This is a genomic window from Pseudomonas sp. UBA6753 (genome assembly GCF_002453565.1).
GTDB classification, from domain to species: Bacteria; Pseudomonadota; Gammaproteobacteria; order Pseudomonadales; family Pseudomonadaceae; genus Aquipseudomonas; species Aquipseudomonas putida_Z.
This window is the reverse complement of record NZ_DKHD01000053.1, coordinates 1-93,953: the sequence shown is the minus strand read 5'-3', so window position 1 is coordinate 93,953 and position 93,953 is coordinate 1. Positions and strand designations below refer to the sequence as shown.

Sequence of the window (93,953 nt, the reverse complement as noted above, 5' to 3'; positions counted from 1 at the left end):
ATGCATTGAAGGCTACACCACCTTCTGGGTGAAAGTGGGCACACCAGCTATTGGAGGCCAGACGCCTATGCCAATTGCTGCCGGGAGCCCGCTCGGGAAAAGCGTTTGCGCATCGCCAAGGCAGGCTTCTCTACCAGCCCCCACGACACATACCCCGCCAACCAGGACGCCGGCACGGCCGCCAACATCAGCCAGTAAGGCCCGGCCCATGGCATTGCCCACGCCAACACTTGCTGGATCGGAAATGCATACAGGTAGATACCGTACGAGTAATCCTCCACAAACGAAGGAAGCTTCAACTGCGGGCAATAAGCTACGTACAACGTGCCGTACATCGTCAGAACGGCAAACGCAAAAACCTCAAGGCGCCCACCCTTGGCCAACACGAACAACGCAACAAAGGCAAACAACAGCCAGCCGGTATACGGGATCACCGCCCGGTACGAATAGAACACCGCCCCTGCCAGGAAGCACACCACCAGCTTGAACGGGTACTCCGCAAAGGCTGGATGCAAGGTGTGCAAGCCCAGCGCAACCACCAACGCGGCAAGCGTCAACCCTGTCATCGGCCACCGGCAAACCTTGGCCACCAGCACCAATAGCCACAGCACCACGTACATGCGCATTTCCAATGGGATGGTCCACAGGCTGCCATTGACCGAAGCCCCATAGGGGCGCGGGGTAAAGCTCACCCCAGGCAACAGGAACTGGGCATCCTTGAAAATCAGCAATGGGCTATAGACGTACCTGTAAACCTGACGCTGGGAAAGATACTCACCAAGCGGCAGCGAGGTAATGACAGGCCCTAGCACAAAGGCCATGAGCAGCAGGCACACAAGCAAGCCAGGCAAGATCCGCAATGCGCGGGCCAGGTAGAAATCCCGGGCGCTATTTTTTTCACCACTGGCCGCGATCAGGAAACCGCTGACCATGAAGAATACTTCCACGCCCAGGCTATGAATGGGCACCGGCATACCCAGCAGCAGCCCAGGGTCGGTGCAACTCAGGCACTCCAGATAGGAGAGCGCAAAGGAATGCCCCACCACGACGGCAGTTGCCGCCAGCAGCCTGATGATCAGGAAATTGTTATCGCGCCCGCGACCTTCCATGACGTCGCCAAACATCAACATCGCACAATCCCCCGACATGGCCTTCTTTCAGCATAAAAAAAGGCGACCCGAAGGTCGCCTTTTTTTACCGATCAAACAGAACTCAGTTCTGCTTGGCCATTGCTTCGCGCAGCAGCGCAGCCATGGTGGTGTCGGCAGCCGCTTCCGGAGCGTTTTTCAGGCTCTGGATGGCTTCGCGCTCTTCAGCATCGTCCTTCGACTTGATGGACAGGCTGATAACGCGGGACTTGCGGTCAACGCTGATGATCTTGGCTTCGATCTCTTCGCCTTCCTTCAGGACGTTACGCGCGTCTTCAACGCGGTCACGGCTGATTTCGGAAGCTTTCAGAGTAGCTTCGATGTCGTCGGCCAGAGTGACGATGGCGCCTTTGGCGTCAACTTCTTTCACGATGCCCTTGACGATAGCGCCCTTGTCATTGACAGCAACGAAGTTGGAGAACGGATCGTCTTCAAGCTGCTTGATGCCCAGGGAGATGCGCTCGCGCTCTGGGTCGACCGACAGGATGACGGTTTCCAGCTCGTCGCCCTTCTTGAAACGACGCACGGCTTCTTCGCCGGTTTCGTTCCAGGAGATGTCGGACAGGTGAACCAGACCGTCGATGCCGCCGTCCAGGCCGATGAAGATACCGAAGTCGGTGATCGACTTGATGGTACCGGTGATCTTGTCACCCTTGTTGAACTGGCCGGAGAAGTCTTCCCATGGGTTGGACTTGCACTGCTTGATGCCCAGGGAGATACGACGACGCTCTTCGTCGATGTCCAGAACCATGACTTCCACTTCGTCGCCAACCTGAACGACTTTCGACGGGTGGATGTTCTTGTTGGTCCAGTCCATTTCGGAAACGTGTACCAGACCTTCAACGCCTTCTTCCAGCTCAGCGAAGCAGCCGTAGTCGGTCAGGTTGGTAACGCGAGCCTGTACGCGAGTACCTTCTGGGTAACGGGCAGTGATAGCTACCCACGGATCTTCGCCCATCTGCTTCAGACCCAGCGAAACGCGGTTGCGCTCACGGTCGAACTTCAGAACGCGTACGTCGACTTCGTCGCCAACGTTAACGATTTCCGATGGGTGCTTGATGCGCTTCCAAGCCATGTCGGTGATGTGCAGCAGGCCGTCGATACCGCCCAGGTCCACGAAGGCGCCGTAGTCGGTGAGGTTCTTGACGATACCCTTGACCTGCTGGCCTTCCTGCAGGGTTTCCAGCAGGGCTTCGCGCTCGGCGCTGTTCTCGGCTTCCAGCACGCTGCGACGGGAAACGACAACGTTGTTGCGCTTCTGGTCCAGCTTGATGACCTTGAATTCCAGCTCTTTGCCTTCCAGGTGGGTGGTGTCGCGCACAGGGCGGACATCAACCAGGGAGCCCGGCAGGAACGCACGGATGCCGTTAACGTCGACAGTGAAGCCGCCCTTAACCTTACCGTTGATAACGCCCTTGACCACTTCTTCGGCGGCGAAAGCTGCTTCCAGAACAATCCAGCACTCGGCGCGCTTGGCTTTTTCACGGGACAGTTTGGTTTCGCCAAAGCCGTCTTCGACCGCGTCCAGCGCAACGTGAACTTCGTCACCGACCTTGATGGTCAGCTCGCCAGCTTCGTTGTAGAACTGCTCGAGCGGGATGACGCCCTCGGACTTCAGGCCAGCGTGTACGGTAACCCAGTCGCCGTCGATGTCGACAACGATACCGGTGATGATGGCACCCGGCTGAAGATTGAGGGTTTTCAGGCTTTCTTCAAAGAGTTCTGCAAAGCTTTCGCTCATTTTAATTCCTGTAGATTCGGGCGAAACAGACGCCCATAGCCACATTCCAGACAATGTGGGTTTGTTTTAAGTAAAGGAAAGCCGGCAGGACGTTGACTGGTGCCCCTGCCTGCTTTCCTGGCTATCAGAGAAGGTCGCGCAGTGCGATCTCGCTCCTGATACGTTGCAACACCTGCTCGATGGACAACTCGGTAGAGTCCAACTGAATGGCATCGACCGCTGGCTTCAGCGGGGCCACTGTACGTTGGGTGTCGCGCTCATCACGCGCACGAATCTCATCCAGCAGACTCGACAGACTAACATCTTCACCCTTGCCCTTCAACTGCAGGTAGCGGCGACGCGCCCGCTCCTCCGCGCTGGCGGTGAGGAAGACTTTCAACGGCGCGTCCGGGAACACCACGGTGCCCATGTCGCGACCGTCGGCGATCAGGCCCGGCGCCTCGCGGAATTCGCGCTGGCGCACCAGCAGTGCATCACGCACGGCCGGCAGCGAAGCAACCATCGAGGCTCCGGCGCCGACGGTCTCGGTGCGGATGACGTTGCTGACGTCCTCGCCCTCGAGGATGATCTGTTGCAGCTTACCGGGCTCGGCGGCGATGAACTGCACATCCAGATGGGCGGCAAGCTTGGTCAGCAACTCTTCGTTGGTCAGGTCGACGCCGTGGTTGCTGGCGTTGAACGCCAGCAGACGGTACAGCGCGCCAGAGTCCAGCAACCTCCAGCCCAGCTCGCGGGCCAGCAGCCCGGCAACCGTACCCTTGCCCGAACCGCTTGGCCCGTCGATGGTGATGACTGGCGCCAGGGCACTCACGACTTGCCCTCTTCCGCTACGCGGATGCCCACCTCGGCGCACAGCGCCAGGAAGTTGGGGAACGAGGTGGCGACGTTGGCGCAATCGTGGATGCGTATCGGCGCGCTGGCGCGCAGCGAGGCAACGCTGAAGGCCATGGCGATACGGTGGTCACCGTGGCCATGCACTTCGCCGCCACCCAACTGGCCGCCGTCGATGATGATGCCGTCCGGGGTCGGCTCGCACTTGATGCCCAGGGTGATCAGGCCGTCGGCCATGACCTGGATACGGTCGGATTCCTTCACCCGCAGCTCTTCGGCACCACGCAGCACGGTACGCCCTTCGGCGCAGGCAGCGGCGACGAACAACACCGGGAACTCGTCGATGGCCAGTGGCACCAGCTCTTCAGGGATGTCGATACCCTTCAGCTTGGCACCGCGCACACGCAGGTCGGCCACCGGCTCGCCGCCAACTTCACGCTGGTTTTCCAGGGTGATGTCACCGCCCATCAGGCGCAGGATGTCGATCACGCCGGTACGGGTCGGGTTGATGCCAACGTGCTCCAGCACCAGTTCGGAGCCTTCGGCGATGGACGCCGCCACCAGGAAGAACGCCGCCGAGGAAATGTCGGCCGGTACTTCGATACGGGTGGCAGTGAGCTTGCCGCCGGACTGCAGCGAGGCCACCGGGCCGTTGCTGTCGACGCTGTAGCCGAAGCCGCGCAGCATGCGTTCGGTGTGGTCACGGGTTGGCGCAGGCTCGGTAACGGTGGTCTTGCCTTCGGCGTACAGGCCGGCCAGCAGCAGGCAGGATTTGACCTGGGCACTGGCCATCGGCAGCGTGTAGGTCAGCGCCTTGAGCTTGTGGCCACCGCGGATGGTCAGCGGCGGGCGGCCTTCAGGGCCGGTCTCGACCACGGCACCCATTTCGCGCAGCGGGTTGGCCACACGGTTCATCGGGCGCTTGGACAGCGAAGCGTCGCCGGTCATGGTCACGTCGAACGGCTGGCCGGCCAGCAGGCCCGACAGCAGGCGCATCGAGGTACCCGAGTTGCCCACGTAAAGCGGCCCGGGTGGCGGCTTGAGGCCGTGCAGGCCGACGCCGTGAATGGTCACGCGACCGTGGTTGGGGCCTTCGATGACCACACCCATGTCACGGAATGCCTGCAGGGTCGCCAGCGCGTCCTCACCCTCGAGGAAGCCTTCGACCTCGGTGGTGCCTTCGGCCAGCGAGCCGAGCATGATCGAGCGGTGGGAAATCGACTTGTCGCCCGGTACGCGGATTCGCCCTGACAGGCGGCCACCCGGTTGGGCCAGGAAAATCAGATCGTTGGCGTTCATAGCGTCCACATAGGCCCGGCGGGCCAGGATTTTACTGAAATGCTCGCGGGCAACGCGTGCGCGGGTGAATACACCCAGCAGCTGGTGCCCGTCCCCTTCAGCGATCGCGTCGCGCAAGGCGTCGAGATCGCTGCGATATGTATCAAGCGTGCGCAGGACAGCGTCGCGGTTGGCGAGAAAGATGTCGTGCCACATGGTCGGGTCGCTGCCGGCGATTCTCGTGAAATCGCGGAAGCCTCCCGCAGCGTACCGGAAGATCTCGAGGTTTTCATTGCGCTTGGCCAGTGAATCGACCAGGCCGAAGGCCAGCAGGTGCGGCAGGTGGCTGGTGGCGGCAAGCACTTCGTCGTGGCGTTCGACCGACATGTGCTCCACATCGGCGCCCAGCTCGCGCCACAGGCGGTCGACCAGGGCCAGGGCGGCCGGGTCGGTTTCGGCCAGCGGCGTGAGGATGACCTTGTGCCGGCGGAACAGGGTGGCGTTGGAGGCCTCTACCCCGCTCTGCTCGGAGCCGGCGATGGGGTGGCCGGGGACGAAGCTCGGCAGGCGTTCCCCAAAGACGGCACGCGCCTCACGCACGACATTGCCCTTGGCGCTGCCGACGTCGGTGATGACGGCATCGCCAAGGTCAAGCCCGGCCAGGCGGGCCAGTACCTTTTCCATGGCCAGGATCGGCACGGCCAACTGGATGACATCGGCACCGACACAGGCGGCAGCAAGGTCTTCCTCGCAGCGATCGACCACGCCCAGGGCCACGGCCTGCTTGCGCGAGGGCGCGTCCAGGTCGACACCGACCACTTCGCGGCACAGGCCGCTTTCACGCAGGCCCTTGGCGAACGAGCCACCGATCAGGCCGAGGCCGACCACGACCAGGCGGTTGATGATTGGTGCGGGTTTGGTTGTTACTGCTTTTACCACTGGTGCGAACCCTGTTCAGAAATCTAGACAGCCTGCGGGGCCCACTGGGGCCGCTGTGCGGCCCTTCGCGGGCACGCCCGCTCCCACAGAGTTCGACATCACGCTGTCACTGTGGGAGCGGGCGTGCCCGCGAAGGGCTGCAAAGCAGCCCCAAAGGCCTTGAATCAAAGCACCGCCTTCGGATACGAACCCAGCACCTTCAGCGCCACAGCCTCCTGGCTGATCTGCTCGAGCACCGCCTTGATCAGCGGGTCGCGGTGGTGGCCGACGAAGTCGATGAAGAACACGTAGGTCCACTTGCCGCTGCGCGATGGGCGGGTCTCGATGCGAGTCAGGTCGATGCCGTTCTGGTGGAACGGTACCAGCAGCTCGTGCAAGGCACCCGGCTTGTTGCTCATCGAAACGATGATCGAGGTCTTGTCGTCGCCGGTCGGCGGCACTTCCTGGCTGCCGATCATCAGGAAGCGCGTGGAGTTGTCCGGGCGGTCTTCGATCTTTTCGGCCAGGCGAGTCAAACCGTACAGGTTGGCCGCCATGTCGCCGGCGATCGCCGCCGAATTCCACTCGCCCTTGACCCGCTTGGCCGCCTCGGCATTGCTCGACACGGCCACGCGCTCCACATTCGGGTAGTGCGCGTCCAGCCACTTGCGGCACTGGGCCAGCGACTGGGCGTGGGAGTAGATGCGGGTGATGCTGTCGGTCTTGGTGTTCTCGCCCACCAGCAGGTGGTGGTGGATGCGCAGCTCGACCTCGCCGCAAATCACCATGTCGTGCTCGAGGAAGCTGTCCAGGGTGTGGCTGACCGCGCCTTCGGTGGAGTTTTCCACCGGCACCACGCCGAAGTTGACGGCACCGGCCGCCACTTCGCGGAACACTTCGTCGATGGCCGCCATCGGCCGGCTGATCACCGCGTGGCCGAAGTGCTTCATGGCCGCGGCCTGGGTGAAGGTGCCCTCAGGGCCGAGGTAGGCGATTTTCAGCGGCTCTTCCAGGGCCAGGCACGACGACATGATTTCGCGGAACAGCCGCGCCATCTCTTCGTTGTCCAACGGGCCCTTGTTGCGCTCCATCACGCGTTTGAGCACGGCGGCTTCACGCTCGGGGCGGTAGAACACCGGCTTTTCGCCTTCCGCCAGCGAGGCGGTCTTGACCTTGGCCACTTCCTGGGCGCAACGGGCGCGCTCGCTGATCAGCTCGAGGATTTTCTCGTCGAGGCTGTCGATGCGAACGCGCAGCGCCTTCAGTTCGTGCTCGGACATCAGCCGTGCTCCTTCTCGAATTCGGTCATGTAGGCCACCAGGGCTTCGACTGCTTCAAGGCCCAGGGCGTTGTAGATGGAGGCACGCATGCCGCCTACCGAACGGTGGCCCTTGAGGTTGAGCAGGCCACGGGCATCGGCGCCGGCGAGGAAGGCCTTGTCCAGGCGCTCGTCAGCCAGACGGAACGGCACGTTCATCCACGAACGGGCATTGTGGCTGATCGGGTTGGTGTAGAACTCGCTGCTGTCGATGAACCCGTACAGGCGGTCTTTCTTGGCGCGGTTGCGCTGCTCCATGGCATCGACGCCACCCTGCTCTTTCAGCCATTCGAACACCAGGCCCGAGAGGTACCAGGAGTAGGTGGCCGGGGTGTTGTACATCGAGCCGTTGTCGGCCGAGACCTTGTAGTCGAGCATGGTCGGACAGCTGCTGCGGGCGCGGCCCAGCAGGTCTTCGCGCACGATCACCACGACCAGGCCGCTCGGGCCGATATTCTTCTGCGCGCCGGCGTAGATCAGGCCGTACTGCGACACATCGATCGGGCGCGAGAGGATGTCGGACGACATGTCGACCACCAGCGGCACGTCACCGGTTTCCGGCACCCAGTCGAACTGCAGGCCACCGATGGTCTCGTTGGACGCATAGTGCACGTAGGCAGCGTTCTTGGTCAGCTTCCACTCGTTCTGGCCCGGGATGGCCAGGTAGTCGTAGGGCTTGGCGCTGGCGGCGACGTTGACGTTGCCGAAGCGGCGCCCTTCCTCGATGGCCTTTTTCGACCAGATGCCGGTTTCGATGTAATCGGCGGTGCCGTTTTCCGGCAGCAGGTTCAGCGGGATTTCAGCGAACTGCTGGCTGGCGCCGCCCTGCAGGAACAGCACCTTGTAGTTGGAGGGGACGGACAGCAGGTCACGCAGGTCCTGCTCGGCCTTTTCGGCGATGGCCACGTAATCGTCGCTGCGATGGCTCATTTCCATCACCGACAAGCCCTTGCCACGCCAATCCAGCATCTCGGCCTGGGCGCGCTGCAGAACAGCGTCAGGAAGCGCGGCAGGGCCTGCGCAGAAGTTAAAGGCTCGTTTGCTCACATCCACTCTCGCTCTGCCAAATGGTACAAAATCGTAATTCGGTGCTGACCAATCAAAACTGTGTCGCCTGTCATGGGCCTGCCTTGCAGGCCATCGCAGGCAAGCCAGCTCCCACAAGGACCGCGCAAACCTCGAAGCTCGCGCTGAACCTGTGGGAGCCCGGCTTGCCGGCGATGGGCCGCACAGCGGCCCCGATGACCTGGCCTGATCAGTCAAACGGGGCGACCTTGGTCGCCCCGTTCGGGTTTTACGCTTGCTTACTCCTGCGGGGCCTCTTCGGCACCAGCAGCTTCTTCGTTGTCTGGCGCTTCAGCCTCGACGCCCTCTTCGTCCGTCTCGATCACATCATCGAGTTCGTCCTCGGAAGGCTCCTGAATACGCTCCAGGCCCACCAGCGTCTCGTCGGTAGCCAGCTTGATCAAGGTCACGCCCTGAGTGTTACGGCCCAGGCTGGACACTTCGCCAACGCGGGTACGCACCAGCGTGCCCTGGTCGGAGATCAGCATGATCTCTTCGCCTTCCTGCACCTGGATGGCGCCGATCAGCAGGCCATTGCGCCCCTTGGTACCCATGGCGATCACGCCCTGGCCACCACGGCCGCGACGCGGGAACTTGGACAGCGGTGTGCGCTTGCCGAAGCCACGCTCGGAGGCGGTGAGGATCTGCGCGCCGGATTCCGGGATCAGCATGGAGATGATCTGCTGGCCCTTGCCCAGCTTCATGCCGCGCACGCCACGGGCATTACGGCCCATCTCGCGCACCACGCTTTCAGCGAAGCGGATCACCTTGCCGGCGTCGGAGAACATCATGACTTCCTTGGCACCGTCGGTGATGGCCGCGGCGATCAGGGTGTCACCTTCCTTCAGCTTCAGGGCAATCAGGCCGTTGGAGCGCGGACGGGCGAACTGCACCAGCGGGGTCTTCTTCACGGTACCCGAAGCGGTGGCCATGAAGATGTAGGCGCCGGTCGGCTCGGCTACCCACTCAGGGGTGTCGCCGTCTTCCTCGTCCACTTCCTCGGCCTCGACCACTTCGCCTTCGAGCACGGTGTCTTCCGCGTCCTCCAGCTCTTCGTCGGCGTCAGCGTTCTGCTGCAGGGCCTCGAGGTCGATCTGCAGCATGGCGGTGATGCGCTCACCTTCCTCCAGCGGCAACAGGTTGACCAGCGGGCGGCCGCGGGCGGCGCGGGACGCTTCAGGGATGTCGTAGGTCTTCAGCCAGTACACCTTGCCCTTGCTGGAGAACAGCAGCAGGGTGGCATGGCTGTTGGCAACCAGCAGGTGCTCGACGTAGTCCTCGTCCTTCACCCCGGTAGCCGACTTGCCTTTGCCGCCACGGCGCTGAGCCTGGTAGGCGGACAGCGGCTGGGTCTTGGCGTAGCCGCCGTGGGAGATGGTCACCACGCGCTCTTCTTCCGGGATCATGTCGCCGTAGTTGAGGTCGTGGCGCGCATCGAGGATTTCGGTACGGCGGGCATCGCCATATTCGGCGCGGATGGCTTCCAGCTCTTCGCGGATCACTTCCATCAGGCGCTCGGCGCTGCTGAGGATGCGGATCAGTTCGCCGATCTGCTCGAGGATTTCCTGGTACTCGGCCAGCAGCTTCTCGTGCTCCAGGCCGGTCAGGCGGTGCAGGCGCAGGTCGAGAATGGCCTGTGCCTGTTCCGGCGACAGGTAGTACTTGCCTTCACGCAGGCCGTACTGCTCCGGCAGGTCCTCGGGGCGGCAGGAATCGGCGCCGGCGCGCTCGACCATGACCTGCACGGCACTGGATTCCCAGGCAGTGGAGACCAGGGCTTCCTTGGCTTCGGACGGGGTCGGCGAGGCTTTGATCAGGGCGATAACCGGGTCGATGTTGGACAGCGCGACCGCCTGGCCTTCGAGGATATGGCCGCGTTCGCGGGCCTTGCGCAGCTCGAACACGGTACGGCGGGTTACCACTTCACGGCGGTGACGCACGAACGCTTCGAGCAGGTCCTTGAGGTTGAGCAGGCGCGGACGGCCGTCGACCAAGGCCACCACGTTGATACCGAATACGCTCTGCAGCTGGGTTTGCTGGTAGAGGTTGTTGAGCACCACCTCTGGCACCTCGCCGCGACGCAGCTCGATGACGATGCGCATGCCGTCCTTGTCGGACTCGTCGCGCAGCTCGGTGATGCCTTCGATCTTCTTCTCTTTGACCAGCTCGGCGATCTTCTCGATCAGGCGAGCCTTGTTCAGCTGGTACGGCAGCTCGGTAACCACGATCTGCTGGCGGCCACCGACCTTGTCGATGTCTTCGACCTCGGAGCGGGCACGCATGTAGATGCGACCACGGCCGGTACGATAGGCCTCGATGATGCCCTGGCGGCCGTTGATCAGGCCGGCAGTCGGGAAGTCCGGGCCAGGGATGTGCTGCATCAGCTCATCAATGGTGACTTCGGGGTTGTCGATGAGTGCCAGGCAGCCATCGATGACCTCGCCGAGGTTGTGCGGCGGGATGTTGGTCGCCATGCCCACGGCGATACCGCTGGAGCCGTTGACCAGCAGGTTGGGAATACGGGTCGGCATGACCGCCGGGATCTGCTCGGTGCCGTCGTAGTTGGGCACCCAGTCGACGGTCTCCTTGTGCAGGTCGGCCAGCAGCTCGTGGGCCAGCTTGGCCATGCGCACTTCGGTGTATCGCATGGCTGCGGCGTTGTCGCCGTCCACCGAACCGAAGTTGCCCTGGCCGTCGACCAGCAGGTAGCGCAGCGAGAACGGCTGGGCCATACGCACGATGGTGTCGTAGACCGCGGTGTCGCCGTGCGGGTGGTACTTACCGATCACATCACCGACCACACGGGCGGATTTCTTGTACGGCTTGTTCCAGTCGTTGCCCAGTTCGCTCATCGCATAGAGAACGCGACGATGCACGGGCTTCAAGCCGTCACGCGCATCGGGCAGCGCTCGCCCGACAATCACGCTCATCGCGTAGTCGAGGTAAGACTGTCTCAGTTCGTCTTCGATATTGACCGGGAGGATTTCTTTGGCCAGTTCGCCCATGAGAAGCCTGATTCCTTTTTCTGGTGAAACTTCGCAGCTCCATCAAGGGCCGAACGAAGCTCGCCGCCGCAGCGCATAAGGGTGCGACGACTTACGACAAATCAATGAGTTGTGCCATGGATCTGCGCAATGAAGGCCGCCGTGATGGGCGGTCTTGGAAACTGCCGGATGTTATCACAAAGGCAGGGGCGGTGTGGAGATGTGGCAGGTGGCCTCACACGAGGTTGAATCTTCGGATTTTCACTGGCTTCTTCGCGGGCACGCCCGCTCCCACAGGGATATCGCAACACTCGAGAGTGGTGGTGTCCCTGTGGGAGCGGGCGCGCCCGCGAAGAGGCCAGCGAGGTTTCCGGTCAGTGCAGGCGCTTGCGGCAGATCAATTGTGCCAGCTTGGCGGCATCCGGCCGCTCGACGATGCCGCGCTCGGTCACGATCACGTCGATCAGGTCGGCCGGGGTCACGTCGAACACCGGGTTGAACACCTCGACATCCGGCGCCACGCGGGTACCGCCAATGTCCAGCAACTCGTCGGCAGCGCGCTCTTCCAGCGGGATGTCCTCGCCCGTGGCCAGGTTCAGGTCGATGCTGGTGCTCGGCGCCACCACCATGAAACGTACGCCGTGATGCATGGCGCTGACCGCCAGCTGATAGGTGCCGATCTTGCTGGCCACATCGCCATTGGCGGCGATGCAGTCCGCGCCCACCACCACCCAGGTGATGCCCTTGCTCTTCATCAGGTGGGCCAGCGCCGAGTCGGCGCACAGGGTCACTGGAATGCCTTCGTTGGCCAGTTCCCAGGCAGTCAGGCGCGAGCCATGCAGCCAGGGGCGGGTCTCGCCGGCGTATACACGCTCGACCATGCCCTCCAGGTAACCGGCGCGGATCACCCCCAGCGCGGTACCGAAACCACCGCAGGCCAGGGCGCCGGCGTTGCCGTAGGTGAGCAGGGCCTGCGCGTTGCCCTGGTGGCGGCGGATCAGCTCGATACCGTGCTGGGCCATGGTCAGGTTGGCTTCCCGGTCGCTTTCGTGGATGGCCACCGCTTCGGCCTCCAGCGCCGCCAGCACGCCTTCATCCGGACGCAGGCGCTGCAGGCGCTCACGCATGCGGTTCAGCGCCCAGAACAGGTTGGCGGCGGTAGGGCGTGCTTCAGCCAGGACAAGGAAGTCTTCTTCCAGGTCCATTTCCCAGTCGCCACCCTCGGCCAGCCGCTCTTCCAGGGCCAGCACCAGGCCATAGGCCGCGGCAATGCCGATGGCCGAGGCGCCTCGCACGGCCATGTCGCGGATCGCCGCTGCCACCTGCGCGACATTGTCGCAGGCCAGCCAGCGCTCTTCCGACGGCAGCAGGCGCTGGTCGAGCAGGTGCAAGACGCCGCCCTGCCAGCGGATCCCGGTCACCTTCTCCGCCGCCAAAAGTCGCTCGCGCATCGCCTCTCCCCGTCGTTCGGATATCAAAAGCCGGCGATTATAGCGACCCTCGGGGCCGAGCGCTCGGGTATACTCCGGCGCAATTTTGCGAAGTTTCAGAGGACTGTTCTAATGAGCAACGTCGACCGCGCCGAAATCGCCAAGTTCGAAGCGCTGGCCCACCGCTGGTGGGACCGCGAAAGCGAGTTCAAGCCGCTGCACGAAATCAACCCGCTGCGCGTCAACTGGATCGACGAGCGCGCCAGCCTCGCCGGCAAGAAAGTGCTGGACGTGGGTTGCGGCGGCGGCATCCTCAGTGAGGCGATGGCCCTGCGCGGCGCCACGGTCACCGGCATCGACATGGGCGAAGCGCCACTGGCCGTGGCCCAGCTGCACCAGCTGGAGTCGGGCGTGCAGGTGGAATACCGGCAGATCACCGCCGAAGCCCTGGCCGAGGAAATGCCTGAACAGTTCGACGTGGTCACTTGCCTGGAAATGCTCGAGCACGTGCCCGACCCGTCTTCGGTCATCCGCGCCTGCTACCGCATGGTCAAGCCTGGCGGCCAGGTGTTCTTCTCCACCATCAACCGCAACCCCAAGGCCTACCTGCTGGCCATCGTCGGCGCCGAGTACATCCTGAAGATGCTGCCGCGCGGCACCCACGACTTCAAGAAGTTCATCCGCCCGTCCGAGCTGGGCGCCTGGAGCCGCGTTGCCGGCCTGCAGGTGAAGGACATCATCGGCCTGACCTACAACCCGCTGACCAAGCACTACAAGCTCAGCAGCGACGTCGACGTCAACTACATGATCCAGACCCTGCGCGAGGAATAAGCATGCGTTTGCAAGCAGTACTCTTCGACATGGACGGCACCTTGCTCGACACGGCGCCGGACTTCATCGCCATCTGCCAGGCCATGCTCGCCGAGCGCGGCCTGCCGGCCGTCGATGACAAGCTGATCCGCGACGTGATCTCCGGCGGCGCCCGGGCGATGGTCGCCGCGACCTTCGCCATGAGCCCGGAGGCCGAAGGCTTCGAGGCCCTGCGCCTGGAGTTCCTCGAGCGCTACCAGCGCGACTGCGCGGTGCACAGCAAGCTGTTCGACGGCATGGCCGAGCTGCTGGCCGACATCGAGAAAGGCAACCTGCTGTGGGGCGTGGTCACCAACAAGCCGGTGCGCTTCGCCGAGCCGATCATGCAGCAACTGGGCCTGGCCGAGCGTTCGGCGCTGCTGATCTGCCCGGACCATGTCAAGAACAGCAAGCCCGACCCCGAGCCGCTGATCCTCGCCTGCAAGACCCTCGGCCTGGACCCGGCCAGCGTGCTGTTCGTCGGCGACGACCTGCGCGACATCGAGTCTGGCCGCGACGCCGGCACCCGCACGGCGGCGGTGCGCTACGGCTATATTCATCCAGAGGACAACCCCAACAACTGGGGCGCCGATGTGGTGGTGGACCACCCGCTGGAACTGCGCAAAGTGATCGATAGCGCACTGTGCGGCTGCTGAGTTGCAACGGCTGACGACGGACCCTGTGGGAGCGGGCACGCCCGCGAAGCAGGCACTGAGGTGGATGGCACCGGCTTTGCCGGTGTTCGCGGGCACGCCCGCTCCCACAAGGGTATGTGTCGCGGCATAAATAGGGAATACAAAATGTTCGACTACACCGCCCGCCCCGACCTGCTGCAAGGCCGGGTCATCCTGGTTACCGGTGCCGGCCGCGGCATCGGCGCCGCTGCCGCCAAGGCCTACGCTGCGCTGGGCGCCACCGTGCTGCTGCTGGGCAAGACCGAGGCCAACCTGAACGAGGTCTACGACCAGATCGAAGCCGCCGGGCACCCGCAACCGGTGGTGATCCCGTTCAACCTGGAAACCGCCCTGCCCCACCAGTACGACGAACTGGCAGTGATGATCGAAGACCAGTTCGGCCGCCTCGACGGCCTGCTGAACAACGCTTCGATCATCGGCCCGCGCACGCCGCTGGAGCAGCTGTCGGGTGACAACTTCATGCGCGTGATGCACATCAACGTCGATGCCACCTTCATGCTCACCAGCACCCTGCTGCCGCTGCTGAAGCTGTCGGAAGACGCTTCGGTGGTGTTCACCAGCAGCAGCGTCGGGCGCAAGGGCCGGGCCTACTGGGGTGCCTATGGCGTGTCCAAGTTCGCCACCGAGGGCCTGATGCAAACCCTGGCCGATGAACTGGAAGGCGTGGCACCGGTGCGCTCCAACAGCATCAACCCGGGTGCCACGCGCACGGCGATGCGGGCACAGGCCTACCCCAGCGAGAACCCGCAGAACAACCCGCTGCCGGAAGAGATCATGCCGGTGTACCTGTACCTGATGGGGCCGGACAGCAAAGGGGTGAATGGGCAGGCGTTCAACGCCCAGTAAGCCTGCACCGGCCTCTTCGCGGGCACGCCCGCTCCCACAGGATCACCACAGCCCTTGAGGACTGCGCCATACCTGTGGGAGCGGGCGAGCCCGCGAAGAGGCCGGGACTGGAGAGCGATCAGCCCGCTGCCAACACCGGGCGCATGCGCCCCTGCTGGCGCCCTTCCAGCTGCATGCACCGTTCCAGGAACAGGTACATGCAGTCATAACTCTTGCAAATCGCCTTGCGCAGTTCATTGCGCAGCCCCTGGGTCGGGTTCTCGCCGGCCAGGGTGCAGATGATCTCCAGCGCCTCCCACGGGTGCGCGTCGTCATACTGGGCATGCATCTTCAGCCACTTCATCGCGCGCTTGCGCTGATCCTCCGGGAAGCCCAGCGCATAGGTGTCGGTGGAGCACACCACCGCCGACCACTCACCGGTCGCACCTTCGATGGCGTAGTTGGTCGCCGCCATGGAAATGGCCAGGTTCTCGGTGGCGCACACGCGCCAGCACCAGTCATTCAGGCCGTTCAGCTCTGGCGGCACTTCCTGGGCCTGCAGCTCGTGCAGGTGCACGCCATGCGCCTGGCACCAGTTCACCCAGTAGTCGGCGTGGTTGAGCTCGACACGGATGTTGCGCATCAGCCAGCGCCGCGCCATGTCTTCGCCCTGATGACGGCCATAGCGGGTCTTGGTCAGGTTGTGAGCCATGTACAGCGAAAACTGCTCCACCACCGGCCAGCCACCGATCAGGTACTGGCGAATGGTCGATTGCTTCAGCTGGCCGTCGCGCAGGCGCGCGTAGAACTCATGCTCGACTACCCGGCGCTTGCTCTCGCGGCAGTCTTCAATCATTTGCTGGGCCCATTGGGGGTAGCTGGCGGGATCCATCAAAGGCCCGATACGAACGAATGCGTCAATCACTTTCAGCTCCTTGATCCTTGTGATTTCTAGCTAGCGAAACGTGCCAGGTGCCCGCTGCAACAGAGGCCGGGCGGCGATCCGTTGGCGCTGCAGACTGTCACAGGTGAACACCTGAGGGCGTTCGATGAGATAGCCCTGGGCGTAATCCACGCCAATTTCCTGCAAGGCCTGCTCGATCAAGGGTGTTTCGACGAATTCGGCAATGGTGCGCTTGCCCATTACGTGACCGATGTGGTTGATGACCTCGACCATGGCCCGGTTGACCGGGTCGTCGAGCATGTCCTTGACGAAACTCCCGTCGATCTTCAGGTAATCCACGGGCAAATGCTTGAGATAGGCGAACGACGACATGCCGGCGCAGAAATCATCGAGCGAGAAGCGACAACCCAGCCCCTTCAACTCGTTGATGAAGCGAATGGCGCTGCCAAGGTTGGCTATGGCGCTGGTTTCGGTGATTTCGAAACAGATCATCCGCGGCGGAATGGCGTATTCGACGAACAGGCGTTGCAGGTATTCGAGGAACTTGTCATCGCCAATGCTCGACCCCGACAGGTTGATCGCACAGATCGACAGCGGCCCCTCGCGCCCTTCGTCCAGGCACTGGCGGATGACCAGGAACACATTGCGCACCACCCAGCGGTCCAGCGCGGTCATCAGGCCGTAGCGCTCGGCCGCCGGGATGAAGCTGCTGGGCAGGATGGTACGCCCGCTTTCGTCGTGCAGGCGTAGCAGGATCTCGATATGGCCGGGGCCTTCGAAGGTTTTCAGCGGGGCGATTTCCTGGGCGTACAGGCAGAAGCGGTTTTCTTCCAGGGCCACGTGCAAGCGCTGGATCCAGGCCATTTCGCCAAAGCGCATGGACAGCTCGCTGTCGTCGGCATGGTACACCTGCACGCGGTTGCGGCCCTTTTCCTTGGCCATGTAGCAGGCCATGTCGGCGGCACGCAGCGAGGTTTCGAGGGTGCCGGGGGACTGGGCCATGTGCACCAGGCCGACACTGACGGTGGTGACGAACGGCCGCCCTTTCCACACGAAATGCAGGCTCTGCACCAGCTGGCGCAGCTGCTCGGCAATGCGCTCGGCCTGATCGGGCGGGCAGTTTTCCAGCAGCACGCCGAATTCGTCACCCCCCAGCCGGGCCAGGGTGTCGCCTTCACGCAGGCCGGACTGCAGCACGGCGCAGATGTGCCGCAGCAGCTCGTCGCCAGCGGCATGCCCGCAGGTATCGTTGACCAGCTTGAACTGGTCGAGGTCGAGGAACATCAGCGAATGCCGCCCGGCCTGGCGGGCCAGGTCATTGAGCGCCTGCTCCAGGCGGTATTCGAACTCGCGGCGGTTGGCCAGCCCGGTCAGGGCGTCGTGGGTCGCCTGCCAGGACAGGTTGGCGATGTACTGGCGCTCCTGGGTCATGTCGTGCAGCACCAGCACGATGCCGCTGACCTGGCCGTCATTGACGATCGGCGAACCGACCAGGTTGACCGACACGGTGCTACCGTCCAGGCGCTGGATCAGCCGGGCATGTTCGGCGCCACCCTTGAGGCTGCCGCTGAGCACCTGTTCGACCAGGCTGCGGCCGTCTTCCTCGGCCTGCTCGTCCACCAGGCTGAACAGCGCCGACAGCGGCAGGCCCTGGGCCTGGCCGGCCTGCCAGTGGGTCAGTTGCTCGGCGGCGGGGTTCATGTAGCCGATACTGCCTTCCACGTCAGCGGTAATCACCGCATCGCCGATGGCCTGCAGGGTGATCTGCGCCCGCTCCTTTTCTTCCTGCAGGGCGCTGGCAAAGGCCTGGCGCTGGGCCAACAGCTTGCTGGAGCGGCGCCAGGCAATGGCAATCAGGAACATCGCGGTCAGCAGGTTGGTGATCAGCAGCACCCGCAGCAACATGCGCGAGCCCTCGCCCAAGGCATCGCTGAACGCCTTGGCGGCCGGGGTTACCCCTTCGTTGATGGTGACGATGCGCGCCTTCCAGTCGCTGACCGTGCGGGCGTCAACCGGGCCAGCGGCGAAGCTGCTGCGCATTTCCATGGCCAGCATGTCCAGCTTGCCCAGGTAGTCGTCGCCGATGTCCCAGTAGTCGATGGCCGTCTGCATGTAGCTGACGTTGCGAAAGTTGCGGTAGAACCAGATGATCCGCTCGACATCGTCGGGGTGGTTGCCGCCTTGCAGCACGGCCTGGCGCGCGGCGTCCAGGTCGGGGCTGGGCTGGTCCAGCACTTCGCGCAGCTGGTGGTCGCCCTGGGGCACGGTGATGGCCTGGCGATAGCGATGGTAGGTGCTGTCGTCGCGGGTTTCGGCGTACAGGTTGAGGTAGTAGATGGCGTCTTTCTGCGCCTTGGACCACAGGCTTTCGCCCGCGACATAGGCACGCACGGCCGAGAGCGTATAAAGGCTGAGGCTGCCCAAGGCTACCTGGAAGACCACAACGGCGATGAAGGGCCAGGTGATGCCGAGCAACTTTGGCGCTTCTAGAGTGCGATGTCCCTTCATGGAGTCCCTGTCACAGAGCAGATAAGGCGCAAATCAACCCAGACAAAGCACAGCGTAGGCCATTTGCCATCCCGGCGGTTGGGTTTTTTATGCCAGGAAAGGGGGTGATTTACATATGGCCTGTACTGGCACTGTGGGAGCGGGCGTGCCCGCGAACACCGGCGAAGCCGGTGCCATATACCGCGTCGTCTGCTTCGCGGGCACGCCCGCTCCCACAAGGGAAGGCGACACACTCTCGAACATTGTTCCCTGTGCGACAGCGCAGCCCAAAGGGCTGGACAATCTCCCACAGGGGCCCGCACAGGCTGCCAAAAATTCAGCTCTGCTGCAGGTGCCCATACAACTTGGCATACAACCCACCCTCGGCAATCAGCTGCTGATGGTCGCCATCCTCGGCCACGTGCCCGCCGTCGAACACCAGCACCCGGTCGGCCTGTTTCACCGCCGACAGGCGGTGGGCGATGATCAGTGTGGTGCGGCCGCTGAGGAAGCGCGCCAGGGCCTGGTGCAGGTTGTATTCGGTGGCGGCATCCAGGGCCGAGGTGGCTTCGTCGAGGATCACCACCTTGGGTTCGGCCAGCACCATGCGGGCAATGGCCAGGCGCTGGCGCTGGCCACCGGACAAGCGCACGCCGGAGCGCCCCACCACACTGTCCAGGCCCTGCGGCAGGGCGGCGATGGTGGCATCCAGCTGGGCAATGCGCAGCGCCTGCCAGCAGGCCTCGTCGCTGCAGTCACGGCCCATGGTCAGGTTGGCGCGCACGGTGTCGTTGAACAACGACGGGTGCTGCAATACCACCGCGACGTTTTCACGCAGGGTTTCCAGGCCGATTTCCTGCAGGCTGGCACCGCCAAAGCGGATGGTGCCGGCCTGGGCGCTGTAGAGGCCCAGCAACAGCTGCACCAGGGTGCTCTTGCCACCACCGCTGGCGCCGACGATCGCCACCTTCTCGCCCGGGGCGATGGACAGGTCGAGGTGCTCGAGCACCGGCTCGTCGGCATAGGCAAAGCGCAGGTCGCGCACTTCGATGCCCACCGTCTCGCGGCCGGCGAACGGGTCGCTGGCAGCCGGGTACTGCGGCTCTTCGTCGCGTGCCAGCAGTTCGTTGAGGCGGCTGAGCGCACCACCGGCGGCGTAGTAGGCGTATTGCAGGTTGAGCAGCTGCTCCACCGGGCCGATCATGAACCACAGGTAGCTGAACACCGCCAGCATCTGGCCGATCGACAGGTCGGAGAACAGCACGGTGAGCATGGCCGCGGCGCGGAAGATATCGATGCCGAACTGGAACAGCAGGCCACTGGCGCGGCCGCTGGCATCGCTCTTCCACTGCGAATCCACGGCGTAGTCACGCACTTCGCGGGCGCGCAGGCCAAGGCGACCGAGGAAGTAGCCCTGACGGTTGCCGGCGCGGATTTCCTGAATGGCGTCGAGGGTTTCCGCCAGCGCCTGGGTAAAGCGTGCGGTGCTGTCGTTCTCGAGCTTTTTCAAGTGCTTGACGCGCTTGCCCAGCTGCACGGTGAAGTAGATCACCAGCGGGTTGAACAGCAAGATCAGCAAGGCCAGCTGCCAGTGCATCCAGATCAGGATGGCCGCCGTGCCGGTCAGGGTCAGCATGGCCACCAGGAAGCGGCTCAGGGTTTCGCCGACGAACTTGTCGAGGGTGTCCAGGTCGGTGACCAGGTGAGTGGTCACCGTGCCGCTGCCCAGGCTTTCGTATTCCTTCAGCGAGATGCGCTTGAGCCGCTCGATCAGCCGAATGCGCAGGCGGTAGACGATGTCCTTGGCCAGGCCGGCGAACAGCTTGGCCTGGATCACGTTGAACGCCAGGGCGGCCAGGCGCAGGCACAGGGTCAGCAGCAACATCAGGCCGATGTAGCCCGCGGCCACCTGCCAGCTGGACGGCAGCAGGTGGTTCATCCACTTCAGCGCGGCATCGCCATGGCCCAGCAGCACTTCGTCCACCAGCAGCGGCAGCAGCAGCGGGATAGGCACGCTGCAGCAGGCCGCCAATACGGCGATGAGGTTGGCGGACCAGAGGTTTTTCTTGTGATGCAGGGCCAGGCGGCGGATCTCCGCCCAGCTCAATCGATCGGCCACAGTGTGAGGTTTGCCCGGTACCGGGTCGGGTGACCCAGGCACATCAAGCACAGGCGGCCTGCTGCAGCCAGCGGCCGAGCAAGGGTTGCAGGCGCTCCAGCGGCTGGTAGCCATTGGTCAGCAGGGCCAGTTGGCCATTGCGTTCGGCAAGCAAGGTCGGGAAACCGGCGATGCCCAGGTCCTGGGCCCAGCTGAAATCGGCTGCAGTGGCGGCGCGGGTATCGGCACGGGCGAAGGCCTCGGCGAACACGGCACGGTCGAAGCCTGCCTGTTCGGCCAGGTCGACCAGATGCGGTGCAACGGTCACGTCCACGCCTTGCTCGTAGAACGAACGCTGGATCAGCGCCAGCAGCGGCCAGACGCGCTCGGCGTCCAGTTCGCGGGCGGTGACCAGGGCACGGCAGGCCGGCTCGGTGTCGTAGACGAAGCCGTCGGGCATGGCCCCCTCGAAGCGGAACGGTTGGCCGGTGGCATCGGCCACCGCCTGCCAGTGTTCGAGGATGTACTTGCGGGTAGAGCTGTCCAGGGCACTGCCGCCGGTACGCAGCCCGCCCGGCACCAGGCGGGTGGGCACGCCTGCGTCACGCGCCTGGGCGATCAGGGCCGCGGCCACGGGTGCGAAACCCCAGCACCAGGAGCACATCGGGTCCATCACATAGATCAGGCGTGCAGACATGCATCAAGCCTCGGCTTTGTAGTTGTAACCGATCGGATGCGGCAGGTTGCGGGCCTTGGCCAGCTCGATCTGCTTCTGCCGGTCGATGGCGCTACGCCGGGTCTTCTCGCTCAGGGTGTCCCAGCAATGCGGGCAGCTGACCCCTGGCGAATAATGCTCGGACGCGCGCTCCTCTGCATTGATCGGGTGGCGGCAGGCGTGGCACTGGTCGTACTCGCCTTCGCTCAGGTCATGGCGCACCGTGACGCGGTTGTCGAAAACGAAGCAGTCGCCGTCCCACAGGCTTTCTTCCTGAGGCACTTCCTCGAAGTATTTCAGGATGCCGCCCTTAAGATGATAGACCGCCTCGAAGCCTTCACCGAGCATGTAGCTGGAGGCTTTTTCGCAACGGATACCGCCGGTGCAGAACATGGCAACCTTCTTGTGCTTGCTGGGGTCGAAGTTGGCCTTGATGTAGTCGGGGAACTCGCGGAAGGTTTCGGTCTTCGGGTCGATGGCGCCCTTGAAGGTACCGATGGCCACTTCGTAGTCGTTGCGGGTGTCGATCAGCAGCACTTCCGGGTCGCTGATCAGCGCGTTCCAGTCCTTGGGCTCGACGTAGGTGCCGACCGCCTGGTTCGGGTCCACGCCCGGCACGCCGAGGGTGACGATCTCTTTCTTGAGCTTGACCTTGGTGCGGTAGAACGGCTGTTCGTCGCAGTACGATTCCTTGTGGTCGACATCGACCAGGCGCGGGTCGTTGCGCAGCCAGGCCAGCAGGCCGTCGATGCCTTCGCGGGTGGCCGACACGGTGCCGTTGATGCCCTCGTGGGCCAGCAGCAGGGTGCCCTTGACGTTGTTGTCGAGCATGGTCTTGAGCAGCGGCTCGCGCAGCTCGACGTAGTCTTCCAGGGTGACGAACTTGTACAGCGCCGCGACGACGATGGGTTGGGACATGAAGCAGGATCTCCAGTGGTTGCCCTCGTAAGGGGCGGACCGGGTTACACAAGAAACAGGGGGCCGCTGCGCGCCCCATCGCCGGCAAGCCAGCTCCCACAGGTATTGCGCCACACTCAAGAAGGGCACTTTACCTGTGGGAGCCGGCTTGCCGGCGATGGGCTGCACAGCAGCCCCCTTTTGGGATGTTGCGGATTCTACCAGAACAACAGCAAGGTTTCAGTGCCCGCCGCCCGCGCACACCGGCGAGGCCGGTGCAACGCCGACCTTGGCCCACTCTTCGGCGGTGTAGGTGTGGATGGCCAGGGCATGGATCTCGCCCATCAGCTCACCCATGGTGGCGTACACCTTCTGGTGGCGCTTGACGCTGTTCAACCCGGCAAACTGCTCGCTGACGATCACTGCCTTGTAGTGGGTCTCCTGACCACGACTGTGCATGTGGCTTTCGTTGAGCACTTGCAGGTGTTGCGGCGCCAGGGCGGCCAGCTGCTGTTCGATACGCTGTTGCATGGTCATCGCGGCGTACTCACTTCTTCGCCGGGGCGGCGGCCTTGCCAGCGTTCGGGTCCAGTTCCTTGGTCATGTCGTCCAGCAGCTTGTTCACCACCGGTACCGCTGGCTCCAGGCTCTGCTGGGTCAGCTGGGCCGACTGCTGGGTGACCTTGGGCATTTCGCGCAGCACTTTCTTGCCCAGCGGCGATTCGTAGAACTTGACCAGGTCCTTGAGCTCCTGCTCGGTGAAGGTCTGGGTGTACAGGTCGACCATCTTCGGCTTCAGCTTGTTCCAGCCGATGGCGTTGTCCAGCGCGGCGTTGGCCTTGGCCTGGTAGCTTTCCAGCACCGCCTGCTTGGTGGTCGGGGCCTTGGTCTGGGCGAAACGCTGGGCGAACATCTGCTGGACCTGCATGTACACCGGGGTGCCCAGCTTGTCGGCGTTGGCCAGGGTCAGGAATTTCTCGGCAGCAGCGTTGTGGCTGGCGGTGGCAGCGAGTACCTGGCCGCTGGCGCAAGCCAGGGCAACGGCGGCACAAAGGACACGGAGACGGGTCATTGCATTTCCTTCAGAAGAGAGGGAGGCGGGTACCTCAGAGTAGAGCATTCTGCGCCGTGGTGGCGATGTGCTCAAGTGGCACGACGAGCGACGGAACCGCTCGGTCGAATCAGGGCCTAAACTGCGATTTCGAACTACACAGGAGTGAGTACAGAATGAGCCGTATCGAGACAGACAGCCTGGGCCCGGTCGAAGTTCCTGAGGACGCCTACTGGGGTGCGCAGACCCAGCGTTCGCTGATCAACTTCGCCATTGGCAAGGAACGCATGCCCATCGCGGTGCTGCACGCCCTGGCGCTGATCAAGAAGGCCGCGGCCCGCGTCAACGACCGTAACGGCGACTTGCCGGCCGACATCGCCCGGCTGATCGAACAGGCCGCCGACGAAGTGCTGGGCGGCCAGCATGACGACCAGTTCCCGCTGGTGGTCTGGCAGACCGGCAGCGGCACCCAGAGCAACATGAACGTCAACGAAGTGATCGCCGGGCGGGCCAACGAACTGGCCGGCAAGGGCCGTGGCGGCAAGGCCCCCGTGCACCCCAACGACCACGTCAACCGCTCGCAGAGTTCCAACGACTGCTTCCCCACCGCCATGCACATCGCTGCGGCGCGGGCGGTGCACGAGAAGCTGCTGCCGGCCATCGCAGAGCTGTCCTCGGGGCTGGCCGAGCTGTCGGCACGCCACCACAAGCTGGTGAAGACCGGCCGCACGCACATGATGGACGCCACGCCGATCACCTTCGGCCAGGAGGTGTCGGCCTTCGTCGCCCAGCTCGACTATGCCCAGCGCGCCATCCGCGCCACCCTGCCGGCGGTGTGCGAACTGGCCCAGGGCGGCACTGCCGTGGGTACCGGGCTCAACGCCCCGCATGGTTTTGCCGAAGCCATCGCCGCCGAGCTGGCGGCGTTGTCCGGCCTGCCGTTCGTCACTGCGCCGAACAAGTTCGCTGCCCTCGCCGGCCACGAGCCGCTGACCAGCCTGGCCGGCGCCCTGAAGACCCTGGCCGTGGCCCTGATGAAAATCGCCAACGACCTGCGCCTGCTGGGTTCCGGCCCGCGCGCCGGGCTGGCCGAGGTACGCCTGCCGGCCAACGAGCCGGGCAGCTCGATCATGCCAGGCAAGGTCAACCCGACCCAGTGCGAAGCGCTGTCGATGCTGGCCTGCCAGGTGCTGGGCAACGACGCGGCGATCGGCTTTGCCGCCAGCCAGGGGCATTTGCAGCTGAACGTGTTCAAGCCGGTGATCATCCACAACCTGCTGCAGTCGATCGAATTGCTGGCTGACGGCTGCCGCAACTTCCAGCAGCACTGCGTGGCGGGCATCGAGCCGGATGCCGAGCAGATGGCGGCGCACCTGGAACGGGGGTTGATGCTGGTGACGGCACTGAACCCGCATATTGGCTATGACAAGGCGGCGGAAATTGCCAAGAAGGCCTATGGCGAAGGCAAGACCTTGCGCGAGGCGGCACTGGAGTTGAAGTACCTGACCAATGAGCAGTTCGACCAGTGGGTGAGGCCGGAGAACATGCTGGCTCCGGGGGGCAAGGGCTAGATCACCTATCGCCTGTAGCAGCCTCTTCGCGGGCTTGCCCGCTCCCACAGGTACTGCACCAATCTACAAGATTGTGGAGACCCTGTAGGAACGGGCAAGCCCGCGAAAGGGCCGTACAGGTAATCACTGAACCTGGGCCAACCGCGCCCTGCGGGCTCGCCACCCGGCCACCAGCGAAGGCCCCAGCGCCACCAGCGCCGAACCCAGCACCACCGTCACTGCCCCCACATAACCCAGGGCATTGATGTCCTCGGCGTGCACATACTCAGGCCACACCAACGCCGCCAACGCCACCGCGACAAAGGTCACCAGCGGGGTCAGCGCCAGCGTGGCACTCACCCGCGACGCCTCCCAGTGCGCCAGCGCCTCGGCGAACGCGCCATAGGCCACCAGGGTATTCAGGCAACAGGCCAGCAACAGCCAGCCTTGCACCGGGGTCAGCTGCAACGCCTCCAACGGGTGGACCCAGGGCGTCAGCAGCGCGGCGCAGCTGAGGTAGATCACCATCATTACCTGCTGCGAATGCCACACAGTCAGCAGCTGCTTCTGGCTAAGCGCATAGAACACCCAGATGCTGGTGGCCAGCAGGATGGTCAGCACGCCGGTGGTATAGGTGCCGAGCGAGGTCAGCAGCTCTTCCAAACGCTGGTTGAAAAACAGCCCGAACCCCGCCAGCAGGATCAGCAGGCCCACGCCCTGCCCCAGGCTGAAACGCTCGCGGAACACGAACACACTGGCCACCAGCAACAGCACCGGGCCGATCTGCACGACCAGTTGCGCGGTGCCCGGGCTGAGCAGGTTGAGGCCGATCAGGTACAGCACGTAGTTGCCCATCAGGCCAAGCACGGCCACTACCACAAGGCCTTTGCCCTTGGGCGCCAGTTTGCGCAAGGAGGGCAACCTGCGCTTGGCGGCCAGCCAGGCAAACAGCAGGCCACCGGAAACCAGCAGGCGGTACCAGGTGACGGTGACCGGGTCGACCACTTGCAGCACCTGCTTGAGCTTGATCGGCAGGATGCCCCAGAGCAATGCAGTCAGAAGTGCCAGGAACAGGCCATAGCCCCAGCGGCCGGTAATGGTGTGCATAAAATCCTCGATCAAGCCCGTGGTGGGGGTGGTTGAATTCTACGGGCTTGGAGGGCGGGGACGGTGGCAAGTGCCGGGAAAAGAATTCATCAGGTCATTCTTCTGCGGCATGGCTTGGCAGGTGTGCTGCCTGTTCTGACCCTTTCGCGGGCACGCCCGCTCCCACAGGAATACCACAGGGCTGAATTTTGTGGGGTCCCTGTGGGAGCGGGCGTGCCCGCGAAGAGGCCAGAACAGGCAACCAACAAGCTTGGCTATTTCTTGTCCCTGGCAAACGCCGCCTCAAGCGCCTGGTTGATGGTGCGCAACACCTTCACCCGCGCCCAGCGCTTGTCGTTGGCCTCCACCAGCGTCCACGGCGCGATCTCGGTGCTGGTGCGGTCGACCATGTCTCCCACCGCCTGAACATAGTCGTCCCACTTGTCGCGATTGCGCCAGTCGTCCTCGGTGATCTTGTAGCGCTTGAACGGGATCTGCTCGCGCTCTTCGAAGCGCTCCAGCTGGGTCTGCTGGTCGATCGCCAGCCAGAACTTGACCACCACCGTGCCGGCATTCACCAGCTGTTCCTCGAAATCGTTGATCTCGCTGTAGGCACGCATCCAGTCGGCCGGGCTGCAGAAGCCTTCCACCCGCTCCACCAGCACCCGGCCATACCAGGAACGGTCGAAGATGGTGAACTTGCCACGCGCCGGAATGTGCCGCCAGAACCGCCACAGGTAAGGCTGCGCGCGTTCTTCTTCAGTGGGCGCGGCAATCGGCACGATGCGGTACTGGCGCGGGTCCAGCGCGGCGGCCACGCGGCGGATGGCACCGCCCTTGCCGGCAGCGTCGTTGCCTTCGAATACCGCCACCAAGGCATGCCGGCGCATGTGCTTGTGCCGCAGCAGGCCGGCCAGGCGGGCCTGCTCGGTGACCAGTTGCTCCTGGTAGTCGGACTTGTCCAGGCGCAGGGTCATGTCCAGCGCGCCAAGCAGGCTGCGCTGGTCGATGCTGCGGCCCAGCGGGGCGACGTTGCCCCGGTGCTTGCCTTTGGGGTTGTTGTCCAGTGCCGCCTGCAGGCTTTCCAGCAGGATGCGACCTACCGCCAGGCTGCGGTAGTTCGGGTCGACGCCCTCGATGACATGCCACGGTGCGTAGTCGCGGCTGGTGCGGCGCAGCACGCGCTCACCAAAGCGCACGAAACGGTCGTAGGTCTCCGACTGCTGCCAGTCCAGCGGGCTGATCTTCCAGCTGTGCAGCGGGTCGTCCTTGAGCGATTTCAGCCGCGCCTTCATCTGTTTCTTGGACAGGTGGAACCAGAACTTGATGATCAGCGCACCTTCGTCGCACAGCATCTCCTCCAGCCGCTCGGCGCCGGTGATGGCCTGGTCGAGCACGGCATCCTTGAACACCCCGTGCACCCGCCCCTGCAGCATCTGGCTGTACCAGTTGCCGAAGAACACGCCCATCCGCCCCTTCGGTGGCAGGGCCCGCCAGTAGCGCCAGGCCGGCGGGCGGGCCAGCTCTTCGTCGGTCTGCTGGTCGAAGGTGAGCACGTCGATCATGCGCGGGTCCATCCACTCGTTGAGCAGTTTGACCGTCTCGCCCTTGCCGGCGCCTTCGATACCGTTGATCAGCACGATCACCGGGAAGCGCGCCTGCTGCTTGAGTTCGTACTGGGCTTCGAGCAGGGCCTCGCGCAAAGCGGGTACCTCGGCGTCGTAAGCCTCCTTGTCGATGCTGTGGCCGATTTCGGCGGATTCGAACATGCACTGGCTTCTTCAATGGATAAGCAAGACTAGCGGATTTGAAGGCTTGTGCAGTACCTGTGGGAACGGGCGTGCCCGCGAAGAGGCCGGCACAGCCTGCGCAAACCTCCCGGATGGCATAAAATCCGCCCATCCGCTGCAACCGAGCCAACCATGTCCACCCTCCTCCAGCACGCCCAGATCGACTGGGACGACCAGGGCCGCCCCCATTCGCGGCAATACGACGACGTCTATTTCGCAGTCAACGAAGGCATCGAAGAAACCAAGCACGTGTTTCTTGGGCAAACCCGCCTGGCCGAGCGCTTTGCCAACCTCGCCCCGCACACCTGCCTGGTGATCGGCGAAACCGGGTTCGGCACCGGCATGAACTTCTACTGCGCCTGGCAACTGTTCGAGCAGCACGCCCATGCCGAGGCCCGCCTGCATTTCGTCAGCGTCGAAAAGTACCCCCTCGATCGCGACGACCTGGCCCGCGCCATACGCCTGTGGCCTGAACTTGCCGCCTATGCCGAGCCCCTGCTGGAGCAGTACGTGGCAGTGCACCCTGGCTTCCAGCAGTTCACCTTCGACAACGGCCGGGTCACCCTCACCCTGTTGATAGGCGACGTACTGGAACAGCTGCCGCAACTCGATGCGCAGATCGATGTGTGGTTCCTCGACGGCTTCGCCCCGGCCAAGAACCCCGACATGTGGACCCCGGAGCTGTTCGCGCAGCTGGCACGGCTGTCACACCCGGGCACGGTGCTAGGCACCTTCACCACCACCGGCTGGGTACGCCGCAGCCTGGTCGACGCCGGCTTCGCCATGAAGAAGGTGCCGGGCATCGGCAAGAAATGGGAAGTGATGAGCGGCGCCTATGTCGGCCCTGTGCCCAGCCCCGGCGCGCCATGGTACGCGCGCCCGGCTGCCATAGCGGGGCCGCGTGAAGCGCTGGTGATAGGCGCCGGGCTCGCCGGTAGCACGACCGCCGCCAGCCTGGCCCGGCGTGGCTGGCAGGTTACCGTGCTGGAACGCCACGACACCCCGGCACGGGAAGCTTCGGGTAACCCGCAAGGGGTGCTGTACCTCAAGCTGTCCGCCCACGGCACGGCGTTGTCGCAGATGATCCTGGCCGGTTTCGGTTACACCCGGCGCCAGCTGCAGCGCCTGCAACGTGGCCGCGACTGGGATGCCTGCGGCGTGCTGCAACTGGCCTTCGACAGCAAGGAAGCCGAACGCCAGGGCAAACTGGCTGGCGCCTTCGAACCTGGCCTGCTGCACTCGCTGGAACGTGCAGAGGCCGAAGCCATCGCCGGGGTGGCCTTGCCGGCTGGTGGGCTGTTCTATCCCGAAGGTGGCTGGGTACACCCGCCGGCGCTGTGTCAGCAGCAGTTGCAGCACCCGGGGATTCGCCTGCTGACGCACCAGGAGGTGCTCGAACTGCGCAAGGTCGACGGGCAGTGGCAAGCCTGGGCTGGCGAACACCTGCTGGCCAGCGCGCCGGTGGTGGTCCTGGCCGGTGCCGCCGACGTACTGCGCTTCGAGCCATGCGCGCACCTTCCGCTCAAGCGCATCCGCGGGCAGATCACCCGCCTGCCGGCCACCGCCAGCAGCCGCGCACTGCGCACCGTGGTGTGTGCGGAAGGCTATGTGGCGCCGCCACGCGGGGATGAACACACCTTGGGCGCGAGCTTCGACTTCCACAGCACAGACCTGGCGCCGACGATGGCCGAGCACCAGGGCAACCTGGCATTGCTGGACGAGATTTCGGTCGACCTGGCCCAGCGCCTGGGTACGGCCGAGCTGGACCCCGGGCAATTGCAGGGGCGTGCGGCGTTCCGTTGCACCAGCCCGGATTACCTGCCGATCGTCGGGCCGGTGGCGGATGCGCAGGCGTTCGCCCAGGCCTACGCAGTGCTGGGCCGGGATGCGCGGCAGGTGCCGGATGTGGCCTGCCCCTGGCTGGATGGGTTGTATGTGAACAGCGGGCATGGCTCGCGCGGGTTGATCACGGCGCCGTTGAGCGGTGAACTGGTGGCGGCGTGGGTGTGCGGGGAGCCGCTGCCGTTGCCACGGGCGGTGGCGGAGGCGTGCCACCCGAACCGGTTTGCCTTGCGTAGGTTGATTCGCGGGAAATAGGGAATTGGGGCCGCTGTGCGGCCCTTCGCGGGCTCGCCCGCTCCCACAGGTGCACCACAGAAACTGAAAATTGTGATGAACCTGTGGGAGCGGGCGAGCCCGCGAAGGGCTGAGCAGCAGCCCCATATAACAGATCGATCTAAAACTCTCACAAACCACATGGGTCAGTTCCTTAAGGTGCCCTAATCCGGGGCACCCCCTCCCCAACGGAAAAACCGGTAAGGACCTATGTGCGGATTAGCAGGAGAGTTGCGTTTCACCCCCATCGACCAAGCCCCTCGCCCAGCCGACCTGGCTGCGGTAGAGCGCATAACCCACCACCTGGCGCCCCGCGGCCCGGATGCCTGGGGCTTCCATAGCCAAGGCCCGATCGCCCTCGGCCACCGGCGCCTGAAAATCATGGACCTGTCCGACGGCTCTGCCCAGCCGATGGTCGACAACACCCTGGGCCTGTCGCTGGCTTTCAACGGCGCCATCTACAACTTCCCCGAACTGCGCCTGGAGCTGCAGGCCCTGGGCTACAGCTTCTGGTCCGACGGCGACACCGAGGTGCTGCTCAAGGGCTACCACGCCTGGGGCGCGGCCTTGCTGCCCAAGCTCAATGGCATGTTCGCCCTGGCCATCTGGGAGCGCGACAACCAGCGCCTGTTCCTCGCCCGCGACCGCCTGGGCGTCAAACCCTTGTACCTGTCGCGCAACGGCGAGCGCCTGCGCTTCGCCTCGACCCTGCCGGCACTGCTCAAGGGTGGTGACATCGACCCGATGCTCGACCCGGTGGCACTCAACCACTACCTGAATTTCCACGCCGTGGTACCGGCGCCGCGCACCCTGCTGGCCAACGTGCAAAAGCTGGAACCCGGTACCTGGATGCGCATCGACCGCCATGGCGAAGTGGAACGCCAGACTTGGTGGCAGCTGCACTACGGCGCCAACCCCGATGAACGTGAGCTGGACCTGGAAGGCTGGACCACCCGCGTGCTCGACGCCACCCGCGACGCCGTGGCCATTCGCCAACGGGCAGCGGTGGACGTGGGTGTGCTGCTGTCCGGTGGGGTCGATTCCAGCCTGCTGGTCGGCCTGCTGCGCGAAGTGGGCGTGGACGACCTGTCGACCTTCTCCATCGGTTTCGAGGATGCCGGCGGCGAACGCGGCGACGAGTTCCAGTATTCCGACCTGATCGCCAAGCACTACGGCACCCGTCACCACCAGCTGCGCATTGCCGAGCACGAAATCATCGACCAGTTGCCAGCCGCCTTCCGCGCCATGAGCGAACCCATGGTCAGCCATGACTGCATCGCCTTCTACCTGCTGTCGCGGGAAGTGGCCAAGCACTGCAAGGGGGTGCAAAGCGGCCAGGGCGCCGACGAGCTGTTCGCCGGCTACCACTGGTACCCGCAGGTGGACGGCGCCGAAGATGCCTTTACCGCCTACCGCGAGGCCTTCTTCGATCGCAGCCACGCCGAGTACCGCGACACCGTGCAGGCACCCTGGCTGCTGGAAACCGACGCGGCCGGCGACTTCGTCCGTGAACACTTCGCCCGCCCCGGTGCCCCCGATGCGGTAGACAAGGCGCTGCGCCTGGACAGCACGGTGATGCTGGTCGACGACCCGGTCAAACGGGTCGACAACATGACCATGGCCTGGGGCCTGGAGGCGCGCACGCCGTTCCTCGACTACCGCCTGGTGGAGCTGTCGGCGCGCATTCCGGCACGCTTCAAGCTGCCCGACGGCGGCAAGCAGGTGCTCAAGCAGGCGGCGCGGCGGGTGATCCCGCACGAGGTGATCGACCGCAAGAAGGGCTACTTCCCGGTGCCGGGCCTGAAGCATCTGGAAGGCGCCACCCTTGGCTGGGTTCGTGAACTGCTGACCGACCCCAGCCAGGACCGCGGGCTGTTCAACCCGGCCATGCTCGACCGCCTGCTGAGCAACCCGCACGGCCAGCTGACACCGCTACGCGGCTCCAAGCTGTGGCAGCTGGCGGCGCTGAACCTGTGGCTGAGCGAACAAGGAATCTGACCGATGAAAGCCCATGAAATCGCTTACGGTCAGCGCCTGCTGCGCGGCCAGGCGCCGTCCTACGAGCGCCTGCAGGCGCGCCTCGCCGGCGATGGCAGCCAGCCACACGACCAGCCGCGCGCCGTGCATTGCGGCTGGGGCCGGCTGCTGATCGGCCACACCTACCCCAACCCGGCCGACCTCGCCGCCGACCTGCTGGAAGAACGCCCCGGCGAGCGCGACATCGCACTGTACGTGGCCGCGCCCCAGCAGCTGCTGGCCCAGGCCCCGCAGCAACTGTTTCTCGACCCGTCCGACACCCTGCGCCTGTGGTTCACCGACTACCGCCCGGCGCAGCGAGTGTTCCGCGGCTTCCGCGTGCGCCGGGCGCAGAATCCGGGCGACTGGCAGGCGATAAACACCCTGTACCAGGCGCGCGGCATGCTGCCGGTCGACGCCGAGCTGCTCACCCCTCTGCACCTGGGCGGCCCGGTGTACTGGCTGGCCGAGGACGAAGACAGTGGCGCGGTGATCGGCAGCGTCATGGGCCTGAACCACGCCAAGGCGTTCGACGACCCCGAGCACGGCAGCAGCCTGTGGTGCCTGGCGGTAGACCCGCACTGCACCCGCCCCGGCGTGGGTGAAGTGCTGGTGCGCCACCTGATCGAACACTTCATGAGCCGTGGGCTGGCCTACCTGGACCTGTCGGTGCTGCACGACAACCGCCAGGCCAAGCGCCTGTATCAGAAGCTGGGTTTTCGCAACCTGCCGACCTTCGCGGTCAAGCGCAAGAACGGCATCAACGAACAACTGTTTCTGGGGCCAGGGCCTCAAGCCGACCTCAACCCGTACGCACGCATCATCGTCGACGAGGCGCTGCGCCGGGGCATCGAGGTACAAGTGGACGATGCCGCCGGCGGCCTGTTCACCCTCAGCCTGGGCGGGCGCCGCATTCGCTGCCGTGAGTCGCTCAGCGACCTGACCAGCGCCGTGACCATGACCCTGTGCCAGGACAAGCGCCTGACCCAGCATGCCCTGCACAATGCCGGGCTGCAGGTGCCGGCGCAGCAACTGGCCGGCAATGCCGACGAAAACCTGGCGTTTCTCGACGAGCATGGCGCGGTGGTGGTCAAGCCGGTCGATGGCGAGCAAGGCCAGGGCGTGGCGGTGAACCTCACCTGCATCGACGACATCACCCACGCCGTGGCGCAGGCCCGCCAGTTCGACAGCCGCGTGTTGCTGGAAAGCTTCCATGCCGGGCATGACCTGCGCATCGTGGTGATCGGCTACGAAGTGGTCGCCGCAGCCATCCGTCACCCGGCGCAGGTGCTGGGCGATGGCAAGCACAGCATCCGCCAGCTGATCGATGCCCAGAGCCGTCGGCGCCAGGCCGCAACCGGTGGCGAAAGCCGCATTCCGCTGGACGACGAAACCGAGCGCACCCTGCGCGCGGCGGGCTTTGGCTACGACGACGTGTTGCCCGCCGGCCAGCGCCTGGCCGTACGACGCACTGCCAACCTGCACACCGGCGGCACCCTGGAAGACGTGACCGAACGCCTGCACCCGGTGCTGGCCGACGCCGCCGTGCGCGCTGCACGGGCGCTGGAGATCCCGGTGGTGGGGCTGGACTTCATGGTGCGTGATGCCGGGCAACCGGAGTACGTGATCATCGAGGCCAACGAGCGTGCCGGGTTGGCCAACCATGAACCGCAACCGACCGCCGAGCGTTTTATCGACCTGCTGTTTCCGCATAGCCGGCCTTTGGCGTAAAGGCTGATGGCCTCTTCGCGGGCTCGCCCGCTCCCACAGGTCCAGCACAGCCCTCGAGACTTGTGGGGTTCCTGTGGGAGCGGGCGTGCCCGCGAAGAGGCCGGCACAGGAGTAAAGGAGTCCCCAACCATGTCCGACCGACATCCCGAACCCGATCTCGACTACCTCAAGCGCGTGCTGCTGGAGATGCTCGCCATCCCCAGCCCCACCGGTTTCACCGACACCATCGTGCGCTACGTGGCCGAACGCCTGGACGAACTGGGCATCCCTTTCGAGCTGACCCGCCGCGGCACCATCCGCGCCACCCTCAAGGGCCGGCAAACCTCACCTGACCGCGCCGTGTCCGCTCACCTGGACACCATCGGCGCCAGCGTGCGCCAGTTGCAGGACAATGGCCGCCTGGCCCTGGCGCCGGTCGGTTGCTGGTCCAGCCGCTTCGCCGAAGGCAGCCGGGTCAGCGTGTTCACCGATACCGGCGTATACCGGGGCAGCGTGCTGCCGCTGATGGCCAGCGGGCATGCCTTCAACACCGCCATCGACCAGATGCCGATCAGCTGGGAGCACGTTGAGGTGCGCCTGGACGCCTACTGCGCCACCCGCGCCGACTGCGAGGCGCTGGGTGTAAGCATCGGTGATTTCGTTGCCTTCGACCCGCTGCCCGAATTCACCGAAAGCGGCCACATCAGCGCCCGCCACCTGGACGACAAGGCCGGCGTGGCAGCACTACTGGCGGCGCTGAAAGCCGTGGTGGAAAGCGGCCGCCAACCGTTGATCGACTGCCACCCGCTGTTCACCATCACCGAAGAGACCGGCTCGGGAGCGGCTGGCGCCCTGCCCTGGGATGTCAGCGAGTTCGTCGGCATCGACATTGCCCCGGTGGCGCCCGGGCAGGCCTCCAGCGAGCATGCGGTGAGCGTGGCCATGCAGGACTCGTCGGGGCCTTACGACTACCACCTGTCCCGGCACCTGCTGAAACTGGCCGGCGACCACGACCTGCCGGTACGGCGTGATCTGTTCCGCTATTACTTCAGCGATGCCCATTCGGCAGTGACGGCGGGGCACGATATTCGTACCGCGCTGGTGGCCTTTGGTTGCGATGCCACCCATGGGTACGAGCGCACACACATCGACAGCCTGGCGGCATTGAGCCGCTTGTTGTCGGCGTACCTGTTGAGCCCGCCGGTGTTTGCCAGTGATTCGCAGCCGGCCAATGCGTCGTTGGAGCGCTTCAGCCATCAGCTGGAACATGATGCGCAGATGGAGAGCGACACGCGGGTGCCGGCGGTGGATAGCCTGGTTGGCAACAAGGGCTGAGGGCCCTGGGGCTGCTTTGCAGCCCAATCGCCGGCAAGCCAGCTCCCACAGGATCACCACAGGCCCAGGCTTTGTGCTGTCCCTGTGGGAGCTGGCTTGCCGGCGATTGGGCCGCAACGCGGCCCCAAAATCCCGAATGTTTCGCGTAGCATGCCCCCACCAACACCCTAGGCAACGCCCACCATGCTGATCCCCTACGACCAACTGCAAGCCGAAACCCTGACCCGCCTGATCGAGGACTTCGTCACCCGTGACGGTACCGACAACGGCGACGACACCCCGCTGGAAACCCGCGTGCTGCGGGTGCGCCAGGCATTGGCCAAGGGCCAGGCGTTCATCCTGTTCGACCTGGAAAGCCAGCAGTGCCAGTTGCTGGCCAAGCATGATGTGCCCCGGGAGCTGCTCGACTAGCAGGCCTGGCCCCTTCGCGGGCTCGCCCGCTCCCACAGGAATTTCACAAGTCTTGAGAGCGGTGCAGTACCTGTGGGAGCGGGCGTGCCCGCGAAGAGGCCGGTACAGGCAGCATCAAACCCTGCGAGCTTTGGCCTGCTGCCCTTCCTTGATGCGCTTGTACACCTCGGCCCGATGCACCGGCACCTGCCGTGGTGCATCCACGCCAAAGCGCACCACCCCGTCCCGCGTTTCCACGACCATGATCCGAATGTCATCACCAATCACGATGATCTCTCCCACTTCGCGCCCTATTACCAGCATGCTCCGATCCTCCAGCGAAAGGGAAAACCGGAGCCTGCCTTGACGGCATAGGGCTACTCAATAGTTCTGCCGTGATTCAGAAGCGCCCTACATTTCCAGGTAATTTTCCTTACAGACGAATCATCGCGACTGAGCCTTGCCCCGCATTTTCACCGCCATCTCAGCCATTTCGTCGTACAGCCGCTCAGGGGCCTGGCGCTTCAGTTGCCAGGCCTGGCGCCCGGCCTCATGGGGCAGGATCAGGAACTCGCCAGCGGCAACCTGCCGGTGGATGTACTCGGCGATGTCCGCCGCATTGATCGGCGAGCCTTCCAGCAGCTTGCCAACCTGGGCTTTCATCGCCGGGTTCGGCCCACGGAACGAGTCCAGCAGGTTGGTCTGGAAGAACGACGGGCACACCACGTGCACCGCCACCTCCAGTTGGCGTAGCTCGACCAGCAGGCTTTCTGACAGGGCCAGCACGCCGGCCTTGGCCACGTTGTAGTTGCTCATGCCCGGGCCCTGCATCAGCGCGGCCATCGAGGCGATGTTGATGATCCGCCCCTTGCTGCGCTCCAGCAGCGGCAGGAAGGCCTTGCAGCCCTTGACCACGCCCATCAGGTTGACCGCGATCTGCCAATCCCAGTCTTCCAGCGACAGTTCGGCGAAGAACCCGCCCGAAGCGACGCCGGCGTTGTTGACGATCACGTCGATACCACCGAACTGTTCGGTGCAAGCCTGGGCCAGGGCGGTGAGCTGGCTGTAGTCGCGCACGTCGCAACGCTGGACAAAGCCTTCGCCGCCAGCTGCGCGGGCCAGCTCCAGGGTTTCGCGCAGGCCGGCTTCGTTGACATCGGCCAGCGCCAGGCGCCAGCCCTCACGCGCCCAGCGCAGGGCGATCTCGCGACCGAGGCCGGATCCGGCGCCGGTGATCATGATGCGGTCTTGCATGGTGGCTGGCCTTGTTCTGCTGACTGGTGAAAGGAGTCTAAACAAGGGGCCGGGTAGCAGCAGGGTTTATCAGGGTAGTGAATAGAGGGGGCATGACTGTGTGGATAGCTTGTCAGGCCTGCGATGATCCTGTGGGAGCGGGCAAGCCCGCGAAGGGGCCGGTACAGGCAGCACACAAATGGAATCTTTGACACTCACCACCAGTCCTTACTTACAAGAGGCCAGCAGTCCGAGGCCCTTGACCCTCAACCACGCAAGGACTCCGTCATGACCACGATTCTCATCATCATCCTGATCCTTCTGCTGATTGGTGGCTTACCGGTCTTCCCGCACTCGCGCAGCTGGGGCTATGGCCCGTCCGGCATCATCGGCGTGGTGCTGGTAGTTCTGCTGGTTTTGTTGCTACTAGGCATGATCTAGCAACGAAAACACAAAAAAACCGCGCCGAAGCGCGGTTTTTTTATTGCCGGAAGGGATCAGTGCGAAACAGCACCCGAAGCGCCCAGGCCAGTCTGCGAACGCACGAACTGCGGGAAGAACAGCGCACGTTCGTCTTCGGCAGCCTTGGACTTGTCGGTGACCGAGAAGAACCAGATACCGACGAAGGCGATCAGCATCGAGAACAGCGCCGGGTACTCGTACGGGTAGATCGGCTTCTCGTGGCCGAGGATCTGCACCCAGATGGTCGGGCCGAGGATCATCAGCGTCACCGCACTTACCAGGCCCAGCCAGCCGCCGATCATGGCACCGCGGGTGGTCAGCTTCTTCCAGTACATCGAGAGCAGCAGTACCGGGAAGTTGCAGCTGGCCGCGATGGAGAACGCCAGGCCGACCATGAAGGCGATGTTCTGCTTCTCGAACAGGATGCCCAGACCGATCGCCAGTACGCCCAGGGCGACGGTGGTGATCTTCGACACGCGGATCTCGTCCTTGTCGTTGGCCTTGCCCTTGCGCCATACACTGGCGTACAGGTCGTGGGACACCGCCGAGGCACCGGCCAGGGTCAGGCCGGCTACCACTGCCAGGATGGTGGCAAAGGCAACAGCCGAGATGAAGCCGAGGAACACGCTGCCACCCACGGCATTGGCCAGGTGCACCGCTGCCATGTTGTTGCCACCCAGCAGGGCGCCAGCGGCGTCCTTGAAATCCGGGTTGGTGCTGACCAGCAGGATGGCGCCAAAGCCGATGATGAAGGTGAGGATGTAGAAGTAGCCGATGAAGCCGGTGGCGTACAGCACGCTCTTGCGCGCTTCCTTGGCGTCACTGACGGTGAAGAAGCGCATTAGGATGTGCGGCAGGCCGGCGGTACCGAACATCAACGCCAGGCCCAGCGAGAACGCCGAGATCGGGTCCTTGACCAGGCCGCCCGGGCTCATGATCGCCTCGCCCTTGGCGTGCACCTTGATCGCTTCGGAGAACAGGGTGTTGAAGTCGAAGCCCACGTGCTTCATCACCATCAGCGCCATGAAGCTGGCACCGGACAGCAGCAGCACGGCCTTGATGATCTGTACCCAGGTGGTGGCCAGCATGCCGCCGAACAGTACGTACAGGCACATCAGGATACCCACCAGGATCACCGCCACGTGGTAGTCCAGGCCGAACAGCAGCTCGATCAGCTTGCCGGCACCGACCATCTGCGCGATCAGGTAGAACGCCACCACCACCAGCGAACCGGAGGCCGACAGGGTGCGGATCTCCTTCTGCCCGAGGCGGTACGAGGCCACGTCGGCGAAGGTGTACTTGCCCAGGTTGCGCAGGCGTTCGGCGATCAGGAAGAGGATGATCGGCCAGCCGACCAGGAAGCCGATCGAGTAGATCAGGCCGTCGTAGCCAGAGGTGAACACGAGTGCGGAAATACCCAGGAACGAGGCGGCCGACATGTAGTCACCGGCAATCGCCAGGCCGTTCTGGAAGCCGGTGATCTTGCCACCGGCGGCGTAGTAGTCCGACGCCGACTTGTTGCGCTTGGAGGCCCAGTAGGTGATGCCGAGGGTGAAGGCGACGAAGGCCACGAACATGGCGATCGCGGAGACGTTCAGCGGTTGCTTCTGCACCTCGCCGGTCAGGGCATCGGCGGCCCACACGGCGGGTGCGAAGGCTCCGCAGGCCAGTACGGCCAGGGCTTTGGCGTGGCGAATCATTGTTGCGCCTCCTTCAGGATGGCCTTGTTCAGCTCATCGAATTCGCCGTTGGCGCGGCGTACGTAGATGGCGGTCAGGACGAATGCCGAGACGATCAGGCCGACGCCCAGGGGAATACCCCAGGTAATCGACGACTCAGGGCTGAGCTTGGTGCCCAGGATCTGAGGACCGTAGGCGATCAGGAGGATGAAGGCGCAGTACAGGCCGAGCATGATCGCCGAGAGAATCCAGGCGAACCGTTCGCGTTTGGTGACCAGCTCCTTGAAGCGGGGGCTGTTTTGTATCGAGAGGTAAATGCTGTCGTTCATTGTTTTTGTCCTAGCAGCACAGATAGGGGTGGAACCCACGACCCTTACTTTATGCGGCTATCGGACGCCAACCAGACGACCTTAGTCTTAGATGCAACGGTGTTTTACCGGTTGCGTAACAAAGTGATGGCCCATTCGCGGGCACGCCCGCTCCCACAGGAACTGCACCCGCTTCAAGGGCAGCGAAAATCCTGTGGGAGCGGGCGTGCCCGCGAAACAGCAAAACTGGCCCTGACGGGTTGTTACTTGCCAGTCCACTCCTTCACGCGATCAGGGTGCTTGGCCACCCAGTCCTTGGCCGCCGCTTCAGGCTTGGCGCCTTCCTGGATAGCCAGCATCACTTCGCCAATCTCGTCCTTCGACTGCCAGTTGAACTTCTTCAGGAACTCCGCCACTTCCGGGGCCTTGGTGGCCAGTTCCTTGCTGCCGATGCTGTTCACGGTTTCCGCGGCGCCATACACGCCTTTCGGGTCTTCGAGGAACTTCAGTTTCCACTTGGCGAACATCCAGTGCGGTACCCAGCCGGTCACCGCAATCGACTGCTGCTTGGCATAGGCACGGCCCAGTTCCGCAGTCATCGCCGCGCCAGAGCTGGCCTGCAGCTTGTAACCGGTCAGGTCGTAGTCCTTGATGGCCTGGTCGGTCTTGAGCATTACGCCGGAGCCGGCGTCGATGCCGACGATCTTCTGCTTGAAGGTGTCGTCGGTCTTGAGGTCGGCGATGCTCACCGCCTTGACGTACTCAGGGACGATCAGGCCAATCTTGGCGTCCTTGAAGTTCGGCCCGTAGTCGACCACGTTGTCCTTGTTCTTGGCCCAGTACTCGCCATGGGTCACCGGCAACCAGGCCGACAACATGGCATCGAGCTTGCCGGTTGCCACGCCCTGCCACATGATCCCGGTGGCCACGGCCTGCAACTTCACGTCGTAGCCGAGCTTCTGCTTGATCACTTCGGCGGCCACGTTGGTGGTCGCCACGCTGTCAGCCCAACCATCCACGTAACCAATGCTGACTTCTTTGGCCATTGCCTGTGCCGCACTCATGGCCAGTACCATGGCGGTGCCCACACCCAGGAAACGTCGCATTCTTGTAATAGCAGCCATCAAAGCATCCCCTCGTCAGGTCTCGGAATTTGCATCATCGTCCTGCAACAATAGTCGACCTGCTCCAGCTACGACCTGTAGCCGCCCCATATGCGACAGCACTATGCCATTAGCGCCATCGGCCTGCGCCGACCTGCGCGATCCTTGCATGCCAAAGGTTTGGCGCCGGGCTACTATCTACCCTTTTGCGCCTGACGATGGACCGCCCGATGCCCAGTTCTACCCGCCTGCTGCTGCCGTTGTACCTGCTTGCCTGCCTGCTCGCCCTGCTCGGGCTCGGAGGGCTCTGGTACGGGCTTGGCAAGCCGGTGCAACTGCCCGACGCGGCCAGCCCGACGCACAAGCTGCAATGCGCCTCGTACACCCCGTTCGACAAGGACCAGTCGCCCTACGACCAGCCGTTTCGCCTGCGCCCGGCGCGCATGGATGCCGACCTGGCGTTGCTGGCCGAGCGTTTTCAGTGCATCCGCACCTATTCCCAGACCGGTCTTGAGGCAATCCCGGCGCTGGCACGCAAGCATGGCCTGAAGGTGATGCTAGGTGCCTGGGTCAACGCCCACCCGGCCGACACCGAGAAAGAAATCGAGCTGCTGATCGCCGCCGCCAATGCCAACCCCGACGTAGTCAGCGCGGTGATCGTCGGCAACGAGACGCTGCTGCGCAAGGAAGTGACCGGTGCGCACCTGGCCACGCTGATCGCCCGGGTGAAAAGCCAGGTCAAGGTGCCGGTGACCTACGCCGATGTGTGGGAGTTCTGGTTGCAGCACCCGCAGGTGGCGCCTGCGGTGGACTTCCTGACTATCCACCTGCTGCCTTACTGGGAAGACGACCCACGTGGCATCGACGAAGCCCTGGCCCATGTCGCCGATGTACGCCGGGTGTTCGGCACGCGCTTCGCGCCGAAGGACGTCCTGATCGGCGAAACCGGCTGGCCCAGCGAAGGCCGCCAGCGCGAAACCGCGGAGCCCAGCAGGGTCAACGAGGCGCGTTTCATTCGCGGGTTCGTGGCCATGGCCGAAAGCAACGGCTGGCACTACAACCTGATCGAGGCGTTCGACCAGCCATGGAAGCGCGCCAATGAAGGGGCGGTCGGCGGTTACTGGGGGCTTTACGATGCCGACCGGCAGGACAAGGGCGTACTCGAAGGGCCAGTGAGCAACCTGCCTTACTGGCCGCAGTGGTTGCTGGCCAGTGCCCTGCTGATGGTGCTGATGCTGATGCTTGCCGGGCGCCCGGCCACTCCGGTGGCGGCCATGCTGCTGCCGTTGCTGGCGGCGTTTGGGGCAGGCTGCCTGGGGCTTTGGGGCGAGCTGATGCGCACCCATGCGCGCTTTGCCGGGGAGTGGCTGTGGGCGGTGCTGCTGGCGGGGCTGAACCTGCTGGTGCTGGCCCATGCCGTGCTGGCCCTGGCGCGGCGCACGGGCTGGCGCGAGCGCCTGTACGCCTGGCTGCAGGCGCGGGCCGGCTGGCTGTTGCTGGCAGCGGGTTTTGCCGCTGCGGTGAGCATGCTGGCGATGGTGTTCGACCCACGCTATCGCAGCTTCCCCAGCGCAGCGTTGGCGTTGCCGGCGCTGGTGTTTGCACTGTGGCCGGTGCCGGCGCGGCGGGCGGAGGTGGCGTTGCTGGCCTTCATCGTCGGTGCCGGGGTGGCGCCGCAGTTGTTTGTGGAAGGGTTGGAGAACCAACAGGCCTGGGGGTGGGCCGGGGTGAGTGTGCTGATGACCGCAGCCTTGTGGCGGAGCTTGCGCCTGCGCCCGGCCTGATATCCTTGGGACCGCTTCGCGCTCCATCGCAGGCAAGCCAGCTCCCACAGGAGTTATGCTGCCTACGAAATCGGCGCGGTCCCTGTGGGAGCTGGCTTGCCTGCGATGGGCCGCAAAGCGGCCCCTTTCAGCCTTACTCCGGCGACCTGACCAGCCGCAACCCCGCCAGCACCAGCGCGAACACGGCAATGCTGGCGGTATACAGCACCAGTGCCGGCACCGCGAACACCAACGCCACCACTGCCAGCCACCAGCCGCCACGCCCGGCAACCAACTGCGCCAGCAGCGCCAGCCCCAGCCCGCCCCAGGCCATCACCTGATGATGAATGCCCAGCCCCAGCAACGACCGTACCTCACACTGCCAGTACGCCGCCGGCGCCGTGCACAGTCCCACCCACTGCCCGTCCTCCATCAGCTCGTAGCGCACGCCATAACTGGCAGCAAGCCAAAGCCCCAGAAACAGCACAAGCAACGCAGCCGGCAGCGAACGAGACATCCAGCTCTCCAATAGCGGAAATCGAAAGCATCCATGATCGCTTATGCCCAGTTGTAAGGCAAAATCACGTCCCTGCAGCTATGTTGCAGATAACAAGCACACCAAAGACCACCGCGCCTGGCAACTTTGCCCGCCCCGTTGTGGTCCTAGCCTGCACACTGCTCGACCTTGCGTTCTTTTGGGGGATTACATGCTTCGATCTTTGCGCCTCGCTGCCTTGCTCGGCGGCCTGCTCATGGCTGTGGCCGCTTCGGCGCGGGATATCGACGCCGCAAGCTATGGCTACCCCTTGACCAACCCGTTCGAGGCAACCATCGCCACCACGCCGCCGGACCAGCGACCCACCCTGCCCGGCGACGACGAAATCAGCCAGTCCGACTACAGCCTCAACCTGCGCCCGGACCGTGAGTTCACCCTGCCCGACAACTTCTGGGCAGTGAAGAAGCTCAAGTACCGCCTGGCCCGCCAGGACCACGAGGCGCCGCTGATCTTCATCATCGCCGGCACCGGTGCGCCCTACACCAGCAGCATCAACGAATACCTGAAAAAGCTGTTCTACCAGGCCGGCTTCCACGTGGTGCAGCTGTCCTCGCCCACCAGCTACGACTTCATGAGCGCCGCCTCGCGCTTCGCCACCCCAGGCGTCAGCCAGGATGATGCCGAAGACATGTACCGGGTGATGCAGGCCGTGCGCGCCCAGCACCCGCGCCTGCCGATCAGCGAGTTCTACCTCACCGGCTACAGCCTGGGCGCACTCGATGCTGCCTTCGTCAGCCACCTGGACGAAACCCGCCGCAGCTTCAACTTCAAGCGCGTGCTGCTGCTGAACCCGCCGGTCAACCTGTACACCTCGATCAACAACCTGGACAAGCTGGTGCAGACCCAGGTCAAGGGCATCGACCGCAGCACCACCTTCTACGAGCTGATGCTGGCCAAGCTGACCCGCTACTTCCAGGAAAAGGGCTACATCGACCTCAATGAAGCCCTGCTGTACGACTTCCAGCAGTCACGCCAGCACCTGTCCAACGAGCAGATGGCCATGCTGATCGGCACCTCGTTCCGCTTCTCGGCGGCCGACATTGCCTTCACCTCCGACCTGATCAACCGCCGCGGCCTGATCATTCCGCCGAAGTTCCCGATCACCGAGGGCAGCAGCCTCACGCCGTTCTTCAAGCGTGCCCTGCAGTGCGACTTCGACTGCTACATGACCGAGCAGGTCATCCCCATGTGGCGCGCCCGCACCGACGGCAACAGCATCCTGCAACTGGTCAACCAGGTCAGCCTGTATGCGCTGGAAGATTACCTGAGCAGCAGCGACAAGATCGCCGTGATGCACAACGCCGACGACGTCATCCTCGGCCCTGGCGACATCGGCTTCCTGCGCAAGGTGTTCGGTGAGCGCCTGACCCTTTACCCCCATGGCGGCCATTGCGGCAACCTCAATTACCGCGTCAACAGTGACGCCATGCTGGAGTTCTTCCGTGGTTAACAAACTCCTCTTCGCCACTGCCCTGTTCGCCGCCGGCCAGGCCCTGGCCGCCGAAACCGCCCCCCGTGCCAGCGTGATCGAGGCCGACCCGCAAGTCACCGAAGCACCACTGGCGCCCGAGGCCGATGGTTTCGTCGACCCGCTGCGCGAGCTGAAATTCAACCCGGGGCTGGACCAGCGCGAGTTCGAGCGCTCCACCCTGCAAGCACTGAACGTGTACGACCCGCTGGAGTCGATCAACCGGCGCGTCTATCACTTCAACTACCGCCTGGACCAATGGGTGCTGCTGCCGATGGTAAGCGGCTACCAGTACGTCACCCCGCGCTTCGTGCGCACCGGGGTGACCAACTTCTTCAACAACCTGGGCGACGTGCCGAACCTGTTCAACAGTGTGTTGCAGTTGAAGGCCAAGCGCTCGGCGGAGATCACCGCGCGGCTGATGTTCAACACCATCATCGGCGTGGGTGGGCTGTGGGACCCGGCGACCAAGATGGGCCTGCCACGGCAAAGTGAAGACTTTGGCCAGACCTTGGGCTTCTATGGCGTACCGGACGGGCCGTACCTGATGCTGCCGGTGCTGGGGCCGTCGAACCTGCGCGATACCACCGGGCTGGTGGTGGACTATGCAGGCGAACAGGCGATCAACTACCTGAACGTGGCCGAAGCCAGCAGCGACCACCCGGAAATCTCCGTGCTGCGCGTGGTGGACAAGCGCTACAGCACCAAATTCCGCTATGGCCAGCTCAACTCGCCGTTCGAGTACGAGAAGGTGCGGTATGTGTATACCCAGGCGCGCAAGTTGCAGATAGCCGAGTAAGCCGATCCGGCCCTATCGCCGGCAAGCCAGCTCCCACAGGCCCTCACAATGCCCGGGCCTTCGGTGGTCCTGTGGGAGCTGGCTTGCCGGCGATAGGGCCATGACAGGCAACCTCAAATCCCCAGGAACTGGCAAAGCTCCCGCTTCTTGGCCAAGGCATCCTTTCGCCCCAGCTCTATCAGCTCGCTGCAGTAACTGGCCTCGAACAGCAAATAGCTCAACACCCCCGCCCCGCTGGTGCGTGTCGCCCCCGGCCCGCGCAGGAACATGCGCAACGCCGCCGGCAACTCGCGCCGATGCCGCGCGGCAATTTCGTCCAGCGGCTGGCTGGGCGCCACCACCAGCACGTCGATTGGCGCCAGGCCCAGGCGCCGGGCGTCCAGGTGCGCCGGCAACAGGTGGCTCAGGTGGTTGAGGCGCTGCAGCAGCTCGATGTCGTCTTCCAGGCTGTCAATGAACGTGCTGTTGAGCATGTGCCCGCCGATCTGCGCCAGGCTCGGCTGCTGGCCGCTGAACACCCGCTGGGTCGGCAATGGTGGCGCCGGCCGCTGCGGGTTGCCGCTGACCCCGACTACCAGTACCCGGCTGGCGCCCAGGTGCAGGGCCGGGCTGATCGGCGCCGACTGGCGTACCGCGCCATCACCGAAATATTCGTCGCCCAGCCGCACCGGGGCGAACAGTAGCGGGATGGCCGCGCTGGCCAGCAGGTGGTCGATGGTCAACGGCGTGGGCATGCCGATGCGGCGGTGGCGCAACCAGGCTTCGATGGTGCCGCGCCCTTGGTAGAAGGTCACCGCCTGGCCGGACTCGTAGCCAAAGGCGGTCACCGCGACGGCGCGCAGTTGCTCGGCGGCCAGGGAGTGGGCGATACCGTCCAGGTTCAGGTGCGCCTGCAGCAAGCCGCGCAATGGGCTGCTGTCCAGTAGCGCCACTGGCGCCGGGCCGCCCACGCCCAGCAGGTTGTGGGCGACGAAGCGGCTGGCCTGGCGGACCACACCGGGCCAGTCGCTGCGGATGACCAGGTGGCTGCGGAAGTTCTGCCAGAAGGCGGTGAGCCGTTGTACGGCGTCGCTGAAATGGGTGGCGCCGCTGGCCAGGGTGACGGCGTTGATGGCGCCGGCGGAGGTGCCGACGATGACCGGGAACGGGTTGCGCGCGCCAGCGGGCAGCAGCTCGGCGATGCCGGCCAGCACGCCGACCTGGTAGGCAGCGCGGGCGCCGCCGCCAGAAAGGATAAGACCGGTTACCGGGGGTGGGGCCATAGGAGTCCTTCCTGGGGTTGGTGTGCTTTCAGGCCCGGCCTATTCGCGGGCTTGCCCGCTCCCACAGGACCGCACAATGCCCGGCCCTGTGAGGAACCTGTGGGAGCGGGTTCACCCGCGAATAGGCCGGCACAGGCAAAACAAAATTCAGCGCTTCTTCTTGTCATACAGCCGCGGCTCCCCTTCGGGCCGCGACTTGAACCGGCGGTGCGCCCACAGGTACTGCTCGGGGCATTCGCGCAACACGCTTTCCACCCACTGGTTGATGCGCAGGCAGTCAGCCTCTTCGCTCTCCCCGGGGAAGTCCGCCAGCGGCGGGTGGATCACCAGGCGATAGCCGCTGCCATCCTCCAGGCGCTTCTGGGTGAACGGAATTACCTGCGCCTTGCCCAACCGGGCAAACTTGGTGGTGGCGGTCACCGTCGCCGCCGGGATGCCGAACAGCGGCACGAACAGGCTCTGCTTGGCGCCGTAGTCCTGATCCGGCGCGTACCAGATCGCCCGGCCCGAACGTAGCAGCTTGAGCATGCCGCGCACGTCCTCACGCTCCACCGCCAGCGAGTCGAGGTTATGCCGCTCGCGGCCGCTGCGCTGGATGAAGTCGAACAGCGGGTTGCCGTGCTCGCGGTACATGCCGTCGATGGTGTGCTGCTGGCCCAGTAGCGCGGCGCCGATTTCCAGGGTGGTGAAGTGCACCGCCATCAGGATGGCCCCCTGCCCCGCCTGCTGGGCGGCCTGCAGGTGCTCCAGCCCCTCGACATGGGCCAGGCGCGCCAGCCGGGCCTTGGGCCACCACCAGCTCATGGCCATTTCGAAGAAGGCGATACCGGTGGAGGCGAAGTTGGCCTTGAGCAGGCGCTGCCGTTCGTCGACCGACAGCTCCGGGAAGCACAGCTCCAGGTTGCGCGCGGCAATGCGCCGCCGCTCACCGGCAAAGCGGTACATCACCGCTCCCAGCGCGGCACCGACTTTCAACAGGACCCGGTACGGCAACTGGACCACCAGCCACAGCAGGCCCAGGCCCAGCCACAGGCCCCAGAAACGTGGGTGAAGGAAATAGGGACGAAAACGCGGGCGTTCCATTGAAGCTTCCGGAAAGACAAAGGCCGCGCATTCTACAACGGATCAGCGCATGTTGCGGGCAACCGGTCTTATCGTTATAAGTCAGGGCACTTTTTTCGCAACAAGCCGTCTATGCAGACCATGAGCCCAAACCACACACCCGACACCGCCTCCGTGTTCCAGCTCAAGGGCAGCATGCTCGCCATTACAGTGCTGGAACTGGCGCGCAATGACCTTGAAGCCCTTGACCGCCAACTGGCGGCCAAAGTCGCCCAGGCACCGAACTTCTTCAGCAACACGCCGCTGGTGCTGGCGCTGGACAAGCTGCCGGCCGACGAGGGGGCAATCGACCTGCCCGGCTTGATGCGGATCTGCCGCCACCACGGCCTGCGTACCTTGGCCATCCGCGCCAACCGCATCGAGGACATCGCCGCCGCCATCGCCATCGACCTGCCGGTGCTGCCGCCATCCGGCGCCCGCGAACGGCCGCTGGAGCCCGAACCCGAGGTGAAGAAGCCCGAGCCGGCCCCTGTCCCGCCGCCAATCCTCGAACCCGAGGTGCGCCCAACCCGCATCATCACTTCGCCAGTACGTGGCGGCCAGCAGATCTACGCCCAGGGCGGCGACCTGGTGGTGACCGGTTCGGTCAGCCCGGGGGCGGAACTTCTGGCCGATGGCAACATCCATGTGTACGGCGCCATGCGCGGCCGCGCCCTGGCCGGCATCAAAGGCAATACCAAGGCACGTATCTTCTGCCAGCAGATGACCGCCGAAATGGTTTCCATCGCCGGCCAGTACAAGGTATGCGAAGACCTGCGCCGCGACCCGCTGTGGGGCACTGGCGTGCAAGTCAGCCTGTCTGGCGACGTGTTGAACATCACCCGTCTTTAACGGATACTTGCCAGCATTTTTAGTGCAACTTTTCTTACCGTTGCCGTTTATTTGTATTTTTGCAGGGACTTGTGTCCCGATTATTTTAGGGGTGAAACACCTTGGCCAAGATTATCGTGGTTACTTCCGGCAAGGGGGGTGTGGGCAAGACCACCACCAGCGCCGCCATTGGTACCGGCCTCGCACTGCGTGGCCACAAGACCGTCATCGTCGACTTCGACGTGGGCCTGCGTAACCTCGACCTGATCATGGGCTGCGAACGCCGCGTGGTTTACGACTTCGTCAACGTGGTCAACGGCGAAGCCAACCTGCAACAGGCCCTGATCAAGGACAAGCGCCTCGAGAACCTGTACGTGCTGGCCGCCAGCCAGACCCGTGACAAGGACGCGCTGACCCAGGAAGGCGTGGAAAAGGTCCTGATGGAGCTGAAGAAAGACTTCGACTTCGTCATCTGCGACTCGCCGGCCGGTATCGAGAAAGGCGCACACCTGGCCATGTACTTTGCCGACGAAGCCGTCGTGGTCACCAACCCCGAGGTGTCCTCGGTACGTGACTCCGACCGCATGCTGGGCATCCTGTCGAGCAAGTCGCGCCGCTCCGAGAACGGCGAAGAGCCGATCAAGGAACACCTGCTGATCACCCGCTACCACCCGGAGCGCGTGGAAAAGGGCGAAATGCTGAGCATCGCCGACGTCGAAGAGATCCTGGCGATCAAGCTCAAGGGTGTGATCCCCGAGAGCCAGGCAGTGCTCAAGGCTTCCAACCAGGGTATCCCGGTCATCCTCGACGACCAGAGCGATGCCGGCCAGGCCTATAGCGATACCGTCGACCGTCTGCTGGGCAAAGAAAAGCCCCTGCGGTTCATCGAAGTGCCGAAGCAAGGATTCTTCGCGCGCCTGTTTGGAGGCAAGTAAACCATGAACCTTTTTGACTTCTTTCGTGGCAGACAGAAAACTACCAGCGCGTCGGTAGCGAAAGAGCGTCTACAGATCATCGTGGCGCACGAGCGCGGCCAACGCAGCGAACCGGACTACCTGCCAGCGCTGCAGAAAGAACTGCTGGAAGTGATCCGCAAATATGTGAACATCGGCAACGATGATGTGCATATCGAGCTGGAAAACCAGGGTAGCTGCTCGATTCTGGAGCTGAACATCACCTTGCCGGATCGCTGATTTCGCGACCAGGCCTGGATCATTGGGGCTGCTTTGCAGCCCATCGCCGGCAAGCCAGCTCCCACAGGGTTCGCGCTGTACCTGTGGGAGCTGGCTTGCCGGCGATGGGCCGCAAAGCGGCCCCAGTGTTTTCACCGATATAACCGAGACCAAGCAATGCCGCTGTCCAACATCCAGATCCTGCACGAAGACGCCGCCATCCTGGTGATCAACAAACCGACTCTGCTGCTGTCGGTACCCGGCCGCGCCGAGGACAACAAGGACTGCCTGATCACCCGCCTGCAGGAAAACGGCTACCCCGACGCGTTGATCGTGCACCGCCTGGACTGGGAAACTTCCGGCATCATCCTGCTGGCCCGGGATGCCGACAGCCACCGTGAGCTGTCGCGCCAGTTCCACGACCGCGAAACCGAAAAGGCCTACACCGCGCTGTGCTGGGGCCAGCCGGCGCTGGACAGCGGCAGCATCGACCTGCCGCTGCGCTACGACCCGCCGACCAAGCCACGGCATGTGGTGGACCACGAGCAGGGCAAGCATGCGCTGACCTTCTGGCGCATCGTCGAGCGCTGCGGTGATTACTGCCGGGTAGAGCTGACACCGATTACCGGGCGTTCGCACCAGTTGCGCGTGCACATGCTGTCGATCGGGCACCCGTTGCTGGGCGACCGGCTGTATGCCAACCCCGAGGCACTGGCTGCCCACGAGCGGCTGTGCCTGCATGCCTCGATGCTGAGCTTTACCCACCCGGTGTCCGGGGAGCGGTTGAAGTTCGAGTGCCCTGCGCCTTTCTGAATTTGTACAGCCTGTACCGGCCTCTTCGCGGGCTTGCCCGCTCCCACAGGGATAACACTGCATTCGAAATCTGTGCAGTACCTGTGGGAGCGGGCGAGCCCGCGAAGAGGCAGACACAATTTGTCGACCTAATACGCTAAACTCGCGCCACTGCTGTCTGGAGTGAGCTATGCGCGACGCACTGAATTCTGGCCTTATCGACTTCCTCAAGGCCTCCCCCACGCCCTTCCACGCCACCGCCAGCCTGGCCCAGCGCCTGGAAGCTGCCGGCTACCAGCGCCTGGACGAGCGCGACAGCTGGGCCACAGTGCCTGGCGGTCGCTACTACGTCACCCGCAACGACTCGTCGATCATCGCCATCAAGCTGGGCAAGCAGGCACCGTTGCTGAACGGTATCCGCATGGTCGGCGCCCACACCGACAGCCCGTGCCTGCGGGTCAAGCCACAGCCCGAGCTGCAGCGCCAGGGCTTCCTGCAGCTGGGCGTCGAAGTGTATGGCGGTGCCCTGCTGGCGCCATGGTTCGACCGCGACCTGTCGCTGGCCGGCCGGGTCACCTACCGCCGTGACGGCAAGGTCGAAAGCCAGCTGATCGACTTCAAGCTGCCGATCGCGGTCATCCCCAACCTGGCAATCCATCTGAACCGCACCGCCAACGAAGGCTGGGCGATCAACCCGCAGAACGAGCTGCCGCCGATCCTGGCCCAGGTAGCAGGTGACGAACGCATCGACTTCCGCGCCCTGCTCACCGAGCAACTGGCCCGCGAGCACGAGCTGATCGCCGACGTGGTGCTGGATTACGAGCTGAGCTTCTACGACACCCAGGACGCCGCGCTGGTCGGCCTGAACGGCGACTTCATCGCCGGTGCGCGCCTGGACAACCTGTTGTCGTGCTACGCCGGCCTGCAGGCCCTGCTGGCCGCCGACAGCGACGAAACCTGCGTACTGGTGTGCAACGACCATGAAGAAGTCGGCAGCTGCTCGGCCTGTGGCGCCGACGGGCCGATGCTGGAGCAGACCCTGCAACGCCTGCTGCCGGATGGCGACGCCTACGTGCGCACCATCCAGCGCTCGCTGATGGTGTCGGCCGACAACGCCCACGGCGTGCACCCCAACTACGCCGACAAGCACGACGGCAACCACGGGCCCAAGCTCAACGCCGGGCCGGTAATCAAGGTGAACAACAACCAGCGCTACGCTACCAACAGTGAGACCGCCGGGTTCTTCCGCCACCTGTGCATGGCCGAGGAAGTGCCGGTGCAGAGCTTCGTGGTACGCAGCGACATGGGCTGTGGCTCGACCATCGGGCCGATTGCGGCCAGCCACCTGGGGGTGCGTACGGTGGATATCGGCTTGCCGACCTTTGCCATGCATTCGATTCGCGAGCTGTGCGGTAGCCATGACCTGGCGCACCTGGTGAAGGTGCTGAGTGCCTTCTACCGTTGCCGCGAGTTGCCTTGATGCTTTGATGTAGCCAGGCCCGGCCTCTTCGCGGGCTCGCCCGCTCCCACAGGATCATCACAGCATTCAAGGTCTGTGCAGTACCTGTGGGAGCGGGCATGCCCGCGAAGAGGCCGGGCCTGCTCAAGGTCAATCCCGCTCCGCCTGCTACCCGCTATGCTTGTTACATGGCCCCACTGCAAAAGGATTGCTGTCCATGTCCCCGTTCCTGTCCCTGTTCGTGCCGGTGTTTCTGTTCCTGATGTTGCTGACCATCGGTTTCAGCCTGCGCGAGCGCAACATCGGCGTACTGATGATGTGGATCGGTACCTTGGGCATCTTCGGCCTCACCTGCTGGAAAATCCTGGAGCAACTGCCGTCGTGAACCTCTACACTCGGCCAATCGTTTGACCTGAGGTAGTTTTGCCAGTGCCTGCCCTCCTGCGTTGCCTGTTCCTGCTGCTGTTCCTGTTTGTCACCCCGCTACAGGCTGCGGGCCTGCCAGGCCTGCTGGGTGGCAGCGCGCCCGCGCAGCCAGAAGCCAGCGAACCGCTGGGCAAGTCGCTGGACGAGGTGATCAAGAACCTGGAAAACGACCAGCAGCGGGCCAAGCTGCTGGCCGACCTGAAAAAGCTGCGCGACGCCACCAGGCAATCGCAACCCACCGTCGAACAGGGCGTGCTCGGCCTGATCGGCGGCGCCCTGCATGACTTCGAAAAGCAGTTCAGCGGCGATGCCAGCCCGTTCCATCGCTGGGCCGCGGAAATCGAGCAGGCCCAGGCCGAACTGACCGAGTTGATGGTGCCGGTGCACCAGTGGCCGGCCATCCTGTTCGGCTTTGCCGCCGTCATTGCCGTCTGGAGCGTGCTGGCCTACGCCTTCAACTGGGTCGGGCATCGGGTACGCCTGCGTTTTGGCCTGAGCGAGGAACTGCCACAGCACCCGCGCACCTGGGACCTGGTGCGCTTTGCCCTGCGCAAGCTGGGCCCGTGGCTGGTTGCGCTGTTGTTCACCGTGTACCTGAGCTTCGTGCTGCCGCCGTCGCTGGGCAAGTCGCTGGCCATGGTGCTGGCCTACGCACTGGTGGTCGGCACCTGCTTCTCGGCCATCTGCGTGATCGCCTTCTCGCTGCTCGACGGCCCCCACCGCCACCGCGCCCTGCACATCCTGCGCCACCAGGCGTTCCGCCCGCTGTGGCTGATCGGCAGCTTCGCCGCGTTTGGCGAAGCGATGAGCGACCCGCGCCTGATGGTCGCCCTCGGTACCCACCTGGCCCACGCCCTGGCCACCCTGGCCAACGTGATTGCGGCGCTGTGCACCGGGCTGTTCATCCTGCGCTTCCGCCGCCCGATCGCCCACCTGATCCGCAACCAGCCACTGTCACGGCGCCTGACCCGGCGCACCCTCAGCGACACCATCGAGATCCTCGGCAGCTTCTGGTTCGTGCCGGCACTGATCCTGGTGGCGATTTCGCTGTTCGCTACCTTCATCTCGGCCGGCGACACCAGCACCGCCCTGCGCCAGTCGCTGATGTGCACGGTGCTGGTGGTGGTGTGCATGGTGCTCAACGGCCTGGTGCGCCGCCAGGCCGCCAACCCCAAGCGCGCCAACAAGCGCCAGGCGGTGTACGCCGAGCGCCTGCGCAACTTCGGTTACCTGCTGGTGCACCTGTTCATCTGGCTGGTGTTCATCGAGCTGGGGCTGCGCGTGTGGGGCCTGTCGATGATCAGCTTCGCCGAGGGCGAGGGCCACGACATAAGCGTGCGCCTGCTGGGCCTGACCGGCACGCTGATCGTCGCCTGGCTGGTGTGGATCCTTGCCGACACCGCCGTGCACCACGCCCTGGTGCGTTCGCGCCGAGGCCTGGCCAACGCCCGCGCGCAAACCATGATGCCGTTGATCCGCAACGTGATGTTCGTGGTCATCTTCATCATCGCGGTGATCGTCGCCCTGGCCAACATGGGCATGAACGTCACCCCGCTGCTGGCCGGTGCCGGTGTGATCGGCCTGGCCATCGGCTTTGGTGCGCAGTCACTGGTGGCCGACCTGATCACCGGGCTGTTCATCATCATCGAGGACTCGCTGGCCATCGACGACTACGTCGATGTGGGTGGGCACCTGGGCACGGTGGAGGGGCTGACCATCCGTACCGTGCGCCTACGTGACATCGACGGCATCGTGCATACCATCCCGTTCAGCGAGATCAAGAGCATAAAGAACTACTCCCGCGAGTTCGGCTACGCGATCTTCCGCGTGGCGATCCCGCACAGCATGAACATCGACCAGGCGATCACGCTGATTCGCGAAGTGGGGCAGAAGCTGCGCAACGACCCGCTGATGCGCCGCAACATCTGGTCGCCGCTGGAGCTGCAGGGGGTGGAGAGCTTCGAGTCGGGGTCGGCGATCTTGCGGGCGCGGTTCAAGACTGCGCCGATCAAGCAGTGGGAGGTTTCGCGGGCGTTCAACCTGGCGTTGAAGCGGCAGTTGGATGAGGCGGGGCTGGATTTGGCAACGCCAAGGTTGTCAGTGCAGGTAGTGACTGCCGGTTCCTCCAGTTAGGGCCTCTTCGCGGGTGAACCCGCTCCCACAAGTACTGTGCAAAGGCTGAAACCTGTGCGGTCCCTGTGGGAGCGGGCGAGCCCGCGAAGAAGCCAACACCTCAACCCGCCTGGGCGCGGATGCGGATGGCATCATGCCGCCAATACTCCAGGTCACAGTCGATCAGGTGCCCATGCTGGTCACTGTTGACCCGTGTGATATGCAACCCTGGGCTTCCCGCCGACACCTTCAAGGCACTGGCCGCCTCCACCGGCAACGCCGTCGGCAAGATCTCGAAGCACACCTGCCCATACTGGATGCCATACACCCGCCCATAAATCTCGGTCAGCGACTGGGCCAGGTCCTGTTCGAGAATCTCCGGGAAGTACCGGGGGTTGAGGTAGTGCTCGGCATACAGCACCGCCCGCCCATCGATCCGCCGTAACCGGCAGATACGCACCACACTGGACAACGCCGGCAGCTGCAAGCGCGCACAGATGGCCGCCGACGCCGGCTGCAGCCGAGCTGACAAGAGTTCGGTACTGGGCACCCGCCCCTGGTCGCGGACCATGGCATGGAAGTGGCTGCGCTCGATCAGGTCGTAGGTCAGCCGTTCGGGCGCGACGAACCAGCCGCGGCGCTCTTCGCGGTAGATCAGCCCCTGGGCTTCCAGCTGCACCAGCGCCTCACGCAGGGTAATGCGCGTGGTATCGAACACCTCGCTGAGCTTGCGCTCGGCCGGCAGCTTGCCGCCCGGCGCCAGCAGGCCGTGCTCGATCTGCTCCTGCAGAGCGTGACAGATGGCTGTTACCGCACGCGGTGGCATCGACTGCATCAAAGGTTACCTATCTGGACTAGTCCAGCCCCAGAACAGGGCATTTGGAGAATAGTGCAAGCCTAGGCAGGGCTGATGAACATCCTGTGACAAAGGCTTTGGCCAGACACTGCCAGAAACGCGCCAACCCAGCAGAACCGGGGCGGTTCCGTGGTCTACGCTGTAGCTTCAGGGCCTTCACCGGCCCTTCCCTACATCAAACTGTCATGCAAGCAGCCTACCTTGGCTCAAGGTTTGCTGACCTAGACCAACGGTCACCAGACAACGGCTTCACTCATAACAACCATCGCTAAAGGCACCCACCCAAGGAGCTTCGGATGAAAAAGTTGTTCATGGCGTCACTGCTCGGTTCGGCCATCGCCCTGTGTACCACGGCCATGGCCGCCGATACCGACCTCAAGGCCCTGGAAGACGCCGCCCGCAAGGAAGGCAACGTCAACAGCGTGGGCATGCCCGATGCCTGGGCCAACTGGAAAGGCACCTGGGAAGACCTGGCCAGCAAGTACGGCCTCAAGCACAGCGACACCGACATGAGCTCGGCCCAGGAAATCGCCAAGTTCGAAGCCGAGAAGGACAACGCCAGCGCCGACATCGGCGACGTGGGTGCCGCCTTCGGCCCGATCGCCGTGAGCAAGGGCGTGAGCCAGGCGTACAAGCCGAGCACCTGGGACCAGGTGCCGACTTGGGCCAAGGACAAGGACGGCCACTGGGCGTTGGCCTATACCGGCACCATCGCCTTCATCATCAACAAGGACCTGGTCAAGGAAGGCGAGCGGCCAACGACCTGGCACGACCTGGAAAAAGGCAAATACAAGGTTGCCATCGGTGACGTCGGCACCGCAGCCCAGGCCGCCAACGGCGTGCTGGCAGCGGCTATCGCCTACAAGGGTGACGAGACCAACCTGGCACCGGGCCTGCAGCTGTTCACCAAGCTGGCCCAGCAGAAGCGCCTGTCGCTGGCCAACCCGACCATCCAGACCCTGGAGAAGGGCGAAGTGGAAGTGGGCGTGGTGTGGGACTTCAACGGCCTGAGCTACCGTGAACAGATCGACCCCAAGCGTTTCGAAGTGCTGATCCCGTCGGATGGCTCGGTGATCTCCGGCTATACCACCATCATCAACAAGTACGCCAAGCACCCGAACGCGGCCAAGCTGACGCGTGAATACATCTTCAGCGACGCCGGGCAGATCAACCTGGCCAAGGGGCATGCGCGGCCGATCCGTGCCGAGCACCTGAAGCTGCCGGACGATGTGCAGGCCAAGCTGCTGCCCAACGAACAGTACAAGGCCGCACAGCCGATCAAGAATGCCGAGGCCTGGGAAGCGACCTCGAAGAAACTGCCGCAGATGTGGCAGGAGCAGGTGATCATCGAGATGGAGTAAGGGGCTATCTTCTGTAGCGCCTGAACTGGCCTCATCGCCGGCAAGCCAGCTCCCACAGGATCGCCACAGGACTCAAGCCTTGTGGAGTCCCTGTGGGAGCGGGCGAGCCCGCGAAGAAGCCAACGCTGTTCATGACTGGAGCCACCATGCAACACAACGTCATCCTGGTCCTGCTCGACGGCCTCAATTATCAGGTCGCCCATCACGCCATGGGCCACCTACACGCCTACGTCGAGGCCGACCGTGCCGCGCTGTACCGCGTGGAATGCGAACTGCCGTCGCTTTCGCGGCCACTGTACGAGTGCATCCTCACCGGTGTGCCGCCGATCGACAGCGGCATCGTGCACAACAACGTCAACCGCCTGTCCAACCAGCGCAGCGTGTTCCACTACGCCCGCGAGGCCAACCTGGGCACTGCGGCGGCGGCCTATCACTGGATGAGCGAGCTGTACAACCGCTCGCCCTTCGACCCGCAGCGCGACCGCCATACCCACGCACCGAAACTGCCGATCCAGCACGGGCTGTTCTACTGGGACGACCGTTACCCCGATTCGCACCTGCTGGCCGATGGCGAATACCTGCGCCGTCGCCACGCCCCCAACTTCCTGCTGGTACACCCGATGAGCATCGACGATGTCGGCCACCACCACGGCCTGGACAGCAGCCAGTACCGCAACGCCGCGCGCAGCGCCGACATCCTGCTGGCCGACTACCTGCCAGGCTGGCTCGAAGAGGGCTACCAGGTACTGGTCACCGCCGACCACGGCATGAACAACGACCGCTCGCACAATGGCCTGCTGACCGAGGAGCGCGAAGTGCCACTGTTCGTCTTCGGCGATGCCTTCAGCCTTGACCCTGCGGCCAAACCGCTGCAGACCGAGCTGTGCGGGACCATCTGCGAGCTGCTCGGCGCACCGCATGACAAGAGCGTCTGCCGGGAGCTGCTGAAGTGACCACACCCAAGAGCAGCAGCGCCCGTGGCCGCTACCTGGCCCTGCTCTGCCTGCTACCGTTCGCCGTGTTCTTCGTCATCTTCCAGATCGCCCCGCTGGCCTGGGTGGCGATCAACAGCCTGCAATCGGAAGCGGGTTGGGGCGTGGACAACTTCAGCAAGGTATTCGCCTCGAAGTTCTACCTGCAGGCCCTGCAACGCAGCCTGGAGATCAGCTTCTGGTCGAGCCTGTTCGGCATCGTCATCGCCACCCTCGGCGCCTATTCGCTGCGCCAGGTGGACTCGAAGCTGCGCGACTTCGTCAGCGCCTTCGCCAACATGACCAGCAACTTCGCCGGGGTGCCGCTGGCCTTCGCCTTCATCATCCTGCTCGGTTTCAACGGCGCGCTGACCCTGCTGCTGAAGCAGGTCGGCCTGCTGGAGGACTTCAGCATCTATTCCAAGAGCGGGCTGATCCTGGTGTACACCTACTTCCAGATCCCGCTTGGCGTGTTGTTGCTATACCCCGCGTTCGACGCCCTGCGTGAAGACTGGCGCGAGTCGGCCGCGCTGCTGGGCGCCAACCACTGGCAATTCTGGCGGCACATCGGCCTGCCGGTGCTGACCCCGGCACTGCTGGGCACCTTCGTCATCCTGTTGGCCAACGCGCTCGGTGCCTATGCCACCGTGTACGCGCTGACCACCGGCAACTTCAACGTACTGCCGATCCGCATCGCCGGCCTGGTGGCCGGTGACATCAGCCTCGATCCCAACCTGGCCAGCGCCCTGGCGATGGTCCTGGTGGGGCTGATGACGCTGGTCACGGTGGTGCATCAATGGCTGCTGAAAAGGAGCTACCATGCGCGCTGACGCCCGTTCCGGCGGCTGGTACCACCGCGCCGTGGTCTACCTGCTGTTCCTCATCCTGCTGCTGCCGCTGGCCGGCACCCTGCTCTACTCGCTGGCCACCAGCTGGTCGGCCAGCCTGCTGCCCAGCGGCCTGACCTTCAAGTGGTACATCGCGCTGTGGAGCGAGCCGCGCTTCCTGGCTGCCTTCGGCCAGTCGCTGCTGGTGTGCGTGGGCGCACTGCTGCTGTCGGTGGTGCTGATCCTGCCGCTGCTGTTCGTGGTGCACTACCACTTCCCCAGGCTCGACGCGCTGATGAACATCCTCATCCTGCTGCCGTTCGCGGTGCCGCCGGTGGTGTCGTCGGTGGGGCTGCTGCAGCTGTATGGCAGCGGGCCCATGGCCATGGTCGGTACACCGTGGATCCTGATCGGCTGCTACTTCACCATTGCCCTGCCGTTCATGTACCGGGCCATCACCAACAACCTGCAGGCGATCAACCTGCGCGACCTGATGGACGCCGCCCAGCTGCTGGGCGCCAGCACCTGGCAGGCGGCGCTGCTGGTGGTGCTGCCGAACCTGCGCAAGGGCCTGATGGTGGCACTGCTGCTGTCGTTCTCGTTCCTGTTCGGCGAGTTCGTGTTCGCCAACCTGCTGGTCGGCACCCGCTACGAGACCCTGCAGGTATACCTGAACAACATGCGCAACAGCAGCGGCCACTTCAACAGCGCGCTGGTCATCTCGTACTTCGCCTTCGTGCTGGTACTGACCTGGGTCGCCAACCGCCTGAACAAGGACAAGACCTGACATGAGCTTCGTCAGCGTACAGAAACTGCAAAAAAGCTACGCCGGCAGCCCGGTGTTCGAGAACATCGACTGCCGTATCGAGCGCGGCGAGTTCGTTACCCTGCTTGGCCCGTCCGGTTGCGGCAAGTCCACGCTGCTGCGCTGCATCGCCGGGCTCACCCCGGTGGACAGCGGGCAGATCCTGCTCGACGGCCAGGACATCGTGCCGCTGAGCCCGCAAAAGCGTGGCATTGGCATGGTGTTCCAGAGCTATGCGCTGTTCCCCAACATGACCGTGGAGCAGAACGTCGCCTTCGGCCTGCGCATGCAGAAGGTCAAGGCCGACGAAAGCCAGGCCCGGGTACGCGAGGCGCTGGAGCTGGTGGAGCTGGGCAACTTCGCCGGGCGCTACCCGCACCAGTTGTCCGGCGGCCAGTGCCAGCGCGTGGCCCTGGCCCGTTCGCTGGTCACCCGCCCGCGCCTGCTGCTGCTCGACGAGCCGCTGTCGGCGCTGGATGCGCGCATCCGCAAGCACCTGCGCGAGCAGATCCGCGCCATCCAGCGCGAGCTGGGGCTGACCACCATCTTCGTCACCCACGACCAGGAAGAAGCGCTGACCATGTCCGACCGCATCTTCCTGATGAACCAGGGCCGCATCGTCCAGAGCGGCGATGCCGAAACCCTCTACACCGCGCCGGTGGACCTGTTTGCCGCCGGCTTCATCGGCAACTACAACCTGCTCGACGCCGACAGCGCCAGCCGCCTGCTGCAGCGCCCGGTGGCCAGCCGCCTGGCGATCCGCCCCGAGTCGATCACCCTGGGCATCAACGGCGAACTGGATGCCGAAGTGCGCAGCCACAGCCTGCTGGGCAACGTGATCCGCTACCGGGTGCGGGTACGCGAGGTGGAACTGGTGGTCGACGTGCTCAACCGCTCACCGTCCGACCTGCACGCGGACGGGCAACGGGTAAGCTTGTCGATCGACCCCACGGCGCTACGAGAAGTGGCCTAAGGAGAATCAACACCATGGCACTGGCAATTTTCGATCTGGACGAAACCCTGATCCACGGCGACTGCGCGTCGCTGTGGAGCGAGCAGATGGCCCGGCTGGGCTGGGTCGACGGCAAGGACTTCCTGCGCCGCGACCATGAGTTGATGGAGGCCTATGGCAGGGGCCATCTGCGGATGGAGGAGTACATGGCCTTCAGCCTGGAGCCGATTGCCGGGCGCACCCTGGAAGAGGTCGAGCACCTGGTGGCGCCGTGGGTCGAAGAGGTGATCGAGCCGATCATCTACGGCGACGCCTGCCGCTGCATTGCCGAGCACCGCAAGCGCGGTGATCGCATCCTGATCATTTCCGCGTCGGGTACGCACCTGGTCGGGCCGATTGCGGCGCGGCTTGGGGTGGACGAATACCTGGCGATCGAACTGGAGGCGGTGAACGGGGTTTATACCGGCAAGACCCATGGGGTGCTGACCTATCGCGAAGGGAAGATCACGCGGTTGCTGGAGTGGCTGGACCAGGAGCAGGAGAACCTGGAGGGGGCGAGTTTCTATTCCGACTCGCGGAACGATTTGCCGTTGTTGTTGAAGGTGGATCATCCGCATGTGGTGAACCCGGATGCGGTGTTGCGGGAGCATGCCGAGGTCAATGGCTGGCCGGTACTGAGCTGGAGCTGAAGATTTGTGTGGGCCTCTTCGCGGGCACGCCCGCTCCCACAGGAATCACCACAAACTTGAATGTTGTGCGGTCCCTGTGGGAGCGGGCGTGCCCGCGAAAGGGCCAGGCCTGCTTACACCAGGCTAGAGTCGATCACCATCACCAGCTTGCCCGACACCTGGTTGGTCTCAAGCTCGGCATACGCCGCCTGGGCAAACTCCACCGGGTAGGTATCCACCAGCTGCGGCGACAGGCGCCCTTCGGCAAACAGCGGCCAAACCTGCTGCTGCAAATCGCGCAGCAACTCGGCCTTGAAGCCGTCGTCGCGATTGCGCAGCGTGGAGCCGGTAATCTCCAGGCGCTTGCCCAGTACCTGTGCCAGGTCCAGCTCGAACTTGCGCCCGCCCATCAGGCCGATGATCACCCAGCGCCCGTCACGCGCCAGCAGCTTGAGGTTGAGCTCGCCGTAGCTGGCGCCCACCGGGTCGAGAATCACATCGAACGGGCCGAAACCTTCCAGCGCCTCCAGGTTCTCGTTGCGTACCACACCGCCGGCGGCGCCCAGCGCCTCGCAGTAGGCCAGGCGGTCCTGCGAACCGACGCTGACCCACACCGGGCTGCCGAATGCCTTGCACAGCTGGATGGCGGCCGAGCCAACGCCGCTGGCGCCAGCGTGCACCAGCACTTTCTCGCCAGCTTTGACGCCACCCAGCTGGAAGATGTTCAGCCAGGCAGTGGCATACACCTCCGGCAACGCCGCCGCCTCGTGCAGGCTAAGGCCTTCGGGTACAGGCAGCACGTGGCGGGCATCCACCACCACTTCCTCGGCCATGGCGCCGCTGGCCAGCAGCGCGCACACCCGGTCACCCACCCGCCAGTCGGCACCGGCACCCACTTCCTCGATCACCCCGGCGCACTCCAGGCCCATGTAAGGGCTGGCGCCTGGCGGTGGTGGATACAAACCTTTCATCTGCAGCAGATCGGCGCGGTTCAGCCCCGCTGCGGCCACGCGAATACGCACCTGGCCAGCGTCACAGGTCGGGCGCTGCGCCTCGACCCAAGCCACATGTCCGTCAACGCCTTGCAATGCCTTCACAGTGCCTCCATAGTTGAATCATATGACCGAGCCTGGGTGAGCATGTCCCAGGCTTTTTGCAGTATGCGCCCGGCTCCCATGGAACCGGCGAACGGATAAGACGGCCTACTATGCGTGATCAATTGCCTCCACGTCGAATCAGCATGAAGCATTTCCTCCCAAGCACCGCCCTGGCGCTGATGATCGGCCTGGGCAGCCTCACGCTCGGCGGCAATGCGGCGGCCGCCAACAAGTGGGACAGCCTGCAGCCGGACCGCGACGAGATCGTCGCCAGCCTCAACGTGGTGGAATTGCTCAAGCGCCACCATTACAGCAAGCCGCCACTGGACGACGCCCGTTCGGTCATCATCTATGACAGCTACATCAAGCTGCTGGACCCGGCGCGCAGCTACTTCACCGCCGCCGACATCGCCGAATTCGACAAATGGAAAACGCAATTCGACGATTTCCTCAAGAGCGGTAACCTGGACCCGGGCTTCACCATCTACAAACGCTACCTGGACCGCGTCAAGCAACGCCTGGACTTCGCCCTGGCCGAGCTGAACAAGGGCGTGGACAAGATCGACTTCAACGCCAAGGAAACCTTGCTGATCGACCGCAAGGACGCCCCGTGGATGAAGGACCAAGCCGAGCTCGACGACCTGTGGCGCAAACGCGTCAAGGACGAAGTGCTGCGCCAGAAGATCGCCGGCAAGGAACCCAAGCAAATCCAGGAAACCCTGACCAAGCGCTACAAGAACCAGCTGTCGCGCCTGGACCAGACCCGTGCCGAGGACATCTTCCAGGCCTACATCAACACCTTCGCCCAGTCCTACGACCCGCACACCAACTACCTGTCGCCGGACAACGCGGAAAACTTCGACATCAACATGAGCCTGTCGCTGGAAGGCATCGGCGCAGTGCTGCAAAGCGACAACGACCAGGTCAAGATCGTGCGCCTGGTACCGGCTGGCCCGGCGGCCAAGACCAAGCAGGTGGCACCGGCCGACAAGATCATCGGCGTGGCCCAGGGCAACAAGGAAATGGTCGACGTGGTCGGCTGGCGCCTGGACGAAGTTGTCAAGCTGATCCGCGGCCCGAAAGGCTCGGTGGTGCGCCTGGAGATCATCCCGGCCAGCAACGCGCCTAGCGACCAGACCAGCAAGATCGTGTCGATCACCCGCGAGGCGGTGAAGCTCGAAGAGCAGGCAGCGAAGAAGTCGGTGCTCAAGCTCAAGCAGGACGGGCGTGACTACAAGCTGGGCATCATCGAGATCCCGGCCTTCTACCTCGACTTCAAGGCCTACCGCGCCGGTGACCCGGAGTACAAGAGCACCACGCGGGACGTGAAGAAGCTGCTCACCGAACTGCAGAAAGAAAAAGTCGACGGCGTGGTCATCGACCTGCGCAACAACGGCGGCGGCTCGCTGCAGGAAGCCACCGAGCTGACCAGCCTGTTCATCGAGAAAGGCCCGACCGTGCTGGTGCGCAACAGCGACGGCCGTGTCGACGTGCTGGAAGACGAAAACCCCGGTGCCTTCTACAAGGGCCCGCTGGCGCTGCTGGTCAACCGCCTGTCGGCCTCGGCTTCGGAGATCTTCGCCGGTGCCATGCAGGACTACCACCGTGCGCTGATCATCGGTGGCCAGACCTTCGGCAAGGGCACCGTGCAGACCATCCAGCCACTCAACCATGGCGAGCTGAAGCTTACCTTGGCCAAGTTCTACCGTGTTTCCGGGCAGAGCACCCAGCACCAGGGCGTGCTGCCGGACATCGACTACCCGTCGATCATCGACACCAAGGAAATCGGCGAGAGCGCCCTGCCCGAGGCCATGCCATGGGATACCATTCGCCCGGTGGTCAAGCCGGCGGCCGACCCGTTCAAGCCGTTCCTGGCCCAGCTCAAGGCGCAGCATGAAGCGCGCAGCGACAAGGACGCGGAGTTCACCTACATCCGCGACCGCCTGGCCCTGACCCAGAAGCTGATGAACGAGAAGACCGTCAGCCTCAACGAGCAGGACCGCCGTGCACGCCACGACGAAATCGAGGCCAAGCAGCTGGCGCTGGAGAACATCCGCCGCAAGGCCAAGGGTGAAGAGCCGCTGAAGGAGCTGAAGAAAGAGGACGAGGACGCGCTGCCGACCGAGGATGAAAACACCAAGCCGGAAGACGATGCCTATCTGTCGGAAACCGGTCGCATCCTGATCGACTACCTGAGTGCGAGCACCAAGGTGGCCAAGAAGTAAGGCACTGCGGCAATGATGGCAAATTAGTTTCACTTGTCATCAAACAGTCATCGCGCTGTCGTGAAATAGAGGGGCCGGGCGTGGAAACGCCCGGCCCTTTCATTTTCAGGAATACGTCATGACCGTCGCCGAACAGCTCAGTGCCTTGAGTGCCATCCTGGCTCAACGCAGCATCCACAGTCTGTTCCAGCCGATCATGTGCCTGAGCGAGCAACGGGTTTTCGGCCATGAAGCATTGAGCCGAGGGCCGTCCAACAGCCCACTGCACGCACCGCTGAACCTGTTTACCATCGCCCGCCAGGCCGGCCGCCTGACCGAGCTGGAGGCTGCCTGCCGGGAAAGCGCCTGCCGACGTTTCAGCGAACAGCAGCTGCAGGGCAAGCTGTTTCTCAACATCTCGCCGGAATCGCTGCTGGAGCCGCACTACCCCTCCGGCCAGACCCTGAAACTGCTCGAACAGGTCGGCCTGCCGCCCAGCCGGGTGGTGATCGAGCTGACCGAACATACCCCGACCGACGACTTCCAGCTGCTGTCCAATGCCCTGCACCACTACCGGGACATGGGCTTCTCGATTGCCATCGACGATCTGGGGGCGGGTTATTCGAGCCTGCGCCTGTGGTCGGAGCTGCGCCCCGAATACGTGAAGATTGACCGCCATTTCATCGACGGCATCCACCGCGACCCGCTCAAGCGTGAATTCGTAGGTTCGATTTTGCAGATTGCTCGGGCGTCGAAGGCGCAGGTAATTGCCGAAGGCATCGAGCTGGCGGAAGAGCTGGCGGTGCTGGTGGAGATGGGCGTGGACCTGGTGCAGGGCTACCTGCTGGGGCGGCCGCAAGAGCTGGGGGTGCGCGAAAGCCGGCCGCTACCGGCACTGATGAACGTTCCGCAGGCCGAACAGCCGACGGTGCGGCTCAATGCGACGATTGGGCAGTTGCTGGAGTTGTTTGGCCGGCACCGGCACCTGGAGGCATTGGAAGTGGTGGATGCCGATGGCCGGGCTTGTGGATTGATCCACAGGGATGCGCTGCCTGTTATGGCCTCTTCGCGGGCATGCCCGCTCCCACAGGTTCACCACACATCTTGAGCCTTGTGCTGTACCTGTGGGAGCGGGCGTGCCCGCGAAGAGGCCGGAACAGGTAACGCTTCAAGCCGTTTCGGGGTAGCTGTACTCGAACACCCTGACCACCTCGGAGGCATGCCATGAGGCCGCTTCCATGCCGTCGACCGGCCCGGAAAATCGGCCCAACCGTTCAACGCACTCGAAAAAACCAGTACGCGGCAAACGGCTGGCACCCTGGCTGATCACCAGCGAGCTGCGCAATGGCTGCTCGGCGCGGGCATCCAGCACCGCCAGGTACTCCAGCGCGGCTGTCAGCGTTTGCATGGCCGGGCTGGGCAACTGCAAGCGCTCGATGAGCGCTCGATACGTCAGCAGGTGACGTTGACGACGGGCCAGGTCAAGCTCGCCCAGCAGGTTATCCCAGTGCTGACGGCTGATCCTGACCTGGCTCATGATGGCTCGCTCCAGCCAGCCACCCCCAGATGCCAGGCCAGGGCTCGGCGGATGGCAGCATCCGGCTGGCGTTCGCCCGATTCGATCATGGCCAGGTAAGCCGGGCTTACCCCGACATTGCGCGCCAGTTGCTCAGGGGCAATGCCCTTGGCCTGGCGAATCTGTGCCACTTCGCTGAAGGCCGGCAATGGCGCACTGGCTGCATCGCCCTGCGCTTCACTGGCAACCACCTCGGCAGGTGCCTGCCCTGCGGCCTTGAGCAGTGCCTGGTACTGTTCCCAGGGAACGACGGCGTACTCGGGTTGACCGTCCCGGCTGATGACCTGAATACCCATTACAAACCCCTTTAAAAAGGATTACAGCATGTAATCCGTAGGCATAACCCTTATGCCAATTATATTACCAACTCTGGGGTCTGTGCAGTTGCGCTGCGGTTGCGGCCAGTTTCACTGCGTGTTGCGTTCCAACCGCAGCGCTTCGGGGGTGGCCGGCAGGCGCTCGACCACGCGCAGCCGTTCGGGCGCCTGGCTGTCGCGCCAGGCCTTGAAGCGCGCCAGTTCGTCAGCCACGGTTTTAAGCACCCAACCCAGTACCGCGATGTCGTCGAGGAAACCCACGCCCAGCAGCCAGTCGGGGATGGCGTCGATGGGGCTGACGAAATACAGCAGCCCGGCGACGATGGTGACCAGCGCCTTGGGGCTGATGGCGCGATACTCGCCGCGCCACCAGGCCAGGCACAGCGACTGCAGCAGCTTCACGTCTTCACGCAACTGGCCGATGCGCGGGCCTTTGCGGGCTACCGCAAACAGCAAGGCCGGCAACCGGCCACGGCTGAGCAGGCGCTCGGCCAAGGGCAGGAAACGGGCGAAATTCCAGGGTGCGCTCATGGAGCCTCCAAGAGGAAAAGGTTATCCACATTTATTGTGGATAACCTTGTGAACAGGGCGACGTTTCCGACCCCAGGTGCCTGCCAGGCAAGGGCCCCGGTCAGATCGGGCGTTTTTTACACAGTCGTTTCACACCTTGGGTGCGTACGCCGCAAACGGTTTGCGTCAGAAGCATTCTGCTTCTTCACGCTGCATTTCCTCGGACAGTATCAGCAGTTGCAGGTTCGTCCAACTACTCGGCACAAACGAAAACGCCCCGTCAGGACGGGGCGTTTTGCGTGGGCCAGCCAGTGTTACTTGGCAGGCGCTTCGGCCGGGGCCTCGGCAGGAGCTTGCGCTTCCGGCTCGGCGCCTTGCAGCTGGGCCGGGTCCTTGATGGCGATCAGTTCCAGGTCGAATACCAGTACCGAGTTGGCCGGGATCAGCGGGCTTGGGCTCTGCGCACCGTAGGCCAGTTCAGCCGGGATGAACAGTTTGTACTTCTCGCCGACGTGCATCAGCTGCAGGCCTTCGACCCAACCCGGGATCACGCCGCTGACCGGCAGGTCGATCGGGCTGCCGCGCTCGACGGAGCTGTCGAACACCTTGCCATCGATCAGCTTGCCTTCGTAGTGGACGGTGACCACGTCGGTCGCCTTGGGCTGCGGGCCGTCGGCCTTCTTGACCACTTCGTACTGCAGGCCCGAGGCAGTGGTGACCACGCCTGGTTTCTTGGCGTTTTCCTCGAGGAATTTCTTGCCGGCGGAGGCGGCTTCTTCGCTGGCCTTGGCCAGGCGCTCTTCGGCACGCTTCTGCAGCGCGGTGAAGGCCTCTACCAGCTCTTCGTCTTTGATGCGCTGTTCCTTCTTGCCAACGGCGTCTTCGATGCCGAGGGCGACTGCTTTCGAATCAAGGTCTTCCATGCCTTCCTGAGCCAGGCTCTTGCCCATGTTCAGGCCGATACCGTAGGAGGCTTTCTGTGCCGGAGTCTTCAGCTCGGGGCTGCTGGTCTGTTGATCACAGCCAGCCAGTACCAGGCCTACCAGGGCAACCGCAGCCGCCAAACGATGCTGTTTCATGCTATTTCCTTGTTCATGCGCCAAAAGGGCAATAAGGGTAAAGCCGCGAGCTTAGCAGGCGGCCATGACCAATGGCTACCGGCATAGGAGCGGGTTTTGGTAAGGAAGTTCAGTAGTTAAACGCTTATTCATCAAAGGATGTGCAGCCACTGGCCAGTATTGATCGGTTGCGGCGCCTTTGCCCGGTTTTGCGGGGGATTTATTTAGCTGAATGCTGAGAAGCCTGCACTGGCCCTATCGCCGGCAAGCCAGCTCCCACAGGTTGGCCACAGGCCCCGAAGCAGGTGCTATCCCTGTGGGAGCTGGCTTGCCGGCGAAAGGGCCAAACCTGCGTTCAGGGGTAGCTGCCCTCTCGGTACTGCCCCGCTACCTCGCGCAACACCTCGCATACCCACTGCCCAGGCAGGCTCTGCGGCAAGGCGGCATTGCGACAGATGCCGACCGAGCCGCCTGGCTCGCGCACACCCAGGTCGAGCTCGACCAGCTCGCCCCGGCGCAGGTCGAGCAACACCGCGTCGCGCGGCGCCACCCACACGGCATCGCTGCCCAGCAGGTAGCGCCGGCTCAGCGCCAGCGACAGGGTTTCCAGGCGCTGGGCCGGCATCTGGATGCCACATTGCACGAACAGGCTGTCGGCATGCTGGCGGATGGTGGTGCCTGCGGGCGGCAATACCAACGGGTAACGGCCCACCTGCGCCCGCTCCACCGGCGTGCCGGCCAGCAACGGGTGGCCGGGCCGCACCACCAGGCTCATCGATTCGCTGTACAGGTGCTCGAACGACAGGCCCTGGATCTGCGGGCTGTCGGTCATGCGCCCGACCACCAGTTCCAGTTCGCCCAGGCGCAACTGGCCGAGCAGCTGCGCGCTGACCCCGGTGACCACACTGATCACCAGCGCCTCATGCCGCTGGTGCAGGCGGCACAGCACTTCGGGCATGAGCAGGCCTTCGACCGTGGACAACACGCCGATGCGCACTTGCGACGGCGCCCGCGCCTCGCCACGCAGGCTGCTGACGCCATCGCGCAGGGCCTGCACGCTGGGCCCGGCGTAGCGCATGAAACGCGTACCGGCCGGGGTCAGCTCGACGCCCTGGCGGCTGCGCGCGAACAGGCGCGTTTCCAGCAGGTCTTCGAGTTCCTTGAGGGTCTTGGAGATGGCTGGCTGGCTGATTGCCAGGATGTCGGCAGCCCTGGCCAGGCTGCCCTGCCGGGCAATCTCCAGGAAGCACAGCAGGTGGCGGTACTTGATGCGGGTGTCGAGGTTCATGGGCTCAAGCTTACCGCATTGCTGGGGCTGGTTATGTAAATTGCCTGTCCCGGCCTCTTCGCGGGCACGCCCGCTCCCACGGGGATCTCCACAGCTCTCCAGACCTGTGCAGTACCTGTGGGAGCGGGCGCGCCCGCGAAAGGGCCGGTGCAGGCGGCAGATGAATATCAGGCCACAGCCAACTCCACCGCCTCCCCATTCAAGCGCACCGGCCACACCCGCAGACGCTGCCCGCCATCTTCCAGGCATTCCCCGCTCTCCAGGCTGAAGTGCTGCTTGTACAACGGCGCGGCCACCACCAGCTCGCCCTGCACACTGCCCACCAGCCCGCGGCCGATGATGTTGGCGCCGGACCGCGGGTCGCGGTTGTCCACCGCGTACAGCGGCTGCGCCTGCCCCGGCAGGTAGAACAGCGCCACCTGGGCCCCGTCGAGCCAGACCACCACCCCGGAATCGGCCACCAGGTCATCCGCCTGGCACACCGCCTGCCAGTTCTCGTGGGTTTTCACAGCAGCATTGGACAGGTTCATCAGACAGCCTCCTCGACGGTTGGGATCAGGTGCAGTGGCGCAGCAGGCCGGCGCTGTTCGCGTTCGCGCACGAAGTGCACGTCCGGGTCGGCGCGGCGGTCGTTGACGAAAGTACGGAAGCGCTTGAGCTTCTCGGGGTCGTTGAGGGCGTTGGCCCACTCGCATTCATACTGGTCGACCACATGCTGCATCTGCGCCTCCAGCTCGCTGGCCAGGCCCAGACTGTCGTCGATGATCACCTGCTTCAGGTAGTCCAGCCCACCTTCCAGGTTCTCGCGCCACACCGAGGTGCGCTGCAGTTTGTCGGCGGTGCGGATGTAGAACATCAGCACGCGGTCGATCAGGCGCACCAGGGTTTCGTCGTCGAGGTCGGTGGCAAACAGTTCGGCATGCCGCGGGCGCATGCCGCCATTGCCGCACACGTACAGGTTCCAGCCCTTGTCGGTGGCGATCACGCCGATGTCCTTGCTCTGTGCCTCGGCGCATTCGCGAGTGCAGCCGGACACCGCGAACTTGAGCTTGTGCGGGCTGCGCAGGCCTTTGTAGCGGTCTTCCAGGCGCAGGGCCATGCCGACGCTGTCCTGCACGCCGTAACGGCACCAGGTGCTGCCGACGCACGATTTCACCGTGCGGGTCGACTTGCCGTAGGCATGGCCGGTTTCGAAGCCGGCCTCGATCAGCTCGCCCCAGATCAGCGGCAGCTCGTGCAACTGGGCGCCGAACAGGTCGATGCGCTGGCCGCCGGTGATCTTGGTGTACAGGTCGTACTTTTTCGCCACCTGGCCGATCACGATGAGCTTGTCGGGGGTGATCTCACCACCGGGGATGCGCGGTACCACCGAGTAGGTGCCGTTCTTCTGCATGTTGGCCATGAAGGTGTCGTTGGTGTCCTGCAGCGGCACCAGCGCCGGGTCCATGATCGGCTGGTTCCAGCACGAGGCGAGGATACTGCCCACCGCCGGCTTGCAGATGTCGCAGCCAACGTGGCCCTTGCCGTGGCGTTCGAGCAGTTCGTTGAAGGTGCGGATACCCTCTACCCGCACCAGCCCGTACAGCTCCTGACGGGTGTAGGCGAAGTGCTCGCACAGGCTCTTGTCCACCGCCACGCCACGGGCGGTCAGCTCATGCTCGAACACCTGCTTGAGCAGTGCCGCGCAACCACCACAACCGGTGGCGGCCTTGGTGCAGCCCTTGACTGCGGCAAGGTCGCCGCAGCCGCTGTCGATGGCGGCGCAGACCGCGCCCTTGCTGACGTTGTGGCACGAGCAGATGGTCGCGCTGTCGGGCAGCGCATCAGCACCCAGGGCCGGCGCGCCGCCGCCTTGCGGCAGGATCAGTGCCGCAGGATCGGCTGGCAGGGCGATGCCGTTCTGGGCGTACTGCAGCAGGGTGTCGTAGTAGCTGTTGTCGCCCACCAGCACCGCACCGAGCACGTGCTTGCCGCTGGCATCCACCACCAGCCGGCGGTAGGCGCTGTTGGCTTCGTCGATGAATCGGTAGCTGCGTGCGCCCGGGGTGGCGCCATGGGCATCGCCGATGGAGCCGACATCCACGCCCAGCAACTTGAGCTTGGTCGACATGTCGGCACCGGTGAATTCGCCAGCGGCTTCACCCATCAGCAATGCCGCCAGGTTGCGCGCCATGCTGTAGCCCGGAGCGACCAGGCCGAACACGCTGCCGTTCCACGAGGCGCACTCGCCGATGGCAAAGATGCGTGGGTCGCTGCTGCGGCAATGGTTGTCGATCACCACGCCGCCACGCGCGGCAATGTCCAGGCCACAGGCACGGCCCAGGGCATCCTGCGGGCGGATACCCGCAGAGAACACGATCAGGTCGGTTTCCAGGTGCTCGCCGCCATCGAAGTTCATGCGGTAGCGGTAGTCTTCACCCGCACTGATCGACTGGGTGGCGCGCGACAGATGCACGCCAACGCCCAGCGCTTCGATCTGTGCCTTGAGCGCGGCACCGCCCTCGCCGTCCAGCTGCACCGGCATCAGCCGCGGGGCGAATTCCACCACGTGGGCTTCCAGGCCCAGCGACTTGAGGGCGTTGGCTGCTTCCAGGCCAAGCAGGCCACCACCCACTACCACGCCACGGCGGGCACTGGCTGCGGCAGCGCGGATGCCGTCGAGGTCGTCAAGGGTGCGGTAGACCAGGCGGGCATTGCCGCTGGAACCTTCGATCGGCGGCACGAAGGGGTAGGAACCTGTGGCCAGCACCAGCTGGTCGTAGCCATAGCGGCCCTCGGCGGTGACCACTTCGCCGCGCTCACGGTCGATTTCCAGCACCGCTTCACCGAGGTGCAGGTGCACACCGTTGGTGCCGTAGAAGTCCTGCTCGCACAGGGCCAGGGTTTCGGCACAGCTGCCGCCGAAGTACTCGGACAGGTGCACGCGGTCGTAGGCGCGTTGGCGCTCTTCGCCGAACACATGCACTTCGAAGCGCAGCAGGGCGCCGCGGCTGACCAGTTGTTCGACGCAATGGTGGCCGACCATGCCGTTGCCGACGATGACCAGTCGCTCTCGTTGCCCGCTGCTCGCTGTTGCCTTCATAAGCCGATCCTCGATCAAAAAAAAAGCGCCTGGAGCCGAAGCTCCAGTCGCCTTTGCCTGTATTCATCACGGTAGGGGGCCCGGGTTGATCGCCGTTGATCAGTGGGCTTTGTTGTAACTGGGATAAAGCAGGGAGTGTGCCAACCCTGTTTCCTGTACCGGCCTCTTCGCGGGCACGCCCGCTCCCACAGGGTTCTCCACGTTTATTCAGACCTGTGCCGTACCTGTGGGAGCGGGCGTGCCCGCGAAGAGGCCAGTACAGCAAATGCACATTCCAAGTGCATCGCTCCCCATCTTGGAGCACATCAATACACATCCCGCCGATACCGCTTGGCCCTGCCCAGCGCTTCGACATAAGCCGCAGCCGCCGCTGCATCCATGCCGCCATGCTCGGCGACGATCGCCCGCAACGCCGCATCCACATCCTTGGCCATGCGCTGCGCATCGCCACACACATAGAAGTACGCCCCCGCCTCCAGCCACTGCCACAACTGCGCGCCCTGTTCGAGCATGCGTTGCTGCACGTAGACCTTCTCGGCCTGGTCGCGTGAAAACGCTGTGTCCAGGCGCAAGTGCCCTGCAGCCTGCCAGGCCTGCAACTGCTCCTGGTAATAGAAATCGGTGGCCGCGTACTGCTCGCCGAAGAACAGCCAGTTGGCCCCTTTTGCCCCACGTGCCTCTCGTTCTTCGAGAAAGGCCCTGAACGGCGCAATGCCAGTGCCGGGGCCGACCATGATCACCGGCACGCTGTCGTCCTCGGGCAGGCGAAAGTGCTTCGACACTTGCGGGAAGATGGCTACCTTCAGCGCCTGCGCACGGTCGGCAAGGAAGCTTGAACACACCCCTTTGCGCGCGCCATAGCGCACCGTGGAAACGGTCAGGTGCACCTGCTGCGGGTGCGCCAGCGGGCTGGAGCTGATCGAATACAGGCGCGGCTGCAACGGCTTGAGCAGCTCCAGCCAGCTGGCCAGCGGCAGCTGCTGGGGGAAGGTACGCAGCACATCGACCAGTTGCCGCCCCCACAACCAGTCCTGCAGCTCGGCCTTGCACTCGGGCTGCAGCAGGCGCTGCAGGTCCGGGGCATTGCCGGCGAAGGCCTGCAGCTGCTGCGTGGTGACCTTGGCGATCTCCAGGTGCGCTTGCAGGGCTTCGGTCAGCGGCATGGCGGGCTGGCCTTTCAGCTGAACCATGGTCTGGCCATCGAGCTGCATCAGCACCAGCAGCTCGTCGACCAGGGCCGGACAGTTGCGCGGCCACACGCCCAAGGCATCACCGGCGGCATAGGTGAAGCCGCTGCCGCTCAGGTCGAACACCAGTTGACGGGTTTCCTTGCTGGCACCCGGGCCGTTGAGCAGGCGGTTTTCCAGCAAGGTGGCAGCCCAGGATTGCTGCTTGCCATAGGCCGCCACGGGTGCAGGCTCGGTGACCGGTTGCGGTGCAGCAGCGCTGCCAAGCGTAGCCAGCAGCGCATCCAGCCAGGCGGCGAAGGCGTCGTCGAAGTCCGGCTCGCAGTCCACCCGCTGCAGCAGGCGCCGCCCACCCAGCTCGGCCAGGCGTTGGTCGAGCTTGCGGCCAAAGCCGCAGAACTGGTCGTAACTGGAGTCGCCTAGGGCCAACACGGCAAAAGGCAGTTCGGCGCAGTGGGCGCCCTCCTCGCCTTGCAAGGCTTGCCAGAATGCCGCTGCACTGTCGGGTGCGTCACCATCGCCAAAGGTGCTGGCGATCAGCACCACGCTGGCGGCGCCCTGCAGCTGGCGCGGGCTGACCGCTTCCATGCAACTGAGCTGCACGTCGAGGCCGGCACCGCGCAGGCGCTCGGCACAGCGTTCGGCCAACAGCTCGCCGTTGCCGGTTTGCGAAGCCCACAGCACCTGGTGCCGTGGTGCTATCAACGCTGCATCGGGCAGCACCGCCGGCTGGGCGAACAGCCCGGCCAGCAAGCCATCGACGAACAACCGGCGGTTGGCGGCCAGCGGCGCACTGGCCGGCAGGCAGGGCACGCCCTCGGCGCGGGCCTGGTCCAGGCCCAGCAGGAAGCCTTGCAGGTAATGGCGCTCTTCCTCGGCCAGCACCGGGGCTGGCAGGGTGTCCAGGCCAAGCAGACGGGACAGGGTGGCGGTCGGCATGCGGGCAGGCTCCGGATTGGTAGTGTTCAGATCAAGGGCTTCGATGCGCTCACCGGCAACCCGCTCCAGGGTCACGGCACAATGCTTGAACGCCGGCTGCAGCGACAGCGGGTCGACCGCATCGCAGGTCACGGCGTTGATCGCCAGTTGCTCGCCGATCAGGTCATTCCAATGGAACGGGGCAAAGCAGTTGCCAGGCATGACCCGGTCGCTGATTCGCGCGGGCAGCACGGCCTGCCCGCGGCGCGAGCGAATGGCCACCTGGTCCTTTTCGGCGATGCCCAGCCGGGCAGCATCGTCGCGGTGGATTTCCACGAAGGGGCCGGGCTCCAGCTTGTTCAGCGCCGGTACCTTGCCGGTCTTGGTCAGGGTGTGCCACTGGTGCTGCACGCGGCCGGTATTCAGCACCATGGGGTAATCGGCATCCGGCAGCTCCGCCGCCGGCAACCAGGGCCGGGCGAAGAAGCGGGCCTTGCCGCTGGCGGTCGGGAAGGCCAACACCGGGCACTCGCCCTGGGCATCGCGCAACAGCGTCTGGCTGCTGCCGTCGTTGCGATAGCGCAGCGGGCTGCGCGGGTTGTCGCGGCCCGGGGCGCAGGGCCACTGGTGCGGCTGCTCGCGCAGTTCGGCATAGCCGATGCCCCGCAGGTCGTAGCCGGTGGTTGGGTTGTGAAAGCGGCGGATCTCCTCGTACACCGCCTCGGCATCGGGGTAGTCGAAGGCGTCGGCATAGCCCATGGCGCAGGCGACCCGGGCGATGATCTGCCAGTCTGGCAGGCTCTGCCCGGGCGGTTCGACGGCACGTGGCATGAGGGTGAGGTTGCGCTCGCTGTTGATCATCACGCCCTCGCCTTCGGCCCACAGCGCAGCCGGTAGCAGGATGTCGGCGTAGCGGTTGGTCTCGGTGTCGAGGAAGGCATCCTGGGTAATCACCAGTTCGGCCTGGCGCAGGCCGTCGATCACCTGCTGGCGGTTGGCGACACTGGCCACCGGGTTGCTGCAGATGATCCAGCAGGCTTTTACCACGCCGCTTTTCATCTGCTCGAACAGCGCCACCGTGCCCTCGCCGCCTTCGCTGCGCAGGCTGCCCGGGGCCAGTTGCCACTGCTGCTCGACGAAGGCGCGGTCTTGCGCTAGCAGCGCCGAGCGTTGGCCTGGCAGGCCGGGGCCCATGTAGCCCATCTCGCGGCCGCCCATGGCATTGGGTTGGCCGGTCAGCGAGAACGGCCCGCTGCCGGGGCGGCAGATAGCGCCCGTGGCCAGGTGCAGGTTGCAGATCGCATTGGTGTGCCAGGTGCCGTGGATGCTCTGGTTCAGGCCCATGGTCCAGCAGCTCATCCAGTTGCTGGCGCCGCCGATCCATTCGGCGGCCTTGACGATGTCGGCCTCGGCCAGCCCGGTGATGGCGGCCACCCGGTCAGGGGTGTAGTCATCGAGAAAGGCCGGCAGTTCGTCCCAGCCTTCGGTGTGGCGGGCGATGAAGCCGGGGTCGGTGTGGCCGTTACGCAGCAGCAGGTGCAGCAGGCCATTGAGCAAGGCCATGTCGCTGCCGGGGCGCACCTGCAGGAACAGGTCGGCCTTGTCGGCGGTGGCGCTGCGCCGCGGGTCGACGACGATCAGCTTGGCCCCCGCCTTGACCCGGTCGAGCAGGCGCAGGAACAGGATCGGGTGACAGTCGGCCATGTTGGCGCCGATCACCAGGAATACGTCGGCGTGCTCGAAGTCCTGGTAGCTGCCGGGCGGGCCATCGGCACCGAGCGACAGCTTGTAGCCGCTGCCGGCGCTGGCCATGCACAGGCGCGAGTTGGACTCGATGTGACGGGTGCGGATAAAACCCTTGGCCAGCTTGTTGGCCAGGTACTGGGCCTCCAGCGACATCTGCCCGGACACGTATAGCGCCACGGCGTCGGGGCCGTGCTGGTCGATGATGCGGCGCAGGCGCGTAGCGGCGGCGGCGATGGCCTGGTCGATGCCGGTACGCGCTGGCTGCTGGCTGCGCTGCTGGCGCACATAGGCATCCTCCATGCGCCCGGCGGCGGTCAGCGGCAGGTGTGCGGTGAGGCCTTTGGTGCACAGGCGGCCGAAGTTGCTGGGGTGCTGCTTGTCGCCGCTGATCTTGCCGACCTTGCCATCGGCGACGCTCATGACGATGCCGCAACCGACGCCGCAGTAGGGGCAGACGCTGCGCACTTCGCTGTTGGCCATGGGCGGGCTCCTGTAGGTAACGCAAAAAGGCGCCGGCTGCCCCTGCTTGCTGGGCAAGCGGGGCAACACGGCGCCTTTGTCGTGAAGTTTTGTGGGCTGTCGACGTTGATAGCCCTGGATGGAGGTGAAACAGCAATTTATGGGCCAGCTGTGCCGCCCCTTTCGCGGGCATGCCCGCTCCCACAGGGATATCACAAGGCCTGAGGGCGGTGCTGTACCTGTGGGAGCGGGCGTGCCCGCGAAGGGGCCGGTACAGGCTGTGCACCATGCGATAGCAACCCCACACCCCATGGCGCTATGCTGGGGCACATCTCCAGCACGAGCCACTGCACTCCTCCATGTCCCAGGTGATTATCAAGACCCCCGCCCAACTCGACCTGATGCGCCGCGCCGGCCAACTGCTTGCCCAGGTGTTCGCCGACCTCGACAGCTTCATCCGCCCCGGCGTGACCACCATGCAGATCAACGACCGCGCCGAGGCGTTCATCGTCGGCACGCTCAAGGCCCGCCCGGCGAGCAAAGGCCAGTATGGTTTCCCCTATTCGCTCAACACCTCGGTGGACCATGTGGTGTGCCATGGCATGCCCAAGGTCGATGAAGTGCTGAAGGAAGGTTCGATCATCAACGTCGACATCACTCTGGAACAAGGCGGCTATATCGCCGACTCGTCAAAGATGTACAGCATCGGGCCGATCAGCGATGAGGCGCAGCGCCTGGTCGACACCACCTATGACGCGCTATGGAAAGGCATCGAACAGGTACGCCCCGGGGCTACGTTGGGTGATATCGGCCATGCCATCCAGACCCATGCCGAAGCGGCGGGTTATAGCGTTGTACGTGAATATTGCGGGCATGGCATTGGCCAGCAGATGCATGAAGGGCCGGAGGTGCTGCACATTGGCCAGCGCGGGATGGGCCTGAAGTTGAAGCCGGGGATGGTGTTTACCATCGAACCGATGATCAACCAGGGCGGACGCGGGACGCGCACGCTGAAGGATGGCTGGACGGTGATTACCCGCGACCACAGCTTGTCGGCGCAGTGGGAGCATACCGTGGCGGTGACCGAGGATGGGGTTGAGGTGCTCACCTTACGGGAAGAAGAGCGTCGCCGCTGAGATTGCCGGGGCTGCGTCGCAGCCCATTCGCCGGCAAGCCAGCTCCCACAGGTATAGCGTAAGGCTTGAGATCAATGCGGTCGAGGTGGGAGCTGGCTTGCCGGCGATGAGGCCCTGACAGGCAATACAAGATAGTTTTTTGCCAAAGGCAGAAACAAAAAAAGCGACCCTAAGGTCGCTTTCTCTGTAACTTCCGGGTGTTCAGTAGGCCCTGGAAGTGGAATATGGCGCAGCGGACGGGACTCGAACCCGCGACCCCCGGCGTGACAGGCCGGTATTCTAACCGACTGAACTACCGCTGCGCTAAACATCGAGTGGTGGGTGATGACGGGATCGAACCGCCGACCCTCTGCTTGTAAGGCAGATGCTCTCCCGGCTGAGCTAATCACCCTTCGTCTCGGTGTGGCGCGCATTCTACGGACGGCCCCGTACCCTGGCAAGCACTTTTTTAACTTTTTTCAAAAAAAACCTCAGGCCTTTCAAAGACCTAGCGTTGCCACGTGCATCTTTACATTCAGCTACAGCTACTGGCACTCCGACAGGGTTGGCCTGAGAGCACCGCTCGGAGAATAATGCCCGCCTTATGCATTAAGGAGAGATTGCCCCTCATGTGGTTCAAGAACCTGCTGACCTACCGCCTGACCCAGGAAGTCCCGTTCGAGCCTGAAGCGCTGGAAGCGGCCCTGGCCAGCAAGCCGGCCCGCCCCTGCGCCAGCCAGGAGCTGACCACCTATGGTTTCGTCGCGCCATTCGGCAAGGGCGAAGACGCTCCCCTGGTGCATGTCAGCGGCGAGTACCTGCTGATTGCCGCGCGCAAGGAAGAACGCATCCTGCCCAGCAGCGTGGTCAACGACGCGGTGAAGGAAAAGGTCGAAGAGATCGAGACCGAGCAGATGCGCAAGGTCTATAAAAAGGAACGCGACCAGATCAAGGACGAGATCATCCAGGCCTTCCTGCCGCGCGCGTTCATCCGCCGCTCGATGATCTTCGCTGCCATTGCCCCGCGCCTGGGCGTGATCCTGGTCAACTCGGCCAGCGCCAAGCGTGCCGAAGACCTGCTGTCGACCCTGCGTGAAGTGATGGGCTCGCTGCCGGTACGCCCGGCCACCGTGAAAATCGCACCGGTTGCCACCATGACCGAGTGGGTCAAGTCGCAGGAAGCTGCCGAAGGCTTCTATGTGCTGGACGAGTGCGAACTGCGCGACACCGCCGAAGATGGCGGTATCGTGCGCTGCAAGCGCCAGGACCTGACCGGCGAGGAAATCCAGCTGCACCTGAGCACTGGCAAGGTGGTGACCCAGCTGGCCCTGGCCTGGCAGGACAAGCTGTCGTTCATTCTGGATGACAAGATGGTGATCAAGCGCCTGAAGTTCGAAGAGCTGCTGCAGGAGCAGGCCGAACAGGATGGTGGCGATGAGGCTGCGCAGCAGTTCGATGCCAGCTTCCAGCTGATGATGATGACCTTTGCCGAATTCCTGCCGGTGCTGTTCGAGGCGCTGGGTGGGGAAGAGATTCCGCAAGGGGTCTGACTGGTTTTGAAATGCCGGTACTGGCCTGGGAGATATCCTCAGACAGTACTGGCCTCTTCGCGGGCTTGCCCGCTCCCACAGGTACACCACAGTTTCTGAGTACTGTGGTGTACCTGTGGGAGCGGGCAAGCCCGCGAAAGGGCCAGTGAAATTCTTGAAGCCATAAAACAGAAAAGGAATTGCCCCCATGCGTGCCCTCGCCACCCTCAGCCGCTTCGTCGGCAATACCTTCGCCCTGTGGGTGCTGGTGTTCGCCGTACTGGCCTTCCTGCAACCGCAATGGTTCATCGCCCTGAAGGTGGCCATCGTGCCGCTGCTGGGCCTGGTGATGTTCGGCATGGGCCTCACCCTCAAGCTCGATGACTTCGCCGCCCTCGCCCGCCAGCCCTGGCGGGTGATGCTGGGTGTGGTCGCGCACTTCGTGATCATGCCGGGCATGGCCTGGCTGCTGTGCCAGCTGTTCCACCTGCCGCCGGAAATCGCCGTGGGCGTGATCCTGGTTGGCTGCTGCCCGAGCGGCACGGCGTCGAACGTGATGGTCTGGCTGTCCCGCGGCGACCTGGCGCTGGCGGTGGCGATCGCTGCGGTGACCACCCTGCTCGCCCCGCTACTGACCCCGGCGCTGATCTGGTTCCTGGCCTCGGCCTGGCTGCCGGTGTCCTTCATGGACATGTTCTGGTCGATCCTGCAGCTGGTGATGCTGCCGATCGTGCTCGGCGTACTGGCCCAGCGGCTGCTTGGCGCGCGGGTGCAGGCGGCGGTGCAGGTGCTGCCGCTGGTGTCGGTGGTGAGTATCGTGATGATCGTGTGCGCGGTGGTGGCGGCCAGCCAGGCGAAGATCGCCGAGTCGGGGCTGCTGATCATGGCGGTGGTGATATTGCACAACAGCTTCGGCTACTTGCTGGGGTACCTGACCGGTAGGCTGTGCAAGCTGCCACTGGCACAGCGCAAGTCGCTGGCGCTGGAGGTGGGCATGCAGAACTCCGGGCTGGGCGCGGCACTGGCAGCGGCGCATTTTTCGCCGCTGGCTGCGGTGCCGAGTGCGTTGTTCAGCGTTTGGCACAATATTTCCGGGGCGCTGCTGTCGACCTGGTTCCGGCGCATGGGGGAGCCTGTGGCAGAGGCTGAAGGTGGGGAGCCGGCCAGGCATTGATGTTGCCTGCACTGGCCCTTTCGCGGGCACGCCCGCTCCCACAGAGATCTCCACAATCTTCAGACCTGTGCAGTACCTGTGGGAGCGGGCGTGCCCGCGAAATGGCCGGTACAGGCTTGCCCCTGGGGCTGCAGGTGTGCACCATGTATCCACTGTGAGGACGACCTCACGACGCACCGCGTGACCATTCCGGGGACGGCCCCATCATTCACAACGATGGAGACGCACCATGTCCTGGATCATCCTGTTCTTCGCCGGCCTGTTCGAGGTCGGCTGGGCCGTCGGCCTGAAATACACCGACGGCTTCAGCAAGCCTCTGCCCACCGTCCTCACCGTCGCCGCCATGGCCATCAGCCTGGGCCTGCTGGGCCTGGCCATGAAAGAGTTGCCGCTGGGTACCGCCTATGCCATCTGGACCGGCGTCGGCGCCGTCGGCACGGTGATCGCCGGCATCATCCTGTTCGGCGAGTCCATGGCCCTGGTACGCCTGGTCAGCGTGGCGCTGATCATTACCGGCCTGGTCGGCCTGAAAGTCAGCGCCAGCTGACGCCCTCCCCTAGCGCAGGTTGCCGCGCAAGCGGCTGACCTGCTCACGCAAGGCTTCTGGCTGCGCCGCCTCCACCGGGATGGCGGCGCCTGCCACGATGGTCACCCGCGACCACAGGCGCTTGAAAAAGCCCTTGGCCGGGTCACGGCTGAAGAAGCTGCCCCACAGCCCCTGCAAGGCCAACGGAATGACCGGCACCGGGGTTTCTTCGAGGATGCGGTTGACGCCGCCCTTGAACACATCGATCTCGCCATCCCCGGTCAGCTTGCCTTCAGGGAAGATGCATACCAGCTCGCCATCGGCCAGGTATTCGGCAATGCGCGCGAAAGCACGTTCGTAGATGGCCAAGTCTTCGTTCCGCCCGGCAATCGGGATGGCGCCTGCGGTGCGGAACACGAAGTTGAGTACCGGCAGGTTGTAGATCTTGTAGTACATGACGAAGCGGATCGGCCGGCGGATCGCCCCGCCCAGCAGCAGCGCATCGACGAACGACACGTGGTTGCATACCAGCAGCGCTGCGCCTTCGTCGGGAATGCGCTCGAGGTCGCGGTGCTGCACGCGGTACATCGAATGGCTGAGCAGCCAGATCAGGAAGCGCATGGTGAACTCGGGCACGATCCTGAAGATATAGGCGTTGACCGCAATGTTGAGCAGCGACACCACCAGGAACAGTTGCGGGATGGTCAGCTCGGCCAGGCCCAGCAGGATGATGGTGAGCACTGCCGACACCACCATGAACAGGGCATTGAGGATGTTGTTGGCAGCGATCACCCGGGCGCGCTGGTCTTCGGCGGTGCGGGCCTGGATCAGTGCATACAGCGGTACGATGTAGAAGCCGCCGAACACCCCAAGGCCGACGATCGACAGCAGGATCCACCAGGCCTGGCCCATGCCCAACAGCGCCAGCCAGTCGTGCGGTGCCGCCGCAGCCGGTACATCGCCGGAGTGCCACCACCAAAGCAGGCCGAACAGGCTCAGCCCGAACGAGCCGAACGGCACCAGGCCGATTTCCACCTTGCGCCCGCTCAGCCGCTCGCACAGCAGCGAACCCAGGGCGATCCCCACCGAGAACAGTGTCAGTACCAGTGTCACCACCGTGCCATCACCGTGCAGCCAGTCCTTGGCGTAGGCCGGAATCTGCGTGAGGTAGATGGCACCGACGAACCAGAACCACGAGTTGCCGACGATCGAGCGCGACACCGCCGGCGGCTGCCCCAGGCCCATGCGCAGGATCGCCCACGACTGCCTGAAGATGTTCCAGTCCAGCGGCATTTGCGGCGAAGCGGCAGCGGCCCGCGGGATCCAGCGGCTGGCCAGGTAGCCGAGCACGGCGGTGCCGACCACGCCACCAGCCACCACGGTGGCATAGCTGTCGGCCGACATCATCACCCCGGCGCCGATGGTGCCGGCGAGGATGGCCAGGAAGGTACCGGTTTCCACCAGCCCGTTGCCGCCGACCAGTTCTTCTTCGCGCAGGGCCTGCGGCAGGATCGAGTACTTCACCGGGCCGAACAGCGCCGAGTGGGTCCCCATGCCGAACAGCGCCACCAACATCAGCGCCAGGTGGTTGGTGATGAAGCCGAGCGCGCCTACCGCCATGATCGCGATCTCGGCCAGCTTGATGGCCCGGATCAGCGCATCCTTGGCGAACTTCTCGCCAAACTGCCCGCCCAGCGCAGAGAACAGGAAGAACGGCAGGATGAACAGCAGGGCGCACAGGTTGACCCAGATCGAACGGTCACCGTCGCCCAGGCTGAGCTTGAACAGGATCGCCAGGATCAGCGACTGCTTGAACAGGTTGTCGTTGAAGGCACCCAGCGACTGGGTGATGAAAAACGGCAGGAAACGCCGCTTGCCGAGCAAGGTGAATTGCGAGGAGTGACTCATCGTCCTTGGTCCTGAGGGCTTTTCAATTGGAGGCGCGCCGGGCGCGACAAGCCACAAATCTGCATGGGAAATGCACTGACTGGCAAGCGCTCGTGGATTTCGCAGGGCTGTACCGCCCCTGTGGGAGCGGGCGTGCCCGCGAAAGGCCTGCGCAGCAGGCCTCTGTTGGCATATTCTGGCCCCCGGCAAAACAGAACAACAAGGATGTGTAATGCTCGCCGCCATCAAACGCTACCCGCACACTGTGCGCCTGCTGCTCGGCACCACCTTCACCCTCACCGTCGCCCGCGCCCTTACCCTGCCCTACCTGGTGGTGTACCTGGCCGACAACTTCCAGCTGCCGATCAGCCAGATCGGCCTGCTGATCGGTGGCGCGCTGATCATTGCCTCGCTGCTGAGCCTGTATGGCGGCCACCTGGTGGATACCTTGCGCAACCACACACTGGTCAGCGCCAGCACCCTGCTGTTTGCCCTGGCCTTCGTCGGCGCGGTCGCCAGCAATTCGGCGCTGCTGTTCTTTCTCTGCCTGGTAATGATCAACCTGGCCCTGGCAGTGGTCGACATCGCCGCCAAGGCGGGCTTCTGCGCTTTGTTGCCGGTGGAGGAACGGGCCGAAGTGTTCGCCATCAAGTACACCCTCAGCAACGTCGGCTACGCCGCCGGCCCGCTGCTGGGCGTGGCCATGCTGGAGCTGAACGACCATATGCCGTTCATCGCCTCTGCCCTGCTCGGCCTGGCCATGTGCCTGGCCTACTGGCGCCTGGGTGACCGCAGCCTGCAGGCCAGTGTGCCGGACAAGCCCGGGGCCGGCTTTGGCCAGGTGGCGCTGGGGCTGGCCCGTGACCGGCGGCTGGTATGCTTCACCCTGGGCGGGGTGCTGAGCGCGGTAGTGTTCGGCCAGTTCACCGCCTACCTGTCGCAGTACCTGGTGGTGACCAGCAGCCCGGCCGAGGCGGCGCGCCTGATCGGTTACCTGGTGACCACCAACGCGGTGACAGTGATTGCCCTGCAGTACATGATCGGCCGCCGCATCAGCCGCCAGCGCCTGATGCCCTGGCTGCTGGCCGGCATGGGCCTGTTCATCGCAGGGCTGCTGGGCTTTGCCCTGGCCGGTTCGGCGCTGGCGTGGTGCCTGGCGATGCTGGTGTTCACCCTGGGCGAGATCATCGTGATCCCGGCCGAGTACATGTTCATCGACCTGATCGCGCCGGAGCACTTGCGTGGGGTGTATTACGGTGCGCAGAACCTGTCCAACCTCGGTGCGGCGCTGGGGCCGGTGATGGTGGGGTTTGCCCTGGTGCATCTGTGGCCGGGGGCGATCTTCTACCTGCTGGTGTTGTCGGTGATACTGGCGGGGGTGTTTTATTGGCTGGGTACCCGCAGTAATTGATGTTGGCTGTACTGGCCTCTTCGCGGGCTTGCCCGCTCCCACAGGGATATAACATGCCTTGAGGGCAGCGCCGTACCTGTGGGAGCGGGCAAGCCCGCGAAGAGGCCAGTACAGGATGCCCCCTGCGACCACCTGCCACTGCGACCATCGTCTGCGCTGACGAAGCGGCACCTGCGTGCCAGACTGATTGATCGGGACCGCGTTATCTTTTTGCTTCGGAGTCTTCATGTCGTTGTCCAGCGGGCTGATCGCCGTGGTCGCCCTGGCCTATATGGCCATCATGTTCGCCATCGCCTTCTACGGCGACCGCCGCAGCACGCCGTTGCCGCCGAAGCTGCGTGCCTGGGTGTACAGCCTGTCGCTGGCCGTGTACTGCACCAGCTGGACCTTCTTCGGCGCGGTCGGCCAGGCCGCCGAACAGCTCTGGGCATTCCTGCCGATCTACCTGGGCCCGGTGCTGCTGCTGATCTTCGCGCCCTGGGTGCTGCAGAAGATGGTGCTGATCAGCAAGCAACAGAACATCACCTCGATCGCCGACTTCATCGCCGCGCGCTACGGCAAGTCGCAGTCCCTGGCGGTGGTCGTGGCGCTGATCTGCCTGGTCGGCGTGCTGCCGTACATCGCCTTGCAGCTCAAGGGCATCGTGCTGGGCGTGAACCTGCTGATCGGCGCCAATGCCGACGCCACCGGCACCCGCGTGCAGGACACCGCGCTGGTGGTGTCGCTGGTACTGGCGCTGTTCGCCATCGTCTTCGGTACCCGCAGCCTGGACGTGACCGAACACCACCGTGGCATGGTCCTGGCGATTGCCTTCGAATCGCTGATCAAGCTGCTGGCCTTCCTCGCCGTGGGCATCTTCATCGTCTTCAACCTGTATGACGGCTTCGACGACCTGTTCAGCCAGGCCCGCCAGTCGATCCACCTGCAGGATTATTGGCAGGAAACCATCAACTGGCCGTCGATGGTGGTGCAGACCGCCGTGGCGATGATGGCGATCATCTGCCTGCCACGGCAGTTCCACGTCACCGTGGTGGAGAACATCGAACCCCAGGACATGCGCCTGGCGCGCTGGGTGTTCCCGATGTACCTGGCGCTGGCCGCGCTGTTCGTGGTGCCGATCGCCCTGGCCGGGCAGATGCTGCTGCCGGGCACGGTGATCTCCGATTCGTTCGTCATCAGCCTGCCGCTGGCCGAGGCACACCCGAGCCTGGCCCTGCTGGCATTCATCGGTGGTGCCTCGGCGGCCACCGGCATGGTCATCGTCGAGGCCGTGGCGCTGTCGACCATGGTCTCCAACGACATGCTGCTGCCCTGGCTGCTGCGCCGTACCAATGCCGAGCGGCCGTTCGAGGCGTTCCGCCACTGGATGCTCTCGGTACGCCGGGTGACCATCGTGGTGATCCTGCTGCTGGCGTATGTCAGCTACCGCCTGCTGGGCTCCACCGCCAGCCTGGCGACCATCGGCCAGATCGCCTTCGCCGCCGTGACCCAGCTGACCCCGGCCATGCTCGGTGCGCTGTACTGGAAGCAGGCCAACCGCCGCGGCGTGTTCGCTGGCCTGGCCGCAGGTATTTTCCTGTGGTTCTACACCTTGGTGCTGCCGATTGCCGCGCACAGCGTGGGCTGGTCGCTGCAGCTGTTCCCAGGGTTGGCGTGGCTGCACGGCAACCCGCTTAACCTGCCGATCAGCCCACTGACCCAGGGCGTGGTGCTGTCGCTGGCGGGCAACTTCACCCTGTTCGCCTGGGTCTCGGTGCTGTCGCGCACGCGGGTTTCCGAGCATTGGCAGGCCGGCCGTTTCATCGGCCAGCAGACCAGCGCCAGGCCCAGCAGCAAGCCGCTGCTGGCGGTGCAGATCGACGACCTGCTGACCCTGGCCTCGCGCTTTGTCGGCGAAGAACGCGCCCGGCAGAGCTTCATCCGCTTCGCCTACCGCCAGGGCAAGGGCTTCAACCCCAACCAGAACGCCGACGGCGACTGGATCGAACACACCGAACGCCTGCTGGCCGGCGTGCTCGGTACCTCGTCGACCCGCGCCGTGGTCAAGGCCGCCATCGAAGGCCGCGACATGCAGCTGGAAGATGTGGTGCGTATTGCCGACGAAGCCAGCGAGGTGCTGCAGTTCAACCGCGCCCTGCTGCAAGGGGCCATCGAGAACATCAACCAGGGCATCAGCGTGGTCGACCAGAACCTGCACCTGGTGGCCTGGAACCGCCGTTACCTGGAACTGTTCAACTACCCCGACGGGCTGATCAGCGTGGGCCGGCCGATCGCCGACATCATCCGCTACAACGCCGAGCGTGGCCTGTGCGGCCCGGGCGAGGCGCAGGTGCACGTGGCGCGGCGCCTGCACTGGATGCGCCAGGGCCGTGCGCACTCTTCCGAGCGCTTGTTCCCCAATGGCCGGGTGATCGAACTGATCGGCAACCCGATGCCGGGCGGCGGTTTCGTCATGAGCTTCACCGACATCACCCCGTTCCGCGAGGCCGAGCAGGCCCTGCGCGATGCCAACGAAGGCCTGGAACAACGGGTGGCGGAACGCACCCAAGAGCTGTCGCAACTGAACCAGGCGTTGTCCGAAGCCAAGAGCCGTGCCGAAGCGGTGAGCCAGTCCAAGACCCGTTTCCTGGCTGCAGTCAGCCATGACCTGATGCAGCCGCTGAACGCCGCCCGGCTGTTCTCCGCCGCCTTGTCGCAGCAGGCCGAGGGCATGAACGAAGAGGCCCGGCAACTGGTGCAGCACATGGACAGCTCGCTGCGCTCGGCCGAAGAGCTGATCAGCGACCTGCTGGACATCTCACGCCTGGAAAACGGCAAGATCACTCCGGATGCCAAGCCCTTTGCCCTCAACGAGCTGTTCGACACCCTGGGCGCCGAATTCAAGGTACTGGCCGCCGAGAAGGGCCTGGAGTTCCGCCTGCGCGGCAGCCGCCTGCGGGTGGACAGCGACATGAAGCTGCTGCGCCGGGTGCTGCAAAACTTCCTGACCAATGCCCTGCGCTATGGCAAGAGCCCGATCCTGCTGGGCGCACGGCGCCAGGGTGAACAGTTGTGGCTTGAGGTGTGGGACCGCGGCCCGGGCATCGCCGACGACAAGCTGCAGGTGATCTTCCAGGAGTTCAAGCGCCTGGACAGCCACCAGACCCGCGCCGAGAAGGGCCTGGGCCTGGGCCTGGCGATCGCCGACGGCCTGTGCCGGGTGCTGGGGCACAAGCTGGAAGTGCGCTCGTGGCCGGGCAAGGGCACGGTGTTCCGCGTCAGCGTACCGATTGCTCGCCAGGCCGCCCCGGCGCCCACCGCACCGGTGGAACAGGGCGGCCAGCCATTGGCCGGGCTGCAGGTACTGTGCGTGGACAACGAAGACAGCATCCTGATCGGCATGAACAGCCTGCTCAGCCGCTGGGGTTGCCAGGTGTGGACCGCGCGCAACCGCGCCGAATGCGAAGCCCTGCTGGCCAAAGGCATGCGCCCGCACCTGGCGCTGGTGGACTACCACCTGGACGACGGCGAGACCGGTACCGGGCTGATGGGCTGGCTACGCGCGCGCCTGGGCGAGCCGGTGCCGGGCGTGGTGATCAGTGCCGACGGCAGCAAGGAAACCATCGCCATGGTGCATGCCTCTGGCCTGGACTACCTGGCCAAGCCGGTCAAGCCGGCGGCCCTGCGTGCCATGCTCAATCGCCATCTGAGCCTGGTTCAGTAAGCGCTTCGTCCGGCAACGCCTCGTCGGACAGCGCCCGCTCCAGCAGGTCGGCAGGCAAGCTCTTGCTGGCGCGGGCGCCCAGCAGCTTCAGCTGTTCGCTGCGGCTGACCAGGTTGCCGCGCCCTTCACACAGCTTGTTGCGCGCGGCGGCATAGGCCTTGTCCACCTGCTGCAGGCGGCTGCCCAACTCGTCCAGGTCCTGGATGAACAGCACGAACTTGTCGTACAGCCAGCCGGCGCGCTCGGCGATCTCGCGGGCGTTCTGGCCCTGGCGTTCCTGCTTCCACAGGCTGTCGATCACCCGCAAGGTTGCCAGCAAGGTGGTCGGGCTGACGATCACGATCTGCCGGTCGAAGGCTTCCTGGAACAGGTTCGGCTCCGCCTGCAGGGCTGCCGAGAAGGCGGCCTCGATCGGCACGAACAGCAGCACGAAATCCAGGCTGTGCAGGCCTTCGAGGCGGTTGTAGTCCTTGCTCGACAGGCCTTTGACGTGGCTGCGCAGCGACTGCACATGCTGCTTGAGCGCGGCCTCGTCGTTGCCAGCGACGAACTGCTGGTAGGCAGTGAGGCTGACCTTGGCATCCACCACTACCTGCTTGTCGCCGGGCAGCATGATCAGCACATCAGGCTGGAAGCGCTCGCCGTCGGCGCTCTTGAGGCTGACCTGGGTCTGGTATTCGCGGCCCTTTTCCAGGCCGGCATGCTCCAGTACCCGTTCGAGGATCAGCTCACCCCAGTTGCCCTGGGTTTTCTGGCCCTTCAGCGCCTGGGTCAGGTTGGTGGCTTCGTCGGACAGGCGCAGGTTGAGTTGCTGCAGGCGCTCCAGCTCCTTGCCCAGCGAGAAGCGCTCGCGGGCTTCCTGCTGATAGCTCTCCTCCACGCGTTTTTCGAAAGCCTGGATGCGTTCCTTGAGCGGGTCGAGCAACTGGCCGAGATGCTGCTGGCTGGTCTGGGCGAAGCGCTGCTCGCGCTCGTCGAAGATCTTGGTAGCCATGTCGGCGAACTGGGCGCGCAGGGTGTCGCGGGCTTCCTGCAGGTCTTCCAGGCGCTGCTGGTGGCTTTCCTGCTGCTCGCGCAGTTCGGCGTCCAGGCGTGCGGTCTGGGCCTCCAGGCGGCGCAGTTCGGCTTCGCGGTTGGCACGCTCGAGGTTCCAGGCGTGGGCGGCGTCACGGGCGTTGTCGCGGTCGATCTGCAGCAGTTCCAGCTCGCGGCCCTGGGCGGCCAGCTGGGTCTGCTTGACGGTGTTGGCTTCGCTGAGGTCGCTGACCTCGTCGCGACTGGCGTCCAGTTGCGCCTGCAGGCCGGCCAGGGCCAGCTGGGCAGCATTGAGGCGCTCTTCGAGCAAGGCCTGCTCGCCTTGCCGCGCACCCTGGCGGCGCTGCACCTGCATGACCCAACCCAGGCAAGGTAATGCACCTGCCACCAAGCCCAGCAGAATGCTGGCCAGATCCACTGTCATGCTTACCCCGAATGATCCTGGACGAATGCATCGCAGCTTATCAGCCTGAGCGGTGTGTTGCCTGTTCCGGCCTCTTCGCGGGTAAACCCGCTCCCACAGGGATTGCACAGTATCCGAGGTATAGCTATTCCTGTGGGAGCGGGTTTACCCGCGAAGAGGCCAGTGCTGACAACACACCTCAGGCATGGAACCACTGCCTCAAAAGCCGCCGCGCTTCCTGCGACCCCTGCCCCGCCGCCAGCTCCAGCCAGTACCGCGCCTGCTCCGGCTCGCTGTGCTGGCACAGCCGCGCATACTCCAGCTGCGCCCGCCGATCACCGGCGCGGGCTGCCTGGCGCAGCAGTTCATGGCCAATACGACGGTCACGGGCATTGCCGCAATCGCGGCACAACATCTGCCCCAGGCGGCTTTGCGCCACGACCACGCCCTGGCGTGCCGGCTGTTTCAACAGGCGCCCGGCCAGGTGCTTGACCTGCGGCTTGTCACCCAGGCGCGGGTTGTCGAGCAGCCACAAGGCCACTTTGAGAGAAAAACGTTTGGGGGGAGGCGCAGGCGTCGATGCAGCGGGGCTGGCGAGGGGTTTACCGCGAAACTTCATGAGCAACAGGTTTGGCAACTCGAAAGGCGCGCCACTCTACCCTTTTTCTTGCGCCTTGGCCTTTCGATTTCCGGAGGATTGAAAAAAATTTTCAATGATCTTTTCTTGACGTTTTCAAGTGGATGACCAACAGGTCTCCCGGAGCATGTCGATTGTCGGACAGTTCAATGTATTGCTGGCACGCCCGTCCTAGAGCAAGCGCTAGGGACAATCCACAGTTCCTGTGGATAACTCGGTGGACAACCCCCTCCCATCCCCCGCAAACCCCCATGAATTGGGGCTTTCGCTCAAACTGACGATTTTTTCACCAGCTAAAAATAGTGTTTTTTTTCATTGACTTAACCGCCCAGTCAAGGCATTGGCGAGGCTGTCGTGGCGTGTTGCCAGGCAGTTGCAAGCGCTGCTCCGAATGTGAACAAGTGCACCATAAACCTTCATTTGAGTGCACGAAATCGGTACATCAGGCCGGATGCGGGCCTTTTGCCCCCTCTTCCCAGCAGGGCAAATACGCGCCATACTGCTCGGCTCACCTGAACAAACATGAAATGCTTGCCAAGCGCCTGTATTTCCGCTAAGGTGCGCCTCGTTAGTACCAAGCTGAAAGTCAATTCTGGCCTCAAGCGTCCTTGCAGACCCGCCCCTCCCAAGGGTGGCGCTGCTGAAACCAGGACCGGCCCATTCGATGATTCACTCGCCAGCCACGCGCTGCTCAAGCACGAATCACGTGACAGATTGATCAGGATCTCACACCGACGGCCTAGAACCTTGGCCCCGGCGTGCTGCCTGCCTTCTGAAGTACCTACCAGTCAGCCCATGCGCCCACCTTTGATTGCGCTCCCTCTGGCTGCCCTGTTCCAGTCAGGTTCGTTCGTCCCTTAATAAAGGCGTCACTGGAACGTTTCTATCATGCACGGATCATAACCCCGTGTTTAAAGCAGGAACCTCCAACAATATGCAAACTCATCATCAGATTCAGGCTGCCATTGGCACCCTCTCCCAGGCCTTCTCGCCGTTGAAGTGCCTCATCGTTGCCCCTCGCAAGGGCAGCTTCAGCTTCACCCTGGTAGACGAACACGGCGTCGCCTGCCACACCGAGCGCCTGTACCCCGAACAGTACAGCCGCAGTGAACCCCTGCAGGCGGTCATCGCCCGAACCCGCCAGTCGCTCACCGCGTGAGCGGCGAATACTGCGGTATTCAAGCGCTGAATCATCCCATCGCAAGCCTGCCTGAATGTTCGTGGCGTAATTGCCTTAAGGCATATAGCCCGGTACGTCAGGCAGCAATCGATTTAAAAACAGCCCTTTACACCACGATTATCACACTACACTTCAACTCGAGCGGTGCTTGCCGCTTCCGGCGGGCCTGATCACTCACCAGCTGCCAAGCTCCAGTGCCCGTCCGGCCCTTAACTGCTCGAGGGCATCATGGGTATCGCGGCGAATGAATTGTGTCAGTATGTGATCCGACCCACCCTGGTCTACCTGAACCGTCACTGCGCCAGCGCCGAAGCCTTGTTGCTGGGCATCGCCGCCAGCCAGTCGGCCCTGGGGTCGGCCTTGCACGACCGTCGTGGGCATGGCCTGTACCGTATCGGCGAACACCGTCACCAGGCGATCTGGGACGACTACCTTGCCCGTGACCCCGACCTGGCCAGCCTGGTCCGCGGCCTGGCCAGCCAGCACGCCTTCCTCGGCGGCCCGCACCTGGAACTCACCGTCAACCTGCGCTATTCCACCGCCATTGCCTGGATGCTCGTCGAAGAGCAGGCCACGCCACTGCCTGCCGCCGATGACCTTCTCGCGCTGGCGCGGATCTGGCGACAGATTTTCAACCCACAAGGTCGCCTGCGCGACTTCACCCACGCCTGGCATACCTGCATAGATCAGAGATTGCCGCAGGCATCTTAAGACGCGTCCTACAACACACCCGGAAAAAAGGGAATTTTGGTCGGATTGTCCTACAAAACCGCTCTATCTCCTGCGATTTAGGCTATAGCGCGGCGCGTGATTTGTTGGTAGCTTTTCGCCCCGGAGATCCCAAGGAGTTTTCTAATAATGAAAAAAGTAATGCTCAAAACCTCCCTCGGCATTGCCGTTGCTCTTGCTTCCAGCCAACTGCTTGCCGCAGGTTTCGCGCTGAACGAGCAAAGCATCAGCGGCATGGGAACCGGTTTTGCGGGACGTTCGTCTTCTGCCGAAGATGCCAGCACTGTGTATGGCAACCCTGCAGGCATGTCGCGCCTGAAGCGCGAACAGGTCACCGTGGGTGGTGCGGCCGTAATTGCCAAAACTGATATTTCGGGTCCTGGTAGCAATTTCGGGGGGGAAACCGATGGCGACATGGTCCCGGTCGTGGGCGTGCCCATGGGTTACTACGTCAAGCCGATCGATGATCATTGGAGCGTCGGTTTCGGTGTTTACGTGCCATACGGCCTGATCACCGACTACGGTAGCGGCGACGCGGCACGTTACTGGGGCAAGAAGAGCAAGGTCGAGGTTGTCACCTTCCAGCCAACCATCAGCTATGCCTTCAACGACAAGGTGTCGATCGGTTTTGGTCCGACCATCAACCGTATCAAGGGTGAACTGGGCTCGAACCTGAGCAGCGCCGCCTTCCCCGGGTTTCTGGGCGGTGGCCCTGATGGCGAAGTCAAGATCAAGGGCGACGACACCGCTATCGGCTACAACATCGGCGTCCTCGTACAAGCCACAGACCGTACCCGCGTGGGTCTGACCTATCACTCGATGGTCGACTACAAGCTTGAAGGCGATACCCGTGTTTCCTACCCGGTTGCTCTCGCTGGTCTCAGCGGCAAATTCGACGCCAGCCTGAAAATCAAGACACCGGAGTCCGTGGACTTCTCGGTCACCCATGAACTGGATGACCACTGGACCCTGTATGCGGGTAGCACCTGGACTCGCTGGAGCCGCCTGGAGAGCATCGTTGTAAAGAACGAAGCACCGGCGGGCTACCCACTGCAGACCATCACCGAAGAGCAGAACTGGCATGACACCTGGGCACACGCCATTGGTGCTGCCTATAAGGTGAACAAGGAGTGGACCCTGCGTGCAGGCTTCTCCGTCGACCAGTCGCCCACCAACAACCACGATCGCTCGCCGCGCATTCCTACCGGCGACCGTAAAGCGGTCAGCTTTGGTGCCGGCTGGAGCCCGAACGATGACATGACCATCGATGTTGCCTACTCCTACCTGTGGGAAGAGGACACCAAGGTCAACAATCAACCGGACTCGCCGACGGAAGGTGCCTTGAAAGGCAACTACCAGGCCAAGTACGAGAACAGCGCTCACGGTATCGGTGCATCCCTTACCTACCGCTTCTGATAGCTTCAAGAAAATCGGGGCCGCTTTGCGGCCCATCGCGACACAAGGCCGCTCCTGCAACGACCGCACAAAACCGACTCTACGGGATCATGCGGACGCTGCAGGAGCGGCCTTGTGTCGCGATGGACTGCAAAGCAGCCCCAATATCTTTTCAGGCCTGTACCTGCCAGCTGTCACCCAGGCATTCGCGCAGGTAGTCCATGAACACACGCACTTTTGCGGTCATGGCAAAGCGGTCGGCCAGGCACAGGTAGATATCCATCGGTTCGGTCTGGGCATAGGCCTGGCCGCTATCGCTGTATTCGAACAACGGCACCAGCGCCCCGGTTGCCAAATGCGGCCTTACGATGAACTCGGCCAGGCGGGTGATGCCGCCATCGTGCAGTGCCATCTGGGTCAGGGCATCGATGTCGTCGCTGATCAGGACACTGCCGAACTCAGGCTCGAACCGCAGCCCGTCGCGCATGAACCCCCAACGCAGGAAGCGCCCATCCACCGGGTAGCGGAACACCAGGCAGCGGTGGTCACGCAAGGCCTCGGGCGTGGCCGGCACGCCGGCGCTTTGCAGGTAACCGGGCGAGGCACAGCATATGAACGGTATACGGGCGATATGCCGGGCCAGCAACTGGTCTTCGAGTTGCCGGGCAATGCGCAGGCTCACGTCCACATCTTCCCGCGCATGGTTGACCCGGCGATCAGTCGTTACCAACTCTATCGAAAGCAGTGGGTAGCGGGCACTGAACGCGGGTATCATTGGCGCCAGCACGTGGCGACCGAAGGCGGACGTCGAGGCAATGCATAGCCGCCCTTGGGGCTCACTGTCGGGGGTGGTGACGGCCTGTTCGGCCAAGGCCAGGTCGCGCTCGATGTGCCTGACGCGTTCGTAGTACTGGGTACCGGCGGGTGTCAGCGCCATACTGCGGGTGGTGCGGCTGAGCAGGCGAACCTGCAAGTGGCCTTCCAGGCGTGCCAGGTTCTGGCTGACCGCGGCCGGGCTCAGGCCCAGGTTGCGGGCACCGGCGGCGATGCTGCCGGCTTCGACCACCTTGATGAAGCTGCGAATGGCGTTGAGCAGGTCCATGCTGAGCCCTTGGATTCGTAAGAATCTCTTTATAAAGAACTCAATACGGCTGGTCTACAGCTGCTGCCGGGTGCGTTGCTAACCTGCGCCTCTACTTACTTTTCAGGAGTTCGCATGAGCAACCTGTCCCATACACGCAGCCGACGCAAATTGCACCCGGGCGCCACGCCCTACGTTTTTGCCTTCTACATGTCGTCGATCATGGCGCTATTGATGTGTTTCGTGATCACGGCAGCAAATGGGGGGATTAACCCTGAATACCTTGGCAACGTGCTGAAGGCTTACCAGTTGGCGATGCCTGTGGCGTTCGTTTGTGTATTGATGGTCAGGCCGGTGGTTGTGCGGTTGGTGGCGATTACGGTGCATGCAAAGTGAAGTAACCTGAACCCCAGACAAGTCCCCTGCTCTTGATCTTGATCTTGCTCTTGCTCTTGCTCTTGCTCTTGCTCTTGCTCTTGCTCTTGCTCTTGCTCTTGATCTTGATCTTGATCTT

The 93,953-nt window shown here is 64.1% G+C and carries 77 protein-coding genes and 2 tRNA genes; 38 read left to right on the top strand and 41 right to left on the bottom strand.

Annotation, left to right across the window (positions count from 1 at the left end; genetic code table 11):
• Positions 1–65: 65 nt before the first annotated feature.
• The 8 genes from B2790_RS19885 to mtnA form a co-directional block, all read right to left on the bottom strand.
• Positions 66–1,130, bottom strand: coding sequence for an acyltransferase family protein (locus tag B2790_RS19885; RefSeq protein WP_286919571.1), 1,065 nt, complete (start codon positions 1,128–1,130; stop codon positions 66–68).
• A gap of 82 nt (positions 1,131–1,212) precedes the next feature.
• Positions 1,213–2,889 carry a 30S ribosomal protein S1 gene (rpsA, locus tag B2790_RS19880; RefSeq protein WP_003252673.1) on the bottom strand — a complete coding sequence of 559 codons (1,677 nt, stop codon included), beginning with the start codon at positions 2,887–2,889 and terminating at the stop codon, positions 1,213–1,215.
• 124 nt (positions 2,890–3,013) lie between these two features.
• Complete coding sequence (gene cmk, locus B2790_RS19875; RefSeq protein ID WP_100413214.1) at positions 3,014–3,700, bottom strand: (d)CMP kinase; 687 nt, start codon at positions 3,698–3,700, stop codon at positions 3,014–3,016.
• Positions 3,697–5,937, bottom strand: a complete 2,241-nt coding sequence (locus tag B2790_RS19870) for a bifunctional prephenate dehydrogenase/3-phosphoshikimate 1-carboxyvinyltransferase (protein WP_286919570.1) — start codon at positions 5,935–5,937, stop codon at positions 3,697–3,699. The genes cmk and B2790_RS19870 overlap by 4 nt, the downstream gene beginning before the upstream one ends.
• A 164-nt stretch (positions 5,938–6,101) precedes the next feature.
• Positions 6,102–7,196: a prephenate dehydratase gene (gene pheA / locus B2790_RS19865; protein ID WP_025338102.1), complete on the bottom strand. Its 1,095-nt coding sequence runs from the start codon at positions 7,194–7,196 to the stop codon at positions 6,102–6,104.
• Positions 7,196–8,281, bottom strand: coding sequence for a 3-phosphoserine/phosphohydroxythreonine transaminase (serC, locus tag B2790_RS19860; protein ID WP_025338101.1), 1,086 nt, complete (start codon positions 8,279–8,281; stop codon positions 7,196–7,198). Before serC ends, pheA begins: the two co-directional genes overlap by 1 nt.
• Before the next feature lie 257 nt (positions 8,282–8,538).
• Positions 8,539–11,304: a DNA gyrase subunit A gene (gene gyrA / locus B2790_RS19855; protein ID WP_286919569.1), complete on the bottom strand. Its 2,766-nt coding sequence runs from the start codon at positions 11,302–11,304 to the stop codon at positions 8,539–8,541.
• Positions 11,305–11,657: 353 nt separating this feature from the next.
• Positions 11,658–12,734, bottom strand: coding sequence for an S-methyl-5-thioribose-1-phosphate isomerase (mtnA, locus tag B2790_RS19850; protein ID WP_085665329.1), 1,077 nt, complete (start codon positions 12,732–12,734; stop codon positions 11,658–11,660).
• 111 nt (positions 12,735–12,845) lie between these two features.
• Here mtnA and ubiG point away from each other — a divergent pair, with 111 nt between their 5' ends.
• From ubiG to B2790_RS19835, 3 genes are all read left to right on the top strand, one after another.
• Complete coding sequence (gene ubiG / locus B2790_RS19845) at positions 12,846–13,544, top strand: bifunctional 2-polyprenyl-6-hydroxyphenol methylase/3-demethylubiquinol 3-O-methyltransferase UbiG (protein ID WP_025338098.1); 699 nt, start codon at positions 12,846–12,848, stop codon at positions 13,542–13,544.
• Between the two features lie 2 nt (positions 13,545–13,546).
• Positions 13,547–14,218 (top strand): N-acetylmuramic acid 6-phosphate phosphatase MupP, encoded by a 672-nt coding sequence (gene mupP, locus B2790_RS19840; RefSeq protein ID WP_046615545.1) that lies wholly within the window; start codon positions 13,547–13,549, stop codon positions 14,216–14,218.
• A 144-nt stretch (positions 14,219–14,362) separates the two neighbouring features.
• Positions 14,363–15,103, top strand: a complete 741-nt coding sequence (locus B2790_RS19835; RefSeq protein ID WP_025338096.1) for a YciK family oxidoreductase — start codon at positions 14,363–14,365, stop codon at positions 15,101–15,103.
• 118 nt (positions 15,104–15,221) lie between these two features.
• Here B2790_RS19835 and B2790_RS19830 read toward each other — a convergent pair whose 3' ends face one another.
• The 7 genes from B2790_RS19830 to B2790_RS19800 form a co-directional block, all read right to left on the bottom strand.
• Positions 15,222–16,007, bottom strand: coding sequence for a TenA family transcriptional regulator (locus B2790_RS19830; RefSeq protein ID WP_274121093.1), 786 nt, complete (start codon positions 16,005–16,007; stop codon positions 15,222–15,224).
• Positions 16,008–16,037: 30 nt separating this feature from the next.
• Positions 16,038–18,494, bottom strand: a complete 2,457-nt coding sequence (locus B2790_RS19825; protein WP_286919568.1) for an EAL domain-containing protein — start codon at positions 18,492–18,494, stop codon at positions 16,038–16,040.
• Between the two features lie 316 nt (positions 18,495–18,810).
• Positions 18,811–20,643 carry an ABC transporter ATP-binding protein gene (locus tag B2790_RS19820; protein WP_286919567.1) on the bottom strand — a complete coding sequence of 611 codons (1,833 nt, stop codon included), beginning with the start codon at positions 20,641–20,643 and terminating at the stop codon, positions 18,811–18,813.
• On the bottom strand, positions 20,636–21,268 hold the full coding sequence (locus B2790_RS19815; RefSeq protein WP_025338093.1) for a DsbA family protein: 633 nt from the start codon (positions 21,266–21,268) through the stop codon (positions 20,636–20,638). Before B2790_RS19815 ends, B2790_RS19820 begins: the two co-directional genes overlap by 8 nt.
• 3 nt (positions 21,269–21,271) lie before the next feature.
• Positions 21,272–22,204: a rhodanese-related sulfurtransferase gene (locus B2790_RS19810; RefSeq protein WP_025338092.1), complete on the bottom strand. Its 933-nt coding sequence runs from the start codon at positions 22,202–22,204 to the stop codon at positions 21,272–21,274.
• Between the two features lie 219 nt (positions 22,205–22,423).
• Entirely contained in the window at positions 22,424–22,720 is a 297-nt protein-coding gene (locus B2790_RS19805) for a BolA family protein (RefSeq protein WP_003252644.1), read from the bottom strand.
• Positions 22,721–22,730: 10 nt separating this feature from the next.
• Entirely contained in the window at positions 22,731–23,255 is a 525-nt protein-coding gene (locus B2790_RS19800) for a DUF2059 domain-containing protein (RefSeq protein WP_025338091.1), read from the bottom strand.
• A 155-nt stretch (positions 23,256–23,410) separates the two neighbouring features.
• Here B2790_RS19800 and B2790_RS19795 point away from each other — a divergent pair, with 155 nt between their 5' ends.
• Positions 23,411–24,805, top strand: a complete 1,395-nt coding sequence (locus tag B2790_RS19795) for a class II fumarate hydratase (protein ID WP_137163221.1) — start codon at positions 23,411–23,413, stop codon at positions 24,803–24,805.
• 123 nt (positions 24,806–24,928) lie between these two features.
• On the opposite strand, the gene B2790_RS19790 is transcribed toward B2790_RS19795, so the two are convergent.
• A complete protein-coding gene (locus tag B2790_RS19790; protein ID WP_286919566.1) occupies positions 24,929–25,891 on the bottom strand; it encodes a DMT family transporter in 963 nt (320 codons plus the stop codon).
• Between the two features lie 254 nt (positions 25,892–26,145).
• A complete protein-coding gene (gene pap / locus B2790_RS19785; RefSeq protein ID WP_025338088.1) occupies positions 26,146–27,639 on the bottom strand; it encodes a polyphosphate:AMP phosphotransferase in 1,494 nt (497 codons plus the stop codon).
• Positions 27,640–27,792: 153 nt separating this feature from the next.
• On the opposite strand from pap, the gene mnmC reads away from it, so the two are divergent.
• The 5 genes from mnmC to B2790_RS19760 all read left to right on the top strand — a co-directional run bounded on the left by mnmC (position 27,793) and on the right by B2790_RS19760 (position 35,247).
• Positions 27,793–29,757 (top strand): bifunctional tRNA (5-methylaminomethyl-2-thiouridine)(34)-methyltransferase MnmD/FAD-dependent 5-carboxymethylaminomethyl-2-thiouridine(34) oxidoreductase MnmC, encoded by a 1,965-nt coding sequence (mnmC, locus tag B2790_RS19780; protein ID WP_286919565.1) that lies wholly within the window; start codon positions 27,793–27,795, stop codon positions 29,755–29,757.
• Positions 29,758–29,985: 228 nt separating this feature from the next.
• Positions 29,986–31,773, top strand: a complete 1,788-nt coding sequence (locus tag B2790_RS19775; protein WP_274079254.1) for an N-acetylglutaminylglutamine amidotransferase — start codon at positions 29,986–29,988, stop codon at positions 31,771–31,773.
• A gap of 3 nt (positions 31,774–31,776) precedes the next feature.
• Positions 31,777–33,522 (top strand): N-acetylglutaminylglutamine synthetase, encoded by a 1,746-nt coding sequence (gene ngg / locus B2790_RS19770; protein WP_286919564.1) that lies wholly within the window; start codon positions 31,777–31,779, stop codon positions 33,520–33,522.
• Positions 33,523–33,651: 129 nt separating this feature from the next.
• Positions 33,652–34,836 carry an osmoprotectant NAGGN system M42 family peptidase gene (locus B2790_RS19765; RefSeq protein ID WP_025338084.1) on the top strand — a complete coding sequence of 395 codons (1,185 nt, stop codon included), beginning with the start codon at positions 33,652–33,654 and terminating at the stop codon, positions 34,834–34,836.
• Positions 34,837–35,019: 183 nt separating this feature from the next.
• Positions 35,020–35,247 carry a YheU family protein gene (locus tag B2790_RS19760; RefSeq protein ID WP_003252629.1) on the top strand — a complete coding sequence of 76 codons (228 nt, stop codon included), beginning with the start codon at positions 35,020–35,022 and terminating at the stop codon, positions 35,245–35,247.
• Between the two features lie 114 nt (positions 35,248–35,361).
• On the opposite strand, the gene csrA is transcribed toward B2790_RS19760, so the two are convergent.
• Together csrA and B2790_RS19750 are read right to left on the bottom strand one after the other, a co-directional pair.
• Positions 35,362–35,550, bottom strand: a complete 189-nt coding sequence (csrA, locus tag B2790_RS19755; protein WP_025338083.1) for a carbon storage regulator CsrA — start codon at positions 35,548–35,550, stop codon at positions 35,362–35,364.
• Positions 35,551–35,670: 120 nt separating this feature from the next.
• A complete protein-coding gene (locus B2790_RS19750; RefSeq protein ID WP_286919563.1) occupies positions 35,671–36,480 on the bottom strand; it encodes an SDR family oxidoreductase in 810 nt (269 codons plus the stop codon).
• Positions 36,481–36,747: 267 nt separating this feature from the next.
• On the opposite strand from B2790_RS19750, the gene B2790_RS19745 reads away from it, so the two are divergent.
• Positions 36,748–36,900: a DUF3309 family protein gene (locus B2790_RS19745; RefSeq protein WP_013971433.1), complete on the top strand. Its 153-nt coding sequence runs from the start codon at positions 36,748–36,750 to the stop codon at positions 36,898–36,900.
• A 56-nt stretch (positions 36,901–36,956) separates the two neighbouring features.
• Here B2790_RS19745 and B2790_RS19740 read toward each other — a convergent pair whose 3' ends face one another.
• The 3 genes from B2790_RS19740 to B2790_RS19730 all read right to left on the bottom strand — a co-directional run bounded on the left by B2790_RS19740 (position 36,957) and on the right by B2790_RS19730 (position 40,032).
• Positions 36,957–38,621, bottom strand: coding sequence for a cation acetate symporter (locus tag B2790_RS19740; RefSeq protein ID WP_013971432.1), 1,665 nt, complete (start codon positions 38,619–38,621; stop codon positions 36,957–36,959).
• Entirely contained in the window at positions 38,618–38,929 is a 312-nt protein-coding gene (locus B2790_RS19735; RefSeq protein WP_003260090.1) for a DUF485 domain-containing protein, read from the bottom strand. The genes B2790_RS19740 and B2790_RS19735 overlap by 4 nt, the downstream gene beginning before the upstream one ends.
• Before the next feature lie 242 nt (positions 38,930–39,171).
• Complete coding sequence (locus B2790_RS19730; protein ID WP_085692401.1) at positions 39,172–40,032, bottom strand: glycine betaine ABC transporter substrate-binding protein; 861 nt, start codon at positions 40,030–40,032, stop codon at positions 39,172–39,174.
• A gap of 197 nt (positions 40,033–40,229) precedes the next feature.
• Between B2790_RS19730 and B2790_RS19725 the strand changes: the two genes are divergently transcribed.
• Positions 40,230–41,795 carry a beta (1-6) glucans synthase gene (locus B2790_RS19725; protein ID WP_286919562.1) on the top strand — a complete coding sequence of 522 codons (1,566 nt, stop codon included), beginning with the start codon at positions 40,230–40,232 and terminating at the stop codon, positions 41,793–41,795.
• 133 nt (positions 41,796–41,928) lie between these two features.
• On the opposite strand, the gene B2790_RS19720 is transcribed toward B2790_RS19725, so the two are convergent.
• The gene (locus B2790_RS19720; protein WP_286919561.1) at positions 41,929–42,291 is read right to left on the bottom strand and encodes a hypothetical protein; all 363 of its coding nucleotides are present in this window, start codon (positions 42,289–42,291) and stop codon (positions 41,929–41,931) included.
• Positions 42,292–42,481: 190 nt separating this feature from the next.
• Here B2790_RS19720 and B2790_RS19715 point away from each other — a divergent pair, with 190 nt between their 5' ends.
• Together B2790_RS19715 and B2790_RS19710 are read left to right on the top strand one after the other, a co-directional pair.
• Complete coding sequence (locus tag B2790_RS19715; protein ID WP_025338072.1) at positions 42,482–43,780, top strand: serine/threonine protein kinase; 1,299 nt, start codon at positions 42,482–42,484, stop codon at positions 43,778–43,780.
• Positions 43,773–44,597, top strand: a complete 825-nt coding sequence (locus B2790_RS19710) for an MlaA family lipoprotein (RefSeq protein WP_080958529.1) — start codon at positions 43,773–43,775, stop codon at positions 44,595–44,597. Before B2790_RS19715 ends, B2790_RS19710 begins: the two co-directional genes overlap by 8 nt.
• A 113-nt stretch (positions 44,598–44,710) precedes the next feature.
• Here B2790_RS19710 and B2790_RS19705 read toward each other — a convergent pair whose 3' ends face one another.
• Together B2790_RS19705 and B2790_RS19700 are read right to left on the bottom strand one after the other, a co-directional pair.
• A complete protein-coding gene (locus B2790_RS19705; RefSeq protein ID WP_285690009.1) occupies positions 44,711–45,859 on the bottom strand; it encodes a patatin-like phospholipase family protein in 1,149 nt (382 codons plus the stop codon).
• A 147-nt stretch (positions 45,860–46,006) separates the two neighbouring features.
• A complete protein-coding gene (locus tag B2790_RS19700) occupies positions 46,007–46,942 on the bottom strand; it encodes a lipid A biosynthesis lauroyl acyltransferase (RefSeq protein WP_024086430.1) in 936 nt (311 codons plus the stop codon).
• Between the two features lie 111 nt (positions 46,943–47,053).
• On the opposite strand from B2790_RS19700, the gene minC reads away from it, so the two are divergent.
• The 7 genes from minC to B2790_RS19665 all read left to right on the top strand — a co-directional run bounded on the left by minC (position 47,054) and on the right by B2790_RS19665 (position 53,773).
• Complete coding sequence (minC, locus tag B2790_RS19695) at positions 47,054–47,812, top strand: septum site-determining protein MinC (RefSeq protein ID WP_025338069.1); 759 nt, start codon at positions 47,054–47,056, stop codon at positions 47,810–47,812.
• 101 nt (positions 47,813–47,913) lie between these two features.
• On the top strand, positions 47,914–48,726 hold the full coding sequence (gene minD / locus B2790_RS19690) for a septum site-determining protein MinD (protein ID WP_013971423.1): 813 nt from the start codon (positions 47,914–47,916) through the stop codon (positions 48,724–48,726).
• Between the two features lie 3 nt (positions 48,727–48,729).
• Positions 48,730–48,984, top strand: a complete 255-nt coding sequence (gene minE / locus B2790_RS19685) for a cell division topological specificity factor MinE (protein WP_025338068.1) — start codon at positions 48,730–48,732, stop codon at positions 48,982–48,984.
• Between the two features lie 156 nt (positions 48,985–49,140).
• The gene (locus tag B2790_RS19680) at positions 49,141–49,776 is read left to right on the top strand and encodes an RluA family pseudouridine synthase (protein ID WP_011532730.1); all 636 of its coding nucleotides are present in this window, start codon (positions 49,141–49,143) and stop codon (positions 49,774–49,776) included.
• A 169-nt stretch (positions 49,777–49,945) separates the two neighbouring features.
• The gene (locus tag B2790_RS19675) at positions 49,946–51,235 is read left to right on the top strand and encodes a M18 family aminopeptidase (protein ID WP_039614573.1); all 1,290 of its coding nucleotides are present in this window, start codon (positions 49,946–49,948) and stop codon (positions 51,233–51,235) included.
• A 196-nt stretch (positions 51,236–51,431) separates the two neighbouring features.
• Positions 51,432–51,599, top strand: a complete 168-nt coding sequence (locus tag B2790_RS19670; RefSeq protein ID WP_023379228.1) for a hypothetical protein — start codon at positions 51,432–51,434, stop codon at positions 51,597–51,599.
• Between the two features lie 44 nt (positions 51,600–51,643).
• Positions 51,644–53,773, top strand: coding sequence for a mechanosensitive ion channel family protein (locus B2790_RS19665; protein WP_286919560.1), 2,130 nt, complete (start codon positions 51,644–51,646; stop codon positions 53,771–53,773).
• Between the two features lie 100 nt (positions 53,774–53,873).
• On the opposite strand, the gene phnR is transcribed toward B2790_RS19665, so the two are convergent.
• Positions 53,874–54,587: a phosphonate utilization transcriptional regulator PhnR gene (gene phnR, locus B2790_RS19660; RefSeq protein ID WP_025338064.1), complete on the bottom strand. Its 714-nt coding sequence runs from the start codon at positions 54,585–54,587 to the stop codon at positions 53,874–53,876.
• Between the two features lie 317 nt (positions 54,588–54,904).
• Between phnR and B2790_RS19655 the strand changes: the two genes are divergently transcribed.
• The 6 genes from B2790_RS19655 to B2790_RS19630 all read left to right on the top strand — a co-directional run bounded on the left by B2790_RS19655 (position 54,905) and on the right by B2790_RS19630 (position 60,213).
• Positions 54,905–55,969 carry an ABC transporter substrate-binding protein gene (locus B2790_RS19655; RefSeq protein ID WP_025338063.1) on the top strand — a complete coding sequence of 355 codons (1,065 nt, stop codon included), beginning with the start codon at positions 54,905–54,907 and terminating at the stop codon, positions 55,967–55,969.
• A gap of 146 nt (positions 55,970–56,115) precedes the next feature.
• The gene (locus tag B2790_RS19650) at positions 56,116–56,922 is read left to right on the top strand and encodes an alkaline phosphatase family protein (protein WP_025338062.1); all 807 of its coding nucleotides are present in this window, start codon (positions 56,116–56,118) and stop codon (positions 56,920–56,922) included.
• Positions 56,919–57,770 (top strand): ABC transporter permease, encoded by an 852-nt coding sequence (locus B2790_RS19645; RefSeq protein WP_046616725.1) that lies wholly within the window; start codon positions 56,919–56,921, stop codon positions 57,768–57,770. Before B2790_RS19650 ends, B2790_RS19645 begins: the two co-directional genes overlap by 4 nt.
• Positions 57,760–58,554, top strand: coding sequence for an ABC transporter permease (locus tag B2790_RS19640; protein WP_013971414.1), 795 nt, complete (start codon positions 57,760–57,762; stop codon positions 58,552–58,554). Before B2790_RS19645 ends, B2790_RS19640 begins: the two co-directional genes overlap by 11 nt.
• A gap of 1 nt (position 58,555) precedes the next feature.
• Positions 58,556–59,545 (top strand): ABC transporter ATP-binding protein, encoded by a 990-nt coding sequence (locus B2790_RS19635; protein ID WP_286919559.1) that lies wholly within the window; start codon positions 58,556–58,558, stop codon positions 59,543–59,545.
• A 14-nt stretch (positions 59,546–59,559) separates the two neighbouring features.
• Positions 59,560–60,213: an HAD family hydrolase gene (locus tag B2790_RS19630; protein ID WP_286919558.1), complete on the top strand. Its 654-nt coding sequence runs from the start codon at positions 59,560–59,562 to the stop codon at positions 60,211–60,213.
• 113 nt (positions 60,214–60,326) lie between these two features.
• On the opposite strand, the gene B2790_RS19625 is transcribed toward B2790_RS19630, so the two are convergent.
• Positions 60,327–61,289 carry an NAD(P)H-quinone oxidoreductase gene (locus B2790_RS19625; protein ID WP_286919557.1) on the bottom strand — a complete coding sequence of 321 codons (963 nt, stop codon included), beginning with the start codon at positions 61,287–61,289 and terminating at the stop codon, positions 60,327–60,329.
• 143 nt (positions 61,290–61,432) lie between these two features.
• Between B2790_RS19625 and B2790_RS19620 the strand changes: the two genes are divergently transcribed.
• Positions 61,433–63,514 carry a carboxy terminal-processing peptidase gene (locus tag B2790_RS19620; RefSeq protein WP_162276774.1) on the top strand — a complete coding sequence of 694 codons (2,082 nt, stop codon included), beginning with the start codon at positions 61,433–61,435 and terminating at the stop codon, positions 63,512–63,514.
• A gap of 118 nt (positions 63,515–63,632) precedes the next feature.
• A complete protein-coding gene (locus tag B2790_RS19615) occupies positions 63,633–64,601 on the top strand; it encodes an EAL domain-containing protein (RefSeq protein WP_286919556.1) in 969 nt (322 codons plus the stop codon).
• A gap of 60 nt (positions 64,602–64,661) precedes the next feature.
• Here the strand turns inward: B2790_RS19615 and B2790_RS19610 are convergent, their stop codons facing one another.
• The 8 genes from B2790_RS19610 to B2790_RS19575 form a co-directional block, all read right to left on the bottom strand.
• Positions 64,662–65,030 (bottom strand): hypothetical protein, encoded by a 369-nt coding sequence (locus B2790_RS19610; protein WP_013971408.1) that lies wholly within the window; start codon positions 65,028–65,030, stop codon positions 64,662–64,664.
• The gene (locus B2790_RS19605; RefSeq protein WP_039614580.1) at positions 65,027–65,365 is read right to left on the bottom strand and encodes a helix-turn-helix domain-containing protein; all 339 of its coding nucleotides are present in this window, start codon (positions 65,363–65,365) and stop codon (positions 65,027–65,029) included. Before B2790_RS19605 ends, B2790_RS19610 begins: the two co-directional genes overlap by 4 nt.
• A gap of 111 nt (positions 65,366–65,476) precedes the next feature.
• The gene (locus B2790_RS19600; RefSeq protein ID WP_015269270.1) at positions 65,477–65,917 is read right to left on the bottom strand and encodes a YkvA family protein; all 441 of its coding nucleotides are present in this window, start codon (positions 65,915–65,917) and stop codon (positions 65,477–65,479) included.
• Between the two features lie 293 nt (positions 65,918–66,210).
• Positions 66,211–66,975, bottom strand: a complete 765-nt coding sequence (locus tag B2790_RS19595) for an FKBP-type peptidyl-prolyl cis-trans isomerase (RefSeq protein WP_137163204.1) — start codon at positions 66,973–66,975, stop codon at positions 66,211–66,213.
• A 334-nt stretch (positions 66,976–67,309) separates the two neighbouring features.
• Positions 67,310–68,242: a pca operon transcription factor PcaQ gene (gene pcaQ / locus B2790_RS19590; protein ID WP_085692390.1), complete on the bottom strand. Its 933-nt coding sequence runs from the start codon at positions 68,240–68,242 to the stop codon at positions 67,310–67,312.
• Positions 68,243–68,409: 167 nt separating this feature from the next.
• Positions 68,410–68,772, bottom strand: coding sequence for a nitrite reductase small subunit NirD (gene nirD, locus B2790_RS19585; protein WP_075044032.1), 363 nt, complete (start codon positions 68,770–68,772; stop codon positions 68,410–68,412).
• Complete coding sequence (gene nirB, locus B2790_RS19580; protein ID WP_286919555.1) at positions 68,772–71,324, bottom strand: nitrite reductase large subunit NirB; 2,553 nt, start codon at positions 71,322–71,324, stop codon at positions 68,772–68,774. Before nirB ends, nirD begins: the two co-directional genes overlap by 1 nt.
• A 305-nt stretch (positions 71,325–71,629) precedes the next feature.
• Entirely contained in the window at positions 71,630–75,655 is a 4,026-nt protein-coding gene (locus B2790_RS19575) for a bifunctional nitrate reductase/sulfite reductase flavoprotein subunit alpha (protein WP_286919554.1), read from the bottom strand.
• 338 nt (positions 75,656–75,993) lie between these two features.
• On the opposite strand from B2790_RS19575, the gene map reads away from it, so the two are divergent.
• Positions 75,994–76,770 (top strand): type I methionyl aminopeptidase, encoded by a 777-nt coding sequence (map, locus tag B2790_RS19570; RefSeq protein WP_024086423.1) that lies wholly within the window; start codon positions 75,994–75,996, stop codon positions 76,768–76,770.
• Positions 76,771–76,995: 225 nt separating this feature from the next.
• Here map and B2790_RS19565 read toward each other — a convergent pair.
• Positions 76,996–77,072, bottom strand: a tRNA-Asp gene (locus tag B2790_RS19565).
• A gap of 13 nt (positions 77,073–77,085) precedes the next feature.
• Positions 77,086–77,161 (bottom strand) — tRNA-Val (locus tag B2790_RS19560).
• Positions 77,162–77,378: 217 nt separating this feature from the next.
• Here B2790_RS19560 and rdgC point away from each other — a divergent pair.
• The 3 genes from rdgC (at position 77,379) to sugE (ending at position 79,999) form a co-directional block, all read left to right on the top strand.
• Positions 77,379–78,299: a recombination-associated protein RdgC gene (gene rdgC, locus B2790_RS19555; protein WP_013971401.1), complete on the top strand. Its 921-nt coding sequence runs from the start codon at positions 77,379–77,381 to the stop codon at positions 78,297–78,299.
• Positions 78,300–78,486: 187 nt separating this feature from the next.
• Positions 78,487–79,452, top strand: coding sequence for a bile acid:sodium symporter family protein (locus tag B2790_RS19550; RefSeq protein WP_013971400.1), 966 nt, complete (start codon positions 78,487–78,489; stop codon positions 79,450–79,452).
• Between the two features lie 229 nt (positions 79,453–79,681).
• Positions 79,682–79,999, top strand: coding sequence for a quaternary ammonium compound efflux SMR transporter SugE (sugE, locus tag B2790_RS19545; RefSeq protein ID WP_009686221.1), 318 nt, complete (start codon positions 79,682–79,684; stop codon positions 79,997–79,999).
• Between the two features lie 9 nt (positions 80,000–80,008).
• On the opposite strand, the gene B2790_RS19540 is transcribed toward sugE, so the two are convergent.
• Positions 80,009–81,886 carry an MFS transporter gene (locus tag B2790_RS19540; protein WP_015269262.1) on the bottom strand — a complete coding sequence of 626 codons (1,878 nt, stop codon included), beginning with the start codon at positions 81,884–81,886 and terminating at the stop codon, positions 80,009–80,011.
• A gap of 211 nt (positions 81,887–82,097) precedes the next feature.
• On the opposite strand from B2790_RS19540, the gene B2790_RS19535 reads away from it, so the two are divergent.
• Positions 82,098–83,276 carry an MFS transporter gene (locus tag B2790_RS19535; protein WP_286919551.1) on the top strand — a complete coding sequence of 393 codons (1,179 nt, stop codon included), beginning with the start codon at positions 82,098–82,100 and terminating at the stop codon, positions 83,274–83,276.
• Positions 83,277–83,502: 226 nt separating this feature from the next.
• Entirely contained in the window at positions 83,503–86,979 is a 3,477-nt protein-coding gene (locus tag B2790_RS19530) for a hybrid sensor histidine kinase/response regulator (RefSeq protein WP_025338044.1), read from the top strand.
• Here B2790_RS19530 and rmuC read toward each other — a convergent pair.
• The gene (rmuC, locus tag B2790_RS19525; protein ID WP_162276782.1) at positions 86,951–88,324 is read right to left on the bottom strand and encodes a DNA recombination protein RmuC; all 1,374 of its coding nucleotides are present in this window, start codon (positions 88,322–88,324) and stop codon (positions 86,951–86,953) included. The two genes, B2790_RS19530 and rmuC, sit on opposite strands and share 29 nt — an antisense overlap.
• A 292-nt stretch (positions 88,325–88,616) precedes the next feature.
• Entirely contained in the window at positions 88,617–89,036 is a 420-nt protein-coding gene (locus tag B2790_RS19520; protein WP_025338042.1) for a tetratricopeptide repeat protein, read from the bottom strand.
• A 952-nt stretch (positions 89,037–89,988) separates the two neighbouring features.
• Between B2790_RS19520 and B2790_RS19515 the strand changes: the two genes are divergently transcribed.
• From B2790_RS19515 to B2790_RS19505, 3 genes are all read left to right on the top strand, one after another.
• Positions 89,989–90,213 (top strand): hypothetical protein, encoded by a 225-nt coding sequence (locus tag B2790_RS19515; protein WP_003257337.1) that lies wholly within the window; start codon positions 89,989–89,991, stop codon positions 90,211–90,213.
• 249 nt (positions 90,214–90,462) lie between these two features.
• Positions 90,463–90,945: a hypothetical protein gene (locus B2790_RS19510; protein ID WP_025338041.1), complete on the top strand. Its 483-nt coding sequence runs from the start codon at positions 90,463–90,465 to the stop codon at positions 90,943–90,945.
• 147 nt (positions 90,946–91,092) lie between these two features.
• Positions 91,093–92,379, top strand: coding sequence for an OmpP1/FadL family transporter (locus B2790_RS19505; RefSeq protein WP_137163195.1), 1,287 nt, complete (start codon positions 91,093–91,095; stop codon positions 92,377–92,379).
• Between the two features lie 151 nt (positions 92,380–92,530).
• On the opposite strand, the gene B2790_RS19500 is transcribed toward B2790_RS19505, so the two are convergent.
• Positions 92,531–93,460 (bottom strand): LysR family transcriptional regulator, encoded by a 930-nt coding sequence (locus B2790_RS19500; protein WP_075044026.1) that lies wholly within the window; start codon positions 93,458–93,460, stop codon positions 92,531–92,533.
• 114 nt (positions 93,461–93,574) lie between these two features.
• Here B2790_RS19500 and B2790_RS19495 point away from each other — a divergent pair, with 114 nt between their 5' ends.
• Positions 93,575–93,835, top strand: coding sequence for a DUF2798 domain-containing protein (locus B2790_RS19495; RefSeq protein WP_286919550.1), 261 nt, complete (start codon positions 93,575–93,577; stop codon positions 93,833–93,835).
• Positions 93,836–93,953: the final 118 nt, after the last annotated feature.

Excerpts from the sequence above, each read along its gene's own strand:
- B2790_RS19885 (WP_286919571.1), bottom strand. The coding sequence starts at position 1,130 with ATGTTGATGTTTGGCGACGTCATGGAAGGTCGCGGGCGCGATAACAAT.
- rpsA (WP_003252673.1), bottom strand. The coding sequence starts at position 2,889 with ATGAGCGAAAGCTTTGCAGAACTCTTTGAAGAAAGCCTGAAAACCCTC.
- pheA (WP_025338102.1), bottom strand. The coding sequence starts at position 7,196 with ATGTCCGAGCACGAACTGAAGGCGCTGCGCGTTCGCATCGACAGCCTC.
- gyrA (WP_286919569.1), bottom strand. The coding sequence starts at position 11,304 with ATGGGCGAACTGGCCAAAGAAATCCTCCCGGTCAATATCGAAGACGAA.
- mtnA (WP_085665329.1), bottom strand. The coding sequence starts at position 12,734 with ATGCGCGAGCGACTTTTGGCGGCGGAGAAGGTGACCGGGATCCGCTGG.
- ubiG (WP_025338098.1), top strand. The coding sequence starts at position 12,846 with ATGAGCAACGTCGACCGCGCCGAAATCGCCAAGTTCGAAGCGCTGGCC.
- mupP (WP_046615545.1), top strand. The coding sequence starts at position 13,547 with ATGCGTTTGCAAGCAGTACTCTTCGACATGGACGGCACCTTGCTCGAC.
- B2790_RS19835 (WP_025338096.1), top strand. The coding sequence starts at position 14,363 with ATGTTCGACTACACCGCCCGCCCCGACCTGCTGCAAGGCCGGGTCATC.
- B2790_RS19825 (WP_286919568.1), bottom strand. The coding sequence starts at position 18,494 with ATGAAGGGACATCGCACTCTAGAAGCGCCAAAGTTGCTCGGCATCACC.
- B2790_RS19815 (WP_025338093.1), bottom strand. The coding sequence starts at position 21,268 with ATGTCTGCACGCCTGATCTATGTGATGGACCCGATGTGCTCCTGGTGC.
- B2790_RS19810 (WP_025338092.1), bottom strand. The coding sequence starts at position 22,204 with ATGTCCCAACCCATCGTCGTCGCGGCGCTGTACAAGTTCGTCACCCTG.
- B2790_RS19805 (WP_003252644.1), bottom strand. The coding sequence starts at position 22,720 with ATGACCATGCAACAGCGTATCGAACAGCAGCTGGCCGCCCTGGCGCCG.
- B2790_RS19800 (WP_025338091.1), bottom strand. The coding sequence starts at position 23,255 with ATGACCCGTCTCCGTGTCCTTTGTGCCGCCGTTGCCCTGGCTTGCGCC.
- B2790_RS19795 (WP_137163221.1), top strand. The coding sequence starts at position 23,411 with ATGAGCCGTATCGAGACAGACAGCCTGGGCCCGGTCGAAGTTCCTGAG.
- B2790_RS19790 (WP_286919566.1), bottom strand. The coding sequence starts at position 25,891 with ATGCACACCATTACCGGCCGCTGGGGCTATGGCCTGTTCCTGGCACTT.
- pap (WP_025338088.1), bottom strand. The coding sequence starts at position 27,639 with ATGTTCGAATCCGCCGAAATCGGCCACAGCATCGACAAGGAGGCTTAC.
- mnmC (WP_286919565.1), top strand. The coding sequence starts at position 27,793 with ATGTCCACCCTCCTCCAGCACGCCCAGATCGACTGGGACGACCAGGGC.
- B2790_RS19775 (WP_274079254.1), top strand. The coding sequence starts at position 29,986 with ATGTGCGGATTAGCAGGAGAGTTGCGTTTCACCCCCATCGACCAAGCC.
- ngg (WP_286919564.1), top strand. The coding sequence starts at position 31,777 with ATGAAAGCCCATGAAATCGCTTACGGTCAGCGCCTGCTGCGCGGCCAG.
- B2790_RS19765 (WP_025338084.1), top strand. The coding sequence starts at position 33,652 with ATGTCCGACCGACATCCCGAACCCGATCTCGACTACCTCAAGCGCGTG.
- B2790_RS19760 (WP_003252629.1), top strand. The coding sequence starts at position 35,020 with ATGCTGATCCCCTACGACCAACTGCAAGCCGAAACCCTGACCCGCCTG.
- csrA (WP_025338083.1), bottom strand. The coding sequence starts at position 35,550 with ATGCTGGTAATAGGGCGCGAAGTGGGAGAGATCATCGTGATTGGTGAT.
- B2790_RS19750 (WP_286919563.1), bottom strand. The coding sequence starts at position 36,480 with ATGCAAGACCGCATCATGATCACCGGCGCCGGATCCGGCCTCGGTCGC.
- B2790_RS19745 (WP_013971433.1), top strand. The coding sequence starts at position 36,748 with ATGACCACGATTCTCATCATCATCCTGATCCTTCTGCTGATTGGTGGC.
- B2790_RS19740 (WP_013971432.1), bottom strand. The coding sequence starts at position 38,621 with ATGATTCGCCACGCCAAAGCCCTGGCCGTACTGGCCTGCGGAGCCTTC.
- B2790_RS19735 (WP_003260090.1), bottom strand. The coding sequence starts at position 38,929 with ATGAACGACAGCATTTACCTCTCGATACAAAACAGCCCCCGCTTCAAG.
- B2790_RS19730 (WP_085692401.1), bottom strand. The coding sequence starts at position 40,032 with ATGGCTGCTATTACAAGAATGCGACGTTTCCTGGGTGTGGGCACCGCC.
- B2790_RS19725 (WP_286919562.1), top strand. The coding sequence starts at position 40,230 with ATGGACCGCCCGATGCCCAGTTCTACCCGCCTGCTGCTGCCGTTGTAC.
- B2790_RS19720 (WP_286919561.1), bottom strand. The coding sequence starts at position 42,291 with ATGTCTCGTTCGCTGCCGGCTGCGTTGCTTGTGCTGTTTCTGGGGCTT.
- B2790_RS19715 (WP_025338072.1), top strand. The coding sequence starts at position 42,482 with ATGCTTCGATCTTTGCGCCTCGCTGCCTTGCTCGGCGGCCTGCTCATG.
- B2790_RS19705 (WP_285690009.1), bottom strand. The coding sequence starts at position 45,859 with ATGGCCCCACCCCCGGTAACCGGTCTTATCCTTTCTGGCGGCGGCGCC.
- B2790_RS19700 (WP_024086430.1), bottom strand. The coding sequence starts at position 46,942 with ATGGAACGCCCGCGTTTTCGTCCCTATTTCCTTCACCCACGTTTCTGG.
- minC (WP_025338069.1), top strand. The coding sequence starts at position 47,054 with ATGCAGACCATGAGCCCAAACCACACACCCGACACCGCCTCCGTGTTC.
- minE (WP_025338068.1), top strand. The coding sequence starts at position 48,730 with ATGAACCTTTTTGACTTCTTTCGTGGCAGACAGAAAACTACCAGCGCG.
- B2790_RS19680 (WP_011532730.1), top strand. The coding sequence starts at position 49,141 with ATGCCGCTGTCCAACATCCAGATCCTGCACGAAGACGCCGCCATCCTG.
- B2790_RS19675 (WP_039614573.1), top strand. The coding sequence starts at position 49,946 with ATGCGCGACGCACTGAATTCTGGCCTTATCGACTTCCTCAAGGCCTCC.
- B2790_RS19670 (WP_023379228.1), top strand. The coding sequence starts at position 51,432 with ATGTCCCCGTTCCTGTCCCTGTTCGTGCCGGTGTTTCTGTTCCTGATG.
- phnR (WP_025338064.1), bottom strand. The coding sequence starts at position 54,587 with ATGCAGTCGATGCCACCGCGTGCGGTAACAGCCATCTGTCACGCTCTG.
- B2790_RS19655 (WP_025338063.1), top strand. The coding sequence starts at position 54,905 with ATGAAAAAGTTGTTCATGGCGTCACTGCTCGGTTCGGCCATCGCCCTG.
- B2790_RS19650 (WP_025338062.1), top strand. The coding sequence starts at position 56,116 with ATGCAACACAACGTCATCCTGGTCCTGCTCGACGGCCTCAATTATCAG.
- B2790_RS19640 (WP_013971414.1), top strand. The coding sequence starts at position 57,760 with ATGCGCGCTGACGCCCGTTCCGGCGGCTGGTACCACCGCGCCGTGGTC.
- B2790_RS19635 (WP_286919559.1), top strand. The coding sequence starts at position 58,556 with ATGAGCTTCGTCAGCGTACAGAAACTGCAAAAAAGCTACGCCGGCAGC.
- B2790_RS19630 (WP_286919558.1), top strand. The coding sequence starts at position 59,560 with ATGGCACTGGCAATTTTCGATCTGGACGAAACCCTGATCCACGGCGAC.
- B2790_RS19620 (WP_162276774.1), top strand. The coding sequence starts at position 61,433 with ATGAAGCATTTCCTCCCAAGCACCGCCCTGGCGCTGATGATCGGCCTG.
- B2790_RS19615 (WP_286919556.1), top strand. The coding sequence starts at position 63,633 with ATGACCGTCGCCGAACAGCTCAGTGCCTTGAGTGCCATCCTGGCTCAA.
- B2790_RS19610 (WP_013971408.1), bottom strand. The coding sequence starts at position 65,030 with ATGAGCCAGGTCAGGATCAGCCGTCAGCACTGGGATAACCTGCTGGGC.
- B2790_RS19605 (WP_039614580.1), bottom strand. The coding sequence starts at position 65,365 with ATGGGTATTCAGGTCATCAGCCGGGACGGTCAACCCGAGTACGCCGTC.
- B2790_RS19600 (WP_015269270.1), bottom strand. The coding sequence starts at position 65,917 with ATGAGCGCACCCTGGAATTTCGCCCGTTTCCTGCCCTTGGCCGAGCGC.
- B2790_RS19595 (WP_137163204.1), bottom strand. The coding sequence starts at position 66,975 with ATGAAACAGCATCGTTTGGCGGCTGCGGTTGCCCTGGTAGGCCTGGTA.
- pcaQ (WP_085692390.1), bottom strand. The coding sequence starts at position 68,242 with ATGAACCTCGACACCCGCATCAAGTACCGCCACCTGCTGTGCTTCCTG.
- nirD (WP_075044032.1), bottom strand. The coding sequence starts at position 68,772 with ATGAACCTGTCCAATGCTGCTGTGAAAACCCACGAGAACTGGCAGGCG.
- nirB (WP_286919555.1), bottom strand. The coding sequence starts at position 71,324 with ATGAAGGCAACAGCGAGCAGCGGGCAACGAGAGCGACTGGTCATCGTC.
- B2790_RS19575 (WP_286919554.1), bottom strand. The coding sequence starts at position 75,655 with ATGGCCAACAGCGAAGTGCGCAGCGTCTGCCCCTACTGCGGCGTCGGT.
- map (WP_024086423.1), top strand. The coding sequence starts at position 75,994 with ATGTCCCAGGTGATTATCAAGACCCCCGCCCAACTCGACCTGATGCGC.
- rdgC (WP_013971401.1), top strand. The coding sequence starts at position 77,379 with ATGTGGTTCAAGAACCTGCTGACCTACCGCCTGACCCAGGAAGTCCCG.
- B2790_RS19550 (WP_013971400.1), top strand. The coding sequence starts at position 78,487 with ATGCGTGCCCTCGCCACCCTCAGCCGCTTCGTCGGCAATACCTTCGCC.
- sugE (WP_009686221.1), top strand. The coding sequence starts at position 79,682 with ATGTCCTGGATCATCCTGTTCTTCGCCGGCCTGTTCGAGGTCGGCTGG.
- B2790_RS19540 (WP_015269262.1), bottom strand. The coding sequence starts at position 81,886 with ATGAGTCACTCCTCGCAATTCACCTTGCTCGGCAAGCGGCGTTTCCTG.
- B2790_RS19535 (WP_286919551.1), top strand. The coding sequence starts at position 82,098 with ATGCTCGCCGCCATCAAACGCTACCCGCACACTGTGCGCCTGCTGCTC.
- B2790_RS19530 (WP_025338044.1), top strand. The coding sequence starts at position 83,503 with ATGTCGTTGTCCAGCGGGCTGATCGCCGTGGTCGCCCTGGCCTATATG.
- B2790_RS19520 (WP_025338042.1), bottom strand. The coding sequence starts at position 89,036 with ATGAAGTTTCGCGGTAAACCCCTCGCCAGCCCCGCTGCATCGACGCCT.
- B2790_RS19515 (WP_003257337.1), top strand. The coding sequence starts at position 89,989 with ATGCAAACTCATCATCAGATTCAGGCTGCCATTGGCACCCTCTCCCAG.
- B2790_RS19510 (WP_025338041.1), top strand. The coding sequence starts at position 90,463 with ATGGGTATCGCGGCGAATGAATTGTGTCAGTATGTGATCCGACCCACC.
- B2790_RS19505 (WP_137163195.1), top strand. The coding sequence starts at position 91,093 with ATGAAAAAAGTAATGCTCAAAACCTCCCTCGGCATTGCCGTTGCTCTT.
- B2790_RS19500 (WP_075044026.1), bottom strand. The coding sequence starts at position 93,460 with ATGGACCTGCTCAACGCCATTCGCAGCTTCATCAAGGTGGTCGAAGCC.
- B2790_RS19495 (WP_286919550.1), top strand. The coding sequence starts at position 93,575 with ATGAGCAACCTGTCCCATACACGCAGCCGACGCAAATTGCACCCGGGC.